The sequence below is a fragment of the Enterococcus malodoratus genome, assembly GCF_027659535.1.
Lineage (GTDB): Bacteria > Bacillota > Bacilli > Lactobacillales > Enterococcaceae > Enterococcus_A > Enterococcus_A malodoratus.
Window position 1 is genome coordinate 1 of record NZ_JAQDPG010000014.1, and the last position, 108,613, is coordinate 108,613.

A 108,613-nucleotide genomic window follows, 5' to 3' on the forward strand; every position below is an offset into this window, starting at 1 on the left:
CAGTAAGCACTACTGGAAAGAAGTTGAGGAGTATGTCAAAGAGATCCGCTAACGTCGCCTATCAAGGAGGAATTTGAATGGCAACATTGTTGTTAATTATTTGTATTGCAATTACGGTTGTTGGAATATTGTTAATGAATGAGTGGGATTACGATCTGTTGGGCTATATTTTATTAATCTTGGGATTAGTATCAGCGATAGTTTTCGGAATAACTGTAGTAGCTAACATGGACGAAGTGGCTTCTGGTAAAGTCATCAATCAAAAAATATCGATGTATCAAACGGAAAACAGGAATATAGAAGAACAAGTCGACGCACTAGTTAAACAATACATGGAGCATGAAGATAATACATTTGAAACCGCTAGGTCAAAAGACACTATGACGCTTGTGTCGTTGTATCCAGAGTTAAAATCAGATTCTTTAGTCAAAGAGCAAATCAGCGTATACAACAAAAATAATGCTCAAATCAAAAAACTTAAAGAGAAAAAGATTGACGTTTCAGTAGCTAAATGGTGGCTATATTTTGGGAAATAATTAATTGAACAACGGAGGGCAAATTATTGGAGACGAGAGTTAACGAATTATCTGAAAAACAATTAGATGAATTGATTGAGCGGATTGTAATTTCAATTCGAAAGGACCGCGAAGAAGAAAGGAAGCAATTTAAAAAGTACGCTGAGCATAATACATCACTGCTACTCCGTTATTACCATAAGCTAAAAGGTCATACAAATAGCGTGAAAGAACAGTTAGAAGCTGACCAGGATACGTTTTGGAATCACAACTGGCTCGATCTAAGCGCGTTAATGCAGAATAAAGCTAAAACTGTTAAATTAATGGATCATGTAGATTATGCGCTAGAAGTATATGAGAAAGTTTGCAAAAATTCTGACTCATCAGAGGAGCGACGACGGTATCAAATCATCATGCGAAAGTATATAAATGAAAATCGGCAATCCGATCAAGAAATAGCAGATTATTTTAATAAGGACCGAACGACTATCAATAGAAATTGCAAGGAAGCCATTAAAGATCTATCAGTTATTCTTTTTGGAGTGGATATGCTTAATTACTGGTAATTTCATGCACTAATCGCGCACCACGATGCAACAATCAAAGATATATAATAGTAAAGTGAAATAGTTTAAATAATCCATCAAGCAGACGACTCAAATTAACTTTATTGGCATGAAGTTTCTCCTTATACCTCTTAACATATATACGTCTAGCTTGGTGGATTTCATTGGCGGCACACAAAAAAATAAATGATGAATGGAGTTGAAAAGCTTCATTTCGTTTAAAGTTCACGTGCCGTCTTATCATATTTTTGACGCGTAGCTCAGTTGGTAGAGCACCTGACTGTTAATCAGGAAGTCATCAGTTCGAATCTGATCGTGTCAGTACGGAACCTACGGAAACAATCAATCTTATCGGATGCCGATTGATTGGCTGCATTTACCAGCGTGCTGGGACTCAGTTAAAAGGCATAGAATACTATCTCAGACGTGGGACGCTCTCAGTTGTAGGTTAGGGGAGCATTGATGGAGGCTCATTAGTGCCAGCTGAAATTTAAACTAATGGTGTAGCAACCGAGCATTCCCATCTGCCAGGCATGGAGTAACAGTGGGTTCCATAATGGAGTAGGTTGCTTAATACATACCAGTACCGCAAACGCCTCTTAACAATGCGGACCACTTACGGTCGTAATACATAAGGAAAAAACAAATCATTGTTTGTAGGACTAGCGAGCTTTTGTGGCGTTAGTCTGATTTTTATTTTGAGGTGGTCATTAATGGCAATAAAATTATCAGATTACTATAACGATGAAAATATGAAATTATCAGATGAAAGAATTGAAGAACTGTTAATTCAATATTCCCAATTATGGGGATGGGATTAATAATCAAGATTGCTCCGGCGGTCTTTTTATTTTACTAACAGGAGGAATTCAGATGGAAGACATTAAAGTAAAAGTTGATAAATCAGTTATTCAAAAGGGAATTTTAGACAAAGCGGTGGAATTAATCAGTCAGATTGAGGTTGATGAATTAACAGATGTTGATTTCACTACTTGTGACTTAGGCGGTAGTTTCCAGGTGAGACTTAATATTGAGTTCAAAAATACTGAAGAATAGATCACTCACCCGAGTGTTCTTTTTATTTATTTGAAAGGACTGATCCAATTGAGAAACTACTGGTACTTGTCATTGTGTGGATGCTATCCGCAACGTTCAATGTCTGCCCAGATAGCTAAACGCTACACGATAGTCGAGCTGACAGATGAAGCAACACCACAAGAGATAGATCAGTATAAGTTGGTTCTCATTGGTATTGGTTGGTTTAAGGATGAACATATACAGGCAAACATAAAGAGGTGGTTGTGGTGACATACTTTGAATACTTGCAGCAGTGTTTCAACCATGCACGAGATAAGTTACCAGACACATACACCGTAGATGATGTTGCTATACATGTATTGAAGACTCAGATTCATAGCTATCCTGATGGTAGCAGCAAGGAGCAGACGCTCGCGTGGTTAAAGTTCTTTAAGTGGATTAAGGAGGAAGAGTAATGAGGTTAGTAGATTACATTCAAGAAGGATACAACATAGTGACATCTCCATACACGGGAAGAAAGGTTAAGGATGCCTATCCTGATGTCCTTGTATTTACAGATATGGCTTTAGATGCCATTCCTATAGGGAAGTTATTAGTAGACCGGTACTATGCTAATCGTCCAGCTGTTCTTAATGCTAAGCCACTTCAAAACGCTTATGCTATTGAACGCTTTACTTGCGAGTTTACTGGTTATGAGATAGTAGTACCAATGACAGAAGAGCCAAGAAGAAAAGTAATGCAACAGATCAAAAAGAGGATTGATGAACTGGCGTTAGATGATAGAAGTAATGCAAACCTACTAGAAATCAAACTGAAGGATACTGATTCGGTCCCTGAAGTGTATTACAAAGGTGAGAGGTTGGATGAGCTGCCTAAAGCTTTGGCAGATATCTCGTATCATTACAGGACGACCGGAGAGTGGCCTGATGATTCAGCCAATGACATCAACATCGAATACTACTCAACATCGAATGATAAGTACCTCGATAAGAAGATCATTGGACACAAGCGGGACATGTAGATGATTGAAGTAACAACTAAAGCAGATAGAGCTAAGTTCTATTCATCAAGCGAGTGGAAGCGACTAAGGCAAGAAGTACTGGAACGTGATCACTACGAGTGTCTGTGGTGTAAAGAAGAGGGCAAGGTTACAACTGTTAATGATGCTATCTTGGAAGTGGATCACATTAAAGAGCTTGAATATCATCCAGAACTTGCTACTGATATAGATAATCTAAGAACATTATGCAAAGAATGCCACAATAAACGGCATAGTCGTATGAATTATCGCGGAGCAGAACGTAAGAAAAAATTTGATGATGAATGGTGGTAGGAAATCATACCCCCGGTCGAAATATTTTGGCTAAAAATAAAAATTTTGGAAACCGGTGGATGGGTCAACTCCACAGATCTATTGATGATACGCGTATAACCCCCCTCCCCAGAAGAAAGGAAGTGATTGGATGGCGGATTTAAAAATCAGAAATGAAAAAGTAGCAGCTGAGGAAAAACGATTGAATGACTTATTTTACGATCTTGCAGATGACAAGAAAAAAGTCGTTTCTGGATTAGTAACTCAAGCAGCTAGATTAAAAATTTTGTTAGATGAAATGTGGATTGATATTTCTGAAAAAGGAGATTATGAATTATTCTCACAGTCAGAAAATCAGATTCCTTACGAAAGGGAGCGGCCAGTTGCTAAACAATATAATGCACGAGATCAATCGTATCAGCGAATTGTCAAGCAGTTAACAGACTATTTGCCAGAAGAAAAACGAGAAGCAGCTACAACTGCAGCTTTGGATGGTAGTGATCTCTTATGACGTTGCTACAACCATATTTTTTTGACGAATACGTGGACTTGTACGAGCGAGGTGCTATCCCTTTTAACAAGGAACGCATTCAACTAGTCGAGTATTTAAAAAAAGAAGTTCTGGTCCGAGATGATTTATATTTCGATAATGAAATGATTCAAAAATTTATTTTATATGCTGAGAAAAATTTTTTTCCTTTAGCAAAGTATCAAAAATTCATGACACCTTTCATTTTTCTTTACAAAAAAGAAGATGACGAGGTGTTTTTTAATGAAATTTTGAACTCGATAGCACGCGGTGGTGGTAAAAATGGTTTTATGTCAGCTAGAGACTCGTTTTTTATTTCTCCACTTTACGGAGTTCGAAACTACGATGTGACGATTACAGCCAATTCCGAAAAGCAAGGGAAAGTGAGTTTTAAAGAAGTTTACGAAACCGTTCAAGCAAAACGTTTAGAACAGCAATTTTACCTGACAAAAATGGCAATCACGAACCGAGTTACGAATTCTATCTTTAGTTATCGGACAAATAATCCTAAAACCATGGATAGCGCCCGTGATGGTTGTCTTGAATTTGATGAAATCCATATGTTTGAAAACTCGGATATTGTTGATATCCAGCGAAGTGGATTAGGGAAAATCAAACATCCACGCACATTTTACAACGGTACAAACGGGCATGTTCGAGAAGGTTTTTATGACCGAACATTAGAACGAGCACAAAAAATTTTTACTGGTGAAAACAAGAATGATCGTTTATTCCCGTTTATATGCAAACTGGACACGATCGAAGAAATGGACAAGCCAGAATTGTGGTCGAAAGCGAATCCGATGTTTGAAGAAGAATCATCCTACGCAAAACGCCTGTATTCAGCGGTTATGGATGAATACTTGAAATTAGAAGAAGAACCCTCTGGTCGCCGTGAGTTCGTTGTAAAACGGATGAATTTTACAGAAGGCGACATGGAAACGGATATCACTACACATGATAAATTAATGGCTACCGATCAACCTATTGGTGATTTGAAAGGAAAATCATGTGTGGCTGGTTTTGACTATGCCGAAATTCGGGATTTTGCGAGTGTTGGGCTGTTGTTTAAACGTGAAGAGAAGTTTATTTGGATGCAGCATAGTTTTGCACGGAAAGAGTTCTTAGATACATTCAAAATTAAAGCACCGATAAAAGAATGGACGGACAAAGGTATATTCACAATTGTGGACGCGCCGTCTATTTCTCCCCAACTACTGATTGATTGGTTGAACGAAAAGCGTGAACTGTATCAAATTGAAATGGTGTGCGCGGATGGTTACCGAATGGATTTACTGCAACCGTTACTTGAAAAAGAAGGGTATAACTATGAATTTATTCGAAATATTCGTGGCGTGCAATCGAAAGTGGCGCCAATTATTGAAGATGGTTTTGCGAACGAAAAATTTATTTTTGGCGATGATCCATCGATGCGATGGTACACAAATAACAGCTATGCAAAAGTAGATAAATCAGGAAATAAAACATTCTTGAAAAAAGAACCAGTCCGTAGAAAGACAGATGGTTTTCATGCCTTCTTAGCGGCTTTATATAAACGAGAAGAAATTCAAGATGTTGATTTAGAAGGCTTTTTTGACATGATGGAAAATTGGGACTTTTAAAGTAGTGAAGGGGGGTGTGTAAATGGGAGTATTTCAATCGTTTTTTGATATTTTCAAAAAAAATTCAGAGATTGAATCAAGCTATGATTTTGATGCGTTAATCGATGAATACCATACACTTTACTTGAAACACCTAGCCATCGATACGTGTGCTGAGTTTTTAGCTCGGTCTTTTGGGCGTTCAGAATTTAGGATTCGAAAAAATGGGCAACCGCTTAAAAATGAATGGACGTATTTGCTGAACGTCAGACCGAATTTAGACCAATCTGCATCATCATTTTGGCAACAAGTCGTTTATAAGTTGATCACGCAAAATGAGGTTTTAATTGTTTTGTCTGATGATGACCAATTATTAATCGCAGAAAGTTATGTCAGAAAAGAATATGCATTGTACGAAGATTATTTCGAAAGCGTGTGGTTGAAAGGGTATGAGTTCAAACGAAAGTTTCCAATGAGTGAAGTAATTTTTCTCCAGTATAACAACAATGATTTGAGTCGATATGTACGTGGCCTGTATGAAGACTATGCCTCTCTCTACAATCGCATGGTTGAAGTGGCAATGCGCAACCATCAGATTAGAGCAACTGTTACTGGTAAAGAAGGTCGCGGTTTTGATGACAAGTTACAAAAGAGAGCGCAATCGTATATTGATAAGGTTTATGCGAAATTCAGCAAAGAATCTATTGCAATTGTCCCGGTGCAAGCCGGACTCGAGTACAACGAACTAACAAATACAGTTGGAGAAACGAATCAGTCGATTGATGAACTAAAAAAGCTAAAACGACAGTTCGTGGATGAAGTCGCTGATATTTTAGGTATCCCTTCTACAATCTTGCATGGTGAATTAGCAGATTTAGAAAGTGCGCAAACAGTACTGAATAAATATTGTTTGAAGTCATTGAATAAAAAAATTGAAGATGAGTTAAACGCAAAAATCATTGATAAAACCGAATTTGTTAATGGGACGGAAATCAAAGTTGTAGGCGTGGACAAAAAAGACATTTTCGATCTGGCTGATGCGGTAGATAAATTAATTTCAAGTGGCGGATTCAATCGAAATGAGATTCGAAAAGAAGTCGATTATGAAAGTATTGATGGTGGTGACGAGTTTTACATCACCAAAAACTATGAGAAGGCAGCGAAAGGAGGGGAGGAAGTAGATGACGAAACTGGAAATTAAAGGAACGATTATTTCGAACAATCAAAAATGGATCTACGATTTGTTCGAAATGGATAGCACAGCACCGCGTGACGTTGTTTTACCCGAAAACAACGAACCACTAGAGGTCGTGATTAATTCGGGAGGTGGTGACGTATATGCAGGCAGTGAGATTTATACAGCTTTGCGGGCTTATCAAGGTGACGTAACTGTGAAAATCGTAGGTATTGCTGCAAGCGCCGCAAGCGTGATTGCAATGGCTGGAAACACAATTGAAATCAGTCCGACTGCTCAAATTATGATTCATAATGTTTCAAGCGATGCTGCTGGCGATCATCGAACGTTAGCTCACAAAGCAGAAGTGCTGAAGAACTACAATCTGTCGATTGCAAATGCTTATATCGATAAGACGGGCCTCGAAAGAGAAAATTTGCTTGAGTTGATGAATCATGAAACGTGGCTTACCGCTGAACAAGCAGTAGAAAACGGTTTTGCTGATAAAGTCATGTTTGAAAGCACCGAAGCACCTTTACTAGTAGCAAGTGTCTCGCCGGTTATTCCGCCAGACGCGATTTCAAAATTAGCAGAAAAGTTAAAACCGCAGTTTGATTTAGATGAATTGGCAAACAAAGTAGCGGAAAAACTAAATACTGAAAAACAAGAATCGATTGAACCAGAAAATGCTGGTTTGAAACGGTTCTTTTTTTAATAAAAAAATAAGGAGGTCATACTGAATGACTATGAAACTATCAAACGAATTCAAAACAATTCGTGACAACTTTTTAGCTGCTGTTAATAATAACGAGCCAGCTGAAAAACAAAATGAACTATACGGTGCAATGCTCGATGAATTGCTGAACGAAGCAAAAAAACAAGCGCGTGCTGAGGCAGAAGGGTTAATTGCTGAAAATCCGGCAGATGCGAAACTATCTGCTCGTGAGCGCAAATTTTTTAATGCTATCAGCACAGACGTCGGTTATAAAGAAGAAAAATTGTTACCGCAAGAAACAATTGATCGAATCTTTGAGAACTTAACTACTGCCCATCCACTATTAGCTGAAATCGGTTTAGTAAACGCAGGGCTACGATTGAAATTCTTGAAATCTGAAACAAGTGGTGTTGCTGTATGGGGTAAAATCTTCGGCGAGATCAAAGGTCAGTTAGATGCAGCATTTAGCGAAGAAGAAGCAATTCAAAGCAAATTGACGGCGTTTGTAGTTGTGCCTAAGGATTTGAAAGACTTCGGACCAGCTTGGATTGAATCATTTGTGGCTACTCAAATTGATGAAGCTTTTGCAGTGGCTTTAGAGGCTGCTTTTTTATCAGGAGATGGAAATGACAAGCCGATTGGTTTAAATCGTCAAGTTCAAGAAGGTGTAGCCATTACTGGTGGTGTTTATCCAGAAAAAACTTCAATGGGCGATTTAACATTTGCTGATTCAGCAACGACTGTTAAAGAACTAACGAATGTTTACAAACATCATTCAACTGACGAAAAAGGTCACGCAGTTGCTGTAGATGGAAAAGTTGTCATGGTAGTTAATCCTAGTGATGCTTGGGATGTCAAACGTCAATATACTTCATTAAATGCGCAAGGAGTATATGTAACTGCGTTACCTTACAATTTGAAAATTGTTGAATCATTAGCGCAAGCAACTGAAAAAGTTTTAACGTTCGTAAACGGCCGATACGATGCATATATTGGTGGGGGCATTACTTTACGTAAATACGATCAAACATTAGCGATTGAAGACATGGATTTATACACTGCTAAACAGTTTGCTTATGGGAAAGCTAAAGATGATAAAGCGGCGGCTGTTTGGGGATTAAAAGTATCCGAGGGAAAATAGAGTCCCCCGCAGTTATTAATGTTGAACCGACAAGCGACGGAGCAACAATTGCACTGCAATAGAAAGGGGCGTTTCTATTGGATGAGAAATTGCTAAAAGATTTCAAATCGCGGATGCGAATCTTTCATGCTGCTGACGACGACAACTTAGAAAATATTTTGGAAAGTTCAAAAGTAGCTGTTAAGCGATGGTGTGGGACTGACAATGTTTCAAATCCTGAAATTCGAGAACTCGTGATTGAACGCAGCCGATATGTCTACAATGATTCGTTAGAATTTTTCAATGATAACTTTCAATCGGAATTGATGGCTGTCTCTTTAGCGAATTATGAAGAGGGAGTTGATGGAAAAGATGAAGTACCAGAAACCCAAAGTCAATAACGGAGCTATGAGAACACCTGTTGAATTTTTTCAATATCGACCGCATAAAGGCCCTGAGCCAGGCGAGCAAGAAAAGCAAACCATTTTTAATTGTTTTGCTGAGATCTATAACCCCTCAATGAAAGACTTGGAAATTTTGAACTCAAAGACGACTAAACAAGCAGTAACTCTCACGATTAGAGATCCGCAAACTGACTACATTGTTTCAAACAAGCATTATGTGGAGGTTATGGATCGGAGATATTCAGGCATTCGTTGGAACATCGTTGACGTTCGAAATGATTTCACTGACAACCGATTCATCACGATTTTATTAGCGGTGTATGGCGATGAATAATGTTGATTTTAAAGGCGTAAATGAGACCTTACGAGCGATTGAAAACCGTCTAGGTGACAAGAAAGTCAGGTCAATAGCTCGAAAAGCTATCAATTCCGGTGCTGAAAAAGTCGAGAAACGACTACAATCTGACATGCTCGTTTTCAAAGATACTGGCTACACGATTGATGAAGTCGTGCGTAAAAACGCAACGTACAGAAACTACAAAGCTGAGGCTGAGATAGGGTGGAATGGACCCCATCAGCGTTACAGGATTATTCATTTGAATGAATGGGGATATACGAGAAACGGTCGTCAAATAAAACCACGCGGGTTTGGCGTCATTACAAAATCGTTAAAGAATTCTGAACCCGTGTACTTCGAGACAGTGGCATCGGAGGTAAAGAGAAACCTATGAAAGATATGCTTGGTAATATCTATGAATTGCTGTGTAACAATGAATACATCAAAAACATGACGTTCAATGATGAAACAGAAGAATATCGTATCAAGTATTATGAACAGCCAGAAACGGCGGATAAGACTGGGGCGTTCATCACAATTAGACCTGTTGACGTCCCAAACGAAGCCTATCACGGAAGCGATAAAGAACTTTCTATTGAACATCTAATACAAATTGATGTTGAGTCTAAATACAGAGCAACATGCAAACAAATGCAATATGAAATTAAAAAAGAGATGAAGAAGCTTGGCTTTGGCCAAGTGAATGGTCAAGGGTTAGACGAATACTTTTCGGAGACGAAACGTTATGTAGACGCTCGACGATATGACGGTAATACACGAATTTACGATACACAATATTAAAACAGAATAACAGGAATTAAGACACGAAAACTCGTGTCTTTTTTTGTTGCTAAAAAATTTGAAAGAGAGTGATTATATTGACATCAGTTGGATTTAAAAAAATGACAATCGGAATTTTTGATAAGGACGGTAAAATTCCAGCAGCTAATCAATTTGTTATTGAAGGTAAACAAGATAAAGGGGCAACTGTATCCGCTGAAATTAGTGGCCTATCAAAAGAAGCTACAAAGGTATATGGCTCCAATATTCCATATTACATTTCTCAAAAAGGTACGGGGGATATTTCGGCAAGCTTCGGATTACTAGATTTACCCGAAGGAGTTAATGATAAAATTCTTGGGTATAAAACAGATGATACAAAAGGATTTAGCTTCTTAGGAGAAGATACAGAACCTCCATATTGCGCTGTTTTAATGGAATCCGAGGATTTAAGTGGCGAAACAGCAATGCTTGGACTGTTTAAAGGAAAATTCAGTCGTGAAGCGATTAACCTTAACACAACAACGAACGATGCTTTTGAACCTGAAGCGGAAGAATATGTATTCGCTGCGATTACTAATGACAAAGACGGTGATGCTAAAGGACAATCCTTAGTTAAGTTTGTCGGAGATGACGAAACAAAAATCACTGCGCTAAAAGCATTGGTATTTCCAGCGGGGGAGTAACAAGCCCAGTCGTTGGGACAGTTACCCCGACGACAACAGGGGCAACAATCGCATTAAGTTAGGAGAATGAGTGTGGTAGATACATTTAGAATTTATAAAAAAGATGGAACAAAAGTAGTGGAGGGCATAAGCCCTCTTTCTATCACTGGTATTGCAGCAAATACACAAGTAGCAAAGGGAGACTATCAAGCAACTCGGTTGGTTAATAATGTTGAATCGATGAAAGTTGATATTCCAGCCTTTAAGACATTGGCTGAGCAAGAACCGGAAACATCCGGATTTGATCCTGAAGGAGATGTAAAGCCAACAAATGCGAATACCGTTGAAGAAATAAAAGCATGGTTGACAGCACATGGTATTGATTACACCGGAAAGACGCTTAAATCAGATTTGCTTGCATTAGTACCAGCATAGGTTTTTAGAGGACTGTAGTAGTCCTCTTTTTTATTTGAAAATATTAGGAGGAAATTATAGATGGCAGAAGTAGAAAAAACAAGTTTAGCGTTAAAAGGAAAAGATGGAAAGAAAACCCTATATGAAAAGAAGTCATTAACAGCTGGCGATGTAATGAAAGCTTTAGAGTGTCAAGAAAAGATGTATGCAAAAGACATGACAATTAGAAAGCAGTTGGAAGAATTGATTAGTTTTAATGTCGAACTTTTTGATACTAAAGAAGTTACTAGAGATAGTATTTTAGCGGGACTATCTAACTTGGAAGTTTTTCCGTCTCTTAACGCTACAGTAATGGATGTTTTAGGCTATGACGAAACTGCAGAAACAGATGAAAAAAAGTAACGCCGACTGAAGCGAAAGAAAACCTTCTAAGTTTGTATCGATCGCTCGTGGAAGCAGGATGGACAGTTCAAGGTATTGAAAATACGAGCTACAAAAGACTCATACAAGTGGTTTGCACTAAAGAAGTAAGTAAAGAGACTAAAGAAGTCGACCTAAAAGACTTCGTCAAATCTATTTAGGAAAGGAGGAAAATTATGGCAAACGGAAAACCAATTGGAAATATGAAGGTTATTTTGGATTTGGATAGTTCCGCCTTTTCTAAAGGACTAGAAGGTGCTAAAAAAAGCGTCGCTTATAACACAAAGGCTATGAAGGCCCAGATGCAAGTGATGAATTACTCAGGCGACAAAGTGGGTGCTTTGCAAGCCAAATATGACGGACTTAGCAAAACGCTTAGCTCTAACGAAAAGTACATGAGTAAGTTAAAGACTCAGTATGATAAAAGCTTCGACGCAAATGGTAAAGCAACGACTTCCACTGCTAAATATGCAAATGAATTGAATCAAGCGATTGCCAAGTCTGCTAGTTATGAAGCTCAGATGAAAACTACTACAGGACAAATTGCCCGCATGAAGGTAGAAACAGAAGGCGTAACCGGAAAACTTAAAGCACAATCTGATCAGTGGATTAAGTCAGGAAAGAAAATTGAATCTTTCGGTAAAAAAATGTCTAGCATAGGAAGCACATTGACCATGTCTGTTACAGCGCCGATCGCTGCTGGGTTTGGATTGGCTACTAAGAAGGCTGTTGATTTTCAAACTCAAATTGGTGAAATTGGTCCATTGTTGACCAACGGTGGGAAAATGACAACCGAATATCGCAATCAATTAGATCAGATGTCTGATAGCTCGAAAAAATGGGCGAAGGAATATGGTGTTTCTACTACTGAAATAAATACTGGTTTAGCAGAAATTGTTCGTAAAGGTTATGACGCGAATCAAACGCTTGGTGTAATGCCTTCTATTTTAGATGCTACCAAAGCATCCGGGGATGACTTCAACGATGTAATGAATGTAACTACTGAGGTAATCAGTCAGTTTAATTTAAAAGGCAAAGATTACAATAGTACTGTTAAGAACGCAACACGTGTGACGGATGCGTTGACTTATGTGGCTAATGCAACTTCTGCTGGTTTCTCAGATTTAGGACTAGCAATGGGGTATGTTGGCCCAGTGGCGAATAGCTTAGGCATGGATGTAGAAGAAACCGCTTCTGCAATCGGTCTACTCAGTGATGCCGGTATCGGCGGAGAAAAAGCTGGGACCGCATTACGTGGAGCATTAACTCGTTTATTGAAGCCATCAAAACAAAACATTGCCGGATTTGAAAAACTAGGTATTTCTGTAGATGAGTTTAAAAATGGTACGTTAACTCTTCCAGACATGCTGAATAAGATTAAACAAAACACTGAAGGTTGGACGGATGCACAACGTACATCTGCCATTGCTTTAGCGTTCGGTACCGAATCTCAATCAGCAATGAACGTATTAGTTGGGCAAGGCGGTGACGCGTTAAAAGGGTTAACTAAAGAAACTTATAACGCTAACGGGGCTACTAAAGAAATTGCAAAATCAATGAATGATTTACCAGCTAATAAGGTAGCCCGATTTAAAGAATCGTTAAATGTTTTGGCCATTACTGCTGGAGAGAAATTGCTTCCAGTGTTTACACCTATACTTGAGAAAGCAACTCAGTTGATCAACAAATTCTCTGAGTTGGATGATGAAACTCAACAGAACATTCTCAAATGGGGGCTTATGGCGGCCGCTGCCGGTCCAACATTAAAACTACTTGGCACCGGGGCTACAGTAATAGGTAAGACTCAATCCGCTGTAGGCAAATTGACTGGCGGGATTGTAGACTTAGCCGCTAAAGCAGCTGAGAAGAAAGCAATTGCAGGATTTAGTACGACTGTTGCATCAGTAGGGACTGCTTCTGCTACTGCTGCCGGAACAAGTGGTGTGGCCGGGTTAGGGGCATCTATTGCTGGTTTGGCAGGGCCAATTGGAATTGGATTGGTAGCATTAGGAGCGGTAGCTGGTGCTGTAGTTGTAGGTAAAAAGGCCTATGATGATTACCAATTATCTGGTGGCAAGTGGGGTACAGAAGTTACTGGCACCCAAGATAAAGTAATCACAAAATCGAACGAGTTAAAAGAAAAAGGCGTTCAGTATATGAACGAGTACCAAGACGGTGTAAATACCAATGCTGAAAAAATCAAAAAGGCAAATAAAGGTATTCAAGACGCGATTGAAGGAACGCTAGAAAAAGAAGAAAAACGTCGTGAGAAGATTACTAAATTAAGCTTTTTGGATGAAGAAACAAAAGCTTGGTATGAGCAAGTTATTGCCGCGCAGAAAAAAGTTGATGAGAAAACAGCCGTAACGGTTAAAGCACAAATCGATAAGATTAACGGAATATACAAAAATGCTTCTGATAATAATCGACAATTATCTGATCAAGAAATGCAATATATCAGAGCGTCGTACGCTAACTTATCCGATGATCAATTGAAAGCAGCTGGTTTTACTAAGTCGCAGCGGTTGGCAATCGAAACAGCTTATCAGGATGATTTGTCGAAGCTGAGTGAAAAAGAAGTAAGTACACGAATTAAAACGTTAGAAAAATCCTTGGATAAGGAAAAGACCTCTTATGACAAGCAACGTAAAGAGATTGAAAGCAACGAGACCCTCAGCTCATCTGTCAGAAAAAGATTGTTGGACGATTTAAAAGAAAATTATAAGAAAAGCACTAGTGAAATGATTACGGCTCTTGGTAATCTTACTGAAAAATCAGGATCTTCATTAGATTCGGTTTGGTTCAAATGGGAAAAGTACGGATACAACGTTGAAGAAGTGACTGCATTAGTGTCTAGCAGTGTCAAAGATACCACTAAAGACCTAAGCTTATTCGCAAAAGGAACTTCCGATGCTGATATGCAATGGAACGCTTTAAGTCTTGATCCTAAGACTGGTGAAGTTAAAACAAACATGACTGATGTTTTAACTGAAATCGCTCAGACTGATGATGGATGGAATCAGCTCAAATTTATGGTTAAGGAAGCTAAACTAACTTCTAATGCCAAAGAAGAAGTTGCAATTGCTATGGGGGAAGCCGGTAAATGGGATCAGTTGTGGTTGACCGAAAAAATGTTATTGGTCAATGGCGATGAAGCAAAGCTAGAGCTTTATGAAACTATCAATGCTATGGGTGCGTGGAACCAATATGTCTTAGATCGAAAAACGTTAGGTATTGACAATGCGGATGCGGTATATAAATTATTTACCACACAAGAGCAAATCAACCAGTGGAATACTCTACCAGTAAATCAGAAAAAGTTATTAGCTGACAATACAGACTTAACAGAAAAGATATTTGCTTCAAATGAATCCTATACTGCTTGGACTCAAATTCCAGATAACATTAAATATATGCTTGCGGATAACGTTGATTTAAAAACGAAACTCAATGATGGAACAATCAGTACCGAACAATACAATCAGGTATTACCGTTACTTAAAAAAATGTATGGTGATAACTACGAGATTGTCACTAAAACTGAAAAAGCTAAGAATGAAATTGATGAATACAACAAGAACCATCATCCAGAACAAAAAGTTTTAACTGCAAATAATGCTGATTTATTAAATAAAGAAGAAACAGCTAGAACAAAATTAGGTGTTTATAACGGCGTTCAAATCCCAGAAAAGAAAATGACCGCTAAAGATGATGTGACACCAAACGCTGAAAAAGCTTTAGGATCTTATCAACAAGTTTCAGCTTTACAAGACAAAACAATTAGCTTCAAATTCACTGCGTTCCTTGATAGTACCTGGGACAAAATCAAGGAAAAAATGGGTGAAAAAGGGAATCTGATTACTGGTAATTACGCTCGGGGTACTAATTACCACAAAGGTGGCCTAGCATTAGTCAATGACCAAATAGGATCCAAGTATAAAGAACTTGTCAAACTTCCAAATGGAAATGCATTTGTTCCACAAGAGCGTAACACTTTACTTAATTTACCTCGTGGCTCTTCAGTATTAAAAGCATCTCAAACGGCTAAGTTAATACCTCGCTATGCAGCAGGTATTGGAGAAGTAATCACGTCAGATACAAAAATAGACGAGTTGATTCAGGCAATCAATAATCTGATTTTAACGTTTAACTCGGTTCAATCAGGCGCTAACACTGTAGGCAATATGACTGAAAATTCAACTATTTCTGGAACACAAGTAAGTGCTGATTTAACAGCATTGACACCAGATAAACTGGTTGAGCAAGGCGAACAATACGCTCCAATCGGCTCAATGTGGATGACTAATCTTATGAATGGCTGGAACTCAGTCGTTCCAATGTATATGCAGTCCGAAGCTGTGTTTATATCTGATTATCTGACTCAATTAAGTAATCAAAATAATCCAAATTATTTGCAGGGTGTCACTTGGAATAGAAACTTGATGAATGGTTGGAACAGTTTAACAGGAACATTTATCAATCTAATCAAAACATTCTGTAACCAAGCGATGACAACTCTTCGGAGTTACAATGCGCCTATGTACAACAATGGTCGTGCATGGCAACAGAATAATTTGAACGGTTGGAACTCGTTGTATGGATCGTTTATTGCAAGAGTTAACCAGCTGGGAAATGATTCAATTAATAATCTCCGTTCCAAAAACGGCGGTTTTTACAGCGCCGGAAACTATCTGATGCAATCGCTAATCAACGGGTTAAACTCAATGGGTGGCTCTCTCTCGGCAACCATGAACGGTGTCGCAAACAAAATGGTCGGTGGGATTGGTAAAGGTGTTAATGGTGTTATCGGTGGCGTTAATTATGTTTTAAAAGAGGTTGAATCAGACAAGAAATTAGGAAACTGGACTGTTCCACAATATTCAAAGGGAACAGACGGACACCCTGGCGGATTAGCAATGATCAACGATCAAAAAGGGCCTGTTCATGAAGAGTATGTTCAGATGCCTGATGGCCGTGGTTTTATTGCCAAAGGAAAGGATCTATTGGTCAACCTTCCTAAAGGGGCGCAAGTACTGAATGCAAGTCTTACTAAGAAATTAAAGAAAGGTTTCGATATTCCGCATTATGCCAATGGAACGGATGACTTTGATATCTTTGATTTGATTGATGATGAGGGAGCGTTTAGGAAAGTTGTAGACCAAAGAATTGACTACAATAGTATCGCGGAACCTTGGAAGAGAATGACAAAAGATGGCGTTAAGTTAATGACAAGCGCGGCTTATCCTTTTGCACAAAAGCAAGTTGAAGATTCGTTTGGTGGTGGCAGTTTTGATGGAGCTATGAATGCCAATAATGTATACCAATACTTAGTGGATATTGCACAAAAAGTTATGTCAAAATTTGGAGGACTAACTATCACTTCTGGGTATAGACCGGGAGATCCTTATTGGCATGGTAAGCATCAAGCGTTAGATATCTCGGGTTATCCTTACGGAAGCCCTAGATACACGGAAGCAGCAAATTGGGCCTTCGAGAAATTCCCTAAACAGATTGCTTATGTGATTACGAATGGTAGGGTACGTGACCGTGTGGGAATGTCAGGCCAAGCTGCAACAGGACAATGGGTCCCTTGGCCAGATGGCGATCATTATGATCATATTCATTTGAACGGTTCTTTGGGATCAGGAAACATATTTAAAGCTGGAACGGACGTGGCAGGAGGACTTCCTACGCCAAGTGGGGCTTCTGTTGAACGCTGGCGTCCTTCTATTAAGAAAGCACTGAAAATGAATGGACTGCCTACTTCTCAAGCATATGTGAATGCCTGGATGTCTCAGATTCAGACCGAATCAGGAGGAAATCCTTCAGCAATTGGAGGTAATGATGGTCTGGCTGACGGAAACGCAACTGGATTATTACAGACTAAACCAGGAACTTTTGCTGCAAATGCTTTTCCAGGACACGGTAATATTATGAACGGTTTTGATAACATGTTGGCAGCAATCCGTTATGCTAAAAATCGATACGGCGCTAATATGTTGGGTGTAATCGGCCGAGGACATGGTTACGAAAATGGGGGCTTAATAAGTAAAGATGGTCTTTATAGAGCTGGTGAAGGTAACAAGCCAGAGATGGTTATTCCTTTGACTCGAAAAACAAGAGCTATTGAACTGATGGGTCAGGCTTTGGCTTTCTTATCGGGGGATAATAAAAACACTTCGAAACAGTCTGCAAGAGTTGATAATACAGCAGAATTAGTAGCACTGATTAAGCAACAACAAAAACAACACAGTGATTTGATGAGGATTTTGAGAGCGATATTGAATAAAGAAAGTGGAATAACTAAGGAATCAATTGGGAGAGCCGCAAACGATTTGATGGGTAACGATCTAAATAAATTAGGTTACACGATAGGAGATGGCTTCTAATTGTTTTATAAATTATTGTTTAACCAGAATGGGAAAATATTTGACCCACAAGTTAAAGATAAAATAGTATGCAAGGAGATTAAAAGACAAGCTCCTATATACGAAGTTAAGTATGAAGAGTTTGAGGGGACGAATGGAAGCAGAGAATCATATGCCTCCTTTCGTCCTTTCGAGTTAGTTCTTACTTTTGACATATTCTATAAAAATGAATATGACAAAGAACTGATTGTATCAGAACTACATCAAATTTTTATTCCTGGTTTTCAGTATTATGTGACACATGAACTGAGTCCAGGAAAAAGGTTTAGAGTGAACCCAGTTAATTTTGAACTTACTGAAGAAGAAAATGATTATTCGACTATAGAAATCACCTTCGATGTTCCTAGTGCTTGTTCTGAATCTCTCTCAACCACACTGTCAGAATTTAACTTATCGAATGAGTGGCAGTTCTCACAAAATCTTGAAGCTGCGGATTATAAGTACAGTTTTGATCTAAGCCGTTTCCAAGTATTTAATGCTGGAGACTTTGCGATTGATTCAAGAGAACATGCATTGAAAATCACTCTTCAAGGTGAGTCGCTGGGCAATGCCACAATTTTCAACCGAACGACTGGCGATCGATTTATTTACTATCCTGAATTTTCAACAAATTTAGGACAGACTGTCACGCTAGACCGTGTGTATCCTAAATTGAATGGGGTTCATTGCGGAATCAATACCAATCTTGAATTAATCACCCTAGCACCTGGTATTAACGAGATAGAAATTCAAAATGTTGCAAACGTGAAATCTTCATGGGATTTCCGTTATCTGTATAAGTAGGTGATACGATGACAGATATCATCATTCAAAATTATGAAAAAACAAAACGGGAGATCCTTGTCGAATATGATAAGGACTCTTTTTTTGAGAATTGGCAACAGAATGAAACGTGGGAAGTTAGCTTAGATGTTACTAAGACAGAAGTAAACAGTTATGCTTTTGACCTTGTTGATTATGAAAATTCTGTTTTATTCAATGGTCAAGAATTCGTTATTAAATCTATGACGACTTCTGGCGAAGGGGCAAAAGTAACTAAGAGCATTACTGCTACTCATATTTATTACACGATCCAGGACGGGCGACAGTACGATACGGTGACAGGGACGAGGTCAATTAGTCAGCTGCTAACACACATATTTAATGCTGGCGCTCGTGGGTTTACTTGGGAAGTTGTGGACCCGAACAAGAAATTTTTAACGGTGGAACAAGAGAATTTTGGCAACGCGAATTATCTGAAACTAATCGAAGAAATATTAAGTGATTATGACGCTGTTGTTATTCCTGATAACAAGCGTTTGACGTTTTATCCACGTGCAGAGCACGGAGAAAAAATAGAAGAACAAATTCGATACAAATACAACACTGATTCAGTGAAATTTGATATTGATACGTATGCGCTAAAAACTCAAATTAGAGGTTTTGGTAAGAAAAAAGATGATGGAAGTTATTACTTTTCTCCAATCACCTACACCTCCCCAGAATCAGAAAAATGGGGCATCCGTATTCAAGATCCTGTGGAAGATGAACGCTATACAGTAGCTGTGAACATGACAGAACGGCTAAAAAAAGACTTACAGGATTATCCGTCAATCAGCGGATCAGTCACGTTAAAGTGGCGAATTACTCCGCGAAAGGGAGATTATGTGCCTTTTATTTATGAACCATTGAATATAAAGACATACATTCAAATTGTAGGTATAAAAACCTATCCTGCACTACCTAATAAACCGCCTGAAATCACTTTGTCTAATACAAAGAAAACAATGACATCAATATTAGCTAATTTAGCTAAGAAAGGAGTGATTTGATGGAATTACTTAAACTCATTAAAAATAGAATTTCGTCAGAATGGAAAAAGACATTTAACGAAAATGTAGATATTTTGAACGGAATCACTCGTGATCAAGATCAGAAAATCGATGTTACGAATAAGCGCATTGATAATGTTGTCTTGCATAGTGGTGGAGATTCACCGAACGAAATTGTGGATGCGCGTGTGAATAATAAAGGTGAAACATTCGATACTTTGGAAGACCGCCTACTTAACGCTGAGAATGCGCATGATTTGGATATCGAATTAGCGAATAAACAAATCTCAGATAATAAAGACCAGCTTTCGCAATTGAACGAAGTTGTAAGAATGCTCTATAATGCAGCGGGTTCAAATATCGCTATTTATGTTTCAAAAGAAAGAGGAAGCGATGTTGCTGGTGACGGAACACAAGAAAAACCATTTCGAACGATTCAAACAGCTGTTAATCAAATACCTCTCATTAATCGCTCGAATACAACTATTTTTATTGAAGATGGAACCTATTTAGAGGACGTACGCATTTCTAACTGTTCAGCTGCAGTAATTCACATTCGATCTATTCAAAATGTTGACAGTTTAGATATTAAAACAAATATCATGCCGGTTAAAGTCAGATCGATTGGATTCATATATTGCCAAGGTTACTTTAATTTATACGGTTTAGAGTTAGTTGATCAAGTAAATGTAGAAAACACATTTACTACAAAAATGTCAATTGTTTGTGAGCAAGGAGGATATCTTTCAGTTAACAGATGTGGTTTTAGAGAAAATACAAAATCCTTTGACCACAATGCTCTCTATGTCGGTGGTAATGGTCAAATGTCTGTATACAATTGTATGTTTGTAAATCAAAATGTAATGGCTAAAGCAAACTTAATGGCTGACCTAAATTTCCAAAGTCCAAACGGATTGGGCAATTCGATAGGTGTAATTTCTAGTACCGCGACTGTCAGAACTTCGAATCTTTCTTCTGTGGCTGCGACTCCAACAAAAACTGAGGGTAATGGATTAATTATTACTAAAGGGACGGTGTTGTAATTGTTTAAGACAAAAGAAGAAGTCATCGTCATTCAAGCAGAAGCCACTGATCCGATAACAACTGGAGTCGTTTTCTGGTCGCATGATAAAGGGACAGCGAAGCTGTTGTTCCAGCTTAAAAAAGGTACTGTCAGTCAAACACTGGCCAAAGGAACGATTGTGCCGATTTGCCTTGTATTTAATGGAGGACGGCACATCTATCACGCAGTGATTGAGGATGCGGTAAATGGAATTGTATCAATTGTTCTAGAAGATAATATTTTAGGCTACGTTGGTCGCGTAGAGGGGTCAATTTATATTGAGTTACCTGATTCGCGTTCACTCGATACCGCTGGACGGTTTACGTTTGATATTAAACGATCCCCAATAGATGAGAATGTTCCTGAGTTAAAAGACTATTACTGGCAAGGATTTAACGAGATCATGGCGCAATATCATCAAACAATAGCTACTATCAAACTAGAAGCTAAAGCATTACTTGATAGTCTGACTACAGATGTAACTAAAGTAAAAAATGATATAGCAACAGCTAATGTTAAAATCGCTGAAATCAGAAAAAAATTAGATGATAATGATGTATTTACCAAAGCCGAAAGTTCCGCTAACGTGGTCTATCAAATATTCGGAAAAGAGAAAGTAAGAACAATAATCAGGCTCGATTTTGTTGGTAAAAAAGTAAATAGCTTAGTAGAAAATCGCAATGTCGGTAAGTTCAGTAATGCTAATACTTCTATACTACTTCCGAATAGTACGAATTTTTTCGAAAACTCTCAAAATGCATACGATGGTTTAGAAAAATTGGATGAGCAGTATATGAACGGTAGTATAACTATAAGAGATGGAATAGCTCAAGAACTTTTGTCGTACGATGTTTTACCACTAATTCGAGATTTTGTTGGCGAGCAATATTTTATTGATCATGGTGTGCAGAGCGCTGAGGACTATGTTCTAGTTGCAAGAAACATTGTTAAATCAATGAGTTCTCATGTAGTTGGCTCAGGTTTATCCGCAAACGGTGATAGTCTTTTACTAAAAACATATGTTAATGATTCCAATTGGTCAGTTGGTGGTGGTTACAATACAAGTAGTTCAATTCAAGATTTAAATCATACGCTATCAAACTCTAATGCTGATTTCATTTCACTAGATGGAAAAATACACGCTACAGCTTACGCTGGTAAAAGTGATGGATCAACGCCTTCTCAGATTAAATTAGATCATGCATACGTTGATATTGTGATTGAGCTGTCGGCAAACGAACATATTAAGTATTTGATCGCGGCCAATCACGTAGAAAATCTTGCGACTCAGCTAGAGGCCGAAACAGGAACGGATAACGCCAAAGCGATGACACCGCTCAGAACTGCACAACAGATTAATAAAAAAGCTGTTACGATTGCTGGAAATCAGACAATCGGCGGCATCAAAAATTTTAAAGATGGATTGATGATTAATGATGATTTGGTTGTGAGCAAGAATGATCACAGTGTGTTTATTCTTGACTCAACAACGTCGAGTGTGATTGCCGACGGTAAATTATATTTTATTTTGCATGGCTCATTAGTCGTAGTTGAAGGGTCGATTAAGTTTAAAACGGGTGTTGCGTATTTAGCGATGATTAGTTCGTCATTACCAAATTCAATGATTGCAACTATCAGCAATGGTATACTCGTTGGTAGCGCTGGAAATGATAGCGCCAAAGGAATTTTTGTGGAAAATGGGACTAAAAATATAAAAGCGAGCAGTGTCTTCGTAGCCAACGAATGGTTCACCTGCAACGGCGTTTATTGGGTAGGGAAAGAATAGGAGGAAAAAAATGAAAACAATTTACGAAATTTTGTATCCATTTGGATGCAGTCAAACAGAAGTAAAAGAGGATTTCGAAGTGAAATTTCCATACACGGAAGTCGTTCCTGATCCCGCTCGTGATCAAATGTTACAGTTCTTCGATGTGAAATCGAACGTATGGCGTCCAGTAGAATACATGGCTAACACTGAGAAACTAGCTTTACTAGAAAACTTCTACACGACTGTTAAAAATGAAAATATTCAATTAACTGATAAACAAGCAAAAACGACTGAACTAAATGCGAAACTAATGCTTAATGACATTAATCTAGTCAAAGAGAACACTACATTGAAACAAAAAGCAGACAATTTAGCTCAGATCAATTCAAAAACAATGTTAGCATCAATTCAAAATAGCAAAGACATTGCTGAAATAAAAGCTCAATTAACTACTGAAAACAAAGAAGGAGGAAAATAATATGTTTAGTTTTGACGATGTAAAAATGATGTTCGACTGGGGATGCTTTAACGAGGACCAAGTACGCGAGTTCGTGCCGATTTGTATTACGGATGAAGAAGCTGATCAAATTATTGGAAAACCTTAACAGGTTTATTTTTTTAGCCTCGTTTTTAACGGGGCTAATTATTTAGTTGGAAGGCGGGGGAGTTTTGAAAGATGATACTGCACAAGATGTTATTGAGCGCTTAGTGCGCATTGAAACAAAACTTGATAATTACGAGGCATTGAGAGAGAAGGCGGATGCTGCGAAAGATGTGGCGGATCACGCATATTCTATTGCACTCAACAATGCTGATGACATCAAAGAAATTAAAGCAAATAACAAATGGTCATGGGGGTACATGATCGGTTTAGGCATCACAATTATTGGCTATTTTTTAACGAAATTATAGGGGGGTTCGAAATGATTTTACCGGACAAGTATTACCAAATTATTAAATGGGCGGTTCTCACGGTGTTGCCAGCTGCATCTGTTTTAGTTGGCACACTTGGAAAAGGATACGGTTGGGGTGGCGCGGATATGACTGTGCTAACAATTAATGCTGTAGCTACTTTTTTAGGAGTAGTTACAGGTGTCTCAGCATACAATTCGAAAAAATAGGAGGAATCACATGAAAAAGAAAATTACGTTACTGAGCCTTTTACTGGCTCTTTTTTTATTGCCTATTAATGGGTTTGCGTACACAGTCAACAACGAATTTAATTTAGGTCCTGGCGAGGGGAGTTCAATTCAAGCAAATCCAAATTATATTGTGGCGCATGATACTGCAAATCCTAGCGCAACAGGACGTAACGAAGCTACCTTTATGAAGCGCAATTGGATGAATGCCTACACTAGCTATATTGTTGGTGACGGTATTGTCTACCAAGTTGGTGAACCAGGTTATGTACAGTATGGAGGCGGCTCTTATGCCAATGCGAATTCGCCAGTTCAAATCGAGTTACAGGCAACGCCCAACCCAACGCTCTTTAGACAGAATTATAAAGTTTACATTGAATTAATTCGTGACAGTGCGAAACGGTTTAATATTCCTCTTACTGTAGACAGTCCAGTAGGCGGCAAAGGGGTCATCAGCCACCAATACATTTCTACGAATTGGTGGGGCGATCATACGGACCCGTATGGCTATTTAGCAAGTCACGGTGTCTCACAAGCGCAATTTGCACATGATGTGAAGTATGGATTTGAATCAAACGAGAACAAACCTGCACCGACTCCAAGCAAACCTGTAGATCCAACTACCGCAGGATCAGGATATTCTGTAATGAACGATGGCAAAGGAAACCATGCTCATGTTGATCAATGGGGGAGAATCGGGAACACCTTGAAGGCGCGTGGGTGGCATATCGCTAATTACAAGTATCAATATGTATTTATTATTGATCGTACCACTGGCAAAGAATTAGCGCGTCAAAAAGCACCAGGTGTTGCACGTCCTGATGTGAATGCAGCATATCGTACAACTGGTAATGTCGGCTATGATGTGAACTTTAATGCAAAACAATTTAGTGGCAAATCAGTCATTGTTATGACGCGTGCAACGAACGATCCAAAGGGTAACACAGCTGGCAGTTTCCAAGATTTCTATGAAACTCGTTGGTATCACGATATTAAATAAAAGAAAGAACTCCCTTTGCAAAATAGCAAAGGGAGTTAAAAGGTAATTAATTATGAAGCAGATTTTTATTGGTTTGTTAACTAATGTTGAATTTATTAAAACATTTATACTAGGAGCAGTATTGATCGCTATAGGATTGTTTTGTTTATATCTATCAAAAAAATGATTATTTATTAATGAAGCTTGTTAAAGTTTTATTTACTTTAAGAACGACTTTATCTTCATGACCATTTCTCATATTTGGAGAAAATACATATGATCCCTTTTTATAATTTATTTTGAAGTTAATTTTAATTCTACCAGCCATATCCATAGTAGGAACCCTTAAAAGCAAGTATTGTTGTGGTTCTAGTTCACTTGTTCTAAACTGGATATTTGACTTTTTAAAATGACTCATATCATTACTTAGCTCTGCAAATTGAATACCGCTCATTAGTGAATCCTGCGGACTTATAATGATAGTCTTATGGTATGGAAATTTATTTCCCTTGTCAAAATCAATTTCTTCAATAACATCATAATCGTTATAGATATCTGATTTATCAATTTTATCAACATTTTTTATAGTGATGCTTTCATACTCATAGGGTTGCATAAAGTATATAAAACACTGAAGAATGGTGAATACTCCAACAAAAGTTAAAATTTGAAACAACCAGTATAAAATATAGTGGTTGTTTTGAAATGATTCCATGGTGTTCTCCTTCAAGAATTATTTATATTTTATGATACCACATATCCCTTTGGTAATTTAGTGTCTTTGAAGCACGTTGGTATCACGATATTAAGTAAAGGAAAACACCCTCTACAATCGTAGAGGGCTTGCATTTATGATAAAATAAAAAAGAGCCCACCCTGCAAAAGTGAAAGCTCTACATGAATTGCCTTTATAATATTATACCACGAATGGAGGTAGTTTTCATGGATAAAACTAATGAAAGGATACTCCTCAATGATTCTGAGTTAAGAGAGTTGAGAAAAATTATTTTGTTCTCATTGAATGAAGGCTATGGGGTATATTATCCAGATATTGACCTTACTAAAAAAGTGATAGCTAAGTTGCTTTCTGATGATGAGTTTAAAAATATAAAGCGAGAATTTATTGTAGAGTAAATGATGAAGAAAATCCAATATAAACTATTATTAAAACACCCTCTACAGCCTTAGTTGGTTGTAGAGGGTTTATTTTTATGCATAAAAAAGGGGCAGAAAAGGGGCAGTTGCTTGCCAATGTTAGCAAATAACAATCATTAATTGATCTGATAAAACGCCGTTAAAACGGTTTTTTATAGCATTTGAGAATAACTGTTATTCCGCAAAATCAATATTTAGAACTTTACTAATCCAAACTCGCAAAACTCTTGAGGGCAACCTCAAGAGTTTTTCTTTGCATTAAAAAATTATCGTTTTACTTCTACTCGTTTAACATTCCAAAGAGCGAGTGCTAAGAATAGAAAGCTTGAGAGAATTAAAATTACGATAGGCAGCAGAACGTCGTTTTGTCCATTCATCACAATGCCTAATTCTTCTTTTATCGTGTCCATCGCTGGTTTATCTGCAGCGGTAAAAACATTTTCGGTTAGAATACGGCGAATCAGAACGACACCACTAGTTAATGGGAAGTACTGGACAACCGTTTGAGCTGTTTCAGGCAGACTGCCGATAGGAACATAACAGCCCGTTAAAAAACCGATCAATGGACCAATGATAGAAGTCATGGTTGAAAAGGTGTCAATGCGACGGAAAAAGCTGGCGATAAAGAACATGAAAGCCGATGAACAAAAAACTGTCAAAAGACTTACAAGAAATAGCAACCCAAATTGGGGCAAGGATAATAATGTTCCTTTTGAGAGAGTAACAATATAAATTTCAGCAACGATGATTACGACGGAAGTAACTAATAATGAGATTAGGAAAGTACTAAAGAAGTAACCAAGCATAATTTTGCTTTTTGAAATCGGTGAAATCATAAAATCAGTATAAACACTCCGTTCTTTGTCACGGATCATCAAACTGACTGAGCCAAGAGTAGAGCTTGCCGACGAGATACCAATAACACCTGCCAGCATCCATGTGTCCACGACCAATTTAGGATGAGAAAGTACTGATAATGAGTTTACTAAAGAGTCACCCAGTAAAAAGACATATAAAATAATCATAATCAGTGCTCCGATAAATGAACCGATCACGGCTTGTTTGTTTTTGAAAAATAATAATAGACCTCTATAGACTAATGCATTCATAATTTTCTCTCCCTTTTTCGATGATTGCTAAAAAGACATCTTCTAGTGTTAAGCATTGATACGTTTGTTTCAGCATCTCTGGCGCATCATAAGCCATCACTTTTCCACCATCCAGCATCAATATATTGTCGGAATCTCTTGCTTCCTCCATATAATGCGTGGTCAAAACAATGGTCATGGAATATTTTTCTTTTAATTGATGGATTAATCGCCACATTTCAGCTCTCGAACTGATATCAAGTCCAGTTGTTGGTTCGTCCAAGAATAATAATTTAGGTGTGTTCAACAACGCTCGTGCAATATCGACTTTTCTTCTTTCACCGCCAGATAACACACCGTAACGTTTATCTAAGAGGTGGCTAGCTTGTACATCGGCCAATTTTTCTTTCGCTAATTTTTTGGCTTCCTTCCAATTATTGGTGTAAAAATAGGCACGTAAGAATAGATTCTCTCTGACCGATAAATCTGAATCTAAAATACTATTTTGAAAAACTACGGAGATCATGGATTTATGTTGGATAGAATCGGAATCGAGTTGAACTCCCTCAAATAGAATGTCACCAGTGTCCGGTTTTGTTAGGCCGAGGATCAATGAAATTAACGTTGATTTTCCTGCACCATTAGGTCCAAGAATGGAAAATAATTCTCCCTCCATAATAGAAAACGAAATGGCTTTTAGTACTTCTTGCTGATTGTATTGCTTTCCTAGATTTGTGATTTTTACGAGTTCTGTCATAATGATTACTCCTATTCTATTTTTTTAGTTGAACTATTTTCACCGCAAGATGTCAGTGGTGTCCGGCTCAAAGCCTGTGTTCTTCTTGATAAACCCACTATAATCAAGTTCTCTAACTGAAACAACGAGATTTCTCCAAGTGGTCGTTAACTCTTTCTAAGATGAACAAAATAGGTGAGAGAGCAAAATTGACGAGACTTATTTGATATAATGAGAAAAATTGGTGTGGGGTGAGAAGGATGGAGGATAAGTATCGTACATTTGCTTATGACTATGATGAGTTTGGGGAAATTAATGAATATCTTGGTGCAGAAAAGGTCTTTTTTGAAAAACTGTTCAGTGAGTTTGGAATCCAAAGTATTTTAGATTGTGCTTGTGGGACCGGGCAACATCTCTATATACTATCTGAGATGGGGTTAGATGTTGCAGGTTCGGATTATTCTGAAGCGATGCTGGAGATGGCAGAAAAGAATTTAGCTGCAAGGGGGAAAGAACTTCCGCTGCAACAGTGTGATTTCCGGTATTTAGAAAAAGTCTACATGGAGAAATTCGATGCTGTCGTTTGTCTAACAACTGCCCTGCCGCATTTGCATTCGGAGACAGATTTGATAACTGCTCTTAAATCAATGAAGGCAAGATTAAGTGATAAGGGCCTGCTGATTTTGACACAGGGGACGACTCACTACAATTTGTCGTTGCCGGCGATTGAGGTGGTGGTGAATCGGGAGGATTTTTCGCGCGTGTTCGTAAAGGAACAGGATGATCAGTTTCAAACAATTCATGTATTGGATTTGTATCACTCAACAAAGCGGATGGAAAGTAATCAATACGATATCGTTTATAAAATTATTCTCGATGAGGAATACCGTTCATTGCTGACTAACGCGGGATTCAACCAAATTCAAATTTATGGGGATTATGATAGAAGTCCCTATGATCAGAAAAGTAAACGACTGATTGTTGTTGCTCGTTAAAACAAATGAAAGAGAATCAGATTACTCCGATTCTCTTTCATTTGTTCTTTTTTTTAGTTGAATTTGTTGATTTATTTCAGCGGCTTCTTTTTTATCGTTGCTGTAGATGAAAAATTTGATAAAGGCATAAATGAACAAAGTAATTCCAAAATTTTTTATGAGACCCACAACGCCTAAATCCCACCTATACCAAATATCACCGATAATGATTTGCATGAAAATCAGTCCGATGTAGAGAAGTTGATTTAAAACAATTCGCCGATTTGTATAATTCTCATTGTCTTCAATAATAAAATGCAGCAAACCAGATATTACGGAAACAACCAGCATATATTCAATGATTTCGAATAATGTTTGTTTATCAATAAGTAAATTTATCGCGGCTAATAGAGTAAAGATCATAGATGACAATCGAAACACATTTTTTAAATACTCGACTATTCTCATATTCGTTTCCTCATTCCTAAGCCCTTTTTCAAATCCGGAACATATTTTCTTGAAACGGCGACTCGTTCATCGTTAATCAAAGTGGCTTCAAAGCGTCCGCTTAACGTAGGGGAAACGGCTTTTATAGCATCGATATTAAGCAGCATTGACTTGCCGACTCGAATAAACTTATGGGGAAGCAGCTTTTCTTCAAGCTGATACAGTTTTTCAGTGCTCTGACACACTCTGTTTTTAGTATAAATAAAGCTCTTTTTATCTACTACTTCTATATACAGAATTTTTGAGAAAGGAATCTTGTAGTGATCTCCATTTTCTTCACCGACTAAAAAAAGTTTTTCCTCTTTAAGAATAGCCAAAACATTTTGCAGCGTATCTGTTACTTCATGAACTTTAAAGTCAACACGCTCTTCTTTAGATGTTTCAATGATTTCAACAGATGTCTTCAATTCGGCACCCTTTCTATAAGTGGTTTCTATTCTTAAAAAGTATAGCAAGTCTTATCAGCAAAGGTCAAATCGAGTCAGGAGGTGGTAAGAATGAGAAATATGATTTTGCAGCGTTATACGGAAACGAGGTATGGTGTGTGGGACACTTAGGTTGGTGAGTTCTTTCGATAAACTAAAAAGACATCAGCGCGTGTCTGATGTCTTTAAATTTTCTAATTTAAAAAGGCCAAACCAAATGAAAGATAAGTGGCATAAATAATCCAAATTAGATATGGGACAAAACAAATTACTGCGCCCATCGATATGTTGCGGAATTCTCGAATGCTGAAAATGATACTAATCAATAGTAACAAGCTGATAAATGAAGCAATCCAAAAGTGAGATCCACCAAAGAAAATAATACTCCAAATAAAGTTAAGGATCAGTTGGATAGCAAAGAGAAGATAGGCCCGCGTTTTATTTCGAGCTTCCTTGCTGTCGAGAACTAAAAATAGTGCTAGACCAATCAACGCATATAGCACTATCCAGATAGGACCTACGATATTCCCTGGGGGTGCTAAGAAGGGCTTATTTAACTGAGCGTATATAGTGGGAATATCGCCAGCAAAAAATCCGGAGATGGAACCGATTAGTTCTACACCAATAATACACGCGAGTAACTTCAAAAATTTATTTAACATATTACGACCTCCTTTGTTTTTTATAGGTTAGAATTTCATTCTGAAGTACCTGTTACTTATTAAGTATAACGAGCATTATCCTTAAAAGAAAAAAAGATGCTTGAGAAAAGCAACATATTCTTAGTGAAAGCATGTTATAATAATTCGGAAGATTTTCTAAAGCCAAGAGATTGGCAACTTGCAAAATTTGTAAGTTTTGTCTTCTTTTAGTAAAATGTAATTGTTGATAATTTCAAGGAGAGGTGTGAGAAAATGGGATACACAGATGAAACAGTCCGTTTTGATTTTGATGACAATCGTAAGAAAGAGATTAGCGAAACACTGACGATTGTCTATAATGCTTTAGCTGAAAAAGGCTATAACCCGATTAACCAAATCGTCGGCTATTTATTATCAGGCGATCCTGCGTATATTCCTCGTTATCAAGATGCCCGAAACTTGATTCGTCGTCACGAACGCGATGAAGTCATGGAAGTTTTGGTAAAATACTATTTGAAAGATCATGGTATTGATATTCGATGAGAGTAATGGGACTAGATGTCGGCTCAAAAACTGTTGGGATCGCTGTAAGTGATCCATTTGGTTGGACAGCGCAAGGCGTCGAGATTATCCGAATCGACGAAGAACAAGGGGAGTTTGGCTTTGAACGCTTAGGAGAGCTTGTCAAAGAGTACCAAGTTACTAAGTTTGTAGTGGGACTTCCTAAAAATATGAATAATTCGATCGGACCACGGGCGGAAGCATCTATGGCTTATGGCGAAAAAATCAAAGCACTTTTTGATTTGCCAGTCGATTTTCAAGATGAACGGTTAACCACCGTACAGGCTGAACGAATGTTAGTAGAGCAAGCGGACGTATCACGTTCGAAAAGAAAAAAAGTTATCGATAAACTTGCAGCAGTCATGATCTTACAAAATTATCTTGACCGCACCAGCAACAAACTTTAGAAAAGAGGAATAAATTATGGCACATGAACACACACATGACCACGATCACGAGCATGATCATGAGGAACACGAAGTGATTACTTTAGTAGATGACGAAGGAAATGAAACGCTATACGAAATTCTTTTGACAATTGATGGTCAAGAAGAATTTAAACGCAACTATGTACTGCTTTATCCAGCAGGTGCACCTGAAGATGAGGACGTTGAATTACAGGCCTATGCATACGTTGAAAATGAAGACGGCAGCGAAGGCGAATTGCAACAAATCGAAACAGATGCTGAATGGGATATGATTGAAGAAGTCTTCAACACCTTTATGACTGAAGAAGAATAGAAATTTTTAAAAGCGGGGCCTTGTAATTAAGGTTCCGTTTTTTTTTCGGAATTATGCTAAATATTTATGATTTATCATTAAAAATACCGTGCAAACAAATCGTTTGTCACCTGTCGACAGTAAGCGTAACATTATTTTTGTAAACGTTATCAAATTAAAGGTGGGATTTAGATGGAAATGATTTATCAGGCGAGTACAGCGGAAGGTGCCATCGATTTTATTAATATGTACGATTTAGAGGAAGCTGCAAAGGAGGTCATCCCAAAAGGCGGGTATGGTTATATCAGCAGCGGTGCGGGAGATATCTTTACGTATCGAGAAAATGAAAAGGCTTTTAATCATAAACTGATCATTCCTCATGTTTTGCGAGATGTAGAATTGCCAGACACAACGACAAAATTTGCAGGAGAACAGTTGAGTGCGCCGATCATTATGGCACCGGTAGCCGCTCATGGGTTAGCGAACGTAGCTGCCGAGAGAGCATCAGCAAAAGGAGTTGCACGTTTCGGAACAATTTACACGGCCAGTTCGTATGCCTCATGCACACTAGAGGAAATTCGCGAGGCCGGAGGAGCGAACACTCCACAATGGTTTCAATTCTATATGAGTAAGGATAATGGAATTAATCGTGATATTTTAGATATGGCCAAGCGAAACGGCGCAAAGGCAATTGTCCTAACAGCTGATGCAACGGTTGGGGGGAATCGTGAGACGGATCGTCGGAATAATTTTACTTTTCCGCTGGCAATGCCCATCGTTCAAGCATATCAATCTGGTATCGGACAAACAATGGATGCTGTTTATGGCTCATCGAAACAAAAATTGAGTCCAAAGGATGTTGAATTCATTGCCAGTTATTCAGATTTACCTGTTTATGTAAAAGGAGTCCAGTCGGAAGAGGATGTAGAGAGAGCTTTGGGGTCTGGCGCTTCAGGATTATGGGTTTCAAATCATGGAGGTCGTCAATTAGATGGTGGGCCAGCTTCTTTTGATTCGCTGGAATATGTTGCGGAAGCTGCGGCAGGAAGAGCTCCGATTGTTTTTGATAGCGGTGTGCGCCGTGGCCAGCATGTTTTCAAAGCTCTCGCTTCTGGTGCAGATCTTGTCGCGATTGGGCGTCCAGCAATTTATGGATTGGCATTAGGCGGCGCTACAGGTGTTCAACAAGTCTTTGATTTTTTCAAAAAAGAATTGGAAATGGTGATGCAGTTGGCGGGGGCACAGACAGTAAATGATATTAAGAAAATTACTTTACGAGAAAACAGATATTTATAATTCTTTTATAAAAACTATCCCACAAAATATCTATCGTTATTTTACTGTTGTTCTAACACACGTTTATCTTTGATGAAATCTGTAATAATAACTGTTTTTCATAGGCAAGTTTCTACGCGTTGATGTTCTTTTATGGTATAAATAAATCGATATTTATAAATTATATTGAATGGAGACGATAGTGTTGAAAAAATGGTTGGTAGGTTTAGCACTTGTTACAGCAGGAGTTATTTTGACAGCTTGTGGAAGCGGTCAATCCAGTGAGGATGATAGCTGAACAAAAGTAAAAGATCAAAAAGAGTTAACGGTGGCAACGTCAGGAACACTTTTTCCTTCATCTTATTATAATGATGAGAATAAGTTGGTTGGTTATGATGTGGATGTTGCAAAAGCAGTCGCTAAAAAATTAGATTTGAAGATCAATTTTAAAGAATATAATGTCGATGGACAAGTAACTGCGGTCAATCGTGGCGAGGCAGATTTTGCGGCAAATGATTTTGGAATGACTAAAGAGCGCGGTAAGAAATTTTCATTGTCCTCACCAATCAAACACTCTTTTGACAGTATGATCGTAAGAAAAAGCGATGACTCAGGAATTCATTCCTTGAATGATTTGAAAGGTAAGAAGGCAGCAGGTGAGCCGAATACCAGCTATATGAAGTTAGCCGAAAAGTACGGAGCAAAAGCTGTGACTTATGATAATGCTACAAACGATCAATACTTGACCGATGTAGCAAATGGACGTACTGATGTAATTCTTAATGATTATTATTTACAAAAGATGTCTATAGGCGCTTTACCAGATATTCCTGTTAAAATTTTGGAAGATGTTTATTTCAATGCGAACTCTACTGGCTTCCTGTTCGCTAAAAAGAATCAAGCCTTAAAAGCTAAAATCGATGATGCTTTGACCGCGTTAAAAAAAGATGGGACGCTCAAGAAAATCTCAAATCAATACTTTGGTACGGATGTTTCGGTAAAACCAAAACAAGAAGTAACTGAGAAAGTTTCAGCGGACTAATGTTTATTCCAACGATTGATTTGCGATTAATGGTGGAGTCGATTCCTTTTCTCTTGAGCGGATTGGGCTATACATTAGGAATCAGTCTGGCTGCATTTTTCTTTGGCAATTTGCTCGGAATAGTCATGACAGTGCTGGGATTTATTCCATGGCTGCCCGTTAAAATTTTCGTTCGTTTCTATTTATCTTTTTTGCGTGGGACCCCAGCGCTAGTACTATTGTTTCTGCTATATTTTGGATTACCTATTCAACTGAATGCGGTAGTAGCGGCGATCATTTGTTTTAGTTTGACTAGTAGCGCTTTTATTGGAGAGATATACCGCGGGTCAATTGCAGGGGTTGATGCGGGACAATGGGATGCGGCGTACGCTTTAGGCAACCGGTTCTTTCCAACGATGCGAACAATCATTTTGCCGCAAGCAATCCGTATCTCAATCCCAGCGCTGAGCAATGTAGCGATGGATCTTCTCAAGGGAACCTCCTTAGCGGCAATGATCACGGTGCCGGATATTTTTCAAAAAGCGAAAATCATTGGTGGACGAACCTTTGATTATTTATCGATGTACATCTTAGTCGCATTAATTTACTGGCTGCTTTGTATCGGCATTGGGCATATTCAACATCGTCTAGAAAAATCCTTTCAAAAAAAATACGTGTAAAAAAGCCAAGGGGTTACGATTATTGTCGTGAATCCTTGGCTTTTTTTAGTTTTTAATCGCATCTAGAACTAACTGCGCAATCAATTCGTAAGGATATTCCTTTTCATCGTAGAGACCTTCTTTGATATTCAATCCATGGCGGTGCATCACATTAAAAACTGTAGCCATTAGTAAATTGACTGGTAATTTTTTTAAATATCCGACCTCAATCGCTTCGTTCAATAGGTCAGTAACGATCGTATTATTATCATAAAGATGATCTCCCGAAATATTCAACATCTTGATTTGTTCAATTAGGGTCAAACCATCTGGATGTTGAATCGAGTAGTCAAAGACTGAATGAACATAATTGTCGATCCTTGTTTTGATTGGAATACTCTGGTCATTTAAGGATTCTATATCTCCCATTGATTTTATCTGATCAAGTTCTCGCTGATAGGCGCTCAAAAGTAAGTCATTTTTATTTTTGAAATATAGATAGACATTGGATTGCGCGATGCCTACGATTTTCGCTACCTTCACTGTGGAAACGGCAGCCGCACCTTCATTCAGGATAATTTTGACAGTAGCATCTAATATTTTTACGATTTTTGTATTATCTTTCTTTTTCATAACAATAGTATAAAACGAATTTTACAGTATTTCAAGATTGACAAAGATAATTCTATCTTTTATAATTCTTTTAAAGATATGTCTATCTTTTTTAAAACAGAAAGAAGGAACGATTTATGAAAATCGCAATGCTAGGTTCACTTGGAAATATTAACAGTTATGTCATTCCTGAATTGATCAAATTAGGCCATGAGGTTACTGTGGTCACCTCGACAGATAAACGAGTCTCCCAAATTGAAGCATTGGGGGCAATACCAGCAGTCGGAACAATGACGGATATCACATTTTTAACTGAGATATTCACTGGAATGGACGTCGTTTATTTAATGATTTCTGGCGCGGGTGCTGGGGTTGATTTAAATCGAGAGATGCAGAGACAAGCAATAATATTCAGAGAAGCAATTACCGATGCAAATGTTCATAAGATTGTTCAATTAAGCAGTGTAGGGGCTGACGCCGGTCCCGAGGCGGGTTCGTTACATGCCTACCATTATTTGGAAGACGAACTCAAAAAAATGACTAACGTTGACATTGCATTTGTCAGACCGGTTGGATTTTACAACAATCTATACAGCAACCTAAATAGTATTAAGAATGAACATGCGATTTATTCCAATATACCAGCAGATGTTAAGCAAAAGTATGTCGCTCCAAGTGATATTGCAACAGTTGTTTTGCCTTTAATCTTGGATACGCCAAAAGGAGTCAGCGTTCGATTTGCTGTCAGTGATACATTTTCGCTGAAAGATTTCATCGATGAACTAGCTAGAGTCACGAAGATTTCAGATTTGCATTTTATCGAAATTACAGATGAACAGATGAAACAGGGAATGTTAGCCAACCATGTACCCGAAGCCATCGTTGAGGCGTTTGTAAAAACTAGTAAATATCAAAAAAGTTCTGCGGACATTTATGCTGCCCTCAATGAAGACAACACAACTGTTGGCACAGTAAAGCTTGCAGATTTTGTTCAACAATACGCACAAGCGATTGAAAATACTCAAGAGAATCATCGGTCATCGATGATTGTTGACTAATAACAACTGTTCGAAGGCAAGATCCTAAATGGGTCTTGCCTTTTTGTTCATCATGAAACCGATCGAACATTGATAAATGGCTTAAGAAACAGGATAATAAAAGCTATAAACAAAAAAGGCGAGGACTATAGGATGAAAAAGAAAATCATTTTGATCGAAGATGACGAAAATCTTCGCAGAGGAATTTCCTTTTACTTGGAACAGGAAGGCTATCAAGTTTTGATAAACAGTCGTGTATCAGGAGCAATTGAGTTGATCAAAGATACATCACCAGATTTGATTATTTTAGATGTGACTCTTCCTGACGGTAACGGTTTTGAACTTTGTAAAAAAATTCGGACATTTTCTACTGCTCCAATCTTTTTCTTGACGGCGCATGATTTAGAGTCTGATATTCTGACTGGATTGTCGATTGGTGGAGATGATTATTTGACCAAGCCATTTTCTTTGGCAATTTTGAAAGCAAAGGTCGCATTAATAGTTAAAAAGCAAATTGATCGCGCGAAAACAATTGAACTGCTTCCTTTTGTTTTAAATTTGGATACGCATCGATTGTTTAAAAATGATCAGGAAATCCCAATGAGTTCGACAGAATTTCGTTTGATTAATTATTTAATGAAGAATGCAGGAGTTGTATTAGAAAAAGAGCTGCTGCTTGAAACGTTATGGGATGATCAAGGGAAGTTTGTTGATGAAAACGCGTTATCGGTAAATATTCGCAGAATCCGCTTGAAGATCGAAGATGATCCAAAAAATCCGCAATACATCGAGACTGTTCGAGGTGTAGGATATACCTGGAAAAAGGAGTGAATGTAGAATGTTTTTATATGCTCTCACCATTCTATTCTTTTTAGTGATACTGATTTTATTTTTATTTCAAATGCGAAAGCAGCACGAGGAAGAATTATCCAATATCGAAGAAGTTTTGGACGCTGTTTTGAAAGGCGATCATCCAGAAAATGCAACAATTTATCAAGAGGGGCAAGAAAGTAAATTGATCTTTAAAACGCTAAGGATCGCAGAAATAAATCAACAGTACCAAGAAACAGCGAAACGTGAAAAGAATCGAGTGCAGGAATTGATGGTTGATGCTGCACATCAAATGCGAACACCGATTACCAGTATGGTCATGTTTGCGGAACTATTACAAAGTGATCAGCTAACTGCAAGTGAATCGCAAGAGTTTCTAGCTCGCTTGTCCTTCGACTCCAATCGTTTAAACTGGCTGGTAGAAGAATTTTTGCATATGTCAAAGTTTGAAACGGAATCGATGCAATTAACTATAGTAAATCAAAAAATCAATGAGACGATTCAACAGGCAATTCATCAAAACAGTGAAAAAGAGTATCAAAAAAAACGTTTCATCGTTAACGAAAATGATTATGAGCTTCCTCACGATGTCAAATGGACTCGTGAGGCAATCAGCAATGTACTAGAAAATGCATTGAAATACGCTTATGAAGATTCAAAAATTGAGCTATCGATTGATCGTTTGATTTCATATACTAGAATATCCATCAAAAATCGAGGCAAAACGATCTCTAGAGAAGAGTTGCCCAATCTTTTTTCAAAATATTATCGCGGATCGCAGTATCGGAATACAATAGAAGGATTTGGTATTGGACTGTATCTGACAAAATTGATTTGTGAAGCGCAGGGAGGATATGTATTGGCTGATTCACAGTCCGAAGTGACTACGATCTCGCTATTCTTACAGAATTGACAGATTTATTGTCGAAGACTGACATTCTGCTGTAAGAGTCCCTTGCTATATTGAGAGTATGAAGAAGGGAGGTTGTTGGTATGAACGTAGTAAAAACGAGTCATCTAACAAAAACTTATGGTGAAGGGGAAAACCAAGTTCATGCAGTTGATAATGTCAATTTGGTGATCGAGGACAAAGAGTTTGTAACGATTGTTGGTACCTCGGGATCAGGAAAGAGTACATTGTTGAATCTATTGGGAGGCTTGGATCGACCAACGACAGGGAAAATTGAAGTTTCAGGAAAGCAATTAGAAAATTTAAGCGAAGAGGAACTGACGATTTTTAGAAGAAGAAATGTCGGATTTGTTTTCCAACAGTATAATCTAGTACCGATTTTAAGTGTGTACGAGAACATCGTTTTGCCGATTCAATTAGATGGGAATACAGTCGATGAAGAGTTTGTCGAAGAAGTCATTGGAACGTTAGGGTTAAAAGGAAGAGAAAACAGCTTGCCCGCAATGCTCTCAGGCGGACAACAGCAGCGGGTTGCGATTGCCAGAGCATTGGCTGCAAAACCGGCAATCATACTTGCAGATGAACCCACAGGAAATTTAGATAGTAAAAGCAGCCAAGATGTTCTGGGTTTGTTAAAGCAATCGGCAAAAAAGTTTAATCAAACAGTCATAATGATTACTCATAATGATCAGATTGCACAATTGGCCGATCGAGTTATTCGTATTGAAGATGGAAAATTATTTGATATACGTGTAACAGGCGGTGATTGGTCATGAAAGAACAACGGCAGGCGATTCACAATTTATGGATAAACAGTTTTAGGAATAATCGGAGACGAAATCTTTTTGTTATCTTAGCACTTGCATTGACCACCTTGTTGATTACATCGGTCATTGGATTAGGGATGAGTTTTATTGAAGCTAGTAATAAGCAAACCGTCCAAAGAGTGGGAACAGTAGCTGATGCAAATCTCAATGATCTGACAAAAAGGCAGGTTCAACTTTTAAAAAAAGATCCTTCTATCGAAATAATCGGAACACAGCAGACGGTTGGTGCGGTTGATAGTCAGCGATTAAAGAATAAAAAAGTTCAAATGGCATTACATTGGTATAGCAAGGACGAATGGAACGGACTTAGAAAAGAGGCCATCAATAATTTTACTGGCAAGTTCCCAGAGAAGGATAACGAGCTGATGGCACCGCTGGCTGCGTTAAAAGAGCTGGGAATAACGCAACCGAAAATTGGTCAAAAAATTTCTTTGCCGTGTCAGATAGATGGCAAAATGTATCAAAAGGAATTTGTTTTATCAGGATATTATAAAGAATATGTGATTGCGCGTGTAGTTGATTTTAGTTATGTTTTAGTTTCAAAGTCGTTTGCCGACAAGTATGGGACAGCAGTCAACAGCAAAACCTATTCGATTAAATATAAAGACAGCAACAATCTTGGAAAACAAAACAAGGCTCTCGCAAAAAAATTAAAGCTGACCGAAATGCAAGAAATAAAAACGACGTTGAGAGAATCCTCGCAAAGTGCAACGTCAGTTATTATCGGAGTAGGGATGTTTTTGGCGATCATTCTAATCTCTGGAGGTTTGCTGATCTATAATGTTCTGTACATTTCAATTGCCAATGATATTCGTTTTTATGGATTATTAAAGGCCTTGGGTACCACAAAGAAACAGCTCAGGAAAATTATCTTTAATCAATCATTGCTTTTATCTGCTGTTGGTATTCCTTCTGGATTAATTATTGGATTTGCTATTTCGCACGTTTTGATTCCTGTAGTCATGAAGGCAACGAATTTTTCAGAAGCCGTAGTGGTTTCGACACGACCACTGATTTATCTGGGTGCGGGATTATTCGCATTGTTAGTGATGCTCTTAAGCTCGATTAAACCAGCAAATTACGCAGTCAGGGTCTCACCAGTATCAGCCATCAATTTTACAGAGTCAAAAGTGAGAAAAGGTGATGTTCGCTCACGCAATGGCGGTAAATTATATTTAATGGCTTGGCGAAACATCTTTCGTGATAGAAAACGTGCATTAGTAGTTATCATTTCCATGACATTAGGGATTACTTCTTTTGTAGCGGTCAATTCAATTGTTAAGAGTATGGATTTTGAGAAATTCGTACTAAGCGAAATGGATTATGATATTGTGATCAGCCCAAGCTACACTCAATTCGAGAAAGACTCATCTGAATCAAAAATGTTGGAAAAGCAGCATGTAAGTCAACGTTTAGCCCAGCTGGCAAAGGAAAACGATAATATTACCTCAGCAAAATTATATTTTTCAGCGCCTGTTTCGGTCACTTATGACAAGCAAAAATTTTCGAATTATATTCGGTCCTATAATCAATTTTTCAAGTATTCCAAGATTAACGAGAAGCAGATTGATCCGAATAATTTTAACGGTGAAGTAATCAGCATTGATTCAGATGAATTAGAAAAGTTGCTCACAAAAAAAGACCAAAAATCGTTTGATAAACCAGCATTTGAGAACGGAAAGATTGCTTTTGTGCAATCTTATCAACCAAAAGATTTTGCAAATGTTTCGGATTTACAATTTACTACTAGCGACAAGCAGAAGCATCAAATCAAAATCGGTGGTTTTATCCCCAATGACTATTTGGAATTTCAGACTCGCGGAGCACCACCGATGTTTGTATCAAAGCAGTATCTAGACAAAATTGCACCGGATGCAGGAATTTGGAATGCTTATTTCAATTTGAAAGATAAGAATGCTGATCGAGTCTCTGAACAGTTCCAACAATTTATTGATGAACAATCGGTCTATAAAATAATGACAAAATTAGAAATGAAAAAACGAGCGGTTGAAGAAATCAGTACCATGAGAATGCTAGGGAATACTTTGGCTCTAATTTTGGCATTGATCGGGTTATTAAATTTCGTCAATATTATCACCACGAGTATTTTAGCCAGAAAACAAGAATTGGCGACCTTAGAAAGCATCGGTATGACTCGCAAGCAAACGAATAAGGTGTTGATGTTTGAGGGTGGGTATTATGCACTGATTGTTAGCGGGTTAGTAATGACTTTTGGATTAGGTGTCACGTACATTCTATTTTCAATCGTTAAAAAGTCAGCAACTTATGCTAGTTTTAATTTTCCCATAGTAGAAATCGGAATATCCTTAATATTAATGCTCGCAATCTGTCTTTTAACACCTTATCTGGTAATGAGGTCATCTAGTAAACACAGTTTAGCTGAGCGAATCAAAGAATAATTCTTTTTTCTTGATTTCCAGTTAGTTTTAGGTAAAATATGAAATTAACTCAGCTGAGTTGTTAAACTATAAGTAAGAATAAAAGATTGGATGTGTAATCTATGGGACATTTGCCACCTTTAAAATTTTCTTTGAACGATAGTGTACAATTTAGAATTGCGAATGATATTTTGACTGGCGTAATTGAGTTTGCAGATTTTGCTCATTCTCCTAGAAGAGCGTACCATTCTTACAGTATTTTTGTTGAGGAGCGCGGTTGTTCTTTTGCTCATGTCCCAGAGTATGACGTTTTGGAAAAAAATTAATATAAGAGTAGTAGAGCCTGATGAAGGGATCGTTGAGATCTGATTCATCGGGTTTTTTATTCTTTTTAGATGTATCTAATATCACCTCTTAATCTGTATAAAACAGAATAATTTATTGACGATAATTATCATTGTGTTAGAGTTCTTTTTTATAATTGGAGTCAGTTGCTAGTATTCTCAAAGGGAATTTGTGATAATGAATAAAAAAATGGAAGAGGTGTTGATGTTGAAAGACGGGGTTTATTGGGCTGAGAAATTACGAAATAAAGAAATAAGTTTTCAAGAATTACTGGAAGCTTTTGAAGAAAAGGCACGAAAACAAAATCCAATGTTAAATGCTTTCGTTACTATGATGGATCAAGATGCACTCGCAGAATATCAAAAACAAGAAGATTTATTGAACCGTCCTTTCGCGGGTCTGCCGATCCCGTTAAAAATGTTAGGACAAGAAAAAAAGAATTGGTTGAGTACTTCGGGGTCTAAATTATTTTTGGAGCACCGTGCCAGTCGTAACAGTAACTTTACTAATCGACTAATAACAAACGGTTTGATTCCATTCGCTCAAACCAATGCACCAGAATTTGGATTTAAAAATGTTACGGATGCACAAATATATGGTCCGGCAAAAAATCCTTGGAACCTTGATTATTTTTCCGGCGGATCTAGTGGTGGTGCTGCCAGCGCTGTAGCTTCAGGAATTGTTCCAATAGCGGGAGCAAGCGATGGCGGCGGCTCAATTCGAATTCCAGCATCGTTTTGCGGACTAATCGGTTTGAAACCGACTCGGGGAGCAATGCCTGTAGGGCCGAGCGGTTGGCGGGGCTGGCAAGGAGCGGCGATTGATTTTGCCTTGACCGTCTCAATGCGTGATACGGAGAGACTCTTTTATGGGATGCGAGGCATTGATAGTGCGGCACCGTATCAGGCCCCAAAAACAGAATGGCAGCATACTAAGGCCGCTCAACAAGAGAAATTGAAAATAGCAGTAATCATTGATTCTCCAATTAATTCAAAAGTTACTCCGGAAGCAATCAAGGCAGTGGAGAAGGCGTGCGACTTTTTATCAGAGCAGGGACATCAAGTAGAATTGATTTCTTATCCAGTTGATGGAAAAGCACTGATAGCTAGTTACTATTTAATGAATGGTGCGGAAACTGCTGCGATGTTTGCGGGAATAGAACAGGGACTAAACAGACCTGTAGAAAAGAACGATATGGAGTTAATGACATGGGGAATCTATCAATATGGTAAAAAAGTTCCAGCCAGCCATTTTGTCAACGCATTAAATCTCTGGGATCAAGCAGCTTTTAAAATGGAAACCTTGCTTACAGAGTATGATTTGTTGCTGACGCCAACCGCAGCAGCAACTGCTCCTAAGATAAATGATGATTTACAAAGTGATGAAATCCGTGATGCTTTGGAAGCTTCCGCATTATTATCAGAAAACGAACTGCTTCATTTGATTGATCAAATGTTTGAACGAAGTTTGCAGATTACGCCATACACGCAGTTGGCTAATTTGACGGGCCAGCCAGCCATTAGCTTACCAACATATCTTGCAAAGACAGGTCTGCCGCTAGGAATTCAGTTTACAGCGGCACGTGGAAGAGAAGACTTGCTCCTGCAAATAGGAAAATTATTTGAAAAAAGTTATGGGTTCAAACTGCCAGAGTATTATCAATAAAATATGAATAATCTTTACTAAAAGAACCATAAAAATTGACTATCAATTTTTATGGTTCTTTTGGTACACTTGAAGGAGTAAATGAAAACGTTTCGATAAGAGGGAGAGTAGGAAAATGATTTTATTGAGGGCACAGAGAGTAATCCTTGGTGACGGAAAAACCATCATTGAGAATGGTGGGGTCGTATACGCTAAGGACACGATTTTAGCTGTAGGAAATGCGGAGGAACTATTTAAGGAGTTCCCACAGGCAGAGATTCGTGATTATGGTGATGGAACAATTTTGCCGGGGTTAATGGATGCCCATATCCATCTGGGCTATTATTGGACACAACCCGATTTACATCGGTACAACGATTTTATGATTGCATATTACGCACAAAAACAGGCGGAAACATGTCTTGCAAAAGGAGTGACAACGATTCGTGATTGCTGCGGACCTCGATTTCTTTTGGAAACGCTGCGGCTAGCTGCAGAAAAAGGGTTTGTTAGGGCACCGAGAATTCTGCATACGGATCGCGGCATCTGTATTACTGGGGGGCATGGTCATGAGGATGGAATTGAAGAAGTTGATGGTGTAGAAAATATACGTCACACAGTTCGTCGACAAAAGAAAGACGGTGCTGATTGGATCAAACTATTAACGACTAATCGCGATGATATTTGTGAGTTCACTCAAGAGGAGTTGAACGCAGGCGTAGAGGAGACTCATCGTCTCGGAATGAAGTGTGTTGTACATTCGGGAACTCAACCAGGGATTCAAATGTGCATCGATGCTGGTTTTGATACAATTGAGCATGGTAACTTCTTAACAGTAGAACAAGGAGAACAAATGGCGAAAAATCATCAATCTTGGACGCCGACGATGTTTGCGTATCATTTCCTAGCTGAATACAATCAAAAAGTTCAAGAAGTTGGAATAGATCATTCCAATCAATCTACCGAAACCTATTCCCATCATTTAGATTTCTTTGAAAGTTCTGTTGAAGCTTATTCGCAAAACTTCAAAGCAATTTATGATAAAGGTGTAACTATTTTGGCGGGAACAGACATGGTTATGCTAGAAGCACCAAGTGTACCAATAGTGGAAGAATTAGAATTGATGGTGCGTTATGGACTAACACCAGTTGAAGCAATCCAAACTGCGACACAAAATCCTGCTAAGGTCTTTGAGTTATCGGAAGTTACTGGGGAGTTAAAAGCGGGATTGCAAGCGGATATTTTGATTGTCGAGGGTGACGCGACTAAAAATATTGAAGCATTGCGTGATGTTAAGCAGGTTTTCTTAGCCGGCGTGGAAATATAGACAAACTCCCCACCATGATGACCATTTTGGTGGGGAGTTATTGGTTAAACCATTTTTTGTGCTTTCTCAGTATTAGCAAAGTGTAGTTTGACATATTTCTTTAATAAGTCGATTCCACCTTGACGGAGTAATTTTGCTGCAAGCTCATCAGAGGGTTTGCCTGCACCAGAAGGAACTTTCCTCCCTAGTTCCAGAGAAGCTTTATCCAGTTCTTCAAGAAAACTTGCTCGACTGATAATTGAAGCTGCTGCAACAGAAAGATGGTATTGTTCTCCTTTGGTAACGAAATAAATTTTCTCTTCAACCCATTGCGGTTCTTGTTTAACATACTTCATGTAATTAGCTTCTGAAGTGAATTGATCGATCAAAATCGCATCTGGTTTCGTTGGAGCAATTTGTTCTAACAATAAACGGATCGCTTGGTTATGCAGAGCGACTTTCATGCGAACAGCATTATACTTCGGCTGAATCTCATTGTACTTCTCTGGGTTAACAACCAGCAACCGATAAGGAATTAGTTCTTTGATCGTGATTGACATTTTACGGATTTGATCGTCTGTCAGCATCTTCGAATCCTTTACACCAAGCTGTTTTAACACGGCAAGCTGTTCTTTGTCCGCATAGGCCGCGCAGACACATAGCGGACCAAAGTAGCTGCCATTACCAACTTCATCGCTACCGAGAACGGAAAGCGAGGCAAAGTTTTTGGGTAAATTGCTGCTTTTTTTTGCGGGCGAACCAGTTGCATTTCCCCAGCGAGCGGCTTCTTGTTCCGCATTGTTTCCCTGAAACAAAACCTTGCCTGAAGTATAGGCCGTTATGCTTATGCCATTTTTTTTGGCGGAAAAATCACTGTAAGGAACCTTTTTGTTTAATAAATAATCTGTATAGTAGGTTTTCAGTTTTTGAATCTCGCTTTTGGATAGTTTTAATACAGCTGAACTCATAATTTTTTCTCTTTTCTTTAAGTTAATTCGCGATAATTGATGAAAGTTGTACATATGATGGGTTTTAGCATATAATATATTAGTATTTTTGTTACCAGAACATTAAAAAAATCGATTTAGGAAGGTTGATCAGTATGGCGCAAAATCGCTATAAGGCAATCGTTGCCGGTCAGACTTATACTATCATTGGACAAGAATCCAAGCAACATATGGATATGGTTACTGCTTTAGTCAATGAACAGTTAAATGAAATTATGTCTTTATCGCCTGGAATCACACAAGAAAAGGCTGCGATGTTGTTGGCAATTAATGCAGTCTCAGATCAATTAAAAAGACAAGAGGCGCTAATGCAGTTAGAAAAACAGCAATTCACACTTGATGGGCAGGCTGCTCACAATTTAGAATTAGAGAATCGCATAAAGAAAATTGAAGCAATTGAAGCCGAAGCAAAAGAAATCATGCGAAAAAACGGAAAAGAAAATGTTCCGATTCGGAATCATGTAGAAGCGCAACAAATCGTCAACGAAAACCGTAAACGTGAGATTCAAAAAAGAGCGGCAAATAAATAAGTGAGGGATACTATGTTGACATTGGTAATTTTATTTGCACTATTGCTATCTTTTTATGTGGGTTATCGACGTGGTGCGGCCTATCAGATAGTATTTTCGATCGGGTATCTAGTATCATTTATCGTTGCGAGAATGTTTTATCAAAGATTGGGCTCGCAATTAGATTTATTTGTACCATACCCATCCGTTACAAGCGAGTCTAAAATGGTCTACTACTCTGTTGAGCAAGCTTTTAATCTGGACAAGGCTTTTTATGCAGGCGTAGCTTTTGTTATGATCTTAGTAGTTGGCTGGCTGGCAACACACATCATCGCAATATTTTTCAAAGATTTACTATTTAAAGTAATAATTCCGCAATATGATGGGATTGTCGCTGGTATTTTACAATTAATCATATGTTATGTTGTCATCTTTTTGCTTTTAAAACTGGTTAGCTTTGTACCCATGGCAGTGGTTCAAAATCAGTTGAGCAATAGTTGGCCTGCACGTTTTGTGATTGAGCATTCTCTATTTTTAAGTTCTCAGTTTAACAATTTATGGGTTACAAAAATTATTGGATAAAGTAAAAAAACCGGGACGCTGTTTGACAGGTTTCGGTTTATTTATGTATAGAAGGTGAAAAAATGAATGAACGCATTCTAAAAACTTTAGAGTTTGAAGAAGTAAAAAAAATGATTTATCAATATTTAACAACCGAACAGGGGGAAGAAGAGCTTCGCCAATTGGTTCCTTCTAGCGATCGGAAAACCGTTCAGTCATGGCTTGAGGAAACCGAGGATGGGATGAAGGTTCAGCGTCTGCGCGGCGGCTTGCCAATCCCCAAATTAAATAATATTAAGGCGCATATGAAACGAATTGAAATTGGCGCAAATTTGAATGGTTTAGAACTTGCAGAAGTTTCTAGAGTGCTTTCGACGACTAGTGAGTTAGTCCGCTTTATTGATGATTTAAAAGATAGTGAGTTGGATTTTCTGCGAATCTATTTTTGGGAAGACCAGTTAACAACACTGCCCGAGTTAAGCGGAAAATTACGTAGATCGGTGGAGGAAGATGGTCGTATACGCGATGAAGCTTCTTTAGAATTACGCACAATTCGTAGTCAAATTCGACGAAGCGAGCAAACGATTCGTGAACAATTGGATGGTTTGATACGAGGCAAGAATACAAAATATCTAAGTGATACATTAATTACGATGCGAAATGATCGCTACGTAATTCCTGTGAAACAAGAATATCGCGGTGTCTTTGGCGGAGTAGTGCATGATCAAAGCGCTTCTGGACAAACCTTATTTATGGAGCCGAAACAAATCGTTGAACTAAATAATCGGCTGCGTCAACAGCAGATTGCTGAACGAACGGAGATTGAGCGGATTTTAGCAGAATTATCAGCTGAACTGGTGGCTCCTCGCAAAGATATTTTACACAACGCTTATGTATTGGGGCGTTTTGATTTAATGAATGCAAAAGCACGCTTTTCAAAAGCCTTGAAAGCAATTGTGCCAGTGATCAATCAGGAAAATCATGTGTACTTCAAGCAGGCTCGCCATCCATTATTGGATCAAGAAAAAGCGGTAGCAAATGATCTTATGATTGGTCAAGATTTTCAGGCGGTTGTTATTACCGGACCGAATACTGGTGGTAAAACTATTTCCTTGAAAACACTAGGGCTTTTACAATTGATGGGACAAGCAGGCCTACCGCTGCCTGTCGCTGAAGAGAGCGAAATGGGAATCTTTGATGAGGTTTTCGCAGATATCGGGGATGAGCAGTCTATCGAACAAAGCTTATCAACATTCTCTTCTCATATGACTAATATTGTCTCAATCTTAGATAAAATCGATGAGCACAGTCTAGTTCTATTTGATGAACTTGGTGCTGGGACCGATCCGCAAGAGGGTGCGGCACTAGCGATTGCGATTTTGGATGCAGTTGGGGCGAAGTCTTCATATGTCATGGCAACAACCCATTATCCTGAATTAAAGATATACGGTTATAATCGGTCTAATACGATTAATGCCAGCATGGAATTTGATGTAGATACGTTAAGTCCAACCTATCGTTTATTATTCGGGGTTCCAGGACGCAGTAATGCTTTTGAAATCTCTCGACGACTCGGTCTGGATTCAATGGTGATAGAAAATGCTAAGCAGATCATCGATGAAGAAAGTCAAGATTTGAATGAAATGATTTCCGATCTGGAAAATCAACGAAAGGCAACAGAGACAGAGTATTTAGAGATACGCCATTATGTGGCTGAATCAGAAAAACTGTATCGCGATTTAAAAAATGCCTATAGTTACTTTTTCGATGAACGGGAAAATGAAATTGAAAAAGCTCGTAAAGAAGCCAACAAAATTGTTGGCGAGGCGGAAGAAAATGCCGAAAAAATCATCAAAGAAATCCGTCAAATGCAACTAGATGGACAGGGAAATGTGAAGGAACATCAATTAATTGATGCGAAAACACAATTAGCTGATTTAAAACAAGACGAACATCTGAAGAAAAACAAGGTATTGCAAAAAGCAAAGGCTAAAAAGGTATTTAAGCAAAATGATGAAGTCATCGTAGAAACGTATGGTCAACGTGGGACTTTAATTCAAAAAGTTGGCGACAACGAATGGCAAGTTCAATTAGGTATATTGAAGATGACCGTTTCGGAAGAGGATATGACACTGACTACACCAATTGAAGAGCCAAAACAACGAGTGATCACTGGTGTACAGCGAGGAGCTAGCGCTCGTGTGAAACCAGAACTAGACTTACGTGGCAAACGTTATGAAGAGGCGCTTGCTGAAGTTGACCAATATATCGATGCAGCGTTACTCGCAAACTTTGCACAAGTTCGAATTATTCATGGTAAAGGGACAGGCGCATTGCGCAAAGGTATCACTGATTATTTGAAAAATAATCGCAATGTCAAAAGTTTTGAATTTGCTCCTGCAAATCAAGGCGGTAGCGGTGCAACAGTGGTAACTTTTAAATAGTTTACAAGTGTAAGCAGAAGAGTGGCGTAGAGAAAGCGACCGTGATATACTACTTTTAGTAAGAAAAAAGGATGTTTAATTCAAAGCATCCGAGTTATATAGGAGGAATTCAAATGTCACAAGTAGTTACTGATAAAACTTTTAATGATGAAACAGATAACGGTCTTGTTTTGATCGACTTTTGGGCAACTTGGTGTGGTCCTTGTCGGATGCAAGCTCCGATCTTAGAACAACTATCCGAGGAGTATGACGAAGATGAATTCAGAGTCGTAAAAATGGATGTGGATGAAAATCCAGAAACGCCAGCATCTTTCGGTATCATGAGCATTCCAACACTCGTTTTGAAAAAAGACGGACAAGTTGTTGATAAAGTTATTGGTGTTCATACTAAAGACCAATTAAACGAGCTTATCCAAGCTCACATGTAAGATCTTGAGCTGGACTTTATGTCCAGCTTTTTTGTCAGTTTAACTTTATTTGTTCTAGCTAGGAAGATAATTATTGATTTTAAAGTTAGCTGTGATTTCAAGTTTGAAGGGAAACAACTTATGAACGAGCGAATCAAAAACAAATTAGCACTTTTACCAGATCAACCGGGCTGTTACCTAATGAAGGATAAAAATGGCACGATTATTTATGTTGGTAAAGCCAAAATTTTAAAAAATAGGGTACGATCTTACTTTACTGGGAGTCATAATACGAAGACAGAGCGATTAGTCAGTGAAATCGTGGATTTTGAATATATCGTGACGGAATCCAACATTGAAGCATTGCTGCTTGAGATAAACTTGATCAAAAAAAATGATCCTAAGTATAATATCATGTTGAAGGATGACAAGACCTATCCATTTCTTAAGATTACGAATGAAAAGTATCCACGCTTAATGATTACAAGAAAAGTTTTAAAAGATAAAGCTCATTACTTTGGGCCATATCCTGATGTGAACGCTGCTAATGAAACCAAAAAACTGCTGGATCGATTGTTTCCGTTGCGGAAGTGCAAACCATCACAAAAAACGCCGTGTCTTTATTATCATTTAGGACAATGTCTATGTCCTTATGCTTTTCATGTTGATCCACAGGTCTATAAAGACATGGTGGAAGAGATCAAGCGATTTTTAAATGGTGGGCATACCGAGATTCAAAGACAGCTGAAAGAAAAAATGAATCAGGCCGCCGCAGATATGGAATTTGAAAAGGCGGCGGAGTATCGTGATCAAATCAAGGCGATTGAAACAGTCATGACAAAACAGAAGATGACTAACACTGATTTGATCGATCGCGATATTTTTGGTTATGCGACAGAAAAAGGTTGGATGTGTGTCCAAGTCTTTTTTGTACGTCAAGGAAAGTTGATTGAACGAGATGTGTCGATGTTTCCATTCTATAATGATGCGCAAGAAGATTTTTTGACCTATATTGGACAGTTTTACCAAGAAAATGAACATTTTATCCCTAAAGAAGTTTTGATTCCTGATAATATTGATAAGCCTAGTGTCGAAGCGATGTTAGAAACAAAAGTTCTACAGCCGCAACGTGGTGAAAAGAAAAAGCTTGTTAAATTAGCTGGAAAAAATGCCCATGTTGCTTTAAATGAGAAATTTGATTTAATAGGTCGTAGTGAAGCGCGAACGATTGGTGCGGTAGAAAAGTTAGGGGATGCTATGAATATCCCTGCACCGATTCGGATCGAAGCATTTGATAATTCTAATATTATGGGAACTGACCCAGTATCTGCGATGGTTGTATTCATTGATGGAAAGCCGGCGAAGAAGGAATACCGTAAATATAAAATAAAGACTGTCAAAGGTCCGGACGACTATGCTTCAATGCGTGAAGTTATTTATCGCCGATATTCTCGGGTATTAAAGGAAGGATTGCCCTTCCCAGATTTGATTGTGATCGATGGTGGGAAAGGTCAAGTCGATGTTGCAAGGGACGTATTAGCGAATCAACTTGGAATCGATATTCCGATAGCCGGTTTGGCGAAGGATGATAAACATAAAACGAGCGAGTTACTTTATGGACCTGAGTTAAATGTTGTTCCGTTAGAACGCAATTCACAAGAATTTTTCTTGTTGCAGCGGATTCAAGATGAGGTCCATCGTTTTGCGATTACATTTCATCGTCAGTTACGGAGTAAAAATAGTTTTGCTTCGAAGTTGGATAATATTGAGGGCTTAGGACCAAAACGTAAAAAAATGTTGCTGAAGGAATTTAAGTCATTGAAGAATATTCAAGCAGCATCGATTGAAGAATTGCAAAAAGTTGGATTGCCAAAAACGGTGGCAGAAAGCACACATAATCAGTTGAAGAAAAAATAATGTATAGCACCCTTTACATAAATTGTAAAGGGTGCTATACTTTTTTTGTAAATGTAAAGGGCACTATACATAAAAGAGGTGATCGTTTGCAAAATCGAATTCAAAAATTACGTAAAGAACGTAAGCTGACCCAAAGCGAATTGGCAAATGACTTGGAAGTGACACGTCAAACAATTATTTCATTGGAGAGTGGACGCTACAATGCTTCGTTGATCCTCGCTCACAAAATTGCTCGTCTTTTTGATTTGACGATTGAGGATATTTTTATTTTTGATGATGAGGAGGAAGAGTGATGGAGAAACTTTCGAAAGCGGATCGCGATTATCGTGAGAAGTTGAAAAAAAAGAATAGAAACTGTTTAGTATCAATAGTATTTTTGCTCATATGTGCAGGAATTCTTTTCGTTGGTACAAATTGGTATGATTTAAAAATAGATGACCATGCGTTAGGTTTCTTGACAGGATTCTTCAGCTCAATTTGTTTAGCAATTATTGTTGTCGTTTTTAGGAATCATCGTATTATGAATAATCCAAAATTATTAAAGGCTCAACGAATCGCTCGAATGGATGAACGCAATCTGGAAATTGCAAGTAAGACGATACAATTTTCCGCTTATATGATGGTTATTGTATTGGTGATTTTAAGTACCGTCGGTAGTTTTATTTCAAGAATTCTGATGCTAACCGCAACTGGTTTGCTTTATGTATTTCTAATTAGTTTTTTAATTAGTTATTTATATTACAAAAGGAAATTATAAGGAGTGAGAAGATGTTACAGGTTGAAAAATTAAGTAAGAGTTTCGGTTCGTACAAAGCCTTGGATGATATGACTTTTACGATTGAAGATGGGAAAATTTTAGGGTTGATTGGTCAAAATGGTGCGGGTAAAACGACAACGTTTCGATTAATCTTAGACTTCTTATCGAAAGATTCAGGCAGTGTCTTATGGGATGGACATACACTCTCAGGTAAGGACTATAATACGATTGGCTATCTACCGGAAGAAAGAGGGTTGTATCCGAAGGTAACAATCGAGAATCAATTGCTTTTCTTTGCTTCTTTACGAGGAAAGAGTAAACAAGAAATCGCACCGAAAATCGATGAGTGGATGGAGAAATTCCAAGTCAAAGGAAAGAAAACAGATAAAGTGAAATCACTTTCTAAAGGGAATCAACAAAAGGTTCAATTAATATCTACATTGATTCACGAACCGAAGCTGGTTATTTTGGATGAACCATTCAGTGGGTTAGATCCGGTCAATGCGGAGTTGTTAAAAAACGGAATTATTGAGTTAAAGGAGAAAGGGTCGTGTGTCATTTTTTCTAGCCACAACATGGATAATGTTGAGAAGATCTGCGATCATTTAATAATGTTGCGAAATGGCGAAACGGTTTTGAATGGCAAGGTCCACGAAATTCGTGAATCATTTGGCCGCAGTAAATTGTATTTAGATTCGCATTTGACGAAACAAGAATTAGAAGCCTTTGCTGGTGTCCATACAGTGACTCAAAAAGAGGACGGCAGCTTCGATATCACCTTGGAAGATCCAGCTGCAGGACAAGAAATATTTGTTCAAGCTACCAAAGATGGCTACATTCCGATGTTCAATCAACAACCGCCAACACTAGAAGAAATCTTCAAATGGAAAGCAGGTGCTGTAAATGAGTAAAATGGGTATTATTATTAAGGATGTATATAAAAAGAATGTAAAATCTACAGCATTTTTGATCATGATTTTAGCACCATTTTTACTTATGGGGATTTTCTACTTGTCACAACATTTCTTCGGTGATGCAAATGATATCAATAAAATTGGTATTGTAAGTGATCAACCAGCAGTAGCAGAACAGTTAGCTAAAACTAAAAATAAGGACTATAGCTTTAAAGTGGTCGCTAGTGATAAGAAGGCCCAAAAGCAGTTAGAAGATAAAAAGATTGATGCCTATTTGGATTTAAAAATGGGTGAAGAACAAGTTTCAGGTAAATTATATAGTAAAGCCTCTTTAGGAACTTCAACGGAAACTCAATTACAGCAAATTCTGAGTTCAATGCAAGCAACTATTCGTGCTAATCAGTTGAATCTAACTCCAGCACAAGTTCAAAAAGTCATGGAGCCGGCAAAATTTGAATCAACTAAAGTAACCTTTGAGAAGGGAAAAATGGAGAGTGACGACGGAGATTCGGGCACTCAGTTTATTCTAAGCTTTTTGACAACAATAATCATGTTTGTATTTATTATCAGCTACTCTTCAATCATCGCACAAGAGATTGCGTCGGAAAAAGGAACGCGAATCATGGAAGTATTGCTTTCAAGTATGAAAGCTAAGACTCATTATTATGGGAAATTATTGGGTGTCTTGCTAGTGGCACTGACTCAATTATTGATTTATGGAGTTGCATTGGTCTTCGGTTATCGACAATTCAAAGATATGCCGATGGTAAAAGACCTCATTAATAATGTATCGATTAAGACTTTATTAGGTAGTAGTGCACTGGTTATTATCGCTTTCATGTTAGTGGGATTATTTTTATATGCAGTACTTTCAGCATTGTGCGGCTCTTTGGTCAGCAAACCGGAAGATACAGCTAAAGCGATTCAGCCAGTAATGTACTTGTCTATGATTGGATACATGTTGGGCTTAATTTTAGGAACTTCTGATCCGACAAATGTGATTATCAAAGTCACTTCGTACATCCCTTTCTTATCGTCATATAGTATGCCATTGCGTCTAGCGTCAAATACGGCAGCACTTTCTAGTGCATTCGTATCATTAGGAATTCTAGTACTGTTTACGATTTTATTAACAGTTTTCTCAGCTCAACTATATAAATCCAATGTTTTGGTATATAGCGAAGGCGGAACCTTCAGTGCCTTAAAACAATCGATTTCTATTATGCAAAATGATCGTAAAAAGAAATAAATAAATCAGTTGTTCTCGAAATCAAGATCTCCTATAACGAAATTGTCGGATATACTGTCAAGATATTCGATGATTTAGTAGAATTAGTATATAGTTGAAGAACTAGGATCACTATTATACGAGGAGGAACGTTGATGGAGAAGAATAAGCGACTTGCAAATGGTATTGAGATGCCTCGATTAGGATTGGGTGTTTGGCGTGTAGAAGAAGTAGATGCGACCAATTCTGTTCGTTGGGCCATCGAAAACGATTATCATTTGATTGATACCGCGTCGGTCTACAAGAATGAAAAGGGTGTAGGTGAAGGGATCCGTCAATCTGGTGTCGAACGAGAAGAATTATTCGTAACGACAAAACTTTGGAATGCGGATCAAGGTTATGATTCTACTCATCAAGCTTTTAATGAAAGTCTTAAACGCTTAGGTTTGGATTATGTCGATCTTTACTTGATTCATTGGCCAGTTGCAGGCAAGTTCAGTGACTCTTGGCGAGCGATGGAGGAAATTTATGAGAGCGGCCGCGCAAAAGCGATCGGCGTTTCGAATTTCCAACAGCATCATATTGAAGAATTAATGAACGCAGCCAAGATTAAACCAATGGTTAATCAGATTGAATTGCATCCTACGTTGACTCAAGTTGATTTACGTACCTACTTGGCTAGTGAGGGCATTGCAGTTGAAGCATGGTCACCTCTGGGGCAAGGAAAAATCCTACAAAATCCGACACTCGTTGAAATAGGCAAGAGTCACAAAAAATCCGCAGCGCAAGTAATCATTCGCTGGCATTTACAAAGTGATATCATCGTGATTCCGAAATCTGTTCATGAAGAACGGATCAAAGAAAATATTAATGTATTTGATTTTGAATTAAGTGTTGAAGAAATGGAAAAAATTAATCGTTTAAATATCAATGAACGATTAGGTGCTGATCCGGATAATTTTGATTTTTAACTAATTGTTAGCTATTTAAACATTATAACTAAAACACATGAGACCCATCTTTTGTTGGTTTTTCATGTGTTTTTTTGTATTTCACAATGTTGAAATGATCACTTTTCCAGTAGGCAAAAACAATATGTAGATTTTTTTTTATTTGAAAGGAAGTTTGTGAAAACGTTTTATGGTAAAATAGCAAGAAAATGGGAGGGTTTTGATGGGTGATTATTTAACGAAAATTAATTCTATGATTTGGGGCGCCCCAATGATTGTCTTAATTCTAGGAATTGGCATTATTTTAACTGTTGGCTGTCGGATGATTCAAATTCGTCGCTTACCTCTAGCACTTAAGTATATGGTGAAAAATGAAGAGGGCGGACAAGGGGATGTCACAAGCTTTCAAGCGTTGTGTACGGCCTTATCAGCGACCATTGGTACTGGAAATATTGTCGGGGTTGCAACAGCAATTGTTGCTGGGGGACCAGGTGCATTATTTTGGTTGGAACTTGCAGGATTATTGGGGATGGCAACAAAATATGCTGAAGGGTTATTGGCAGTCAAATATCGTACATTTGATGACCATGGCAAAGCTCTAGGCGGACCATTCTATTACATTGAAAACGGGTTAGGACATAAATGGAAATGGTTGGCGAAAATGTTTGCTTTCTTTGGAGCCATTGCTGGTCTAATTGGAATTGGTACAATCGCGCAGATCAATGGGATTACATCGGCAGCAGAAACCTTTTTTGATCCGGAAAAAGTAAACACAATTACTCTCTTTGAAAACGAATATTCTTGGGCAGTCATTATTACGGGAGTTGTGGTCACGATTCTTGTAGCAATTGTTCTAATTGGCGGGGTACAGCGAATAGCTCGCGTATCTGAAATTATCGTGCCGTTAATGATCGTTATCTATGTAGGCTTATGCTTGTTCATGATCATAATTAATATTTCAAAATTGCCAAGTGTAATTGTAGAAATCGTGCAAAGTGCTTTTGGTTTGCGTGCTGTTTCAGGCGGAGCAATGGGGGCGATGATGATTGCCATGCAAAAAGGAGTGGCTCGAGGGATTTTCTCAAATGAATCCGGATTGGGTAGTGCTCCGATTGCAGCCGCTGCTGCGCAATCGAAAGAACCAGTGCGTCAGGGTTTAGTATCTATGACAGGTACTTTTATTGATACTTTAGTCGTTTGTAATATGACAGGAATGGCAATTATTTTAACTGGGGCTTGGAAAACAGGACTGGAAGGTTCTGCCGTTACGATCTATGCATTTTCGGAAGCTTTACCTCTTTCTCAAACAGTCGCTTCGCTTCTACTAATGATTTGTTTAGCGTTCTTTGCTTTTACAACAATTTTAGGATGGAACTATTATTCAGAGCGCTGCTTAAGTTATTTGACTGGTGGAAATACAAAATTTTCATCTGCCTTCCGTTTCGTTTATATTTTTGCCGTTTTTATCGGGCCTTACCTAACTGTTTCGGCTGTTTGGACGATTGCTGACATTTTTAATGGTCTGATGGCATTTCCTAATATTATTGCTTTAATCTTATTGAGTCCGGTTGTTATCAAAGAAACAAAATCTTATTTCGCTCGATTATCAGCGAGTGAAACAGATGATTTGTCCTCAGTTCCACTGGCAGATACATCTTTTGATGATGAATAAAATGAACATCTAAATTGAAAAGAGCCGCTGCAAAAGGATAAACTTTGCAGCGGCTCTTTTTCTATTCATAACGTAATGCGTCAATTGGATCCAATCGAGCAGCACGATTTGCTGGGAAAGTCCCCGCCAGAAATGCGATTAGCATGATAACAACTAAAATGATCAGCATTGATGGCCAAGAGAACTGCAATAAGGTTAGCCCAGTTAAGCCATCTAGAAATGAAGTCATAGCAAAATCATTTAGAAAATGACCAGCAACGATTGCTCCAGCTATCCCTGTCACACCGCCCCAGAAACCAATCAATAGGGCCTCGACACTAAAGGTTAGAAAGACCTTGAACCGTCCCATTCCCATCGCCTTCATTAGGCCGATTTCTCGAGTACGATCTTGAACGGACATGTATAAGGTGTTGATAATTCCAAAACTCGCAGCCAATAATGCAATTGCACCGAATAGAGTTAGGACTCCTGTGATGGCATTGATTACTTGGCGAATCATACCTATTTCATCTTCGACCGTCATAGCGCTGAATCCGTTCTTAGTCAAACGTTCTTTCAGTTGATCAATTTGTTTATCTGATAAGTTTTTATCCATCGTAGCAAAAAGGGTTCCATATTTATTTTTCATATTTTCAGGCATTCCTTTTTCATTCACGCTGACAATTTTATCAGATAAAGCCTTACTCATAATGGACTGTCCTTGTTGAATGAGACTGACATTACGAACACCTACGATTGTTGCCTCCACGATTTCTTGTTCGCCGGTCGCTTGGCTGCTTATAGAAACGTTTATTTTTTTGTTAAGAGCAGACTTAGCGTTTTTAAAACCTAAAGCTTTCATATATTCCGGTGCTATGTTGATTTCATAGTTCTCGCCAGAGTTGCTAACTTCCCGTCCTGCTTCTAAATCAATCGAAATATCGCTGACACTAACGGCAGACAACAGATATTTTTCTCCATCATTTCGTTGGACATAATCTGTTGCTAAGAAATGGAAAGGTTCAACTTTGGTTATTCCTTTCGTATCCTTGATTTTATCAAGGTCTTTTGCAGTTAAATAGTCTGCATCTGCCCCAGAGGCTTTATCAGGATCATACTTCTGCGGTTCATCACTATCAGACTCCATTTGAGATTCAGGAAAAACCATCAATTGATCTTCACCACCGACACCATTAATTTGCCGATCGATATAGTCATTAACGCCATTATTGACTCCAGTTGTCAAAGAAATTGTAAAGGCTCCGATAAAAATAGCAATTACGGTCAGGACTGTCCGCCCTTTGTTGCGCCACAGATTCGAACTTGCAGATTTTATGATATCAAATAATTTCATATTAAATGCCCTCCAATAGAAGACCATCTTTTATATGAATCTGCCGATCGCATCGAGCTGCCAATTCCGGGTCATGCGTTACGATAATCAAAGTAATGCCTTTTTTATGATTCAAGTTGAACAATAATTTTTCGATTTTCTCCCCAGTTGCAGAGTCTAAATTTCCTGTCGGTTCATCTGCGAAGATAATTTCTGGTTGATTAACGATTGCTCGTGCAATACAAACTCTTTGTTTTTGTCCACCAGATAAATCATTTGCTTTATTGTTCGCTTTATCGCTCAGTTCGACGGCCTCCAAAGCTTCTAAGGCCATTTGTTTTCTTTGTCTGTTAGTAATACCAGCAATTTTTAAAGGTAATAAGACATTTGATAAAACAGTATCTTTCGGATTGATGAAGAATTGCTGGAATACAAATCCAAATGTTTCATTCCGCATTTTGTTTAACGCACTATTTTTAATTTGTCGTGTATCTTGATTCAGTAAGGCTATTTTTCCAGAACTTGGTCGGTCTAATAGCGCCAAAATATGCATCAAAGTTGATTTGCCAGATCCACTTTTTCCAATGATCGCGATAGATTCACCTTTCTTAATCGTAAAACTAACCCCTTTTAATGCTTCAAAGGTCGCTTGGCCGGAGCCATAAACCTTTTTCACATCTTTTACTTCAATTGCATTCATTATTTTCCTCCTTTTAGCGAAAAGCTATGGATTGATTTTCCCATAACTAAAAAATAATGAAATGGTACTAAAGTAGGATTTATAGTTAAAACACATATTTTGTTTTGTGGATTTTGACTAAAAATATTCAGAACTAGAAAAAGACCATCTCGATTTTTGAGTTTGGTCTTTACACTGTTTTCTATTTTGGTTAAAACTACTCGAATTCATTCACGAAATAATCAAATAGACTTTGTTCTTTTTGATCATTTTTACGGGTTAATTCAGGATGCCATTGCACACCGAGAATTTTTGTGTTTGTTTCACGGCTTTCGACAGCTTCAATGATGCCATCATGCGCCCATGCGATAGGTACGAGACTCTCAGCTAACTCTTTGATGGCTTGATGGTGATAGGAATTCACTTGTTCACGTTCACCAAACAGCGGAGCTAATGAAGAATCTGCTTTGACAGTAATCGAATGCAAACCAAAGTCCGGAACGGTAGGGAACATGTCATGTTTTACTTCCCAATCGGGATATTGGGATAAATCTTGATACAAAGTACCACCTAAAGTAACATTCAACAGCTGCGTGCCACGGCAAATTGTAAAGATCGGCTTGCCTTGCTTGATAGCCTCTTTAATTAATGCCATCTCAAAAGAGTCGCGAGCAATGCTTGTCGGACCCAATTTTGGATGAGGTTCTTCTCCATAAAGAAAAGGTGTAACATCCTGACCGCCGGCTAACAATAATTTATCGATTGATGCAATGTAATCACTAGCAAGTTCAGGGTCACTAATGGGTAATAAAATAGGGACTCCTCCCGCTTGGTGAACGCCATCAATAAATCCTTGAGGACTGTAAGTAAATTGTTGATCAAAAAAATCTTGATTATTCTGATAGTGTTGGTTTGCTGCAATGCCAATAATATTTTTTTTCATGTTCGACCACTCCTTATATCTTTTGATACCATAGTCAAAACTTAAAAAGCAAGTAATTCGTTCTTTAAATTTTCTTATATTATTTTTTGTGAGAACCTACTATAATAAGGGATCATTTTAATCTATAAGGATAGGAATTTTTTGTGCTTTTTATTGAAAAATAGTTACGGGTATTCCTTTTTTTGATATACTGTAGTTGTTGAATAAATACAAAAAAGGTTGGGCGTAAGCTTCAAGGCTCGTGTTCTTCAAGGGGTGAGAAGAACGACCTTAGGAGTTTTGCGCTCTTTTTGTATGTAAAGGAGGGTTTGTGTGCTAGAAGCTTTAGAGAAAATAAAATCTGCTGAGGAACAAAATGAAAGAGTCAAAGAACGACTCGTGGCCGAATTGGCTGCATATGAGGCAGAAAAAAAACAATTGCTGCAAGCAAAAAGAGAGAAATTGAAAATAGATTTCTCTAATAAGTTATCTGAAAGAGAGCGAGTTTTGGCTCGTGAGTTAGAAGATGATGAACGTGATTTAACTACAAGTGCAGAAGATGCGATTAGAAAAATGGAAGAAAATTACCAAGGAAAAAAAGAACAGACGATTGAACAAATTATTGAAAGGGTGATCTCAGAATATGGCAGTTAGTAAAATGAGCAAGCTGACGCTGATCGCCCAGCAAGGACATAGCGAACAAATTCTATCTGCGATCCAAGGATTTCAAGGAGTCGAAATTCGAGATCTTTTCCAACAAACAGTCAGCAATGAATGGGTGGAGAAATATTTTAATGAAGTCGATCCTTTACCCAGTCAAGATACACTTGCAAAAATTGATCAACAGTTAGAGCAAATAACTCATGCTATTCGATTTGTCGAGCATCATGGAAGTAGTCGAGAGAAGGGGCTTCATCTCAAACGACAACATGCAACCCTTAGATCATTAGAGGGAAATTTTGACGAAGCAGCTTTACTGTCAGAACTAGAAAGCATTCAAGAATTGGAGCGACTTTTTTCAGAAGCAAATGCGAAACAACAAGAACTGCAGACTCAAGAAAGCCTTCTACAAAAATGGCAAGCGTTAGATTTTTTACCAAAAGAGTATTCATTACATTCAACGAAATGTTTTCTAGGTACGGCGGATGCAAGTATTTGGGACTCATTTGAGCAGCAACTAAAGAATGAACAGATTCATTATGAAATTATTTATAGCGATGATCATATTGTCAATTTTGTTCTGTTATATTTACGTGCTGTACAGGGAACTGTTCAAGAACTAGTTCGACAATTTAGTATAGTCGCATTTATTTATAACCGAGTTCAACTACCTAAAGCAGAATTGACAAGGATTCAACGAGAGAATCTTGAACTAGTTGAGGAACAAAAAAGATTAGCTCAACTGATTGGTCAGAAAAAAATTGTGATTGAGGAGTTGGAAACGGCCGAAGAGGTATTGCTAGCACGCAAAAATCGTTGGCTGATTCACAATCATTTTATTAAAGATGATAAAGTCTTTTTGATCCAAGGTTGGCTAGAAACTGAAACCTACAATGACTTTGAATCATTTATGGGTAATTTGATTGGTAAAGAGAATCTTTATTTGGAAATTGAAGAACCCACAGATATTGAAATTAATGAAGAAATTCCAACAAAATTAAAGAATAATGCGATAGTCAAGCCTTTTGAGATGTTGACGGAAATGTATAGTTTGCCGAAGTATCATGAGGTTGATCCGACACCTTGGTTTATGCCTTTTTACTTTGTCTTTTTCGGGATGATGGTGGCAGATGCGGGTTATGGTGCATTGATGCTGATAGCGACTACAATTGCTTTACGTTCAATATTGCCGCGAGGAATGGAACGGTTTATGCATTTTTTCCAAATTTTAGCGGTACCTACCATTTTGTGGGGATTGATTTACAATTCGTTCTTTGGCTTTTCGCTGGGGTACAAACCAATTCTTTCAACTAGCGAAGATGTGATCAGTATTCTGATATTATCAATCATCTTTGGGGTAATTCAGATTTTTATCGGGTTGGGATTAGCAGCCAAAGAAAACATCAAAGCCAAAAATTATTTAGGGGCTATCTCAGATGGATTTGCTTGGCAAGGAATTATGGTTGGAGCGATTGTAGGCGGATTAGGAAAAATGATTCTAAATAGTCAGCCGTTATTTCTAATTGGTGTAACTTTGGCAGTAGTAAGTGCGCTAATGATCGTCTTCACACCAATGCTTCAAGCAAAATCAAAAATCAAAGGATTAGCCACGGGTGCTTACAATCTATACGGAATCACTAGCTATATTGGCGATTTAGTTAGTTACACACGTCTGATGGCATTAGGAATCTCTGGAGGTAGTATTGCGGCAGCGTTCAATATGTTAGTGGGCTACATGCCTCCAATTGCACGTTTTAGTGTCGGAATATTATTGATGGTAGCTTTACATGGATTAAACATCTTTTTATCACTATTATCGGCCTATGTTCATGGCGCTCGGTTACAGTATGTAGAGTTTTTCGGTAAATTTTATGAAGGTGGCGGACGTGCGTTTCGTCCTTTAAAGACAGAAGAAAAATATGTAAATATTAAACAAGAAAAATAATTGGAGGAATTTTAGACAATGATGGAGTATTTGATTAACAATAGCGGTGGTATTATTTTTGCGATTTTGGGAATGGCAACAGCAACTATTTTTTCTGGGATTGGTTCCTCAAAAGGTGTAGGTATGACTGGTGAGGCAGCGGCCGCACTGACGACAAGTCAACCTGAAAAATTTGGTCAGGCTTTGATTTTGCAGTTATTACCAGGTACACAAGGGTTGTATGGTTTCGTTATTGCATTCTTGATCTTCACTAATCTGACTAATGATTTGACTGTAGTTCAAGGATTGGGTTACTTGGGAGCTTCATTACCAATTGCCTTTACAGGATTGTTTTCAGGGATTGCCCAAGGTAAAGTAGCAGCGGCCGGTATTCAAATTTTGGCGAAAAAACCAGAGCATTCAACAAAGGGAATCATTTATGCTGCCATGGTTGAAACTTATGCAATCTTAGGTTTCGTTATCTCATTCTTGTTAGTAGGACAAGTGTAAGGAGTTTTTTGATGGAAGCAATCGAAAAGATAGTCGAGCAGTTAAACCAGCAAGCCGATCTGGAGCAGCATCAGCTAAAAGAAAAAGAAACGGCACGAATTGACCAAGAATTCCAAGCAGAAATAGTGGAAATAGATGCTGAACACCAAAAGCGTTTGGAGAAAAATTTACAGAATTTAGAGAATAACTATAAGCAGGCGACTAATCGACAACATGTTGCCCAAAAACAGATGCTCTTAAATCAAAAGCAAGCTATTCTAGAGCGTGTTTTTGTTGAAGCGGTAGCTCAGATGGAAAGTTGGTCTGTGAAAGAGCAACAAAAGTTTGCTCATAATGCATTGGCGAAAATGGACCTGCAAGGTGAGTTAGTTTTTATTTCTGGAGAAAAGTCAAAGTCGATATTTACTGATGAATGGCTGATTGAGCAGAATCAACGGCTTGCTTATCGACTAGTTATGGGAAAAAATTCTGTTGCTGATCAAGCTGGCTTCGTTTTGGACAAAGATGGCGTACAGTATAACTTTCTTTATCAAAGCTTGGTGAGAGAAATTCAGCAAAGAGATAGTTTCCAAGTCGCTCAAACACTTTTTGAGTAAATTTTAATTGGAAATAGTCTGTTGCTAATAGAATAATGCGGATTGGAATGTCAATCCTGCTTTTCTTGTCATTTAAGGACAGAAAAGTCTTTTAGCCAAGAGATATCTAACGAAACGATAAACACAGTAAGAATCAAACTATTTTATTGAAAAATTAGCCTATTAACTACGAATTAGGAGGCATTGAATGAAACAATCTAGTTATCATGAATTGAATCCGCTGGTTCGTTTGAAAGAATTGGAACTGTTAACGCCCGATCTACTGGAACGAATGCTGAAGGCTGAAGATTTGGCAGATGTTGAAACTTTGTTTAGAGGCACAATTTATGGCGAGTATTTGACAGAGGAGTTTTCTGAGAGTTTTGAAGAGGCTTTAGGTCATGCGCAAGAGGATTTACTGAAGGAGTTAGTAGAGATCGTTCCTGATCCGAAGGTGGTCTGGATCTACACAATGCGTTTTACTTTCCATAATCTTAAAGCCCTGATTAAAGCTGAGTTATTAGACCAAAATTTTGATGAGCTCTTCATTTACGATGGTTTTTATTCATTAGAACAAATCAAAACGGCCATTCGAACGGGCCAGGCAAGTGGATTACCAAGTTTTTTACTTGAAAGTATCCAAGAAGTTCGTGAACATTTTGAAGAATCCAACAGTTTACAAGGAATTGATATTATCTTGGATCGGAAGTACTTGTACAGCCAACGGAAAATTGCGGATTCGATTGATGAATCAGAGTTGACCAAAGAAGTCGTCAGCTTTATCGATTTTACAAATATTTTAATGGTAGCACGAGGAATCAAGCAAAAGAGAAGTCGAAATTTCATGTCGACGGCGTTGTCTAGTCATGGCAGCATTCTTAAAGAAGAGCTGCTGGATTGTGTAGAGGGCGACCTTGAGCAATTTACGAATTACTTGAAAATGACCTCGTACGGTGAAATGATGGAAACAATTATTCAAAATAATGTAATTAATTTGAGCCAGTTAGAACGTCTTTGTGATGATTATTTGACTAGCTTTTACGAAACGGCTCAAACACAGGCGTTCGGACCGTTACCAGTATTGGCTTTGTTAAATGCGAAGGCCATTGAAATAAAGAATCTACGGTTAATTATCACAGGTAAGAGAGTCGGCTTGTCGGAGGAACAAATAAAAGAGAGGATGCGTGAGACTTATGGCACATAAAATCGGTGCGATTGGTGATAAAGACTCAGTCTTACCATTTAAACTTTTTGACTTCGATACTCGAATAACAAAGGATAAACAAATCATTCGGCAACAAATTGATGAGATGGCGAAGAATGAGTACGGCATCATTTATATTACTGAAGAGTTTGCTCAGCTTGTTCCCGACACTATCAAACGCTATGAAGAAAAGATGATTCCGGCGATTGTGCTGATTCCTAATCATGAGGGAACATTAGGGATCGGCAAGTCCATGATCCAAGGACAAGTCGAACGAGCGGTCGGACAGAATATTTTATAAAGGAGCTAATGACTTGCAAGAAGGTAGAATAATAAAAGTTTCTGGTCCACTAGTGCTGGCAGAAAAAATGGAGCAAGCAGCCATTCAAGATATTTGTTATGTAGGTGACCTTGGGGTTATCGGCGAAATCATTGAAATGCGTGGTGACGTAGCATCCATTCAAGTATATGAAGAAACTGCGGGAATTGGACCAGGCGAACCAGTAAAAACAACCGGAGAAGCACTTTCCGTAGAATTAGGACCGGGAATCGTCTCTCAAATGTTTGATGGTATCCAACGTCCGTTAAATACATTCAAAGAACAAACCAATAGCAATTTTTTGAGTCGCGGGGTACAAATACCTGCTTTAGATCATGAAAAGAAATGGTGGTTCGAAGCGGCTATCGAAGAAGGCACTGCTGTATCAGCAGGCGATGTAGTTGGTACTGTTCAAGAAACAAAGATCATTACACATAAAATCATGGTACCAAATGGGATTAGGGGCACATTAAGAAAAATCTCATCAGGTGAATTTACGATCGATGAGCCCGTATATGTGATTGAGACATCAAGCGGTCCTCAAGAATTTTCGATGTTACAAAAATGGCCTGTTCGTCGAGGACGTCCAGTGTCAGAAAAACTGAATCCAGAAGCTCCAATGATTACTGGACAGCGGGTAATTGATACCTTTTTCCCAGTAGTAAAGGGTGGAGCCGCCGCAGTACCGGGGCCGTTCGGGGCTGGAAAAACCGTTGTTCAGCATCAAATTGCTAAATGGGCCGATGTTGACTTAGTTGTCTACGTTGGTTGTGGAGAACGCGGCAACGAAATGACGGATGTTCTGAATGAATTTCCAGAACTAATTGATCCGAAAACAGGCGAATCATTAATGAATCGGACAATTTTAATTGCCAATACATCAAATATGCCGGTAGCAGCTCGTGAAGCGTCGATTTATACGGGGATCACGATTGCAGAATATTTCCGCGATATGGGATATAACATCGCTATCATGGCTGACTCAACTTCGCGTTGGGCGGAAGCACTACGGGAAATGAGCGGACGTTTGGAAGAAATGCCTGGAGATGAAGGTTATCCAGCATATCTTGGAAGCCGTTTGGCAGAGTACTATGAACGTGCTGGTCGGGTCATTGCCTTAGGAAGTGATCGCAGAGAAGGATCAATCACGGCTATCAGTGCGGTTTCACCTTCTGGAGGAGACAATTCCGAACCCGTTACACAAAATACACTGCGTGTAGTAAAAGTATTCTGGGGATTGAGTGCCACTTTGGCACAACAACGCCATTTCCCTTCGATTGACTGGTTACAAAGCTATTCGTTGTATTCTTCGGAGGTCGGCAAGTATTTAGATAATGACTTGCAGGCGGACTGGTCAAAAATGGTCGCAGAAGGTATGCGTATGCTGCAAAAGGAATCTGAGCTTAATGAAATTGTGCGTTTAGTAGGGATTGATTCTTTATCAGAAAAGGATCGTCTTACGCTAGAGGTTTCTAAATCAATGCGAGAGGACTATCTACAACAAAATGCATTTGATGATGTTGATACGTTCAGCTCAAGAGAAAAACAATTTAAGATGATGCAAAATATTTTGACTTTCAATACTGAAGGTCAAAGAGCATTAGAGTTAGGTACGTACTTGAAAGAAATCATGGATGGAACGGTTGCCTTACGTGACCAAATCGCTCGCAGCAAGTATATACCGGAAACACAATTAGAAAAATTAGATCAAATCAATGCAGATATTGTTGCACAGATCCAATTGATTATTGCTGAAGGAGGGATGACCGATGATTAAGGAATATCGTACGATCAATGAAGTGGTCGGCCCTTTGATGGCGATCGATAAAGTTGAAGGAATCAAATATGAGGAACTGCTTGAGATTCGTTTGAACAACGGCGAACTTCGTCGTGGTCAAGTATTAGAAGTGCATGAAGACAAAGCGCTGGTTCAGATTTTTGAAGGAACCAGCGGGATCAATTTAAAAGAATCGACTGCTCGTTTTCTCGGACATCCTTTAGAACTTGGCGTTTCTGAAGATATGGTTGGTCGTGTATTTGATGGGCTTGGTCGTCCTAAAGATGGTGGTCCAGAAATCTTGGCAGAAAAAAATGTTGATATTAACGGGGAAGTAATCAATCCTGTTTCTCGAGATTATCCGGATGAGTTTATTCAAACGGGTATTTCCGCGATTGATCATTTAAATACTTTGGTTCGGGGACAAAAATTACCAGTGTTCTCAGGTTTTGGCTTGCCACATAAAGAGTTGGCGGCACAGATTGCTCGTCAAGCGACAGTGCTAAACAAGGATGATGATTTCGCAGTAGTTTTTGCTGGAATCGGGATTACCTTTGAAGAAGCAGAGTTCTTCATGGAAGACTTCCGCCAGACAGGTGCGATCGATCGTTCTGTTGTCTTTATGAATTTGGCGAATGATCCAGCGATTGAACGGATTGCAACACCTCGAATGGCTTTGACAGCGGCTGAATATTTGGCTTATGAAAAAGGTATGCACGTGCTGGTCATTATGACAGACATGACGAACTATTGTGAAGCTTTACGTGAAATATCGGCAGCTCGTCGTGAAGTGCCTGGACGTCGAGGATATCCCGGCTATCTATACACCAATTTGGCAACTTTATATGAGCGTGCAGGTCGAATCCGCGGCTTGAAAGGTTCGGTAACACAGATTCCGATTCTTACGATGCCCGAGGATGATAAGACTCATCCAATTCCCGATTTGACAGGTTATATTACGGAAGGGCAGATTATTTTATCTCGAGAATTAGATAAAAACGGCATTCAGCCGCCAATCGATGTTTTGCCTTCGTTATCCCGTTTAAAAGATAAAGGGACTGGTGAAGGGAAGACTCGAAAAGACCATGCGCCAACGATGAATCAATTGTTTGCGGCTTATGCACAAGGAAAACAGGCCAAAGAATTAGCAGTGGTGTTAGGCGATTCTGCGTTATCCGATGTTGATAAAATTTATGCACAATTCGCGGAGCGATTTGAAGAAGAATATGTCAATCAAGGATTTTATGAAAATCGTTCTATCGAAGAAACCTTAGATCTCGGTTGGGAGCTCTTAGCGATGCTGCCGCGGACTGAATTAAAACGGATTAAAGATGATATGTTGGATGAATATTTAACAGAGGGAGTTTGATCCTATGGTGAAATTAAATGTGAACCCTACGCGGATGGAACTAACTCGTCTAAAAAAACAATTAACAACTGCAAGTAGGGGACACAAGCTATTAAAAGATAAGCAAGATGAGTTAATGCGTCGTTTCATTTTGTTAGTAAAAAAGAATAATGTGATGCGCGCCGAGGTAGAGGAAGAATTGCAGCAGGCGATGAAGAATTTCTCGGTGGCGGATGCGCTCTTAAATGATAAGTATATTGAGGAATTATTAGCTGTTCCTAAAGAACGAGTAACACTTGATGTGATTGAAAAGGACGTCATGAGTGTGAAAGTACCTGTCATGAATTTTCAACATGGAAAAGATTTAGCTGATGGACCGTTGGAATATGGCTTTCTAAATTCTAATGACGAACTAGATCAAAGTATTCAAAAGTTTACCAAAGTTTTGCCAAAACTTTTGGAACTAACTGAGATCGAAAAGACCTGTCAGCTGATGGCAAAAGAAATCGAAAAGACACGGCGTCGGGTTAACGCGTTGGAATATATGACGATTCCGCAGCTGGAAGAGACGATTTACTTCATCCAAATGAAGCTGGAAGAAAATGAACGTGCGGAAGTAACACGCATGATTAAAGTTAAAAATATGGGTACTACTTGAGAAAGTAGTGCCTTTTTTTGAAGGTAGGAAAAGATGACTAAAAAGAAACGCTGGCCGTTTAGAATTTATCCAATTCAATTTATCGCGTTAGGTTTTGGCGGAATTATTTTGCTGGGAGGTTTGCTGCTTACTTTGCCTGTGTTTACACGAACTGGTGAGGGAACTCCATTTATCGATGCATTATTTACGGCAACGTCGGCGACTTGTGTAACAGGCTTAACGACATTGACAACAAGTGAGCACTGGAACATAGGTGGACAGTTGATTATTTTAGTTTTGATCGAAGTCGGCGGGCTGGGATTTATGATGATGCCGTTTATATTTTTTGCAATTATGAAGAAAAAGGTAGGACTGCTGACACGCATTATTTTGCAGGAGTCTTTGAATCTGGATAGTTTGTCAGGTGTTATGCGGCTCATGTATTATATTTTTCGTTTTGCACTAGGTTTTCAATTATTGGGAGCAGTTCTGCTGGCTTTTGATTTTATACCGACTTACGGTGTTGTAAAAGGTCTTTGGTATTCGATTTTCCATTCGATCTCGGCTTTTTGTAATGCTGGTTTTGATTTGTTCGGTGATAGCCTGGTGGGCTTTCAAGACAATGCCTATGTACTGTTGGTAATTTCAAGTCTGATTATTGCCGGAGGGTTAGGTTTTATTGTTTGGCAGGATCTGATGAATTATAAAAAGACGAGAAAACTGAGTTTGCATAGTAAGCTGGCCCTGACCGTCTCTCTTAGCTTATTGGTTATCGGGACGCTTGTCTTTTATGTATCCGAGTCTGGCGGGCGTTATATTGTAGCTGGCTCGTCGCCACTTGATCGTTTTGCAAACATGCTTTTTATGTCAGTGACGGCTCGAACGGCTGGATATTTTTCTGTTGATTACGGAAATGTTAGTCAAGCCGGGATTCTTTTTACGATTGTGTTAATGTTTATTGGCGGAACGCCGGGCTCGACTGCTGGTGGACTAAAAACGACCACATTTGGTGTTTTACTAGTCCAAACAATTTCTATGTTGAAGGGAAGAGAACATGCTGAGGCTTTTCGGCGGACGATTCGTCCATCGGTAGTATCTCGGGCGCTCACTTTGTTCTTTATTACGTTGAGTTTATGTATTGGTGTGACGATGTTAATGTCTGTAACTGAGATCTTGCCGCGTTTTCGTGGAATAGAATACCTTTTATTTGAGACATTCTCAGCCTTTGGTACTGTCGGGCTGACGATGGGATTGACTCCAAGTTTGAGTATTATGGGAAAACTATTGATCATTGGCTTAATGTATATTGGCAGAGTTGGTATCCTGACTGTTGGATTCTCGCTAACGATGCGTTTGACCAAAGGGAATAGTGGTCACTATAAACTTCCTGAAGAAAGTGTCATGATCGGATAAACTAAATAGGCGCTCGTTGGAAAAATTCCAATGAGCGCCATTTTTATTTAAATTGTTCGCGCAACCTCAAAGCCATCCCAAATAGCTGCTCGAATATTTCGCACTTTGGCACTATCGCCTAGCCGATAGACATAAGGGGATTCATAACGCAGCTCTTCAAAAAGCGTACCTTTTGCACGATAACCGACAGCAATAATGATATTATCAGCGGCGATCGTTTGTTCATTTTCGCCTACAGTGATTTTAAGACCATCTGAAGTAATTTCTTTCGCCTGTGTATTTGTAAGAATCTCTACATTATGGAAAGCTAATAGATCTCGTAACATCCATTCGTTCATAGGAGGTAGTGGGCTGCCTGATTTAAGAATGTCAGGTAAGGCTTCAACGATAGATATTTTTTTGCCTTGTAATGCTAAATGCAGAGCTAATTCACAACCAACCAAGCCACCGCCAATGATGGTGCATTGCTGACCTAGAGAAACTTGATTCTTCAAAACCTCATCCGCCAAATGAACGGGTTTATTTTCACTGCCAGAAAGTTTTAGTTGAATCGGTGTCGAACCTTCGGCTACAAAAATCGCGTCAGGTTTCAAATCACGAATTTTTTCTTTTGTTGCTTCCTCATTTAAATGTACGTCGACATTCAGTTTCTGCATTTGATGTTTGTACCATTCAACTAAATCTAAATCATCATGCTTAAAGGCAGGGATTCCTCCTACCAACAAAGAGCCACCAACACTCTCTCTTGCTTCGAATAGAGTGACTTGATGACCGCGAAGAGCACTTACTCTGGCCGCCTCCAGGCCTGCCGGGCCGCCACCAACGACCAGAATATTTTTCTGTTTGACCGCTGGTTCGATTCTGACAAAGTTTTCTCGACCACATTGCGGGTTTACTGCACAGGAACCGCGGCCTCCTTCGAGTAATCGACCAAAGCAGCCGTCATGACAACCTAAGCAGGGACGAATGTCTGCCAAATCGTCAATCATTACTTTGTTGACGTACTCAGGGTCAGTCAACAATTGCCGGCCAATTCCTACAGCATCGATTTTTCCATTTTGCAAAGCCTCAACTGCCATGTCAGGATTTTCCATCCGACCTGCAACAATGACGGGCACATTGGTTACCTTTTTTAATTGCTCTGAAAGCGGCAAGTACATGCCCTTTTCAAAATACATAGGCGGATGTGCCCAATACCAGGCATCGTAGGTTCCTGCGTCAGCATCGAAACCATCATAACCAGCTTCTTGTAAGATTTTTGCAGCCTCCAATGATTCTTCAACATCGCGACCTAATTCTGTAAATTCTTCACCGGGAACGGCCCCTTGTCTTAACTGTTTAATGTAACTCTTGATGCTGAAACGTAAAATGACCGGAAAATCCTTGCCGCAACGCTGTTTAATAGCCTTTAAGATTTCGATTGGAAAGGTCAAACGGCCGCGCAGATCACCGCCGTATTTATCTTCTCGCTGATTGAACAAAGTCATGGTAAAGCAATCCAATAAGTATCCTTCATGCATGGCATGGATTTCAACACCATCGAAGCCGACTTTTTGAGCGATGTGAGCCGATTCTGCAAATCCACTAACGATTGCTTCGACTTCTTCCGTTGTTAATGCTCTGCATTCTTCATCAATCCAGCGGTTCATGACTTTTGAAGGGGCAACAAAATCCGTATCCTTTAATGCTGTCGGAAGGGCGCTCCTTCCTAGACCAGCCGTTAGTTGCATAAAAATTTTAGTACCATAGGGATGAACTTTATCCGTGATTTCTTTACCGATTTTTTCATAGACACTTTCATTTGTCACGGGACTTGGGAAAAAGGCATCATTGTGCTTTTCGATCGCACTTTCTACCCAATTGGCACCAGTTATAATTAAGCCTACACCGCCGCGAGCCCGCTCTTCAAAGTAATCAACTGCGTCGGGTGTGTAGCTATTGGTTTCATCCGTCTGTGCTAAAGTTCCCATAGGTGCCATACAGAATTTGTTCTTAATCTCGACATGACCAATGTTGAATGGTTCAAATAATGGTTTGTACTTTTGCTTCATCATGTTTCTCCCTTCATTGATTGATAAGCCTGCGTCTATTTGTTACACTAATCACAAAAGGATATTGACCAATGCCTATAATCTTATTCTAAGTATTTTCTTGGTTGCTGAATTGAATAATTACGCAGACTCTTTGTTGTTTTTACGAATGATTTGGAGGTTTCTAGATGAGAAAGTCATTATCGTTAGAATTCACCGATCCGCAAGAGTATATTGAGAACTTAGATCACGTCAATTTTAGTTATTCGCTTTTTTCTGAAGAAGAAGTTGCTATGCACTATTCTAGAATTCATGTTGTAAATGATTTAGTCATGACGTTTAGCGATCATGAGGAGTCCACCGGTTTCTTTACAAATGAACGTCGTGATCAAAAATATTTTGGGTTAAGATTTATTCGTTCCGGGCAAGAATGTCATTCTTTTAACTACCAAAGTATTTTCCTGGATAAGGACGAATGTTTGTTTTTTGATTTATCAGGCAAGGGTGGGTATCAGCGCTTATCTCGTGTTGAAGGGATCAATTTATTATTTCCATATAAAATGTTGGCAGCGAAACTTCCCAACATGGAAGATTTCTGTATGAAATTAAATTGCCGCCAGGGATTAGGCAAGATTATGTTTGATTACACGTTTTCGATTGAAGAACAATTGAGCGGACTTTCAGAAGACGATCGTGTACTGATTATTGACAATTATTTAGAGGTGCTTTGTCAATGGTTAATTCAAAGTGAAGACAAGTTTCCTAATCGGCATAATACAAAGGTATTTGCTCAAATTCAAGATTATATCAGCCACCATCTGTCCAACGAAACACTGAATTTATCCTTAGTCGCCACTGAATTTAATCTTTCTCAACGAAGCATTCAAAAATTGTTTGAGGAGCAAGGATTGACCTTCAGCAAGTATCTTACCAATGAACGATTACGCCATGCGGCTCAAGATTTAGTAAATAGTCATTTAACAGTTACAGAAATAGCGTTAAAATGGGCATTTTGCGATACGTCATATTTCTGCCGGAAATTTAAAATAAAATTCGGTCGAACGCCATCAATCTATATGAAAGAGTATCGAAGCAGCTTATGCGGCGAGAGCATACAGCGAATCTCCTGCCCATTAAAGAAATAAAAAGGAGTCAGCCCACGATTGGGCTGACTCTTTTTTAGCGAATCACTTCGATTTTATAACCATCTGGATCAGTGATGAAATAGTACGAAGGATCAGTGCCTGGCAGGCCCTTCATATCTGTAACATTGAACCCTTTTGCTTTTTGATCCTCATGAAGTTTTTCAATATCTTCTGAACGAATCGCGATATGCCCGTAGCCATCACCTAAATCATAAGCAGCATGATCATAGTTGTAAGTTAATTCCAACTCATAATCATCACCGGGTAAAGTTAAGTAGACTAAAGTAAATTTTGAATCTGGAAAATCACGACGACGTGATTCTTCAAAACCGAATGCTTCCTGATAAAATTTTACTGATGCCGCTAGATCTTTTACGCGAACGCAAGTGTGTGCCATTTTCATAAATTAGTATCCTCCTATTAACTGATAAAAATATCATAACATAAATCATGAATTTGCCAGCAATTATGCTCAACGGTTGTTTATGAGTTTTTTTTAATGTAAACTAACTAGTAAATACATTTTGCAGGAGGGCACCAATGATCCCAGTGTTTGGCGTAAAAGAGGCCGAAAATAATTATCAAGCACGTTATGCAGCTTACGCAATTTTAATGAATGAAGAAGGAAAAATTGCACTTGTACAAGCTCCTAATGGCGCATTCTTTTTACCTGGTGGAGAAATCGAAGGGAATGAAACGAAAGAAGAGGCGATAGAGCGCGAAATGCTTGAAGAATTAGGCTTTGAAGTAGTCTTGTCAGATTATTTAGGACAAGCAGATGAATACTTCTATTCACGTCATCGAGCAACTTTCTTTTACAATCCAGGCTATTTTTATTCTACGAAAAGCTGGAAAAAAATATCTGCACCGTTGGAAGAGGGAAACAGCAGCAGCTGGGAATCACCAACCAAGGCAATTGAATTATTGAAACGCGGCAGTCATAAATGGGCAGTAGAAGAATGGCTAAATAAAAAAACTTTCTGATCGCTCAGAAAGTTTTTTTATTTATTCAACGAGAGCGCCGTTGTGAATATGTTTAGCGAAAGCCTGATAATAATCATCGAAAAGATCCGAATTTTTGCTATCCTGTTGCGTCATTTCCTTAGGATAGTAAAAGCGAACATCACCTTGTCCTTGACCAGTCAGGGCAGAGACTAATTGGCTGGCTTTCGATAGTTCAATCAATGAACCATCTTTTTGCATCAGCTCGATTTGTGTTCGGTGACTGCCTTTCTCTGGATGATAAAGATCATACGGCAAATCGTAGCTAGAATTGATTGCTGTATAGTAACGTGGATTAAAACCTGCTTTTTCAACTAATGATTTCAATTCAATCAACAGCGGATTCTCACTAGAATCGACTGTGATGGATTTTAAAGGTTTTCGATTTAAAAAGCGGTAAGCTAAATCACTTAGGATCAAATCCTTTTCCTCAATCCACTGAGCGAAATAGGTGTTTAGTACACCGTCATCCAATTTTAAATAATCCTCCAATGAAAAGTCCTCATTTAAAAAAGGAATCAAAAATTGTGAATGCAGGGTAAAAATGTCTGCATTCTCTTGATACAGTTCATGGGCACGATCCAATAAATGCTCCAATAGTACTTCCATTGCACGAGAAACCTGGTGGAAATAAACTTGGACATACATTTGATAGCGGCTAACGATGTAATCTTCTACGGCGTGCATTCCGTTCATGGAAAAAGCAATTCCACCTTCATAAGGACGAATGACCCGCAGGATACGTGTTAAATCAAAAGTGCCGTATTCGGTACCAGTATAATAGGCGTCGCGTAACAAGTAATCCATTCGGTCAGCATCGATTTGGCTGGAGATCATTTGGACAACCTGCGGATTTTCATAAGTTTTTGTGATGACACTAGCGACTTTTTCAGGAAATCCTTCTTCAACATTGTTGAGAATTTGAAAGACCTCAGTTTCCGGTGAAGTGATGATTGCCACAGTCAAAGCTTCGTGATCCGTGTGGAAAATATGCTCAAATGTATGTGAATAAGGACCGTGACCAACATCATGCAATAAAGCAGCACATAAAGCGACTAAGCGATGTGAGTCATCCCAACCGTCTTTTCCGTATTTTTCTTGTGAGTAATTCCGTTGAAAAATATCACAGATTCGGCGAGTAATATCATAAACACCCAGTGAATGAGAAAAACGGCTATGTTCTGCTCCATGAAAGGTATATGAAGTAGTACCGAGTTGTTTGATTCGGCGCAAACGTTGAACTTCTTTTGAATTAATCAGATCCAAAATCACCTGATGTTGAACATGGATATAATTATGAACTGGATCGCGAAAAACTTTTTCCAGCGGTAGCATTTGATATTTATAGGTCATTGAGTACCTCCTGAATAATCGAGTTGCGTTGCTGCATGTTTTTGATACGTTGTTGATATTCTTCTAGTTGGTAGAAGTTTGATAGAAAGGCTGTCTGATCATTATGCGGCATTACTTGTAATAACTTTTTTTTGACGGAATCGATTGATACATCAAATGAAGTGACAGCATCCAACGTTGTCATACTAGCCGGATTGACAGGCGGATAATCGACGCCAAATTGATCTCGCAGCCCGCTTTGATAATAAGCACGAACGATCTTTCCACGTAAATTTTGATCACCATTGACGCTAAGATACATCATAATTGCCACGCCGTCTTTAACACGTCGTTGAGCAATACCGGCAATTTTTTTCCCATTGATCGAAAGGTCATATTTTCCTGGACAATAGGAATCGGCAACTTCTCCGACTTCGAGCCCCATTTTACCAAAACGAGTTTGCTCCAGCCAATCCACCATGGCTTGATAGCCGTCATCAATCGACAACGCAGAAATCGTTTGTTTAGGGAGAATCAGAGAAATATTTAAAACGCCAGCATCGCTGATTACACCTAAACCACCAGCGTTACGTAAAAGCAGACGATAATCTTCTTTTTGAACTGTTTTTAGCGCATCACCAAAATAGGTGACACGGCTATCTTTCATTCCCAAAATCAATGTCTTCGGCAACTGCCAAAAATGAATGATTGGCTGATCTTGTTCGCCGCTGAATTCTGTCAATACATCCGTCAAAGCAAAGGGATTGTACAAATCATTATCCGGTAGCTGGCCTTGATCAAAAAGCATTGATTTTTTCATCGAATCTTCCTCTCGTTCCTTGTTTTCTTTCCTATTATAAACAAAAAAACGGAAAGTAAGTAATTAAGTCGCTCAAAAAGCAGAAGTAGTTGACAAAAAAAATAAAACCGATAAAAATAAATAATGGAAGGAGTGGAAGTTCTGTGGATATAAAAGAAGGCATTCCCGCAAAAATTAACGTTCAAACGAAGGTCACTCAAAATAATGAGACAGAAGACTTCGTATTTGATCTCCCAGGTCAGGTAATCAAGATGGGAGATACGCTGTACATTCGCTACAAAGAAATTCAACCTGATGGTCAAGAGGTACCGGTTACCGTAAAGGTTACATCTGATTCTCAAGTTCAATTGATTCGTTCAGGTGAGGCGCGTATGCGAATGCGTTTTGCTTATCGTGAGAAGATGGAAACGAGCTATAAGACACCGTTTGGCATGTTCATTATTACCACCTATGCGAAAAATATGCATATTAGTTTAAAAGACCGCCCATTTTCAGGTATCATTACGATCGATTATTCCTTACATATGAAAGACGAAAAAGTCGGCGATTATCAGATGGTCTTAGAATTTACTACCTAAGGACAAGAAAGGTTTGCTTTTTGGCCTTTGATTTTGTATGATAAGGAGTAGACTTTGAAAGGACGTGTCATACTTGGAACTTAGTATTTTTGATGGTTTTAACAAAGATGAATTGTCAATGATTGAAGTGGCACACGCAATTCTGGAAGAACGCGCAGAGGTAATGGATTTTTCGGATTTAGTCAATCAAATCCAAAACTATCTTGGCAAATCAGACAGTGAGATTCGTGATGCATTAGCACAATTTTATACCGATTTGAATATTGATGGAAGTTTTATTTCTCTAGGCGATAATCGCTGGGGATTACGTTCATGGTACGCGATTGATTCAATCGATGAAGAAGTGAACCATGGCTTAGAAGATGATGAAGAAGACAAACCGCGTCGTAAGAAACGCAAGAAAGTTAATGCCTTCATTAATGGTGATGACGATGCAATCGACTATAACGACGATGATCCTGAAGATACAGACTTGTTAGCTGACGATGAAGAAGATGAAATCGACGACGATGACGACGATGATGATGACGAAATCGCAGCATACAACTCTGACTTACAAGAGATCGGTGCTGATGCCAATGAGGACGATGAGGAAGATGTCCCAGGCGGAATCGAAGATGATCTAAGCGTGATCGATGATGACGACGATGAATTTGATGATGATGACGAAGAAGAAGAAAAATAGATCAATTGGATCTATTTTTTTTTTTGCTTTTTTTCACAAGCACTTCATTTTGTTCTTTTTCAAAAAACACGATAGTATAAATTTAACAGATAAATAGAAAGGGGATTACTATGGAAAAAGTACCAGAAATAAAAATTAAATTAACCGATGTTACGGAACGCTTGGATGAAGGTTATCTATTGCTTTCCGAATTACGCAAAGAGGCGGATGCATCAGTAGTAAAAGCACATTTGTTAAACAAAGAGGTAATTGCCGTTTATGGAGAAGAGGCGGCCAAGAAATTTTATGATCCGAGAAATTTTAAACGAGAGGGTGCCATGCCGAAAATCGTTTTGAAAACATTGTTTGGAGAAGATGGTGTTCAAACCTTGGATGGCAAAGCACATGAATATAGAAAAACTATTTTTATGGATCTGATGACTCCAAAAAGGATGGAAGAGTATCATCGTATTTTGGATAATAACTTGTCGCATAAACTGAATCAGCAACAAGGCGAGTTCGAATTATTCGATTTGGCTAAAGATGTTTTGTTCCGTTCGATTTGTGAATGGGCAGGCATTGATCTATCCAAAATGACCCGAGCGGAGATCGACCGCGTAGCCGAATACCAAATCTCTATGATCAGTTCAGCCGTAACAAATCCTGCGACACACATTAAAGGAATCGAAAATCGCAAGAAATCAGAAAAATGGGCCCAAAAGCTGATCGAAGATGCTCGAACAAATCCGGTTGCCGGCAAAGAGGATGTTGCTCTTTACGCTTTTGCCAATGCAACAGACGATCAAGGCGAACTGCTTCCAATTGATGTTGCCGCAGTTGAATTACTGAATGTGATTCGTCCGACTGTTGCATTGACTGTTTGGATTGCTTTAATGGGACATGCTTTATTCAGCCGTCCCGATATTTATCAACGGCTGCGCGCAGAGTTTGATAAGCTGCAGGATTCATTTATCCAAGAAATGCGCCGTTATTATCCATTCTTCCCAATGTTGCCGGCCTTTGCAAAACAAGATGTGGAAATTGATGGTTATATGATCCCTAAAGATAGCTGGGTAGTTTTAGATCTATATGGAACCAATCACGATGAACGAACGATCGAATCACCAGAAATTTTCCGAATCACTCGTTTTATAGGTAAGGAAAAACATATTTCTTATGATGAAGAATATGAAATGATCGCCCAAGGCGGTGGAAAGTTTAAAGCAATGCATCGCTGTGCTGGTGAATGGATCACGTTGCACACCTTACGTGTTTTTTCTGATCAATTAGTTAATAAGTATGAGTTTTCAATTCCTGAACAAGATTGGGCGATTCCAATGAATCAATTTCCAACATTTCCAAAGGACAAGGCTGTACTCTACAAAAAATAATTAATAGTAACTTTATCAAATCAATTAACCTCTCTAAGCGGGACATAAGTCCAATTTAGAGAGGTTAATAGTTATTATTATTGAGTTATATCGTTCTTCACGATTGAATCAAAATTGATAAGTGTCCTTTAAAAAAGTATAATGAACCTCATAGGGATCAAATTTATTTGATACTTTTTCAAGTTAACAAAAAAACACTTCTCAAAAAAAGAGAAGTGTCGTAAAAAAATATGCGCCCTGAGGGAATCGAACCCCCGTCTCAAGAACCGGAATCTTACGTGATATCCACTACACTAAGGGCGCGAGCACGTTTATTAGTTTAGCATATAATTTTAAAAAAACAAGGGGAAAGTATATGAAGTTTCAACAAGGTTATTCGCAAAAGCAGCAGCAAACCCAAAAACTGGCGATGACGCAAGAATTGCAGCAGGCTATTCAAATCTTACAATTTAATACTGAAGAGCTGCAGGACTACGTTGAAACGGTCTCTTTAGAGAATCCGCTGTTTGAAGTGATAGCGCCAAAAATTCAAAGTGATTTGATGCAGATGCATAGCGGAACGGTCAAAGAGGAATCGTTTATCCAAATCGCAGATCATCCGGTCTCTTTATTTGAGCATTTAATCAATCAGATTCATTTGAATTATCGAGATACCTTCATTCGAGAAATCATGCTGGTTTTAGTGGAGTATGTCGATGTAAATGGCTATCTAAAGGTCGACGAAGAAAAAATCAAAGAAGAACTAAAGGCAACGGATATTCAATACTTGGATGCATTAACGCTTTTACAACAATTAGACCCTCCAGGTGTTGCGGCAAGAGATCTGCAAGAATGTTTGATGTTGCAGACCGAACAGGATGATTACGCTCCAGAACTGGCTTATCTTCTATTAGAAGAATCATTTGAGGCAATCGCGAAAAGAAAATTTGAACAGATCGCAAAAAATTATCAAATTAGTCTGGCGCAAGTTCAGCAGATTCTAGATTATATTCGTACATTGAATCCATTTCCAGGCGCGAGCTTTGGTGGACAGGATTCGAATTTCATCATCCCAGATCTCACACTAGTGAGACGAGAAGGGGAGTTAGTTGTGCTGTCGAATAAGCGCGGACAACTACGGCTGAATTTCCAAGAGAACTACTTCAATCGACTGAAAAAGCAGGCGGATGAAGAAACAAAAGTTTATCTAAAGGAAAAACTGCAGCAATTTGAATGGTTGAGCAAAACACTTGGTCAACGAAAAGATACCATTTTAGAAGTTGGAAAAATCATTGTTCAAGAGCAAGCGGCATTTTTTGAAGAAAAAAAAGGTGCCCTAAAACCGTTGATGTTAAAAGATATCGCGAAACAATTAGAAGTCCACGAATCAACCATTAGTCGGGCAGTCAATGGGAAATATATTGAAACTGACTTTGGTGTTTTCGAACTACGCGGCTTTTTCGTTAATAAGGTCAATGATGAAGACACCTCTGCCGATGAAGTCAAACAATTGATTGCTTCATTAGTTGAAGAAGAAGATAAACGCAAACCGTTATCGGATCAAAAAATTGTTGAACTGCTTGCAGAAAAAGAACAAAAAATATCTCGACGGACTGTTGCGAAGTATCGCGATGCACTAAATATTCCCAGTTCATCGAAAAGAAAACGTTTCGATTAAGCCAAGTAAAAATTCTTGGCTTTTTCCTTGCGTAGCAGGCTTAAAACTGTTACACTTTGTCATGTAAGAAATCTGCAAATTTCAAATGATTGATTTGGCTTTCTTGCATTTTTTTTAAAATTCATGGGTCGCTAAAAGTCTATGAGGGACTACTTAAGTCCAACGGAGGAATTCCTTTGTTAAGTGAACTAAGAGTACTTGAAGCAATCGCCCCTGATGTGTTAGAGGTTGTCAAAAAGAGATATCGCATAATGCAAAATATCTTCTGGATGCAGCCGATTGGTCGAAGAAACTTAGCTGATTCATTGGGTCTTACAGAACGTGTTTTGCGTGGTGAGACGGATTATCTTAGAGATCAGCGTTTGATTGACGCAACAAAGAGCGGGATGTTATTAACTGAAAAAGGCGAAGGGCTCTTGCAACATCTGGAACTTTTGATGGAGCAGTTCACTGGCATGGATCAGTTGGAGAAACAACTTGCTTCACTTTTTGAAATCGAACGTTGTTTGATCGTTTCTGGTAACAGTGACGAGCAGGAAAAAGTAATCGGTGAGTTTGGCGAGTTAGTTGATGAGGCTTTACAACGGCAACTACCAGAGGGTCGAAATATTATTGCAGTCATGGGCGGTACGACGATGGCGGAAGTCGCAAGACACGTCAGCCCGTTGGAAACAACAAAACGTCATAATCTTTTTGTTCCTGCAAGAGGCGGAATTGGTGAAGCAGTATCCATTCAAGCGAATTCGGTAAGTGCTTTGATGGCCGCCAATGCTCATGGAGAACACCGAGCGCTATATGTTCCAGAACAATTAAGTGAAGAAGCCTACCACACGTTACTGAAAGAACCTTCGATCAGAACTGTGCTGGCGATGATTAAAGAGGCCAATTGTGTTGTTCACAGTATTGGTCGAGCTGTCCATATGGCAGCCAGACGAAAAATGTCGGAAGATGAGATTGTTCGTTTGAAACAAAAAAATGCAGTTGCAGAATCCTTTGGTTACTTTTTCGACGAACATGGAGCAATCGTTCATAAAGTGCCACGCATCGGATTATCTTTAGAAGATATCCAAAAGATGCCAACGGTTCTAGCAGTCGCGGGTGGCAAGAGCAAAGTCAAAGCCATTACCGCGTATATGAAAAATGCTCCAAAACAAACGTGGCTCATCACTGATGAAGCCGCCGCAAATGAGATTTTAAAAGGGAAATCCCCTTTAAAATAAATATATTTTTTTGATTCCATAAGGAGGAAATCTTAAATGACAGTAAAAGTTGGAATTAACGGATTTGGACGTATCGGACGCTTAGCATTCCGCCGTATCCAGGATGTAGCAGGATTGGAAGTTGTGGCAATCAACGACTTAACAGACGCTAAAATGTTGGCTCACTTGTTAAAATATGATACAACTCAAGGTCGCTTTAACGGAACTGTTGAAGTTCATGAAGGTTCATTCAACGTAAACGGTAAAGAAGTTAAAGTTCTTGCTAACCGCAACCCTGAAGAATTACCTTGGGGAGAACTAGGAGTAGATATCGTATTAGAATGTACTGGATTCTTCACTTCAAAATCTGCTGCTGAAAAACATTTAACAGCTGGTGCTAAACGTGTTGTTATCTCAGCTCCTGGTGGTAACGATGTTCCAACAATCGTTTACAACACTAACCACGAAACTTTAACTGGTGACGAAACAGTTATCTCTGGTGCTTCTTGTACTACTAACTGTTTAGCTCCTATGGCTAAAACTTTAAATGACGAATTTGGTGTTGTTGAAGGATTAATGACAACTATCCATGCTTACACAGGTGACCAAATGACTCTTGATGGACCTCATCCTAAAGGTGACTTCCGTCGTGCGCGTGCTGCTGCAGCAAACATCGTGCCTAACTCAACTGGTGCTGCTAAAGCTATCGGTTTAGTTATCCCTGATTTGAACGGTAAATTAGACGGAGCTGCTCAACGTGTTCCTGTTGCAACTGGTTCATTAACTGAATTAGTTACTGTTCTTAACAAAAAAGTTACTGTTGATGAAGTAAATGCAGCTATGAAAGCAGCAGAAACTGAATCATTCGGTTACAACACTGACGAAATCGTTTCTTCAGATATCGTAGGCATGACTTACGGTTCATTATTTGACGAAACTCAAACTAAAGTAATGACAGTTGGCGAACAACAATTAGTTAAAACTGTTGCTTGGTATGATAACGAAATGTCATACACAGCTCAATTAGTTCGTACTTTAGAATACTTCGCTAAACTTTAAGATTTAGTTTAAGTGAAAATGACATTGTCTGAACAAGGCGGGGAAGCAACGCGCTTCTCCGTTTTTTTCGTAAGTTTATCATTCGCTCTTTTTGCGAAAAGAGTTGTATAATAAAGGAATACAAAAAAATTATTTGGAGGTTTTCTTTCATGGCAAAAATGACAGTTAAGGATCTTGACTTGAAAGACAAGAAAGTTTTAGTTCGTGTGGACTTCAACGTTCCTGTTAAAGATGGCGTGATTACTGATGACACTCGTATTAAAGCGGCGTTACCAACAATCAACTACATTTTAGAACAAGGCGGCAAAGCAATTTTGTTCTCTCACCTAGGACGTGTGAAAACAGAAGAAGACAAAGCAGGCAAATCATTAAAACCTGTTGCTGAACGTTTAAGCGAATTATTAGGTAAGAACGTAACGTTTGTACCTGAAACTCGTGGTTCTGAATTAGAAGCAGCAATCGCAGACATGAAAGACGGCGACGTAGTTGTATTTGAAAACACTCGTTATGAAGATATCGACGGTAAAAAAGAAAGCGGCAATGACGCTGAACTTGGTAAATACTGGGCTTCATTAGGCGATGTATTCGTCAATGACGCTTTTGGTACTGCTCACCGTGCTCACGCTTCTAACGTAGGTATTGCTTCTACTGGAATTCCAACTGTAGCTGGATTCTTGATGGAAAAAGAAATCAAATTCATCGGCGAAGCTGTTGAAGAACCTAAACGTCCTATGATCGCGATCTTAGGTGGCGCGAAAGTTTCTGACAAAATCGGCGTAATTAAAAACTTAATTCCTAAAGCGGACAAAATCTTGATCGGCGGCGGAATGACTTATACATTCTACAAAGCTAAAGGCATGGAAATCGGCAATTCATTAGTAGAAGCTGATAAAGTGGAATTAGCGAAAGAATTAATCGAAGCAGCAGGCGACAAATTAGTCTTACCAGTTGATTCAATCACAGCGGCTGAATTTTCAAATGACGTTCCAACGGAAGAACATACTGGTGATGTTCCTACAGGACAAATGGGTCTTGATATTGGACCAGAATCAATCGCTTTGTTTGCTCAAACATTAGAAGGCGCAAAAACAGTTGTATGGAACGGACCTATGGGTGTGTTCGAAATGAGTAACTTTGCTCGTGGAACAATTGGTGTTTGTGAAGCAATCGCGAACTTGAAAGATGCTACAACAATCATCGGTGGCGGTGATTCTGCAGCAGCAGCTGAACAACTTGGCTTCGCTGACAAGTTCACTCACATTTCAACAGGCGGCGGCGCAAGTCTTGAATTACTTGAAGGCAAAGAATTGCCTGGTCTTGCAGCAATCAACGATAAATAATTCGAAAAGTGTCGCACTTGTGACACTAGACAGATAATGAAAAGGAGTTTTTTTTAAATGCGTAAACCAATTATTGCTGGTAACTGGAAAATGAATTTAACTGCTTCAGAAGCTAAAGACTTTGCAGAAGCAGTAAAAAACAACATTCCTGCAAACGATAAAGTAGATTCAGTAATCGGATCACCTGCTTTATTCTTACAAGAATTAGTTGAAGCAGCAAAAGGCACTGACTTAAAAATCTCTGCTCAAAACTGTTATTGGGAAAATGCTGGAGCATTCACTGGTGAAACTTCACCTGCTGCTTTAGCTGATCTTGGTGTGGACTATGTAATCATCGGCCATTCAGAACGTCGTGAATACTTCCACGAAACAGACGAAGAAATCAACAAAAAAGCTAAAGCAATCTTTGCTAACGGCATGTTGCCAATTCTTTGCTGTGGTGAGTCTTTAGAAACCTATGAAGCTGGTAAAACATCTGAATGGATCGAAGGACAAATCAAAGCTGGTTTAGCTGATCTTTCTGCTGAACAAGTTTCAAGCATGGTTATTGCTTATGAACCAATCTGGGCAATCGGTACTGGTAAATCTGCTGATGCACAAATCGCTGATGAAATTTGCGGCGTTGTTCGTTCAACAGTTGAAGGTATCTATGGCAAAGAAGTTTCTGAAGCTGTTCGTATCCAATACGGTGGTTCTGTTAAACCAGAAAACATCACTGAATACATGGCTAAAGAAAACGTTGATGGTGCTTTAGTCGGCGGAGCTAGCCTAAAAGCTGATTCATTCTTAGCTTTATTAGAAGGCGCAAAATAATTTTTTAAAAAAATTGCAGCTTTTGTTTGCAACTGCTCGTGATTTTCACTAATATTGGTTATAAGGGTTTTTAACCCCTATTTACAAAAACAAAACTTAAAGGAGAGACAAAACATGTCAATTATCTCAGACGTTTACGCACGCGAAGTCCTAGACTCACGTGGTAACCCAACAATCGAAGTAGAAGTTTATACAGAAGACGGCGCATTCGGCCGCGGTATGGTTCCTTCAGGTGCTTCAACTGGTGAATACGAAGCCGTTGAATTACGTGATGGCGACAAAGCTCGTTACGGCGGTAAAGGTGTTACTAAAGCAGTTGATAATGTAAACAACATCATCGCTGAAGCTATCATTGGCTACGATGTACGTGACCAAGCTGCAATCGATGCTGCTATGATCGAATTAGATGGCACTCCTAACAAAGGTAAATTAGGTGCGAACGCTATTCTTGGTGTTTCTATTGCCGTTGCTCGTGCAGCTGCTGACTTCTTAGAAATCCCATTGTACAACTACCTTGGCGGATTCAATACAAAAGTTTTGCCTACTCCTATGATGAATATCATCAACGGTGGATCACATGCTGATAACTCTATCGACTTCCAAGAATTTATGATCATGCCTGTTGGCGCTCCTACATTCAAAGAAGCTTTACGTTATGGAGCAGAAGTATTCCACGCTTTAGCTTCAATCTTGAAAGCTAAAGGTTTAGCAACTTCAGTTGGTGACGAAGGCGGATTCGCTCCTAACCTTGGTTCTAACGAAGAAGGTTTCGAAGTAATCATCGAAGCTATCGAAAAAGCTGGCTATGTACCTGGTAAAGACATCGTTCTTGCTATGGATGCTGCTTCTTCAGAATTCTACGATAAAGAAAAAGGTGTTTACGTTTTAGCTGACTCAGGCGAAGGCGAAAAAACAACTGAAGAAATGATCGCATTCTACGAATCATTAGTTGCTAAATACCCAATCATCTCAATCGAAGACGGCCTAGACGAAAACGACTGGGAAGGTACTAAGAAATTAACTGAAGCTTTAGGCGATAAAGTTCAATTAGTTGGTGACGATTTATTCGTTACAAACACTGAAAAATTAGCTAAAGCAATTGATATGGGCGTTGCTAACTCAATCCTTATCAAAGTTAACCAAATCGGTACTTTAACTGAAACATTCAATGCTATCGAAATGGCTAAAGAAGCTGGCTACACTGCAGTTGTATCTCACCGTTCAGGTGAAACAGAAGATTCAACAATCTCTGATATCGCTGTTGCAACAAATGCTGGTCAAATCAAAACTGGTTCTCTTTCACGTACTGACCGTATTGCTAAATACAATCAATTATTACGTATCGAAGACCAATTGGGTGATGTTGCAGAATACAAAGGAATCAAATCTTTCTACAACTTAAAAAACAACCCATTCATCGCTAAATAATTAGCTTTGAACAACGGATAAACGATTAAGGCTGTGGTGCTTTTGCACCACAGCTTTTTTATATATATTTATGATAAAAAAATTAAGCGAGGAAATACGCATAAAGGGACAAACTCCTTTGGTTTATTCCCTTTCTTAGTTTTTCTCTACTGATCAATCTCGTTAAGAATATATTTCTTAACGAGATTTCTTTTGTTATAATTGAATTATTAAGAATAATTTGGATAATACAAATAATCTATTAGCTGATGTGAAAAGAGATAGGGTATCTATTTTTATACTAAATTTTGGAGGGATTTATGAAAAAGATTGTTGGATTAGCGGTTGTTACAGCGAGTATTTTTTTGTTGGCGGGGTGTAATACAGATAAAGAGCAAAAGAGAGAGTCTAGTATTTCAGAGTCCTCTTCTGAGGAAAAAAAGAAACTTGAAATTATTAGTTTCAAAACGTTCGAAACCGATGAACTAGGCAAAGCAATTATCACTGGTACGACTGATCCAAATGCGACAGTTTCTGTGGATGATAAAAAAGAAACCGCTGATGAGCATGGTCTGTTTCGCATCGAGTACCAATTGACCGAACCAAAAACCAAAGAACTGACATTGACTTCGAAAGTAAACGGCGAAGAGGCGGAGAAGAAGATTAAGATAGAACCGTCTAAGAGTTATTTGCGCACTGAAGAATCCTCAATGTCCGCTGAAGTGGCGGTACCACAACCGTCTAGTGAAACGAATCAGTCGGCAGCACCGGCAACTCCGGAGGCATCAGCTGAACAGCCTCAAAAGGATGATCAGGTTGGTAAGGTGTTGGTAAGCCCTAGCGGAGCAGCTGTCACGGTTCTTCGCGTCTTGCCGAACGGTGAACGAGTGATCAGCGAAGAAACTTCTCAAGCGGATCTGAATAACGATGGAATCCTGACGTTTGAAGAGTTGTCTCAGGCTGAAAATGATTCAAATAAGCAAATAGAAGAAATAAGACGTAAACAGCTAGAGGAAATGGAATAGTGACGGATTAAATTATTCAGAAATAAAGAGCTGCGAGAAATTTTCTCGCAGCTCTTTTGAACGTTTTAGTATGCTTGATGCAATGCATGAAGTGCATGTGCAACAGTGGGGTGCTGGATGGGACAATGGGCTTGCTTATCCCATAATTGCTGGAACTGTTTTTCAACCTCAGGCTGCATCGAAGTAAAAATCAATTTTTGATTGTTTAACGCAGCAACTGAGAAATAATCGGCAAAGGTGTCTCGCGCAGTCAAATCGATACTTGGAACACCGCGCAGTGAAAAGATGATGCCTTCTTTGTCGATGGCCAGATCAAGTTCCCTTTTCAACTGATTCGCCGACATGAAGAACAACGGACCGGTGATGTAGATGACTGCCCAGTCAGAGCCAGCCTCAGAATGCGGCAGATCCATTCTTGTCCAATCAATCTCTTCTGTGATAATAGAAATACGCGCGCTTTTTGCGATAAAGAAAATACAGCCGCAGATGACACCGATCACGATTGCGATGCTCAAATCGAAAATGATCGTGCTCAGCATAGTTACAACGAATAGAAGAATCGCTGTCCGATTTTTCTGCTTAATCATCATTTTAATAGTCGTCCATTCGTGCATTCGCCAGCTTGTAATAAGCAGAACGCTGGCAAGAGCGGCCATTGGAATCTGTGACATGATTGGTGCAAAAATAATCATCGATAGAAATAGGAAGAGTGCATGGAAAATTCCGGCTAACCGTGTTTGCGCACCCGATTTTATTGCCACACTGGTTCTTGCGATCGCAGCTGTTGCCGGGATACCGCCAAAGAAGGGCAGAATCATATTTCCGATTCCTTGAGCGATCAATTCTTGATTGCTGTCGAGATCTTTTCCGGTCATGCGTCCGGCAGAAGCTCCGCAGAGTAAGCTTTCTATCATACCCAGCATTGCGATGCTAACCGCAGGTAAGAATAATTGCTTTACTAACGAGAGATTAAGGGTTGCTAGATGAAGACGTTCACTCGTTAGTAGTGATGTTGGAATTTTGCCAACTTTTGCGACTGGCAGATTAAATATAATAGAAGCAAAAGTTGCTAGAATAATTGCGACCAGTGAAGCAGGTAAGATCTGATTCCATTTTTTTGGATAAAAGATCAGCAATAGTAAAACGATTATACCTAAAATCAAGGTAGGCAGATCTGGTGAAAAACCGGATCGGTAGCTGATCAGTTTTGCTAAAGCACTATCACCGCTTGACGATGTACCGAAAAAGTTGTCGATCTGTCCTAAAGCAATGATGATGGCGATACCGGAAGTAAACCCGGTAATAACCGGTGACGGGATGAAGGAAGTGAGACTTCCAAGCTTAAATAATCCGGCAATCAGTAAAATGATACCTGCGATGAAGGTGGCGACTAAAACACCCGCTAACCCTTGCGAGGCGATAATCCCAGTTAAGATGGCAGCCATTGCACCAGTCGGACCAGAAATCTGATAAAATCCGCCTGAAAGAGTGCCGATAACGAGACCTGCAATAATAGCCGTAATCATTCCGGCCGCGGCGTCGGCTCCGCTGGAAACACCAAAAGCCAAAGCTAAGGGCAGTGCTACCGCAGCAACAGTCAGACCTGACAATAAATCCTTTTGGAGCTTTCCCTTAGAGTAATGGCGAAACTCCTGTTGTAACAAATTCATATAACGCTTGATCACAAAACACTCCTTTTTGAAAATACGACAAAAGCCCGTAAGTAAACGGGCTTTTGCCAAACATTTTAAAACCATCTTTAACTATAAAAGAGTAACGATAAAAGTACAATGGTTTTCTTATGTTTTCTATTCAACATTTGGTTTTTGATTACTTTTAGCAGAGATTCAGCATTTTTCTGACGATTTTGATATACTGGAGCCAAAGGAAATTTATTTATGGGGAAGTGAGAGAGATGGTAAAAGATGAATTGCAGCAACATTTAGATAAGGGACGTTTTGGTACGGCACGGATTAATCCTGATGAACAGCGTAAATATTTAGGCACTTTTCGCGAACGTTGTTTTGTGAGTATGACGGTAAGAGAAATGAAGAATCAACAGGATCGCGACCATTTGATTTCGGAGATTCAAAAATATCCAGAAGGCAAATTATTGATCAATGGTGCTGTCGATGAAAAGGTGCAGAAAGACTTTATTGCACTAGCTTCTAAAAATTCCGCCGATTTTACCATCGTGAATGACGCGACGGTCGATTCAGAAGATAGTATTGGCGTATTATTGGTGACGGACCATGCGGTGAATGAAGAGATCATTGATATAGAAGAGAAATATCCGCCGACAGCTTCGAAGGATGAAGAAGGCTCGAAGAAAAAGAAAAGCCTGTTTGGCAGATTATTTGATTAAAAGAAAATTAAGTAACTAATAATTACAGTTGACATTTTTCTCAAGTGTCGGTATTATACTGCTTGGGCACCCTTTTAGTAAGGGTCAAGTGTTTAGTGAATTCATAGCTCCCTATTCAAATTGGATAGGGAGCTTTCTTTGTTTTTTCTAGACGTTTCCTGCAAATTAGTATGAAGGAGTTTTTTCATTTATGACAAAGTATATTTTTGTAACTGGCGGCGTAGTTTCATCAATCGGCAAGGGGATCGTGGCAGCATCATTAGGTCGTTTGCTTAAAAATAGAGGATTAAAAGTAACTATTCAAAAATTTGATCCTTACATCAATGTCGATCCAGGTACGATGAGTCCTTACCAACACGGAGAAGTTTTTGTAACGGATGATGGTGCTGAAACGGACTTGGACTTGGGTCACTATGAACGTTTTATCGACATCAACTTGAATCAATACTCCAACGTAACGACAGGAAAAATCTATTCAGAAGTTATTCGCAAAGAACGTAAGGGCGAATACTTAGGTGCGACAGTTCAAGTTATCCCGCACATCACAAATGAGATCAAATCAAAAATCATGCGTGCTGCAAAGATGACGGATTCAGATGTTATCATCACTGAAGTTGGCGGAACAGTTGGGGATATTGAATCATTGCCATTCCTAGAAGCTTTGCGTCAAATGAAAGCGGAAGTTGGCGCGGATAATGTGATGTACATTCATACCACATTGATTCCATTCTTGAAAGCTGCTGGCGAAATGAAAACTAAACCGACACAACATAGTGTAAAAGAGTTACGCGGTTTAGGTATCCAACCAAATATTTTAGTCGTTCGTACGGAACAACCCGTATCACAAGGAACGAAAAATAAATTGGCGCAATTCTGTGACGTTGCACCAGAAGCAGTAATTGAATCGCGCGACGTTGAAACCCTTTATTCCATTCCATTAGCGTTACAAGCACAAGGGATGGATCAAATTGTTTGTGATCATTTGAAATTGGATGTACCGGTTGCCGACATGACTGAATGGCGTGCGCTTGAAGAAAAAGTTTTGAACCTTAAGAAGAAAGTAAAAATCGCTTTAGTTGGGAAATATGTAGAGTTGCCAGATGCATACATCTCTGTTGTGGAAGCATTGAAACATTCTGGATTCGCATTTGATTCAGATATTGAAATAGAGTGGATTCAATCACAAGATGTGACTCGTGAAAATGTAGCAGAAGTATTAAGCGATGCAGATGGTATCCTTGTTCCTGGCGGTTTTGGTGATCGTGGGATCGAGGGGAAAATCGAAGCAATTCGCTATGCGCGTGAAAACGATGTGCCATTCCTAGGAATCTGCTTAGGTATGCAAATGGCCTGCGTGGAGTTTGCCCGTAATGTGGCTGGCCTTGAAGATGCGAATTCAGCAGAAACAGTGCCAGATACAGCAAACAACATTATCGATTTGATGGCTGATCAAGAAAATGTTGAAAACTTAGGCGGAACATTGCGTCTTGGTTTATATCCATGTAAATTGAAAAAAGGCAGCAAAACGGCTGCGGCTTATGGCAATGAAGAGGTGATCCAAGAACGTCACCGTCATCGTTATGAATTCAATAACCAATACCGTCAATTATTTGAAGATCAAGGACTAGCTTTCTCAGGGATCTCACCTGATAATCGTCTAGTTGAAATCGTGGAGATTCCAGAAAATAAATTCTTTGTTGGCTGCCAATTCCATCCAGAATTAATTTCTCGTCCAAATCGTCCGCAACCGTTGATCAAGGCTTTTGTTGGCGCGTCATTGGAAAGTAAAGAAGCAAAATAGTAAATTTGACTGAAAGGTGTTCGCGCCTTTCAGTTTTTTTTACAAAAAAAGCAAAAAAGTTGAAATGTAAAGGTTTTATTGAAAGGTTGGGAGTAGCAAAGATGTAAAAACTTTGATAGAATTAACTCGTTAGTTAAGCACAGCTTAACCAAATAGTAAAAAACCTTAGGAGGAATTTTTTATGCCAGTAGTATCAGGAGCAGAATTCTTATCAGCAGCACGTAAAGGCGGATATGCAGTTGGTGGATTCAACACAAACAACTTAGAATGGACGCAAGCGATTTTAAAAGCTGCAGAAGCTAAAAAAGCACCAGTTCTTATCCAAACTTCAATGGGCGCTGCAAAATACATGGGCGGATACAAAGTTGCTAAAGACATCATCACTGATTTAGTTGACTCAATGGGTATCACTGTACCAGTTGCTATCCACTTAGACCATGGTGATTATGAAGCTGCTTTAGAATGTATCGAAGTTGGCTACACTTCAATCATGTTTGATGGTTCTCATCTTCCATTTGAAGAAAACTTGAAATTGGCTAAAGACGTTGTTGAAAAAGCTCACGCTAAAGGTATCTCTGTAGAATGTGAAGTTGGTTCAATCGGCGGCGAAGAAGACGGAATCATCGGTGCTGGCGAATTAGCTGACATTGACGAATGTGTACAAATGGTTGCTACAGGTATTGATTACCTAGCATGCGGAATCGGTAACATTCACGGCGTATACCCTGAAAACTGGAAAGGTCTAGCATTCGACCACTTACAAGCAATCGCTGATGCTGTAGGTTCTGATGTTCCTTTAGTATTACACGGTGGATCAGGTATTCCTCAAGAACAAATCCAAAAAGCTATCACAATGGGTGTTTCTAAAGTTAACGTTAACACTGAATTCCAATTATCATTTGCAAAAGCAACTCGTGAATATATCGAAGCTGGCAAAGATAAAGAAGGAAAAGGCTTTGACCCTCGTAAATTGTTAGCACCAGGTGTTGCTGCAATCGTTAAAGATGCTGAAGAACATATTGACTGGTTCGGTTCAGCAAACAAAGCTTAATTTGTTTTTCTAGTCTCGGAGCATTTGCTTCGAGGCTTTTTTTGTCTTTAAAAAGGGAGATTTTACAAAATCCTTTTGAAAATTTGGACGATCACTTTTACAGGTAGAAGACTCTTTGAAATGCCGAAAATGACGCTGAAACGAAGAAAAAGGAACCGAATAACCGCTGCGCTATAAACAAAACTTACTTGATCTTGAAAGACCTATTTATTTTCTATTGAGTTTTAGGAATGCTTCCTTTTTATGCAAGCAATAATATGCTAGAATGGATATTGGTCTATAAACTTAAAAATAATTAATTAGGTGAAAATAAATGAAAAAAATCGAAATTCATGGTGGAAAACCATTATCAGGTAATATTACAATTAGCGGCGCGAAAAACAGCGCGGTCGCATTGATCCCAGCAGCAATCATGGCAGACTCGCCGGTAACATTAGAAGGCGTTCCAGATATTCAAGATGTTCATTCATTGATCGAGATTTTAGAAATCATGGGTGCGGAAGTTTCTTTTGCGGATAATCGGATGGTCATTGATCCAAGCAACATTGTGTCGATCCCAATGCCAAGTGGAAAAATCAATTCATTACGCGCTTCGTACTATTTTATGGGCGCATTAGTTGGAAAATTCGGTGAAGCAGTCGTTGGTTTGCCAGGAGGATGTTTCTTAGGACCTCGTCCGATTGATCTTCATATCAAAGGTTTCGAGAGCCTAGGCGCAGAGGTTTCAAACGAACATGGAGTCATTTATTTACGTACAGAGGAAGAAGGTCTGAAAGGCGATCGCATCTTTATGGATGTGGTTTCTATTGGTGCGACCATTAATGTTATGCTGGCGGCCGTTAAAGCTAAAGGCAAGACAATCATTGAAAACGCAGCAAGAGAGCCTGAAATCATTGATGTTGCTACGCTATTAAACAATATGGGCGCGAAAATCCGTGGTGCTGGTACAGATGAAATTCGTATCGAAGGTGTAGAAGAATTACATGGCTGTGTCCATTCAATCATTCCAGACCGGATCGAAGCTGGTACTTATTTAGCGCTGGCGGCAGCGATGGGCGAAGGTGTGACAGTTCATAATGTTATTTACGAACACATTGAGAGCTTTATCGCGAAGCTGGAAGAAATCGGTGTAGAAATGAACATTTCAGAAGACAGCATCGAAGTATTACCCTCTAAAAATCTGAAAGCGGTGGATGTGACAACATCACCTTATCCAGGCTTTGCGACTGATTTGCAGCAGCCGTTAACGCCTTTATTGCTGAAAGCGGAAGGCACAGCTGAAATCATCGATACGATTTATTCAAAACGAGTGAATCATATCCCAGAATTAGTGCGAATGGGGGCAGCAGCTCGCGTGGAAGGAAATTTGATCGTATTAAACGGGTCAAATCATTTACACGGTGCCGAAGTAGTCGCTTCTGATTTGCGTGCAGGGGCTTGTTTAGTTATCGCCGGGTTAATGGCTGAAGGCAAAACAACGATTTTTAATGTGGAATACATTTTACGCGGTTACGATCATATTATTGAGAAACTAACGGCTCTTGGTGCTACTATCGAAATGATCGACGAGGAAGAGGCGGAATAATGAGCGATTATTTAACAATGGCGGAACTTGAAAATAAGACGCTGAAAGAGATTTATGCATATGCGAAGGATTTCAAGATCCCTTATTATAGTCAAATGAACAAAAAAGAATTATCTTTAGCTGTCATTCGAGCACAGGCAGAAAAACAAGGCTTCTTTTACATGGAAGGAGTCTTGGATATTGTGGGGCAAGATGGCTACGGCTTCTTGCGCCCAATTAATTATGGATCAAGTGCGGAGGATATCTACATCTCTTCTTCACAGATCCGCCGTTTCGGTTTGCGAAATGGGGACAAGGTGGCTGGGAAGGCCCGTCCGCCAAAAGAATCAGAACGTTATTATGGCTTGATGCATGTGGAAAGCGTCAATGGTAAAGATCCGGAAGAGGCCAAAGAACGCCCGCATTTTCCAGCATTAACAGCTCTTTATCCAGATAAACAGCTCGTTCTAGAAACAACATCTGGTCGTTTGTCTACGCGAATGATCGATATCTTCTCACCAGTCGGATTTGGTCAACGTGGCTTGATCGTTGCTCCTCCTAAGGCTGGTAAAACAACCATCCTTAAGGAAATCGCCAATGGTATCACCGACAATTATCCCGATGTCGAACTGATCGTATTATTAATCGATGAACGTCCTGAAGAAGTCACTGACTTAGAGCGCAGTGTTAAAGGCGACGTTGTTTATTCGACATTTGATCAGCAACCGCAAAATCACACACGTGTATCAGAGCTGGTACTAGAGCGTGCAATGCGTTTAGTCGAGGACAAACGCGATGTGGTCATTTTAATGGACAGTATCACACGGTTGGCTCGGGCCTACAATCTGGTTGTGCCGCCAAGTGGACGAACATTAAGCGGCGGGATCGATCCTGCAGCACTTTATAAACCTAAGAAATTCTTCGGTGCGGCTCGGAATATTGAAGAAGGCGGCAGTCTGACGATTTTGGCGACGGCTCTAGTTGACACTGGTAGTCGGATGGATGATGTAATCTATGAAGAATTCAAGGGAACAGGGAACTTAGAATTACAATTGTCTCGTGAATTATCAGAACGTCGGGTATTCCCAGCAATCGACATCAAGAAATCTGGGACTCGTAAAGAAGAATTACTGATGTCCCCAACGCGTCTTGAAGAAATCTTCAAACTTCGGAATAATATGACAGGAGACTCGTTGGAGTATACTTCACAATTCGTGAATTTCCTGAAAAAGACAAAGAATAACGATGATGTTTTCAAAGCTTTCAAGGATGTTTCCTTCGGCGGAAAAACACCGCGCAGAAATCAAAAAAGATAATTGCATTGTCGAATCATTCATGATAGTATATTCATGTTGCAAATTGCAAAAATAACTCTGAACCAGCAAATGATTCAGGGCAAAGGAGCGAAAAAAACTATGAAACAAGGAATTCATCCAGAATATCATCCAGTAGTATTTATGGACTCAACAACAGGTTTCAAATTCTTGTCAGGTTCTACAAAATCTTCACAAGAAACTGTTGAATGGGAAGACGGAAATACTTACCCAGTAATCCGTGTCGAAGTTACTTCAGACTCTCATCCATTCTACACTGGACGTCAAAAATTCACGCAAGCAGATGGACGTGTGGACCGTTTCAACAAAAAATACGGTATCAAAGACACAAACGCTGCGGAATAATCAAAATTCTGTTCAAACAGACTTTAACGAGTTTCCTATTATGGGAGGCTCGTTTTTTTGTTAGCCATTATAAGGTCGCTTTAATTGTCGTTCTTAGAGATTTCTGCTATGGTTTTGTTAGTAAAATAAAGTGGAAGAAATAAAAAAATCTGATAGCTGGGAGTTCTGGCAATGTACAAGAAAAGATATGGACTAGTCTTTTTACTGACTCTTTTTTTCATTTTTCCGTTACAGGCAAAGGCGGATAATCAGGGGCTGACGGTCGATCAGCAACAGAAGAAACTGGAGCCGTATGGTTATTTTTATCGAGCGGCTTTTTCGGATAAGTCTGAAGAGGATGATCTTGGAATGTACAAAATTCCGGGCCTGTACGAAGCGCAGACACTTAGTTTGAAAACGAATGATGTTTCAGATAGTCGAACGATGACGCCGCAGGGAATTGCGCTGACGGAGAAATATATTTTGATTTCGGCATACAGTCACGATCACGCGCATCATTCGGTAATCTACATGTTGGATCGTCAAACACATCAGTTCATAAAGACAGTTGTGTTGCCAGGACATCCGCATCTTGGTGGAATCACGTATGATCCGGACCATCAGCGTGTGTGGGTAACAACAGGAGAGCTTGTTGCGGGTCTTTCATCGATTGATTTGAAGGAAATGGAAGCCTATCAGATGGAAAATCAGCGGGTCATTTCTTATCATCAGCAGATTTCTTTAAAAGAGGTTTCTCATGCATCCGCATTGACCTATACATCTGGTGTCTTGGTCGTCGGGTATTTTACGCTGAATGAATACGGACGGATGGCGACCTATCGCCTAAATGATCAAGGGGAACTATCGATCGCTTCACAGGAAAAAGTTTCTAGCTTTGACCAAGGCAAGCAGAAAAAAGCTGGATTAACGCCGGTTCCATCTTCGCAATTTGCCCGTTCACTGGGGTCATGGAAAACCTTGGATATGATTCAAGGAGTAACCTTTTACAAGGATTATTTACTGATGTCGCAATCATGGGGGCCGGATCGTCCCGGCAAAATTTACTTTTTCGATCTTGATAAAGTCGATCACTTTTTCTCGATAAAGGATGCCGCATTTGAGATTGATACTCCGCCGTATATCGAACAAATTTCGGTGGATAACAACCAGCTATTTGCCGTTTTTGAGGGCGGCGCATGGCCTTATCGATCAAGAAATCCAGTATTAGTGGACCATGTCATTCAACTAAGTATTGATGACTTACTTTCAGATAAGGCTCAATCAAAATAATAGGAATATACTATAACGGGTTTTCTACTGACTATAGGAAGCTCGTTTTTTGTCTTATTGATGAAACGTGTTTCAGATCGTGAAACGAGTTGAGTTGTAAGCGGTATCTATATATTTATAGACATATGCACCGTATACTGAACACATCATAAAAAGAAGGAGATAAAATGATGAAAGCGAAAATCATGGATAGCATGCAAAAATTTTCGAAGGCAATGTTTGTTCCCGTGCTGATCTTGCCAATAGCCGGTATTTTGATCGCGATTGGAAACGTTTTTACCAATCCGCGGCTGATCGAGACGTTCGGCTTTTTAGATAATCCGATCACGATGGGGTTTGGCAGTATTTTGTCTGCGGCACTGCTGCCGGTCTTAACGAATCTAGGCGTCATTTTCTGTGTCGGAATTGCCTTGGGTTTGGCAAATAAGAAAAAGGCTGAAGCGGCGTTTACCGCTTTGCTAGGATATTTAGTTTTCTTATATGCGATGAATAAATTTATGGAGCTAAGAGGCATGCTGGTGGCTCCGGATCAGTTACAAGGTTCGGGTCAAGCTTTGGTCTTGGGTGTTCAAGTATTGGACATGGGTGTTTTTCTAGGAATTATTCTTGGTGTTGTTGTGGCACTGATTCATAATCGGTTCATTGATACGACATTCAACAATGCTTTTCAAGTCTACGGCGGTGCGCGCTTTGTCTTTATCGTTTTGATCCCTGTACTAGTGCTGGCAGCCATCGCGCTTTCATTTATCTGGCCGGTTATTCAACAAGGGATAGACGGTTTGGGCGGTGTTATACAGAAGACGGGAAATTTTGGAATCTTCCTTTATGGTTCATTGGAACGATTGCTGATTCCAACTGGATTGCATCATTTGATCTATACACCGTTTCTATATACCTCACTTGGCGGTGTGGCAGAAGTCGGTGGACAAGTATTTGAAGGTGCACGGAATATTTACTTTGCGGAAATCGCCGATCCTGCTGTAAAGGTCCTATCACAAAGTGTGATCTGGGACGCACGGGGAATCTCAAAAATGTTTGGTTTAATCGGTGCCTGTTTAGCGATGTATCAAACCGCTAAACCAGAAAATAAATTCAAGGTAAAAGCGATCTTGATCCCAGCGGTAGTAACTTCCTTTGTGGCTGGCGTGACTGAACCGATCGAATTTTCATTTATGTTTGTGGCACCGGCATTATTTGTCATTCATTCTGCCTTAAGCGGATTGAGTATGGTGGCATTGAACATTCTTGGTTCGCGGGCGATCGGTCCTAATGGCTTTATCGACTTTCTGCTCTATAACATTCCATTAGGGACAGAGAAAACACGTTGGCCGATTTACCTTTTAGTCGGAATTGCCTTCTTCTTTATCTATTACTTTATTTTCCGGTTCTTGATCGTCAAATTTAACTTCAAGACAGTTGGACGAGAAGATAGTGATCAGGAGACGAAGCTGTATTCGAAAAAAGAGTATAACGAGAAAAAAGATTCTGTACCAGATGGTGGTATACTGACTGCCTCAACGTCAGAGGATGAAGTATCAGGCAGAATCGTCGAGGGTCTAGGTGGCGCCGAAAATATCAAAACGATCGATAATTGCTATACGCGTTTACGTTTGAAGCTGGCAGATCCAGCTTTAGTGGATGAAGGGCTGCTGAAAAACCAGACTCAAGCAAAAGGTGTTATCAGCAACGGAGAAAATGTGCATGTGGTCTATGGATTGACCGTTCCGCAAGTGCGGGAGAAACTTGAAAAATATTTAGGTAGAGATAGTGGAGGAGACGAATAGTATGAAGAAATTTTCAGTAGTAATTGCCGGCGGCGGGAGTACGTTTACTCCAGGAATCGTCATGATGATGTTGGATAATTTGGAACGCTTTCCATTAAAAACATTGAAATTATACGATAACGATGGTGATCGTCAAGGAATTTTAGGGGAAGCCTTAGAGATTCTATTAAAGGAACAGGCACCGGAGATCGACTTTTCATATACGACTGATCCAGCGGCTGCATTTACGGATGTTGATTTTTGTATGGCCCATATTCGTGTCGGAAAATATGCGATGCGTGAAAAGGATGAAAAGGTTCCGTTGCGTCATGGCGTCTTTGGTCAAGAAACCTGCGGACCGGGTGGAATCGCCTATGGTATGCGCAGTATTACAGGTATGCTGGAGATCATTGATTACATGGAAAAATATTCGCCTGAATGTTGGATGTTGAATTATTCGAATCCAGCAGCGATCGTGGCTGAGGCTTGCCGTGTCTTGCGTCCAGATTCTAAAGTGTTAAATATTTGCGATATGCCTGTTGGTACATTGCGTCGGATGTCGCAGATCGTAGGGAAAAAACCAGAAGAATTAGAGGTGCGTTATTTCGGACTGAATCATTTCGGCTGGTGGACCAGCGTCAAAGACGAAGAAGGTCATGAATATATCAATCAAATTCGCGACTATGTTTCTGAACATGGCTACTTGACTCAAATCGAAGTAGATACTCAGCATACAGATCCAAGCTGGCAGGAGACACATAAGAAGGCGAAAGATATTCTAGCGGTAACCCCCGAATACTTGCCTAACACTTACTTGAAGTATTACCTATATCCTGATTATGTCTTCGAACACATGAAGGATCATCCTGAATTTACACGAGCAAATGAAGTGATGCAGGGACGGGAGAAAAACGTCTTTGATCATGCCCGTCAAATTATCGCGAATGGCTCAGCGGAGGGGATCGCTTTTGACATTGATGCTCACGCGACCTTTATTGTAGATTTAGCACGCGCTATTGCTTTCAATACCCATGAACGCATGGTAATGATCGTTGAAAATAATGGTGCGATCGCAAATTTCCCAGATGATGCGATGGTTGAAGTTCCATGTATCGTCGGAACGGATGGACCAGAAGCTTTGACTCAAGGTCAAATACCCGCCTTCCAACAAGCCTTGATGTTCCAGCAGGTCACTGTCGAGAAATTAGTTGTTGAAGCGTATGTAGAAAACAGTTATCAAAAGATGTGGCAAGCATTGACCTTATCTAAAACAATTCCAAGCGCGCAGGTCGCCAAGGAGCTCTTAGATGATCTAATTGCTGAAAATGGTGATACTTGGCCAGAATTACATTAAATTTTAAGGGATGTAACCGCAGTGATTCATTAGAATTATTGTCGTTACAATCCCTTTTTCTAAAAAATCAGGAGGAATAATGATGGAGATCGCAATGATCGGCTTAGGAAAAATGGGAATGGGGATCGCTGAAAATCTATTGAGGCATCAGCATCAGGCAAAAGGATTTGATATTGATCCCGAGACTGGGAAAACTTTCTCAAAAATGGGTGGGACTTTTTATACCGATATCAAGAGTCTCTTAACGAACAACAATACGCAGCAGATCGTTTGGATAATGTTGCCGGCAGGGATTTTGACGAATAAGATGGTAGTTGAGGTCGCCAATCATTTGAGCGCGGGGGATATCGTGATTGAAGCGGGAAATTCGCACTATCAAGATAGCCGCAATAATTATGACTACTGTCGCGAGCGGGGCATTCATTTTATCGATGTCGGGACATCTGGTGGTGTTGCAGGAGCGAAAAATGGCGCGTGTATGATGGTCGGGGGTGAACAAATTATTTTTGAAAAATTAAAGCCGTTGTTTACTGATTTATGCGTTGATAAAGGATGTATTTACAGCGGATCGGCAGGAAGCGGACATTATCTTAAGATGGTTCATAATGGAATCGAATACGGCATGATGCAGGCAATCGGTGAAGGCTTCAATTTACTGCATCATAGTCCATATGATTATCAGCTGGAGGAAGTCGCTCAGGTTTTTAATCATGGATCAGTGATTCGTTCGTGGTTGATGGAACTGACTGAAAAAGTATATCAAGAACGTCTGGATATGACAGAAATCGCTGGAGTGATTCCGTCATCTGGGGAAGGAAAATGGACGGTAGAGGAAGCGTTGCGGCTGAAAGTTAATTTGCCGGTGATCACTCAGTCACTTATGACGCGCTTTGCTTCAGAGGATTGTGATAAGATAAGTGAGAAACTTGTCGCATTATTGCGCAATCAGTTTGGCGGACACGCCTTTGTAAAGGATGAATGATTTTGTCAGTTATTTTAGGAATCGATATTGGAACAACCGCGATTAAGCTGGGGGTAATTGAAGAGAATGAGCCGCTTTATACAAGTGAGCTGCCGCTTCAAACTTATGGCGATGAGCGGATTAAGTATCAAGACGGAAATGAACTTTTGACCATTTTACAGGCGGGTATTTTGGCTATTCCGGCAGGTCTGCGAAAAAAAATCATGAGGCTTAGTTTTAGTACGGCGATGCATAGTTTGATGCCGGATAATGAAACGAAGCAAATTTTCCTGTGGTCGGATCTGCAAGCGGCAGAGGTCATTGAATCGTTTAAGCAAACCAGCTTAGCTGCCCACTTTTATGAAGTCTCTGGAACACCGATTCATGCCATGTCCTCATTTGCGAAGTTGCTCTATTTCCAAGAAATAAAACGCTATCCAGAGGAAACAAAATGGTACGGACTTAAAGAATTGGTGATGAGCTTTTTTACAGGGACATCAACGATTGATTACGCCACGGCATCGGCTACGGGATTGTTTGATTTACGGAAAAAACAATGGAGTAATGAAATCCTAGACTATCTTGGGATTAGCGTAGAACAGTTAGCTACGGCAGTTGATACCGACCAATCTTTTGAGATGCTGCCGGCTATCCGCAGATTATTTGGCCTTTCTTCGGATATTCAAGTGATTATTGGAGCGAGTGATGGGACTTTGGCAGCTTATGCCAGCTACTATTCTACGGGCAGAACCGCCAGTTTGACAATCGGGACGAGTGCGGCGGTTCGTCAAATCACGAAAACTGTTCAGTTGGATCAGGAAAAACAAAATTTTTGTTACTATTTAAAAGAGGATTTGCTGGTGAGCGGGGCTCCTTCGAATAATGGCGGAGTCGTTTTAGCCTGGGCGGCCAATCATTTGGCTGAACATCCAGCGGAATTCTACTCAATGCTGCCTGATTTATTGGCACAAACAGAGGCGGGAGCGAAGGGGCTGCGGTTTTGGCCGTATTTAAATGGGGAACGTGCGCCTTACTGGAGCAATGAGATCAAAGGCGGTTTCTATGATCTGACCCTGGAGCATACGCGAATGGATATGATCCGCAGTGTGATCGAGGGCGTTTTGTTAAATGTTCGTCAACTGGTAAAACTTGTCGCAAGCGATCAGGAGTTGTCGGTCAGCGGCGGTTTCTTTCAAACACCAGCATTAGGGCAGCTAGCCGCCGATGTCTTTGGGAATGCCTGTTACTATGCACCGCAAAATGAACCGATTTTTGGTTTGTACTATCTATTAGAACAACCTAAAATTATGGCGGAAGAAATTCAGCAGACGTATCTCCCAAATTTAAATCAACAAGAGGCGTACAAGCAGATCGCTAATCATTATTTTGAGTAATCAGCTCTGGGTAAATTCTTGCACGATATATTCCATCAACAGCATCAATTTTCCGAAGAAGCTATTGTATTTGATATTTTGACTATCTAAGGGACGTTCATCAGCCACTTCGAAGATGATCGTCGCCGCTTCAGTGGCCCTTGACTGGCTGTTACCAGTAAATAAAATCGTTGGAATCTCTCGTTCTTGGGAAAAGTGCATTTTTTCAATAACCTTTTGCGTCTCGCCGGATTTAGAAATGACGATCAGCATACTGATATTATCGGCATTGTTATTAATGATGCCTGAAGAATCAGCGGCGTTAACGAAAAGCGTTTTGATCCCATTGACTAGCAGTTTTTTGTACAAATATTCAGCGACAATACTTGAAAATCCGGTAGCGTAGATAGTAATGAATTTGCCTTGATTTTCTTGATAAATCTTTTTCATATTTTGAATCGAAGGGGCAATCTTTTCAGTCGGAATAGAAATATCTACGGTTGCTTCCACGAGTTGGTTGTGGGGCTGGTATTGGTTTTTCAAAAAGTAGAACAGCTCTAAGTAACCAGAAAAATCTAGTTTTTGTGCCAATCGAACAATCGTCGCAGGCGAAGTATACAATGTTGCCGCAATCTTTCTCAGCGAAACTCCGTCTAACTCATTTACGTGAGCGGCTAAATACGTTAAGATTGTGCGGTCGTTATCTGATAATTGTTTCCCTTTAGTCACTAATTCTAGATCCATTTCTACACCCCTAAGCAAAATAATAAAACCCTTACTTTTGTATTATACACTAACAGTAATGAAAAAAAGTCAGCGGTATATTGAGTAGTCATTTTAAACAATCTAGAAGGGAGTCTAACAAATGTTTGGTTTATTTAAGAACAAAAGCAGCGAGATCCATACACCAGTAAATGGAGTAGTAGTAGATTTAAAAGAGGTAAATGATCCAGTTTTTAGAGACAAGATGATGGGGGAGGGCTTTGCGGTTAAACCATCGGATGGCAAGATCTGCGCCCCAATTAAAGGGACGATCAAATCCATCTTTCCGTCATTACACGCACTGACACTGGAAGCGGAGGACGGATTGGATATCTTGATCCATATTGGATTGGACACGGTAGAATTGAACGGTGATGGTTTTAGTTCAACGATCCATGAGGGACAAAAAGTAAAAGCAGGGGATCCATTAGTCCAAGTTGATTTAGCTTTTTTGGCAGAAAATAAAAAGGATAGTATCGTAATCGTAGTTTTTCCTGAAATGCAGAACAAAGAAGTGGTCATCAATCCTGGGGAAAAACAGATTGGAGAAATCGCGGCGGTTTTAAAGTAAAATCATCAATTTTGAGAACTTCCAAATTTATGGAAGTTTTTTTGAGCATACTATCCTTTTAAGGAGTGGAAATAATAAGAGTCACGCCTGCTTCACTAGTTGTATTTGTGTTAAGATTTAAGAAATCAATTTCTAGTAAGGAGGAAAAAATGACACTATGTTCTATTATCTTTGTGCAATTTTTACACTAATTAGTGCCGGTGTAAGTTTAGGTTTTTCGATTGAAGCATTTCTAAAGGCTAAACAACAACCTAGTGAAGCGATTATCACTGCTAAATATGCGGTATCAAGAAGTTTATCTTTGTTTTTGACGGCGATCGGACTTTTAATTATTCATTCAAATCCATATTTGATAGCTGTCTCAATCATTATGATTGGTGTCCAACTTTTTGACGGAATTATCGGAATAAAAATAAGCACCTTTAAAATGATCGGACCGCTATTGACGGCTTCAGGAAATAGCATGGTATTGGTTCTTTTTTTACTAAACTAATAGCATGTACCGAAATTAATTTAATCAAAATACGATATAAAAATCTTTTTTAACAAGTCTTTCAATCTAGAAAGGCTTTTTTTAATTTAAAAAAATTGACACTATAGTCTAATTGGACTATAGTGTAGCAAGCAAAGAAATTGAGGTGCAGAAAATGAAATCACTACTATTAATTGGACAATCTAATATGGCTGGACGCGGTTATTTAAGCGACGTTCCAGCAATTTATAACGAAAATATCGAAATGCTGCGAAACGGACGCTGGCAAATGATGGCCGAACCGATCCATTTTGACCGTGAAGTTGCGGGTGTTGGACCAGCGGCATCATTTGCGGCGGCTTGGGCACAAGATCATCCAGAAGAAAAACTTGGATTGATTCCCTGTGCGGAAGGCGGCAGCTCGATTGACGAATGGGGCGCAGATCAAATGCTGGCGCGCCACGCGATCGCCGAGGCTAAATTTGCGATGGAGACAAGTGAACTAATCGGCATTTTATGGCATCAAGGAGAAAATGACAGTTTAAATGGAAAGCATTCGGTGTATGCTGAAAAATTGAAAGCTGTATTTGATTTTTTTCGGAGCGAATTAGGCTTGCCGGATGTGCCGATCATTGTTGGAGAATTGCCGGACTTTTTAGGTAAAAGCGGTTTTGGCTTGAGCGCGACAGAATTTAAAGAAATCAATCGTGAAATGGCTAAAGTAGTCGCGGAAGAAGAAAATTGTTATCTAGTCAGTGCTGACAACCTATCTTCCAATCCGGATGGCATCCATATCAATGCTGAATCACAACGCCAGTTTGGTATCCGTTATTACGAGGTTTTTACAAAGAAAGCAAGTATCTCTCATGCATTAGGCGATGAAGACGAAAGATTAAGTAAAATTTATGGCAGAGAAACGACCAAAAATGAAAGAATTTATTTATTGAGTCGTGATTTCGCTCTTGGTAAGATTGATTATCAGAAGTTCATGGAAAAATTTGCAGAGATCGCTAAGTAAATGATTGAGGTGAAAAAATGATCCCACTCTTAATTTTAGGTTTGCTGAAAGAGAAGCCCGCTTCCTATGGCTATGAGTTGCTTTCTGATATGGAAGCTAATTATTTTCAATATTTTGTGAAGTTTACCAAAGGGTCATTTTATTACAATCTGCAGCAGCTAGAAGAAAAGAGAATGATCCAGAAAGTATTGATTGAACAGGGACTCGACGAAAAGGGAAAAAATCGCTATACACTTACCGAGCTAGGAGACAAGGAATTTGAACGGCGATTCGTGCAATATGGCAGTAAGAACGAACCAATCACTTTTCCCTTTTATACTCCAATGCTTTTTGTTGATCAAGTGAGCTCTGAAGAAATGGAACAATTGCTGAAGAAACAAATCCAGCAAACGCAAGAAAAAATTCATCTAATCGAACTGGCATTAACGTCGCCTGATCAACTGCGGCCGAATTTTGTCAAAATGATGGAAAATTCAAAGCGGCATCATGAGGTCAATCTCGAATGGTTTCAGGAGCAATTAACTGATTACAAACAATAACTCGCGAGAATTTCTCGTGAGTTTTTTTAAATTGTTTCTGCTTTTTCTATTTATACAGTAGTCGTGAGTTGTGTTTTCCTGTATGGTTGATTCATGAGAAGTTGATAAGAAAGGCGGGTCAAAAATGAAAAAAGAGAGAAGCTTCCATGTCTATGCCATTATTACAATTATCTGCTGGTCCTTAGCATTTGTTTTATCGCGATTAGTGATGCAGGAATTATCTTCAGAAGCTCTAGGTTTTCTACGCTATTTGATCGCCTCCCTCGTTTTGATTTGCCTCATACCATTACTAAAGCTGCGCAAGGTTGAGAGCAAAGATCTGGGTCTGATCGTTTTGACGGGAGCGACCGGTTTTTTTCTTTACATGATCGCGTTTAATAAGGGTGTCAAAGAGGTGAATGCGGCGACCAGCAGTGTAATCATCGCCACAGTTCCGATGATTACCGCTTTGCTTTCACGTTTTGTCTATAAAGAAAAAATAACGACAAAACAATGGATTGCCACAGGCGTTTCTTTTCTAGGGGTTATGATCATCACAATAGTGAATAAAGGATTTACGATCAGTAATGGATTAAATTGGCTTTTCTTGGCTGCGATTTTGTTAGCTGCCTACAATTTACTACAAAAAAAACTGGTTCAAAAATATTCTGCGATTCAAAGTACGATGATGAGTATTTTTGCGGGCACGATCATGCTGGCGATTTTTCTACCGCGAACCATCAATGAGGTGCAGGGGATCTCGATGCAGACAATTATTCTTGTTTTAATTATGGGGATTTTTTCCAGTGCGATTGCTTACGTTTCTTGGACGAAAGCTTTTGAAGTAGCGGAGAATGTGGCATCCGTAAGCAACTATATGTATGTGACGCCATTACTTACGACTGTTTTAGGCTTGGTGATTGCCAAGGAGTTTCCCGAAGTATCAACGATCGTCGGCGGAATAATTATTTTAGCAGGACTGATCCTATTCAATAGTGATCAGCTGTTTTCCAAAAAAGTACGGATAAAACGGATCGGAAATGCTGAATTAGCAACGGCTGCGCAGGTTATTCGAGAAAGCTTTGCCACGGTGGCGAATGACTTTGACCTGACGCTGGATAATTGTCCGACGAACGGTGCTTTTACACAAGCAAAACATTTAAAAATCGATTTGGATAAGGGGCAGCAGCTTTTCGGTGTCTACCTTGGTAAGAAGATGATCGGATTTTTTGAGCTGGTTTATCATGGCGGGTATAAGGCAACCTTGGAAAAAGTAGCTGTGGTTCCAAGTGAGCGAGGTAACCAATACGGAGAATTCATTTTGGACAAGGCTCGGAAGATCGCAGCTGAAGATCGAATAGAACAGATTGATATCGGAATCATTAAAGAGAATCGACGATTAAAAAAATGGTATCAGAAAAATGGCTATGAGATTGTCTGCTCCAAACAGTTTGACCATTTACCTTTCGAAGTATTGTATTTGCAATTAGACTTAAAAGACGAGGTGACCAATGAATAAGTTAGAAGCTCAAGCAGCAATCGAAAAAGTTTATCCTGATTTAGTGATCGAAAATTTTGAATTTCTAGGCTCGGGGTTCGATAGTGACGCATTTTTACTCAATCAGTCCTATGTTTTCAAATTTCCCCGACATGCCCGAGCGGCTAGAAACTTGTATAAAGAAGCGGTGGTTTTACGAGAAATAAAAGACCAAGTCCCATTGAAGGTTCCTGAAATTTGCTTTGTAGGTGAGTCCAATAGAAAGCATCAATTAGAATTTGTTGGTCATGAAAAAATCAACGGTGTCCCGTTAACCGCTGATATTTTACAATCACTAACAACTGAAGAAAAAGAGAACTTGAACAAAGAACTGGCTGCTTTTTTCAAGGCGCTGCATGAGATAAAATTGCCGGAGTCAATCGAAGGTCTCGAAGTAGATAAAAAAACTAAGGCAGCATATGAGTACAAAGTGATTAAGCAAGCGGCTTATCCGCTACTTCCTAAATCTGTCCAACTAGAAATTGATGAGGTATATCGGAGAATATTACAACAGGATTTTCACTACCAAAAATGTTTGATTCACAATGATTTTGGTGCGAGTAATGTGTATTACGATCAAGCAACCAATCAAATTTGCGGACTGATCGATTTTGGCGATGTGGCGATTTATGATCGTGATATGGAATTCGTCTGTCTCATGTTTGATTACGAGGAAGGGTTCAACCAAGAATTTGTCCAAAAGCTTATGGTTGCTTGCGAGATTGATCCAAATGAAATACAAAAGAAATTGGGATTTGTTGATTTTTATAATCAGCTTGAAAATATTTATTTAGGCCAAGAGTTTGGTATGACGGAACTGTTCGAAGATAGTGTCGCCGAGATTCAACAAGGGTTGAAGGGCTATGAAGAGAATATTCTGTTGGAAGACAAAACGATTGATTACCTTTAAAAGACTAACGTACGTTTCCGTAACAGGATGAAGTGACCCCCAAAAGTTAGACTTTTTCGGAGTAGAGAAATCTACTCCGTTTTTTG

Annotated in this window: 110 protein-coding genes, 2 tRNA genes, 1 pseudogene and 1 other annotated feature; of the genes and pseudogenes, 95 read left to right on the top strand and 18 right to left on the bottom strand. The window is 39.1% G+C overall.

Annotation, left to right across the window (positions count from 1 at the left end):
- Positions 1-77 precede the first annotated feature (77 nt).
- From PGP85_RS18665 to PGP85_RS18810, 30 genes are all read left to right on the top strand, one after another.
- Complete coding sequence (locus PGP85_RS18665) at positions 78-536, top strand: hypothetical protein (protein ID WP_270328836.1); 459 nt, start codon at positions 78-80, stop codon at positions 534-536.
- Positions 537-562: 26 nt separating this feature from the next.
- Entirely contained in the window at positions 563-1,081 is a 519-nt protein-coding gene (locus PGP85_RS18670; RefSeq protein WP_270328837.1) for a hypothetical protein, read from the top strand.
- A gap of 249 nt (positions 1,082-1,330) precedes the next feature.
- Positions 1,331-1,403: transfer RNA gene (locus PGP85_RS18675), tRNA-Asn, on the top strand.
- Between the two features lie 551 nt (positions 1,404-1,954).
- Entirely contained in the window at positions 1,955-2,137 is a 183-nt protein-coding gene (locus tag PGP85_RS18680) for a hypothetical protein (RefSeq protein WP_270328838.1), read from the top strand.
- Positions 2,138-2,185: 48 nt separating this feature from the next.
- Positions 2,186-2,389: a hypothetical protein gene (locus tag PGP85_RS18685; RefSeq protein ID WP_270328839.1), complete on the top strand. Its 204-nt coding sequence runs from the start codon at positions 2,186-2,188 to the stop codon at positions 2,387-2,389.
- Positions 2,383-2,574 (top strand): hypothetical protein, encoded by a 192-nt coding sequence (locus PGP85_RS18690; RefSeq protein ID WP_270328840.1) that lies wholly within the window; start codon positions 2,383-2,385, stop codon positions 2,572-2,574. The genes PGP85_RS18685 and PGP85_RS18690 overlap by 7 nt, the downstream gene beginning before the upstream one ends.
- The gene (locus PGP85_RS18695; RefSeq protein ID WP_270328842.1) at positions 2,574-3,140 is read left to right on the top strand and encodes a hypothetical protein; all 567 of its coding nucleotides are present in this window, start codon (positions 2,574-2,576) and stop codon (positions 3,138-3,140) included. The genes PGP85_RS18690 and PGP85_RS18695 overlap by 1 nt, the downstream gene beginning before the upstream one ends.
- Positions 3,141-3,452, top strand: a complete 312-nt coding sequence (locus PGP85_RS18700) for an HNH endonuclease (RefSeq protein WP_270328843.1) — start codon at positions 3,141-3,143, stop codon at positions 3,450-3,452. It begins immediately after the preceding gene.
- Positions 3,453-3,582: 130 nt separating this feature from the next.
- On the top strand, positions 3,583-3,942 hold the full coding sequence (locus PGP85_RS18705; RefSeq protein WP_090408789.1) for a hypothetical protein: 360 nt from the start codon (positions 3,583-3,585) through the stop codon (positions 3,940-3,942).
- Positions 3,939-5,582 carry a terminase TerL endonuclease subunit gene (locus PGP85_RS18710; RefSeq protein WP_270328844.1) on the top strand — a complete coding sequence of 548 codons (1,644 nt, stop codon included), beginning with the start codon at positions 3,939-3,941 and terminating at the stop codon, positions 5,580-5,582. The genes PGP85_RS18705 and PGP85_RS18710 overlap by 4 nt, the downstream gene beginning before the upstream one ends.
- A 22-nt stretch (positions 5,583-5,604) precedes the next feature.
- Complete coding sequence (locus PGP85_RS18715) at positions 5,605-6,762, top strand: phage portal protein (protein WP_216430923.1); 1,158 nt, start codon at positions 5,605-5,607, stop codon at positions 6,760-6,762.
- On the top strand, positions 6,743-7,450 hold the full coding sequence (locus tag PGP85_RS18720) for a head maturation protease, ClpP-related (protein ID WP_270328845.1): 708 nt from the start codon (positions 6,743-6,745) through the stop codon (positions 7,448-7,450). The genes PGP85_RS18715 and PGP85_RS18720 overlap by 20 nt, the downstream gene beginning before the upstream one ends.
- A 25-nt stretch (positions 7,451-7,475) precedes the next feature.
- Positions 7,476-8,591, top strand: coding sequence for a phage major capsid protein (locus PGP85_RS18725; RefSeq protein ID WP_270328846.1), 1,116 nt, complete (start codon positions 7,476-7,478; stop codon positions 8,589-8,591).
- Positions 8,592-8,668: 77 nt separating this feature from the next.
- Positions 8,669-8,971: a head-tail connector protein gene (locus tag PGP85_RS18730; RefSeq protein ID WP_270328847.1), complete on the top strand. Its 303-nt coding sequence runs from the start codon at positions 8,669-8,671 to the stop codon at positions 8,969-8,971.
- Complete coding sequence (locus tag PGP85_RS18735) at positions 8,934-9,308, top strand: head-tail adaptor protein (protein ID WP_144774870.1); 375 nt, start codon at positions 8,934-8,936, stop codon at positions 9,306-9,308. Before PGP85_RS18730 ends, PGP85_RS18735 begins: the two co-directional genes overlap by 38 nt.
- Positions 9,301-9,705, top strand: a complete 405-nt coding sequence (locus PGP85_RS18740) for a hypothetical protein (protein WP_270328901.1) — start codon at positions 9,301-9,303, stop codon at positions 9,703-9,705. The genes PGP85_RS18735 and PGP85_RS18740 overlap by 8 nt, the downstream gene beginning before the upstream one ends.
- Positions 9,702-10,112, top strand: a complete 411-nt coding sequence (locus PGP85_RS18745) for a hypothetical protein (RefSeq protein WP_270328848.1) — start codon at positions 9,702-9,704, stop codon at positions 10,110-10,112. The genes PGP85_RS18740 and PGP85_RS18745 overlap by 4 nt, the downstream gene beginning before the upstream one ends.
- A 77-nt stretch (positions 10,113-10,189) precedes the next feature.
- Positions 10,190-10,777 carry a major tail protein gene (locus PGP85_RS18750; RefSeq protein ID WP_270328850.1) on the top strand — a complete coding sequence of 196 codons (588 nt, stop codon included), beginning with the start codon at positions 10,190-10,192 and terminating at the stop codon, positions 10,775-10,777.
- Positions 10,778-10,849: 72 nt separating this feature from the next.
- A complete protein-coding gene (locus PGP85_RS18755; RefSeq protein WP_270328851.1) occupies positions 10,850-11,191 on the top strand; it encodes a hypothetical protein in 342 nt (113 codons plus the stop codon).
- A gap of 60 nt (positions 11,192-11,251) precedes the next feature.
- Positions 11,252-11,572 carry a phage tail assembly chaperone G gene (gene gpG, locus PGP85_RS18760; protein WP_270328852.1) on the top strand — a complete coding sequence of 107 codons (321 nt, stop codon included), beginning with the start codon at positions 11,252-11,254 and terminating at the stop codon, positions 11,570-11,572.
- Between the two features lie 194 nt (positions 11,573-11,766).
- Entirely contained in the window at positions 11,767-17,979 is a 6,213-nt protein-coding gene (locus PGP85_RS18765; RefSeq protein WP_270328853.1) for a phage tail tape measure protein, read from the top strand.
- Complete coding sequence (locus PGP85_RS18770; protein ID WP_270328854.1) at positions 17,980-18,801, top strand: phage tail domain-containing protein; 822 nt, start codon at positions 17,980-17,982, stop codon at positions 18,799-18,801.
- Between the two features lie 8 nt (positions 18,802-18,809).
- The gene (locus tag PGP85_RS18775; RefSeq protein WP_270328855.1) at positions 18,810-19,829 is read left to right on the top strand and encodes a phage tail protein; all 1,020 of its coding nucleotides are present in this window, start codon (positions 18,810-18,812) and stop codon (positions 19,827-19,829) included.
- Positions 19,829-20,872, top strand: coding sequence for a hypothetical protein (locus PGP85_RS18780; protein ID WP_178982193.1), 1,044 nt, complete (start codon positions 19,829-19,831; stop codon positions 20,870-20,872). Before PGP85_RS18775 ends, PGP85_RS18780 begins: the two co-directional genes overlap by 1 nt.
- Positions 20,873-22,678 carry a BppU family phage baseplate upper protein gene (locus PGP85_RS18785; RefSeq protein ID WP_270328856.1) on the top strand — a complete coding sequence of 602 codons (1,806 nt, stop codon included), beginning with the start codon at positions 20,873-20,875 and terminating at the stop codon, positions 22,676-22,678.
- A 10-nt stretch (positions 22,679-22,688) separates the two neighbouring features.
- Positions 22,689-23,138 carry a hypothetical protein gene (locus PGP85_RS18790; RefSeq protein ID WP_270328857.1) on the top strand — a complete coding sequence of 150 codons (450 nt, stop codon included), beginning with the start codon at positions 22,689-22,691 and terminating at the stop codon, positions 23,136-23,138.
- Between the two features lies 1 nt (position 23,139).
- The gene (locus PGP85_RS18795) at positions 23,140-23,265 is read left to right on the top strand and encodes an XkdX family protein (protein WP_251868153.1); all 126 of its coding nucleotides are present in this window, start codon (positions 23,140-23,142) and stop codon (positions 23,263-23,265) included.
- A 64-nt stretch (positions 23,266-23,329) separates the two neighbouring features.
- Positions 23,330-23,572, top strand: a complete 243-nt coding sequence (locus PGP85_RS18800) for a hemolysin XhlA family protein (RefSeq protein ID WP_010746269.1) — start codon at positions 23,330-23,332, stop codon at positions 23,570-23,572.
- Positions 23,573-23,583: 11 nt separating this feature from the next.
- Positions 23,584-23,781, top strand: a complete 198-nt coding sequence (locus PGP85_RS18805) for a phage holin (protein ID WP_270328858.1) — start codon at positions 23,584-23,586, stop codon at positions 23,779-23,781.
- A gap of 10 nt (positions 23,782-23,791) precedes the next feature.
- The gene (locus PGP85_RS18810) at positions 23,792-24,799 is read left to right on the top strand and encodes an N-acetylmuramoyl-L-alanine amidase (protein WP_270328859.1); all 1,008 of its coding nucleotides are present in this window, start codon (positions 23,792-23,794) and stop codon (positions 24,797-24,799) included.
- A gap of 166 nt (positions 24,800-24,965) precedes the next feature.
- Here PGP85_RS18810 and PGP85_RS18815 read toward each other — a convergent pair whose 3' ends face one another.
- Positions 24,966-25,493: a hypothetical protein gene (locus tag PGP85_RS18815; protein WP_270328861.1), complete on the bottom strand. Its 528-nt coding sequence runs from the start codon at positions 25,491-25,493 to the stop codon at positions 24,966-24,968.
- Positions 25,494-25,720: 227 nt separating this feature from the next.
- Here PGP85_RS18815 and PGP85_RS18820 point away from each other — a divergent pair, with 227 nt between their 5' ends.
- Positions 25,721-25,912 carry a hypothetical protein gene (locus PGP85_RS18820; protein WP_270328862.1) on the top strand — a complete coding sequence of 64 codons (192 nt, stop codon included), beginning with the start codon at positions 25,721-25,723 and terminating at the stop codon, positions 25,910-25,912.
- A 287-nt stretch (positions 25,913-26,199) separates the two neighbouring features.
- On the opposite strand, the gene PGP85_RS18825 is transcribed toward PGP85_RS18820, so the two are convergent.
- Complete coding sequence (locus tag PGP85_RS18825; protein ID WP_270328863.1) at positions 26,200-27,042, bottom strand: ABC transporter permease; 843 nt, start codon at positions 27,040-27,042, stop codon at positions 26,200-26,202.
- Positions 27,023-27,778 (bottom strand): ABC transporter ATP-binding protein, encoded by a 756-nt coding sequence (locus PGP85_RS18830; RefSeq protein ID WP_270328864.1) that lies wholly within the window; start codon positions 27,776-27,778, stop codon positions 27,023-27,025. Before PGP85_RS18830 ends, PGP85_RS18825 begins: the two co-directional genes overlap by 20 nt.
- Positions 27,779-28,017: 239 nt before the next feature.
- Here PGP85_RS18830 and PGP85_RS18835 point away from each other — a divergent pair, with 239 nt between their 5' ends.
- A complete protein-coding gene (locus PGP85_RS18835) occupies positions 28,018-28,752 on the top strand; it encodes a class I SAM-dependent DNA methyltransferase (protein WP_270328865.1) in 735 nt (244 codons plus the stop codon).
- Between the two features lie 21 nt (positions 28,753-28,773).
- Here the strand turns inward: PGP85_RS18835 and PGP85_RS18840 are convergent, their stop codons facing one another.
- The 3 genes from PGP85_RS18840 to PGP85_RS18850 form a co-directional block, all read right to left on the bottom strand.
- Positions 28,774-29,199 (bottom strand): DUF3021 family protein, encoded by a 426-nt coding sequence (locus tag PGP85_RS18840; protein ID WP_270328866.1) that lies wholly within the window; start codon positions 29,197-29,199, stop codon positions 28,774-28,776.
- Entirely contained in the window at positions 29,196-29,645 is a 450-nt protein-coding gene (locus PGP85_RS18845; RefSeq protein WP_010739603.1) for a LytTR family DNA-binding domain-containing protein, read from the bottom strand. Before PGP85_RS18845 ends, PGP85_RS18840 begins: the two co-directional genes overlap by 4 nt.
- A 212-nt stretch (positions 29,646-29,857) precedes the next feature.
- Positions 29,858-30,325 carry a TspO/MBR family protein gene (locus PGP85_RS18850; RefSeq protein ID WP_270328867.1) on the bottom strand — a complete coding sequence of 156 codons (468 nt, stop codon included), beginning with the start codon at positions 30,323-30,325 and terminating at the stop codon, positions 29,858-29,860.
- A 252-nt stretch (positions 30,326-30,577) separates the two neighbouring features.
- Here PGP85_RS18850 and PGP85_RS18855 point away from each other — a divergent pair, with 252 nt between their 5' ends.
- The 6 genes and pseudogenes from PGP85_RS18855 (at position 30,578) to PGP85_RS18880 (ending at position 34,561) form a co-directional block, all read left to right on the top strand.
- A complete protein-coding gene (locus PGP85_RS18855; RefSeq protein ID WP_010739601.1) occupies positions 30,578-30,847 on the top strand; it encodes an IreB family regulatory phosphoprotein in 270 nt (89 codons plus the stop codon).
- Positions 30,844-31,272 (top strand): Holliday junction resolvase RuvX, encoded by a 429-nt coding sequence (gene ruvX, locus PGP85_RS18860; protein WP_010739600.1) that lies wholly within the window; start codon positions 30,844-30,846, stop codon positions 31,270-31,272. Before PGP85_RS18855 ends, ruvX begins: the two co-directional genes overlap by 4 nt.
- Before the next feature lie 16 nt (positions 31,273-31,288).
- Positions 31,289-31,606 (top strand): DUF1292 domain-containing protein, encoded by a 318-nt coding sequence (locus tag PGP85_RS18865; protein WP_010739599.1) that lies wholly within the window; start codon positions 31,289-31,291, stop codon positions 31,604-31,606.
- Between the two features lie 171 nt (positions 31,607-31,777).
- Complete coding sequence (locus PGP85_RS18870) at positions 31,778-32,881, top strand: lactate oxidase (RefSeq protein ID WP_270328868.1); 1,104 nt, start codon at positions 31,778-31,780, stop codon at positions 32,879-32,881.
- A 184-nt stretch (positions 32,882-33,065) separates the two neighbouring features.
- A pseudogene (locus PGP85_RS18875) lies at positions 33,066-33,902 on the top strand (transporter substrate-binding domain-containing protein).
- The gene (locus PGP85_RS18880; RefSeq protein ID WP_270328869.1) at positions 33,902-34,561 is read left to right on the top strand and encodes an amino acid ABC transporter permease; all 660 of its coding nucleotides are present in this window, start codon (positions 33,902-33,904) and stop codon (positions 34,559-34,561) included. Before PGP85_RS18875 ends, PGP85_RS18880 begins: the two are co-directional and overlap by 1 nt.
- A 45-nt stretch (positions 34,562-34,606) precedes the next feature.
- Here the strand turns inward: PGP85_RS18880 and PGP85_RS18885 are convergent, their stop codons facing one another.
- Positions 34,607-35,173: a TetR/AcrR family transcriptional regulator gene (locus PGP85_RS18885; RefSeq protein WP_010739595.1), complete on the bottom strand. Its 567-nt coding sequence runs from the start codon at positions 35,171-35,173 to the stop codon at positions 34,607-34,609.
- 116 nt (positions 35,174-35,289) lie between these two features.
- On the opposite strand from PGP85_RS18885, the gene PGP85_RS18890 reads away from it, so the two are divergent.
- The 7 genes from PGP85_RS18890 (at position 35,290) to PGP85_RS18920 (ending at position 44,472) form a co-directional block, all read left to right on the top strand.
- Complete coding sequence (locus PGP85_RS18890) at positions 35,290-36,210, top strand: SDR family oxidoreductase (protein ID WP_010739594.1); 921 nt, start codon at positions 35,290-35,292, stop codon at positions 36,208-36,210.
- 132 nt (positions 36,211-36,342) lie between these two features.
- Positions 36,343-37,020: a response regulator transcription factor gene (locus PGP85_RS18895; RefSeq protein WP_010739593.1), complete on the top strand. Its 678-nt coding sequence runs from the start codon at positions 36,343-36,345 to the stop codon at positions 37,018-37,020.
- Positions 37,021-37,027: 7 nt separating this feature from the next.
- Entirely contained in the window at positions 37,028-37,933 is a 906-nt protein-coding gene (locus tag PGP85_RS18900) for a sensor histidine kinase (RefSeq protein WP_010739592.1), read from the top strand.
- An 80-nt stretch (positions 37,934-38,013) separates the two neighbouring features.
- A complete protein-coding gene (locus tag PGP85_RS18905) occupies positions 38,014-38,706 on the top strand; it encodes an ABC transporter ATP-binding protein (protein ID WP_010739591.1) in 693 nt (230 codons plus the stop codon).
- Positions 38,703-41,177: an ABC transporter permease gene (locus tag PGP85_RS18910; RefSeq protein WP_270328870.1), complete on the top strand. Its 2,475-nt coding sequence runs from the start codon at positions 38,703-38,705 to the stop codon at positions 41,175-41,177. Before PGP85_RS18905 ends, PGP85_RS18910 begins: the two co-directional genes overlap by 4 nt.
- 531 nt (positions 41,178-41,708) lie before the next feature.
- Positions 41,709-43,166 carry an amidase gene (locus PGP85_RS18915; RefSeq protein ID WP_081631758.1) on the top strand — a complete coding sequence of 486 codons (1,458 nt, stop codon included), beginning with the start codon at positions 41,709-41,711 and terminating at the stop codon, positions 43,164-43,166.
- 115 nt (positions 43,167-43,281) lie between these two features.
- Positions 43,282-44,472 (top strand): amidohydrolase family protein, encoded by a 1,191-nt coding sequence (locus tag PGP85_RS18920; RefSeq protein WP_010739586.1) that lies wholly within the window; start codon positions 43,282-43,284, stop codon positions 44,470-44,472.
- A 44-nt stretch (positions 44,473-44,516) separates the two neighbouring features.
- On the opposite strand, the gene rnhC is transcribed toward PGP85_RS18920, so the two are convergent.
- Positions 44,517-45,419 carry a ribonuclease HIII gene (gene rnhC / locus PGP85_RS18925; RefSeq protein ID WP_010739585.1) on the bottom strand — a complete coding sequence of 301 codons (903 nt, stop codon included), beginning with the start codon at positions 45,417-45,419 and terminating at the stop codon, positions 44,517-44,519.
- Positions 45,420-45,553: 134 nt separating this feature from the next.
- Between rnhC and zapA the strand changes: the two genes are divergently transcribed.
- The 11 genes from zapA to PGP85_RS18980 all read left to right on the top strand — a co-directional run bounded on the left by zapA (position 45,554) and on the right by PGP85_RS18980 (position 56,817).
- Positions 45,554-45,988 (top strand): cell division protein ZapA, encoded by a 435-nt coding sequence (zapA, locus tag PGP85_RS18930; protein ID WP_090407062.1) that lies wholly within the window; start codon positions 45,554-45,556, stop codon positions 45,986-45,988.
- 12 nt (positions 45,989-46,000) lie between these two features.
- Positions 46,001-46,549 (top strand): CvpA family protein, encoded by a 549-nt coding sequence (locus tag PGP85_RS18935; protein ID WP_010739583.1) that lies wholly within the window; start codon positions 46,001-46,003, stop codon positions 46,547-46,549.
- Between the two features lie 62 nt (positions 46,550-46,611).
- Complete coding sequence (locus PGP85_RS18940) at positions 46,612-48,972, top strand: endonuclease MutS2 (RefSeq protein WP_270328871.1); 2,361 nt, start codon at positions 46,612-46,614, stop codon at positions 48,970-48,972.
- 113 nt (positions 48,973-49,085) lie between these two features.
- Positions 49,086-49,400 carry a thioredoxin gene (gene trxA / locus PGP85_RS18945; protein ID WP_010739581.1) on the top strand — a complete coding sequence of 105 codons (315 nt, stop codon included), beginning with the start codon at positions 49,086-49,088 and terminating at the stop codon, positions 49,398-49,400.
- A gap of 120 nt (positions 49,401-49,520) precedes the next feature.
- On the top strand, positions 49,521-51,296 hold the full coding sequence (uvrC, locus tag PGP85_RS18950; protein WP_270328872.1) for an excinuclease ABC subunit UvrC: 1,776 nt from the start codon (positions 49,521-49,523) through the stop codon (positions 51,294-51,296).
- 86 nt (positions 51,297-51,382) lie between these two features.
- Positions 51,383-51,589 (top strand): helix-turn-helix transcriptional regulator, encoded by a 207-nt coding sequence (locus PGP85_RS18955; protein WP_034708308.1) that lies wholly within the window; start codon positions 51,383-51,385, stop codon positions 51,587-51,589.
- On the top strand, positions 51,589-52,053 hold the full coding sequence (locus PGP85_RS18960; RefSeq protein ID WP_270328873.1) for a hypothetical protein: 465 nt from the start codon (positions 51,589-51,591) through the stop codon (positions 52,051-52,053). The genes PGP85_RS18955 and PGP85_RS18960 overlap by 1 nt, the downstream gene beginning before the upstream one ends.
- Before the next feature lie 11 nt (positions 52,054-52,064).
- A complete protein-coding gene (locus tag PGP85_RS18965; protein ID WP_010739577.1) occupies positions 52,065-52,964 on the top strand; it encodes an ABC transporter ATP-binding protein in 900 nt (299 codons plus the stop codon).
- Complete coding sequence (locus PGP85_RS18970) at positions 52,957-54,216, top strand: ABC transporter permease (RefSeq protein ID WP_010739576.1); 1,260 nt, start codon at positions 52,957-52,959, stop codon at positions 54,214-54,216. The genes PGP85_RS18965 and PGP85_RS18970 overlap by 8 nt, the downstream gene beginning before the upstream one ends.
- Positions 54,217-54,350: 134 nt before the next feature.
- The gene (locus tag PGP85_RS18975) at positions 54,351-55,166 is read left to right on the top strand and encodes an aldo/keto reductase (RefSeq protein ID WP_010739575.1); all 816 of its coding nucleotides are present in this window, start codon (positions 54,351-54,353) and stop codon (positions 55,164-55,166) included.
- A 202-nt stretch (positions 55,167-55,368) separates the two neighbouring features.
- Positions 55,369-56,817 (top strand): alanine/glycine:cation symporter family protein, encoded by a 1,449-nt coding sequence (locus PGP85_RS18980; protein WP_270328874.1) that lies wholly within the window; start codon positions 55,369-55,371, stop codon positions 56,815-56,817.
- Between the two features lie 61 nt (positions 56,818-56,878).
- Here the strand turns inward: PGP85_RS18980 and PGP85_RS18985 are convergent, their stop codons facing one another.
- From PGP85_RS18985 to PGP85_RS18995, 3 genes are all read right to left on the bottom strand, one after another.
- The gene (locus tag PGP85_RS18985; protein ID WP_270328875.1) at positions 56,879-58,150 is read right to left on the bottom strand and encodes an ABC transporter permease; all 1,272 of its coding nucleotides are present in this window, start codon (positions 58,148-58,150) and stop codon (positions 56,879-56,881) included.
- Between the two features lies 1 nt (position 58,151).
- A complete protein-coding gene (locus tag PGP85_RS18990; RefSeq protein WP_010739572.1) occupies positions 58,152-58,829 on the bottom strand; it encodes an ABC transporter ATP-binding protein in 678 nt (225 codons plus the stop codon).
- Between the two features lie 196 nt (positions 58,830-59,025).
- Complete coding sequence (locus PGP85_RS18995) at positions 59,026-59,751, bottom strand: gamma-glutamyl-gamma-aminobutyrate hydrolase family protein (RefSeq protein WP_270328876.1); 726 nt, start codon at positions 59,749-59,751, stop codon at positions 59,026-59,028.
- Positions 59,752-59,968: 217 nt separating this feature from the next.
- Positions 59,969-60,016: a sequence feature (sodium ion sensor (DUF1646 type); this cis-regulatory element may regulate processes involved in with the transportation of sodium ions), on the top strand.
- Between the two features lie 47 nt (positions 60,017-60,063).
- Here PGP85_RS18995 and PGP85_RS19000 point away from each other — a divergent pair.
- From PGP85_RS19000 to PGP85_RS19045, 10 genes are all read left to right on the top strand, one after another.
- Complete coding sequence (locus PGP85_RS19000; RefSeq protein WP_270328877.1) at positions 60,064-60,384, top strand: hypothetical protein; 321 nt, start codon at positions 60,064-60,066, stop codon at positions 60,382-60,384.
- Positions 60,374-62,335 (top strand): V-type ATP synthase subunit I, encoded by a 1,962-nt coding sequence (locus tag PGP85_RS19005; RefSeq protein ID WP_010739569.1) that lies wholly within the window; start codon positions 60,374-60,376, stop codon positions 62,333-62,335. The genes PGP85_RS19000 and PGP85_RS19005 overlap by 11 nt, the downstream gene beginning before the upstream one ends.
- 18 nt (positions 62,336-62,353) lie before the next feature.
- The gene (locus tag PGP85_RS19010) at positions 62,354-62,824 is read left to right on the top strand and encodes a V-type ATP synthase subunit K (RefSeq protein ID WP_010739568.1); all 471 of its coding nucleotides are present in this window, start codon (positions 62,354-62,356) and stop codon (positions 62,822-62,824) included.
- Positions 62,825-62,835: 11 nt separating this feature from the next.
- Positions 62,836-63,420 carry a hypothetical protein gene (locus PGP85_RS19015; RefSeq protein ID WP_270328878.1) on the top strand — a complete coding sequence of 195 codons (585 nt, stop codon included), beginning with the start codon at positions 62,836-62,838 and terminating at the stop codon, positions 63,418-63,420.
- A 187-nt stretch (positions 63,421-63,607) separates the two neighbouring features.
- Positions 63,608-64,603 carry a V-type ATPase subunit gene (locus PGP85_RS19020; RefSeq protein ID WP_010739566.1) on the top strand — a complete coding sequence of 332 codons (996 nt, stop codon included), beginning with the start codon at positions 63,608-63,610 and terminating at the stop codon, positions 64,601-64,603.
- Entirely contained in the window at positions 64,593-64,904 is a 312-nt protein-coding gene (locus PGP85_RS19025) for a V-type ATP synthase subunit F (RefSeq protein WP_010739565.1), read from the top strand. The genes PGP85_RS19020 and PGP85_RS19025 overlap by 11 nt, the downstream gene beginning before the upstream one ends.
- Positions 64,905-64,917: 13 nt before the next feature.
- Positions 64,918-66,699, top strand: a complete 1,782-nt coding sequence (locus PGP85_RS19030) for a V-type ATP synthase subunit A (RefSeq protein WP_010739564.1) — start codon at positions 64,918-64,920, stop codon at positions 66,697-66,699.
- Positions 66,692-68,068: a V-type ATP synthase subunit B gene (locus PGP85_RS19035; protein WP_010739563.1), complete on the top strand. Its 1,377-nt coding sequence runs from the start codon at positions 66,692-66,694 to the stop codon at positions 68,066-68,068. Before PGP85_RS19030 ends, PGP85_RS19035 begins: the two co-directional genes overlap by 8 nt.
- Before the next feature lie 4 nt (positions 68,069-68,072).
- Complete coding sequence (locus tag PGP85_RS19040; RefSeq protein WP_010739562.1) at positions 68,073-68,705, top strand: V-type ATP synthase subunit D; 633 nt, start codon at positions 68,073-68,075, stop codon at positions 68,703-68,705.
- A gap of 33 nt (positions 68,706-68,738) precedes the next feature.
- The gene (locus PGP85_RS19045) at positions 68,739-70,097 is read left to right on the top strand and encodes a TrkH family potassium uptake protein (RefSeq protein ID WP_270328879.1); all 1,359 of its coding nucleotides are present in this window, start codon (positions 68,739-68,741) and stop codon (positions 70,095-70,097) included.
- A 47-nt stretch (positions 70,098-70,144) separates the two neighbouring features.
- On the opposite strand, the gene PGP85_RS19050 is transcribed toward PGP85_RS19045, so the two are convergent.
- On the bottom strand, positions 70,145-72,151 hold the full coding sequence (locus PGP85_RS19050; protein ID WP_270328880.1) for an oxidoreductase: 2,007 nt from the start codon (positions 72,149-72,151) through the stop codon (positions 70,145-70,147).
- Positions 72,152-72,315: 164 nt separating this feature from the next.
- On the opposite strand from PGP85_RS19050, the gene PGP85_RS19055 reads away from it, so the two are divergent.
- A complete protein-coding gene (locus tag PGP85_RS19055) occupies positions 72,316-73,272 on the top strand; it encodes a helix-turn-helix transcriptional regulator (RefSeq protein ID WP_010739559.1) in 957 nt (318 codons plus the stop codon).
- 34 nt (positions 73,273-73,306) lie between these two features.
- Here the strand turns inward: PGP85_RS19055 and gloA are convergent, their stop codons facing one another.
- On the bottom strand, positions 73,307-73,675 hold the full coding sequence (gene gloA, locus PGP85_RS19060; RefSeq protein ID WP_010739558.1) for a lactoylglutathione lyase: 369 nt from the start codon (positions 73,673-73,675) through the stop codon (positions 73,307-73,309).
- Between the two features lie 137 nt (positions 73,676-73,812).
- Here gloA and PGP85_RS19065 point away from each other — a divergent pair, with 137 nt between their 5' ends.
- A complete protein-coding gene (locus tag PGP85_RS19065) occupies positions 73,813-74,256 on the top strand; it encodes an NUDIX hydrolase (protein ID WP_010739557.1) in 444 nt (147 codons plus the stop codon).
- A 21-nt stretch (positions 74,257-74,277) separates the two neighbouring features.
- Here PGP85_RS19065 and PGP85_RS19070 read toward each other — a convergent pair whose 3' ends face one another.
- Both PGP85_RS19070 and PGP85_RS19075 read right to left on the bottom strand, forming a co-directional pair.
- Complete coding sequence (locus PGP85_RS19070) at positions 74,278-75,627, bottom strand: HD domain-containing protein (RefSeq protein ID WP_010739556.1); 1,350 nt, start codon at positions 75,625-75,627, stop codon at positions 74,278-74,280.
- Complete coding sequence (locus PGP85_RS19075) at positions 75,617-76,426, bottom strand: lipoate--protein ligase family protein (RefSeq protein WP_270328881.1); 810 nt, start codon at positions 76,424-76,426, stop codon at positions 75,617-75,619. Before PGP85_RS19075 ends, PGP85_RS19070 begins: the two co-directional genes overlap by 11 nt.
- 143 nt (positions 76,427-76,569) lie before the next feature.
- Here PGP85_RS19075 and PGP85_RS19080 point away from each other — a divergent pair, with 143 nt between their 5' ends.
- From PGP85_RS19080 to PGP85_RS19090, 3 genes are all read left to right on the top strand, one after another.
- Positions 76,570-77,004 (top strand): DUF1934 domain-containing protein, encoded by a 435-nt coding sequence (locus PGP85_RS19080; RefSeq protein ID WP_178982702.1) that lies wholly within the window; start codon positions 76,570-76,572, stop codon positions 77,002-77,004.
- A 73-nt stretch (positions 77,005-77,077) separates the two neighbouring features.
- Entirely contained in the window at positions 77,078-77,689 is a 612-nt protein-coding gene (gene rpoE, locus PGP85_RS19085; RefSeq protein ID WP_010739553.1) for a DNA-directed RNA polymerase subunit delta, read from the top strand.
- 110 nt (positions 77,690-77,799) lie between these two features.
- A complete protein-coding gene (locus PGP85_RS19090; RefSeq protein ID WP_270328882.1) occupies positions 77,800-79,059 on the top strand; it encodes a cytochrome P450 in 1,260 nt (419 codons plus the stop codon).
- A 231-nt stretch (positions 79,060-79,290) separates the two neighbouring features.
- On the opposite strand, the gene PGP85_RS19095 is transcribed toward PGP85_RS19090, so the two are convergent.
- A tRNA-Arg gene (locus PGP85_RS19095) sits at positions 79,291-79,362 on the bottom strand.
- A 52-nt stretch (positions 79,363-79,414) separates the two neighbouring features.
- Between PGP85_RS19095 and rpoN the strand changes: the two genes are divergently transcribed.
- The 7 genes from rpoN to PGP85_RS19130 all read left to right on the top strand — a co-directional run bounded on the left by rpoN (position 79,415) and on the right by PGP85_RS19130 (position 87,559).
- Entirely contained in the window at positions 79,415-80,716 is a 1,302-nt protein-coding gene (gene rpoN, locus PGP85_RS19100; protein ID WP_010739551.1) for an RNA polymerase factor sigma-54, read from the top strand.
- A gap of 176 nt (positions 80,717-80,892) precedes the next feature.
- Positions 80,893-81,936: a sugar-binding transcriptional regulator gene (locus PGP85_RS19105; RefSeq protein WP_010739550.1), complete on the top strand. Its 1,044-nt coding sequence runs from the start codon at positions 80,893-80,895 to the stop codon at positions 81,934-81,936.
- A gap of 36 nt (positions 81,937-81,972) precedes the next feature.
- Positions 81,973-82,974: a type I glyceraldehyde-3-phosphate dehydrogenase gene (gap, locus tag PGP85_RS19110; RefSeq protein WP_010739549.1), complete on the top strand. Its 1,002-nt coding sequence runs from the start codon at positions 81,973-81,975 to the stop codon at positions 82,972-82,974.
- 149 nt (positions 82,975-83,123) lie between these two features.
- A complete protein-coding gene (locus PGP85_RS19115) occupies positions 83,124-84,314 on the top strand; it encodes a phosphoglycerate kinase (protein ID WP_010739548.1) in 1,191 nt (396 codons plus the stop codon).
- Positions 84,315-84,371: 57 nt separating this feature from the next.
- The gene (gene tpiA / locus PGP85_RS19120; protein ID WP_090407004.1) at positions 84,372-85,127 is read left to right on the top strand and encodes a triose-phosphate isomerase; all 756 of its coding nucleotides are present in this window, start codon (positions 84,372-84,374) and stop codon (positions 85,125-85,127) included.
- 114 nt (positions 85,128-85,241) lie between these two features.
- A complete protein-coding gene (gene eno, locus PGP85_RS19125) occupies positions 85,242-86,555 on the top strand; it encodes a phosphopyruvate hydratase (RefSeq protein WP_010739546.1) in 1,314 nt (437 codons plus the stop codon).
- 299 nt (positions 86,556-86,854) lie between these two features.
- The gene (locus tag PGP85_RS19130; RefSeq protein ID WP_270328883.1) at positions 86,855-87,559 is read left to right on the top strand and encodes a hypothetical protein; all 705 of its coding nucleotides are present in this window, start codon (positions 86,855-86,857) and stop codon (positions 87,557-87,559) included.
- A gap of 65 nt (positions 87,560-87,624) precedes the next feature.
- Here PGP85_RS19130 and PGP85_RS19135 read toward each other — a convergent pair whose 3' ends face one another.
- Positions 87,625-89,244, bottom strand: a complete 1,620-nt coding sequence (locus PGP85_RS19135; protein WP_270328884.1) for a SulP family inorganic anion transporter — start codon at positions 89,242-89,244, stop codon at positions 87,625-87,627.
- 230 nt (positions 89,245-89,474) lie between these two features.
- Between PGP85_RS19135 and PGP85_RS19140 the strand changes: the two genes are divergently transcribed.
- The 11 genes from PGP85_RS19140 to PGP85_RS19190 all read left to right on the top strand — a co-directional run bounded on the left by PGP85_RS19140 (position 89,475) and on the right by PGP85_RS19190 (position 102,760).
- A complete protein-coding gene (locus PGP85_RS19140) occupies positions 89,475-89,924 on the top strand; it encodes a YueI family protein (RefSeq protein ID WP_270328885.1) in 450 nt (149 codons plus the stop codon).
- A 190-nt stretch (positions 89,925-90,114) separates the two neighbouring features.
- Entirely contained in the window at positions 90,115-91,725 is a 1,611-nt protein-coding gene (locus PGP85_RS19145; protein ID WP_270328886.1) for a CTP synthase, read from the top strand.
- Positions 91,726-91,906: 181 nt separating this feature from the next.
- A complete protein-coding gene (locus PGP85_RS19150) occupies positions 91,907-92,776 on the top strand; it encodes a class II fructose-bisphosphate aldolase (protein ID WP_010739541.1) in 870 nt (289 codons plus the stop codon).
- 313 nt (positions 92,777-93,089) lie between these two features.
- The gene (locus PGP85_RS19155) at positions 93,090-94,361 is read left to right on the top strand and encodes a UDP-N-acetylglucosamine 1-carboxyvinyltransferase (protein WP_010739540.1); all 1,272 of its coding nucleotides are present in this window, start codon (positions 93,090-93,092) and stop codon (positions 94,359-94,361) included.
- Positions 94,361-95,656, top strand: a complete 1,296-nt coding sequence (gene rho, locus PGP85_RS19160) for a transcription termination factor Rho (RefSeq protein WP_010739539.1) — start codon at positions 94,361-94,363, stop codon at positions 95,654-95,656. The genes PGP85_RS19155 and rho overlap by 1 nt, the downstream gene beginning before the upstream one ends.
- Positions 95,657-95,755: 99 nt before the next feature.
- Positions 95,756-96,019: a type B 50S ribosomal protein L31 gene (locus PGP85_RS19165; protein WP_010739538.1), complete on the top strand. Its 264-nt coding sequence runs from the start codon at positions 95,756-95,758 to the stop codon at positions 96,017-96,019.
- Between the two features lie 171 nt (positions 96,020-96,190).
- Positions 96,191-97,288, top strand: a complete 1,098-nt coding sequence (locus PGP85_RS19170) for a YncE family protein (protein ID WP_270328887.1) — start codon at positions 96,191-96,193, stop codon at positions 97,286-97,288.
- Between the two features lie 170 nt (positions 97,289-97,458).
- On the top strand, positions 97,459-99,072 hold the full coding sequence (locus PGP85_RS19175; RefSeq protein WP_251866434.1) for a PTS transporter subunit EIIC: 1,614 nt from the start codon (positions 97,459-97,461) through the stop codon (positions 99,070-99,072).
- A 1-nt stretch (position 99,073) separates the two neighbouring features.
- Entirely contained in the window at positions 99,074-100,405 is a 1,332-nt protein-coding gene (locus tag PGP85_RS19180) for a 6-phospho-alpha-glucosidase (RefSeq protein ID WP_270328888.1), read from the top strand.
- 82 nt (positions 100,406-100,487) lie between these two features.
- Positions 100,488-101,387, top strand: coding sequence for a phosphogluconate dehydrogenase (NAD(+)-dependent, decarboxylating) (gene gnd / locus PGP85_RS19185; RefSeq protein ID WP_270328889.1), 900 nt, complete (start codon positions 100,488-100,490; stop codon positions 101,385-101,387).
- Complete coding sequence (locus tag PGP85_RS19190) at positions 101,384-102,760, top strand: gluconokinase (protein ID WP_270328890.1); 1,377 nt, start codon at positions 101,384-101,386, stop codon at positions 102,758-102,760. Before gnd ends, PGP85_RS19190 begins: the two co-directional genes overlap by 4 nt.
- On the opposite strand, the gene PGP85_RS19195 is transcribed toward PGP85_RS19190, so the two are convergent.
- Complete coding sequence (locus tag PGP85_RS19195) at positions 102,761-103,483, bottom strand: MurR/RpiR family transcriptional regulator (protein ID WP_270328891.1); 723 nt, start codon at positions 103,481-103,483, stop codon at positions 102,761-102,763. It lies immediately after the preceding gene.
- Between the two features lie 121 nt (positions 103,484-103,604).
- Here PGP85_RS19195 and PGP85_RS19200 point away from each other — a divergent pair, with 121 nt between their 5' ends.
- The 6 genes from PGP85_RS19200 (at position 103,605) to PGP85_RS19225 (ending at position 108,527) form a co-directional block, all read left to right on the top strand.
- Positions 103,605-104,072: a PTS sugar transporter subunit IIA gene (locus tag PGP85_RS19200; protein WP_010739530.1), complete on the top strand. Its 468-nt coding sequence runs from the start codon at positions 103,605-103,607 to the stop codon at positions 104,070-104,072.
- Between the two features lie 157 nt (positions 104,073-104,229).
- Entirely contained in the window at positions 104,230-104,565 is a 336-nt protein-coding gene (locus tag PGP85_RS19205) for a hypothetical protein (protein ID WP_270328893.1), read from the top strand.
- Positions 104,566-104,719: 154 nt separating this feature from the next.
- Positions 104,720-105,562, top strand: coding sequence for a sialate O-acetylesterase (locus tag PGP85_RS19210; RefSeq protein ID WP_270328894.1), 843 nt, complete (start codon positions 104,720-104,722; stop codon positions 105,560-105,562).
- Positions 105,563-105,579: 17 nt separating this feature from the next.
- Complete coding sequence (locus tag PGP85_RS19215; RefSeq protein ID WP_270328895.1) at positions 105,580-106,101, top strand: PadR family transcriptional regulator; 522 nt, start codon at positions 105,580-105,582, stop codon at positions 106,099-106,101.
- A gap of 124 nt (positions 106,102-106,225) precedes the next feature.
- Positions 106,226-107,599, top strand: a complete 1,374-nt coding sequence (locus PGP85_RS19220; protein WP_270328896.1) for a GNAT family N-acetyltransferase — start codon at positions 106,226-106,228, stop codon at positions 107,597-107,599.
- Entirely contained in the window at positions 107,592-108,527 is a 936-nt protein-coding gene (locus PGP85_RS19225; RefSeq protein WP_270328897.1) for a phosphotransferase family protein, read from the top strand. The genes PGP85_RS19220 and PGP85_RS19225 overlap by 8 nt, the downstream gene beginning before the upstream one ends.
- Positions 108,528-108,613 lie beyond the last annotated feature (86 nt).

What these genes read in the sequence shown, in the direction of transcription:
- PGP85_RS18725 (WP_270328846.1), top strand. Translation starts at nt 7,476, where the DNA reads ATGACTATGAAACTATCAAACGAATTCAAAACAATTCGTGACAACTTT.
- PGP85_RS18665 (WP_270328836.1), top strand. Translation starts at nt 78, where the DNA reads ATGGCAACATTGTTGTTAATTATTTGTATTGCAATTACGGTTGTTGGA.
- PGP85_RS18695 (WP_270328842.1), top strand. Translation starts at nt 2,574, where the DNA reads ATGAGGTTAGTAGATTACATTCAAGAAGGATACAACATAGTGACATCT.
- gpG (WP_270328852.1), top strand. Translation starts at nt 11,252, where the DNA reads ATGGCAGAAGTAGAAAAAACAAGTTTAGCGTTAAAAGGAAAAGATGGA.
- PGP85_RS19045 (WP_270328879.1), top strand. Translation starts at nt 68,739, where the DNA reads ATGACTAAAAAGAAACGCTGGCCGTTTAGAATTTATCCAATTCAATTT.
- PGP85_RS18940 (WP_270328871.1), top strand. Translation starts at nt 46,612, where the DNA reads ATGAATGAACGCATTCTAAAAACTTTAGAGTTTGAAGAAGTAAAAAAA.
- PGP85_RS18960 (WP_270328873.1), top strand. Translation starts at nt 51,589, where the DNA reads ATGGAGAAACTTTCGAAAGCGGATCGCGATTATCGTGAGAAGTTGAAA.
- eno (WP_010739546.1), top strand. Translation starts at nt 85,242, where the DNA reads ATGTCAATTATCTCAGACGTTTACGCACGCGAAGTCCTAGACTCACGT.
- PGP85_RS18885 (WP_010739595.1), bottom strand. Translation starts at nt 35,173, where the DNA reads ATGAAAAAGAAAGATAATACAAAAATCGTAAAAATATTAGATGCTACT.
- PGP85_RS18910 (WP_270328870.1), top strand. Translation starts at nt 38,703, where the DNA reads ATGAAAGAACAACGGCAGGCGATTCACAATTTATGGATAAACAGTTTT.
- PGP85_RS18815 (WP_270328861.1), bottom strand. Translation starts at nt 25,493, where the DNA reads ATGGAATCATTTCAAAACAACCACTATATTTTATACTGGTTGTTTCAA.
- rpoN (WP_010739551.1), top strand. Translation starts at nt 79,415, where the DNA reads ATGAAGTTTCAACAAGGTTATTCGCAAAAGCAGCAGCAAACCCAAAAA.
- PGP85_RS18920 (WP_010739586.1), top strand. Translation starts at nt 43,282, where the DNA reads ATGATTTTATTGAGGGCACAGAGAGTAATCCTTGGTGACGGAAAAACC.
- PGP85_RS18880 (WP_270328869.1), top strand. Translation starts at nt 33,902, where the DNA reads ATGTTTATTCCAACGATTGATTTGCGATTAATGGTGGAGTCGATTCCT.
- PGP85_RS19070 (WP_010739556.1), bottom strand. Translation starts at nt 75,627, where the DNA reads ATGACCTATAAATATCAAATGCTACCGCTGGAAAAAGTTTTTCGCGAT.
- PGP85_RS18890 (WP_010739594.1), top strand. Translation starts at nt 35,290, where the DNA reads ATGAAAATCGCAATGCTAGGTTCACTTGGAAATATTAACAGTTATGTC.
- PGP85_RS18775 (WP_270328855.1), top strand. Translation starts at nt 18,810, where the DNA reads ATGACAGATATCATCATTCAAAATTATGAAAAAACAAAACGGGAGATC.
- PGP85_RS19190 (WP_270328890.1), top strand. Translation starts at nt 101,384, where the DNA reads ATGATTTTGTCAGTTATTTTAGGAATCGATATTGGAACAACCGCGATT.
- PGP85_RS19210 (WP_270328894.1), top strand. Translation starts at nt 104,720, where the DNA reads ATGAAATCACTACTATTAATTGGACAATCTAATATGGCTGGACGCGGT.
- PGP85_RS18895 (WP_010739593.1), top strand. Translation starts at nt 36,343, where the DNA reads ATGAAAAAGAAAATCATTTTGATCGAAGATGACGAAAATCTTCGCAGA.
- uvrC (WP_270328872.1), top strand. Translation starts at nt 49,521, where the DNA reads ATGAACGAGCGAATCAAAAACAAATTAGCACTTTTACCAGATCAACCG.
- PGP85_RS18965 (WP_010739577.1), top strand. Translation starts at nt 52,065, where the DNA reads ATGTTACAGGTTGAAAAATTAAGTAAGAGTTTCGGTTCGTACAAAGCC.
- PGP85_RS18985 (WP_270328875.1), bottom strand. Translation starts at nt 58,150, where the DNA reads ATGAAATTATTTGATATCATAAAATCTGCAAGTTCGAATCTGTGGCGC.
- PGP85_RS19065 (WP_010739557.1), top strand. Translation starts at nt 73,813, where the DNA reads ATGATCCCAGTGTTTGGCGTAAAAGAGGCCGAAAATAATTATCAAGCA.
- PGP85_RS19115 (WP_010739548.1), top strand. Translation starts at nt 83,124, where the DNA reads ATGGCAAAAATGACAGTTAAGGATCTTGACTTGAAAGACAAGAAAGTT.
- PGP85_RS18735 (WP_144774870.1), top strand. Translation starts at nt 8,934, where the DNA reads ATGGAAAAGATGAAGTACCAGAAACCCAAAGTCAATAACGGAGCTATG.
- PGP85_RS19165 (WP_010739538.1), top strand. Translation starts at nt 95,756, where the DNA reads ATGAAACAAGGAATTCATCCAGAATATCATCCAGTAGTATTTATGGAC.
- PGP85_RS18935 (WP_010739583.1), top strand. Translation starts at nt 46,001, where the DNA reads ATGTTGACATTGGTAATTTTATTTGCACTATTGCTATCTTTTTATGTG.
- gloA (WP_010739558.1), bottom strand. Translation starts at nt 73,675, where the DNA reads ATGAAAATGGCACACACTTGCGTTCGCGTAAAAGATCTAGCGGCATCA.
- PGP85_RS19035 (WP_010739563.1), top strand. Translation starts at nt 66,692, where the DNA reads ATGATTAAGGAATATCGTACGATCAATGAAGTGGTCGGCCCTTTGATG.
- PGP85_RS18900 (WP_010739592.1), top strand. Translation starts at nt 37,028, where the DNA reads ATGTTTTTATATGCTCTCACCATTCTATTCTTTTTAGTGATACTGATT.
- PGP85_RS18795 (WP_251868153.1), top strand. Translation starts at nt 23,140, where the DNA reads ATGTTTAGTTTTGACGATGTAAAAATGATGTTCGACTGGGGATGCTTT.
- rho (WP_010739539.1), top strand. Translation starts at nt 94,361, where the DNA reads ATGAGCGATTATTTAACAATGGCGGAACTTGAAAATAAGACGCTGAAA.
- PGP85_RS18720 (WP_270328845.1), top strand. Translation starts at nt 6,743, where the DNA reads ATGACGAAACTGGAAATTAAAGGAACGATTATTTCGAACAATCAAAAA.
- PGP85_RS19145 (WP_270328886.1), top strand. Translation starts at nt 90,115, where the DNA reads ATGACAAAGTATATTTTTGTAACTGGCGGCGTAGTTTCATCAATCGGC.
- zapA (WP_090407062.1), top strand. Translation starts at nt 45,554, where the DNA reads ATGGCGCAAAATCGCTATAAGGCAATCGTTGCCGGTCAGACTTATACT.
- PGP85_RS19180 (WP_270328888.1), top strand. Translation starts at nt 99,074, where the DNA reads ATGAAGAAATTTTCAGTAGTAATTGCCGGCGGCGGGAGTACGTTTACT.
- PGP85_RS19155 (WP_010739540.1), top strand. Translation starts at nt 93,090, where the DNA reads ATGAAAAAAATCGAAATTCATGGTGGAAAACCATTATCAGGTAATATT.
- PGP85_RS19050 (WP_270328880.1), bottom strand. Translation starts at nt 72,151, where the DNA reads ATGATGAAGCAAAAGTACAAACCATTATTTGAACCATTCAACATTGGT.
- trxA (WP_010739581.1), top strand. Translation starts at nt 49,086, where the DNA reads ATGTCACAAGTAGTTACTGATAAAACTTTTAATGATGAAACAGATAAC.
- PGP85_RS18865 (WP_010739599.1), top strand. Translation starts at nt 31,289, where the DNA reads ATGGCACATGAACACACACATGACCACGATCACGAGCATGATCATGAG.
- PGP85_RS18835 (WP_270328865.1), top strand. Translation starts at nt 28,018, where the DNA reads ATGGAGGATAAGTATCGTACATTTGCTTATGACTATGATGAGTTTGGG.
- PGP85_RS18905 (WP_010739591.1), top strand. Translation starts at nt 38,014, where the DNA reads ATGAACGTAGTAAAAACGAGTCATCTAACAAAAACTTATGGTGAAGGG.
- PGP85_RS18980 (WP_270328874.1), top strand. Translation starts at nt 55,369, where the DNA reads ATGGGTGATTATTTAACGAAAATTAATTCTATGATTTGGGGCGCCCCA.
- PGP85_RS19025 (WP_010739565.1), top strand. Translation starts at nt 64,593, where the DNA reads ATGGCACATAAAATCGGTGCGATTGGTGATAAAGACTCAGTCTTACCA.
- PGP85_RS18825 (WP_270328863.1), bottom strand. Translation starts at nt 27,042, where the DNA reads ATGAATGCATTAGTCTATAGAGGTCTATTATTATTTTTCAAAAACAAA.
- PGP85_RS19205 (WP_270328893.1), top strand. Translation starts at nt 104,230, where the DNA reads ATGTTCTATTATCTTTGTGCAATTTTTACACTAATTAGTGCCGGTGTA.
- PGP85_RS19005 (WP_010739569.1), top strand. Translation starts at nt 60,374, where the DNA reads ATGGCAGTTAGTAAAATGAGCAAGCTGACGCTGATCGCCCAGCAAGGA.
- rnhC (WP_010739585.1), bottom strand. Translation starts at nt 45,419, where the DNA reads ATGAGTTCAGCTGTATTAAAACTATCCAAAAGCGAGATTCAAAAACTG.
- PGP85_RS19195 (WP_270328891.1), bottom strand. Translation starts at nt 103,483, where the DNA reads ATGGATCTAGAATTAGTGACTAAAGGGAAACAATTATCAGATAACGAC.
- PGP85_RS19040 (WP_010739562.1), top strand. Translation starts at nt 68,073, where the DNA reads ATGGTGAAATTAAATGTGAACCCTACGCGGATGGAACTAACTCGTCTA.
- PGP85_RS18995 (WP_270328876.1), bottom strand. Translation starts at nt 59,751, where the DNA reads ATGAAAAAAAATATTATTGGCATTGCAGCAAACCAACACTATCAGAAT.
- PGP85_RS19010 (WP_010739568.1), top strand. Translation starts at nt 62,354, where the DNA reads ATGATGGAGTATTTGATTAACAATAGCGGTGGTATTATTTTTGCGATT.
- PGP85_RS18715 (WP_216430923.1), top strand. Translation starts at nt 5,605, where the DNA reads ATGGGAGTATTTCAATCGTTTTTTGATATTTTCAAAAAAAATTCAGAG.
- PGP85_RS18790 (WP_270328857.1), top strand. Translation starts at nt 22,689, where the DNA reads ATGAAAACAATTTACGAAATTTTGTATCCATTTGGATGCAGTCAAACA.
- PGP85_RS18990 (WP_010739572.1), bottom strand. Translation starts at nt 58,829, where the DNA reads ATGAATGCAATTGAAGTAAAAGATGTGAAAAAGGTTTATGGCTCCGGC.
- PGP85_RS18680 (WP_270328838.1), top strand. Translation starts at nt 1,955, where the DNA reads ATGGAAGACATTAAAGTAAAAGTTGATAAATCAGTTATTCAAAAGGGA.
- PGP85_RS19130 (WP_270328883.1), top strand. Translation starts at nt 86,855, where the DNA reads ATGAAAAAGATTGTTGGATTAGCGGTTGTTACAGCGAGTATTTTTTTG.
- PGP85_RS18710 (WP_270328844.1), top strand. Translation starts at nt 3,939, where the DNA reads ATGACGTTGCTACAACCATATTTTTTTGACGAATACGTGGACTTGTAC.
- PGP85_RS19175 (WP_251866434.1), top strand. Translation starts at nt 97,459, where the DNA reads ATGAAAGCGAAAATCATGGATAGCATGCAAAAATTTTCGAAGGCAATG.
- PGP85_RS18870 (WP_270328868.1), top strand. Translation starts at nt 31,778, where the DNA reads ATGGAAATGATTTATCAGGCGAGTACAGCGGAAGGTGCCATCGATTTT.
- gap (WP_010739549.1), top strand. Translation starts at nt 81,973, where the DNA reads ATGACAGTAAAAGTTGGAATTAACGGATTTGGACGTATCGGACGCTTA.
- tpiA (WP_090407004.1), top strand. Translation starts at nt 84,372, where the DNA reads ATGCGTAAACCAATTATTGCTGGTAACTGGAAAATGAATTTAACTGCT.
- PGP85_RS19015 (WP_270328878.1), top strand. Translation starts at nt 62,836, where the DNA reads ATGGAAGCAATCGAAAAGATAGTCGAGCAGTTAAACCAGCAAGCCGAT.
- PGP85_RS18765 (WP_270328853.1), top strand. Translation starts at nt 11,767, where the DNA reads ATGGCAAACGGAAAACCAATTGGAAATATGAAGGTTATTTTGGATTTG.
- PGP85_RS19055 (WP_010739559.1), top strand. Translation starts at nt 72,316, where the DNA reads ATGAGAAAGTCATTATCGTTAGAATTCACCGATCCGCAAGAGTATATT.
- PGP85_RS18810 (WP_270328859.1), top strand. Translation starts at nt 23,792, where the DNA reads ATGAAAAAGAAAATTACGTTACTGAGCCTTTTACTGGCTCTTTTTTTA.
- PGP85_RS18740 (WP_270328901.1), top strand. Translation starts at nt 9,301, where the DNA reads ATGAATAATGTTGATTTTAAAGGCGTAAATGAGACCTTACGAGCGATT.
- PGP85_RS18855 (WP_010739601.1), top strand. Translation starts at nt 30,578, where the DNA reads ATGGGATACACAGATGAAACAGTCCGTTTTGATTTTGATGACAATCGT.
- PGP85_RS18745 (WP_270328848.1), top strand. Translation starts at nt 9,702, where the DNA reads ATGAAAGATATGCTTGGTAATATCTATGAATTGCTGTGTAACAATGAA.
- gnd (WP_270328889.1), top strand. Translation starts at nt 100,488, where the DNA reads ATGGAGATCGCAATGATCGGCTTAGGAAAAATGGGAATGGGGATCGCT.
- PGP85_RS19215 (WP_270328895.1), top strand. Translation starts at nt 105,580, where the DNA reads ATGATCCCACTCTTAATTTTAGGTTTGCTGAAAGAGAAGCCCGCTTCC.
- PGP85_RS18820 (WP_270328862.1), top strand. Translation starts at nt 25,721, where the DNA reads ATGGATAAAACTAATGAAAGGATACTCCTCAATGATTCTGAGTTAAGA.
- PGP85_RS18805 (WP_270328858.1), top strand. Translation starts at nt 23,584, where the DNA reads ATGATTTTACCGGACAAGTATTACCAAATTATTAAATGGGCGGTTCTC.
- PGP85_RS18780 (WP_178982193.1), top strand. Translation starts at nt 19,829, where the DNA reads ATGGAATTACTTAAACTCATTAAAAATAGAATTTCGTCAGAATGGAAA.
- ruvX (WP_010739600.1), top strand. Translation starts at nt 30,844, where the DNA reads ATGAGAGTAATGGGACTAGATGTCGGCTCAAAAACTGTTGGGATCGCT.
- PGP85_RS18705 (WP_090408789.1), top strand. Translation starts at nt 3,583, where the DNA reads ATGGCGGATTTAAAAATCAGAAATGAAAAAGTAGCAGCTGAGGAAAAA.
- PGP85_RS19225 (WP_270328897.1), top strand. Translation starts at nt 107,592, where the DNA reads ATGAATAAGTTAGAAGCTCAAGCAGCAATCGAAAAAGTTTATCCTGAT.
- PGP85_RS18850 (WP_270328867.1), bottom strand. Translation starts at nt 30,325, where the DNA reads ATGTTAAATAAATTTTTGAAGTTACTCGCGTGTATTATTGGTGTAGAA.
- PGP85_RS19140 (WP_270328885.1), top strand. Translation starts at nt 89,475, where the DNA reads ATGGTAAAAGATGAATTGCAGCAACATTTAGATAAGGGACGTTTTGGT.
- PGP85_RS18700 (WP_270328843.1), top strand. Translation starts at nt 3,141, where the DNA reads ATGATTGAAGTAACAACTAAAGCAGATAGAGCTAAGTTCTATTCATCA.
- PGP85_RS19200 (WP_010739530.1), top strand. Translation starts at nt 103,605, where the DNA reads ATGTTTGGTTTATTTAAGAACAAAAGCAGCGAGATCCATACACCAGTA.
- PGP85_RS18840 (WP_270328866.1), bottom strand. Translation starts at nt 29,199, where the DNA reads ATGAGAATAGTCGAGTATTTAAAAAATGTGTTTCGATTGTCATCTATG.
- PGP85_RS19170 (WP_270328887.1), top strand. Translation starts at nt 96,191, where the DNA reads ATGTACAAGAAAAGATATGGACTAGTCTTTTTACTGACTCTTTTTTTC.
- PGP85_RS18830 (WP_270328864.1), bottom strand. Translation starts at nt 27,778, where the DNA reads ATGACAGAACTCGTAAAAATCACAAATCTAGGAAAGCAATACAATCAG.
- PGP85_RS19150 (WP_010739541.1), top strand. Translation starts at nt 91,907, where the DNA reads ATGCCAGTAGTATCAGGAGCAGAATTCTTATCAGCAGCACGTAAAGGC.
- PGP85_RS18970 (WP_010739576.1), top strand. Translation starts at nt 52,957, where the DNA reads ATGAGTAAAATGGGTATTATTATTAAGGATGTATATAAAAAGAATGTA.
- PGP85_RS19075 (WP_270328881.1), bottom strand. Translation starts at nt 76,426, where the DNA reads ATGAAAAAATCAATGCTTTTTGATCAAGGCCAGCTACCGGATAATGAT.
- PGP85_RS18975 (WP_010739575.1), top strand. Translation starts at nt 54,351, where the DNA reads ATGGAGAAGAATAAGCGACTTGCAAATGGTATTGAGATGCCTCGATTA.
- PGP85_RS19220 (WP_270328896.1), top strand. Translation starts at nt 106,226, where the DNA reads ATGAAAAAAGAGAGAAGCTTCCATGTCTATGCCATTATTACAATTATC.
- PGP85_RS19090 (WP_270328882.1), top strand. Translation starts at nt 77,800, where the DNA reads ATGGAAAAAGTACCAGAAATAAAAATTAAATTAACCGATGTTACGGAA.
- PGP85_RS19020 (WP_010739566.1), top strand. Translation starts at nt 63,608, where the DNA reads ATGAAACAATCTAGTTATCATGAATTGAATCCGCTGGTTCGTTTGAAA.